At 66.2% G+C, this 108,247-nt stretch carries 128 protein-coding genes and 1 tRNA gene (1 of these 129 cut by a window edge); 37 read left to right on the top strand and 92 right to left on the bottom strand.

The genetic code is table 11. The features are described 5' to 3' along the window. The 4 genes from GU920_RS08955 to GU920_RS19810 all read right to left on the bottom strand — a co-directional run. Positions 1–120: the 5' portion of an efflux RND transporter permease subunit gene (locus GU920_RS08955; RefSeq protein WP_161766694.1), read on the bottom strand. Its footprint begins 3,273 nt before the window's first position; the window shows 120 of its 3,393 coding nt (coding positions 1–120); its start codon is at positions 118–120; its stop codon lies beyond the left edge, outside the window. Further along, positions 120–1,580 (bottom strand): efflux RND transporter periplasmic adaptor subunit, encoded by a 1,461-nt coding sequence (locus GU920_RS08950; RefSeq protein ID WP_161766693.1) that lies wholly within the window; start codon positions 1,578–1,580, stop codon positions 120–122. Before GU920_RS08950 ends, GU920_RS08955 begins: the two co-directional genes overlap by 1 nt. Positions 1,581–1,721: 141 nt before the next feature. Beyond that, a complete protein-coding gene (moaB, locus tag GU920_RS08945; RefSeq protein WP_161766692.1) occupies positions 1,722–2,264 on the bottom strand; it encodes a molybdenum cofactor biosynthesis protein B in 543 nt (180 codons plus the stop codon). Positions 2,265–2,271: 7 nt separating this feature from the next. Beyond that, a complete protein-coding gene (locus GU920_RS19810) occupies positions 2,272–3,150 on the bottom strand; it encodes a uracil-DNA glycosylase (protein ID WP_161766691.1) in 879 nt (292 codons plus the stop codon). A gap of 157 nt (positions 3,151–3,307) precedes the next feature. Between GU920_RS19810 and GU920_RS08935 the strand changes: the two genes are divergently transcribed. The 5 genes from GU920_RS08935 to GU920_RS08915 all read left to right on the top strand — a co-directional run bounded on the left by GU920_RS08935 (position 3,308) and on the right by GU920_RS08915 (position 7,478). Beyond that, a complete protein-coding gene (locus GU920_RS08935) occupies positions 3,308–4,270 on the top strand; it encodes an aspartate carbamoyltransferase catalytic subunit (protein WP_161766690.1) in 963 nt (320 codons plus the stop codon). Positions 4,271–4,487: 217 nt separating this feature from the next. Next, positions 4,488–4,868 (top strand): hypothetical protein, encoded by a 381-nt coding sequence (locus GU920_RS08930; protein ID WP_161766689.1) that lies wholly within the window; start codon positions 4,488–4,490, stop codon positions 4,866–4,868. 159 nt (positions 4,869–5,027) lie between these two features. Then, on the top strand, positions 5,028–6,299 hold the full coding sequence (pyrC, locus tag GU920_RS08925; protein ID WP_161766688.1) for a dihydroorotase: 1,272 nt from the start codon (positions 5,028–5,030) through the stop codon (positions 6,297–6,299). Positions 6,300–6,304: 5 nt separating this feature from the next. Then, positions 6,305–6,919, top strand: coding sequence for a glycerol-3-phosphate 1-O-acyltransferase PlsY (plsY, locus tag GU920_RS08920; RefSeq protein WP_394351561.1), 615 nt, complete (start codon positions 6,305–6,307; stop codon positions 6,917–6,919). Positions 6,920–7,136: 217 nt separating this feature from the next. Further along, positions 7,137–7,478 (top strand): DUF805 domain-containing protein, encoded by a 342-nt coding sequence (locus tag GU920_RS08915; protein ID WP_161766686.1) that lies wholly within the window; start codon positions 7,137–7,139, stop codon positions 7,476–7,478. A gap of 48 nt (positions 7,479–7,526) precedes the next feature. Here the strand turns inward: GU920_RS08915 and GU920_RS08910 are convergent, their stop codons facing one another. From GU920_RS08910 to GU920_RS08900, 3 genes are all read right to left on the bottom strand, one after another. Continuing rightward, positions 7,527–8,873 (bottom strand): glutamate--cysteine ligase, encoded by a 1,347-nt coding sequence (locus GU920_RS08910; protein ID WP_161766685.1) that lies wholly within the window; start codon positions 8,871–8,873, stop codon positions 7,527–7,529. Positions 8,874–8,977: 104 nt separating this feature from the next. Beyond that, positions 8,978–9,544 (bottom strand): hypothetical protein, encoded by a 567-nt coding sequence (locus GU920_RS08905; protein WP_201744071.1) that lies wholly within the window; start codon positions 9,542–9,544, stop codon positions 8,978–8,980. After that, positions 9,541–10,278 carry a 16S rRNA (uracil(1498)-N(3))-methyltransferase gene (locus tag GU920_RS08900; RefSeq protein WP_201744070.1) on the bottom strand — a complete coding sequence of 246 codons (738 nt, stop codon included), beginning with the start codon at positions 10,276–10,278 and terminating at the stop codon, positions 9,541–9,543. The genes GU920_RS08905 and GU920_RS08900 overlap by 4 nt, the downstream gene beginning before the upstream one ends. 12 nt (positions 10,279–10,290) lie before the next feature. Between GU920_RS08900 and ubiA the strand changes: the two genes are divergently transcribed. The 3 genes from ubiA (at position 10,291) to GU920_RS08885 (ending at position 14,344) form a co-directional block, all read left to right on the top strand. Beyond that, on the top strand, positions 10,291–11,280 hold the full coding sequence (ubiA, locus tag GU920_RS08895; protein WP_235933196.1) for a 4-hydroxybenzoate octaprenyltransferase: 990 nt from the start codon (positions 10,291–10,293) through the stop codon (positions 11,278–11,280). Positions 11,281–11,526: 246 nt separating this feature from the next. Then, the gene (locus tag GU920_RS08890; RefSeq protein WP_394351560.1) at positions 11,527–13,989 is read left to right on the top strand and encodes an OmpA family protein; all 2,463 of its coding nucleotides are present in this window, start codon (positions 11,527–11,529) and stop codon (positions 13,987–13,989) included. A gap of 25 nt (positions 13,990–14,014) precedes the next feature. Beyond that, a complete protein-coding gene (locus GU920_RS08885) occupies positions 14,015–14,344 on the top strand; it encodes a hypothetical protein (protein ID WP_161766682.1) in 330 nt (109 codons plus the stop codon). Between the two features lie 66 nt (positions 14,345–14,410). Here the strand turns inward: GU920_RS08885 and GU920_RS08880 are convergent, their stop codons facing one another. Continuing rightward, positions 14,411–15,226 carry an alpha/beta hydrolase gene (locus GU920_RS08880; protein WP_235933194.1) on the bottom strand — a complete coding sequence of 272 codons (816 nt, stop codon included), beginning with the start codon at positions 15,224–15,226 and terminating at the stop codon, positions 14,411–14,413. Positions 15,227–15,352: 126 nt separating this feature from the next. On the opposite strand from GU920_RS08880, the gene GU920_RS08875 reads away from it, so the two are divergent. Continuing rightward, entirely contained in the window at positions 15,353–16,831 is a 1,479-nt protein-coding gene (locus GU920_RS08875; RefSeq protein ID WP_161766681.1) for an NAD-dependent succinate-semialdehyde dehydrogenase, read from the top strand. Between the two features lie 120 nt (positions 16,832–16,951). Here the strand turns inward: GU920_RS08875 and GU920_RS08870 are convergent, their stop codons facing one another. Continuing rightward, positions 16,952–17,581, bottom strand: a complete 630-nt coding sequence (locus GU920_RS08870) for a TetR/AcrR family transcriptional regulator (protein WP_161766680.1) — start codon at positions 17,579–17,581, stop codon at positions 16,952–16,954. Positions 17,582–17,693: 112 nt separating this feature from the next. Between GU920_RS08870 and GU920_RS08865 the strand changes: the two genes are divergently transcribed. Then, positions 17,694–17,951, top strand: coding sequence for a hypothetical protein (locus GU920_RS08865; RefSeq protein WP_161766679.1), 258 nt, complete (start codon positions 17,694–17,696; stop codon positions 17,949–17,951). Positions 17,952–18,074: 123 nt separating this feature from the next. Next, on the top strand, positions 18,075–18,593 hold the full coding sequence (locus GU920_RS08860) for a peptidoglycan-binding protein (RefSeq protein ID WP_161766678.1): 519 nt from the start codon (positions 18,075–18,077) through the stop codon (positions 18,591–18,593). A gap of 74 nt (positions 18,594–18,667) precedes the next feature. Here GU920_RS08860 and GU920_RS08855 read toward each other — a convergent pair whose 3' ends face one another. The 7 genes from GU920_RS08855 to GU920_RS08825 form a co-directional block, all read right to left on the bottom strand. Next, positions 18,668–19,492: a trypsin-like serine peptidase gene (locus GU920_RS08855; protein ID WP_161766677.1), complete on the bottom strand. Its 825-nt coding sequence runs from the start codon at positions 19,490–19,492 to the stop codon at positions 18,668–18,670. Between the two features lie 239 nt (positions 19,493–19,731). Then, the gene (locus GU920_RS08850) at positions 19,732–20,205 is read right to left on the bottom strand and encodes an Hsp20 family protein (RefSeq protein WP_161766676.1); all 474 of its coding nucleotides are present in this window, start codon (positions 20,203–20,205) and stop codon (positions 19,732–19,734) included. Positions 20,206–20,351: 146 nt separating this feature from the next. Further along, on the bottom strand, positions 20,352–21,143 hold the full coding sequence (locus GU920_RS08845; protein ID WP_161766675.1) for a trypsin-like serine peptidase: 792 nt from the start codon (positions 21,141–21,143) through the stop codon (positions 20,352–20,354). 291 nt (positions 21,144–21,434) lie between these two features. Next, positions 21,435–22,727 (bottom strand): glycolate oxidase subunit GlcF, encoded by a 1,293-nt coding sequence (gene glcF, locus GU920_RS08840; protein ID WP_161766674.1) that lies wholly within the window; start codon positions 22,725–22,727, stop codon positions 21,435–21,437. Positions 22,728–22,736: 9 nt separating this feature from the next. After that, positions 22,737–23,048 (bottom strand): hypothetical protein, encoded by a 312-nt coding sequence (locus GU920_RS08835; protein WP_161766673.1) that lies wholly within the window; start codon positions 23,046–23,048, stop codon positions 22,737–22,739. A gap of 1 nt (position 23,049) precedes the next feature. Beyond that, positions 23,050–24,141, bottom strand: a complete 1,092-nt coding sequence (locus GU920_RS08830; RefSeq protein ID WP_161766672.1) for an FAD-binding protein — start codon at positions 24,139–24,141, stop codon at positions 23,050–23,052. A gap of 115 nt (positions 24,142–24,256) precedes the next feature. Continuing rightward, positions 24,257–25,690, bottom strand: coding sequence for an FAD-linked oxidase C-terminal domain-containing protein (locus tag GU920_RS08825; RefSeq protein WP_161766671.1), 1,434 nt, complete (start codon positions 25,688–25,690; stop codon positions 24,257–24,259). A gap of 98 nt (positions 25,691–25,788) precedes the next feature. Here GU920_RS08825 and GU920_RS08820 point away from each other — a divergent pair, with 98 nt between their 5' ends. Next, the gene (locus tag GU920_RS08820; protein WP_161766670.1) at positions 25,789–26,478 is read left to right on the top strand and encodes a DUF599 domain-containing protein; all 690 of its coding nucleotides are present in this window, start codon (positions 25,789–25,791) and stop codon (positions 26,476–26,478) included. Here the strand turns inward: GU920_RS08820 and GU920_RS08815 are convergent. The 4 genes from GU920_RS08815 to GU920_RS08800 are packed head-to-tail and all read right to left on the bottom strand — an operon-like array spanning position 26,462 to position 33,253. Beyond that, positions 26,462–28,540, bottom strand: a complete 2,079-nt coding sequence (locus GU920_RS08815; protein ID WP_161766669.1) for a hypothetical protein — start codon at positions 28,538–28,540, stop codon at positions 26,462–26,464. The genes GU920_RS08820 and GU920_RS08815 overlap by 17 nt on opposite strands. Next, complete coding sequence (locus tag GU920_RS08810) at positions 28,537–31,365, bottom strand: DUF4159 domain-containing protein (RefSeq protein ID WP_161766668.1); 2,829 nt, start codon at positions 31,363–31,365, stop codon at positions 28,537–28,539. Before GU920_RS08810 ends, GU920_RS08815 begins: the two co-directional genes overlap by 4 nt. Next, positions 31,365–32,252 carry a DUF58 domain-containing protein gene (locus GU920_RS08805; protein WP_328799249.1) on the bottom strand — a complete coding sequence of 296 codons (888 nt, stop codon included), beginning with the start codon at positions 32,250–32,252 and terminating at the stop codon, positions 31,365–31,367. The genes GU920_RS08810 and GU920_RS08805 overlap by 1 nt, the downstream gene beginning before the upstream one ends. Further along, the gene (locus GU920_RS08800) at positions 32,249–33,253 is read right to left on the bottom strand and encodes an AAA family ATPase (protein WP_161766667.1); all 1,005 of its coding nucleotides are present in this window, start codon (positions 33,251–33,253) and stop codon (positions 32,249–32,251) included. The genes GU920_RS08805 and GU920_RS08800 overlap by 4 nt, the downstream gene beginning before the upstream one ends. 83 nt (positions 33,254–33,336) lie before the next feature. On the opposite strand from GU920_RS08800, the gene GU920_RS08795 reads away from it, so the two are divergent. From GU920_RS08795 to GU920_RS08770, 6 genes are all read left to right on the top strand, one after another. Next, on the top strand, positions 33,337–33,912 hold the full coding sequence (locus GU920_RS08795) for a DUF1285 domain-containing protein (RefSeq protein ID WP_235933192.1): 576 nt from the start codon (positions 33,337–33,339) through the stop codon (positions 33,910–33,912). Beyond that, positions 33,913–34,689, top strand: coding sequence for a hydroxypyruvate isomerase family protein (locus GU920_RS08790; protein ID WP_161766665.1), 777 nt, complete (start codon positions 33,913–33,915; stop codon positions 34,687–34,689). 81 nt (positions 34,690–34,770) lie between these two features. Further along, positions 34,771–34,956 (top strand): zinc-finger domain-containing protein, encoded by a 186-nt coding sequence (locus tag GU920_RS08785; protein WP_161766664.1) that lies wholly within the window; start codon positions 34,771–34,773, stop codon positions 34,954–34,956. A 314-nt stretch (positions 34,957–35,270) separates the two neighbouring features. Further along, a complete protein-coding gene (locus tag GU920_RS08780; RefSeq protein WP_161766663.1) occupies positions 35,271–35,696 on the top strand; it encodes a GNAT family N-acetyltransferase in 426 nt (141 codons plus the stop codon). A gap of 49 nt (positions 35,697–35,745) precedes the next feature. After that, a complete protein-coding gene (polA, locus tag GU920_RS08775) occupies positions 35,746–38,583 on the top strand; it encodes a DNA polymerase I (protein WP_161766662.1) in 2,838 nt (945 codons plus the stop codon). Continuing rightward, positions 38,580–39,149 carry a YdeI/OmpD-associated family protein gene (locus GU920_RS08770; protein ID WP_161766661.1) on the top strand — a complete coding sequence of 190 codons (570 nt, stop codon included), beginning with the start codon at positions 38,580–38,582 and terminating at the stop codon, positions 39,147–39,149. The genes polA and GU920_RS08770 overlap by 4 nt, the downstream gene beginning before the upstream one ends. 609 nt (positions 39,150–39,758) lie before the next feature. Here the strand turns inward: GU920_RS08770 and GU920_RS08765 are convergent. The 3 genes from GU920_RS08765 to GU920_RS08755 all read right to left on the bottom strand — a co-directional run bounded on the left by GU920_RS08765 (position 39,759) and on the right by GU920_RS08755 (position 42,255). Then, positions 39,759–40,220, bottom strand: coding sequence for a DUF1203 domain-containing protein (locus GU920_RS08765; RefSeq protein WP_161766660.1), 462 nt, complete (start codon positions 40,218–40,220; stop codon positions 39,759–39,761). A 71-nt stretch (positions 40,221–40,291) separates the two neighbouring features. Beyond that, entirely contained in the window at positions 40,292–40,672 is a 381-nt protein-coding gene (locus tag GU920_RS08760; RefSeq protein WP_161766659.1) for an HIT domain-containing protein, read from the bottom strand. Positions 40,673–40,677: 5 nt separating this feature from the next. Then, on the bottom strand, positions 40,678–42,255 hold the full coding sequence (locus tag GU920_RS08755) for a DUF5928 domain-containing protein (protein WP_161766658.1): 1,578 nt from the start codon (positions 42,253–42,255) through the stop codon (positions 40,678–40,680). Positions 42,256–42,400: 145 nt separating this feature from the next. Between GU920_RS08755 and GU920_RS08750 the strand changes: the two genes are divergently transcribed. Beyond that, positions 42,401–43,219: a sulfotransferase family protein gene (locus GU920_RS08750; RefSeq protein WP_161766657.1), complete on the top strand. Its 819-nt coding sequence runs from the start codon at positions 42,401–42,403 to the stop codon at positions 43,217–43,219. Positions 43,220–43,335: 116 nt separating this feature from the next. Here GU920_RS08750 and GU920_RS08745 read toward each other — a convergent pair whose 3' ends face one another. Both GU920_RS08745 and nth read right to left on the bottom strand, forming a co-directional pair. After that, a complete protein-coding gene (locus tag GU920_RS08745; protein WP_161766656.1) occupies positions 43,336–44,319 on the bottom strand; it encodes an adenosine kinase in 984 nt (327 codons plus the stop codon). Continuing rightward, the gene (nth, locus tag GU920_RS08740) at positions 44,316–44,960 is read right to left on the bottom strand and encodes an endonuclease III (protein ID WP_161766655.1); all 645 of its coding nucleotides are present in this window, start codon (positions 44,958–44,960) and stop codon (positions 44,316–44,318) included. The genes GU920_RS08745 and nth overlap by 4 nt, the downstream gene beginning before the upstream one ends. A 115-nt stretch (positions 44,961–45,075) precedes the next feature. Between nth and GU920_RS08735 the strand changes: the two genes are divergently transcribed. The 3 genes from GU920_RS08735 to GU920_RS08725 all read left to right on the top strand — a co-directional run bounded on the left by GU920_RS08735 (position 45,076) and on the right by GU920_RS08725 (position 47,566). Beyond that, positions 45,076–45,915: a methylated-DNA--[protein]-cysteine S-methyltransferase gene (locus GU920_RS08735; protein WP_161766654.1), complete on the top strand. Its 840-nt coding sequence runs from the start codon at positions 45,076–45,078 to the stop codon at positions 45,913–45,915. 110 nt (positions 45,916–46,025) lie between these two features. Then, on the top strand, positions 46,026–46,679 hold the full coding sequence (locus GU920_RS08730) for an OmpA family protein (RefSeq protein WP_161766653.1): 654 nt from the start codon (positions 46,026–46,028) through the stop codon (positions 46,677–46,679). Positions 46,680–46,798: 119 nt separating this feature from the next. Next, on the top strand, positions 46,799–47,566 hold the full coding sequence (locus GU920_RS08725; protein WP_161766652.1) for an FCD domain-containing protein: 768 nt from the start codon (positions 46,799–46,801) through the stop codon (positions 47,564–47,566). Between the two features lie 60 nt (positions 47,567–47,626). Here the strand turns inward: GU920_RS08725 and GU920_RS08720 are convergent, their stop codons facing one another. The 5 genes from GU920_RS08720 to GU920_RS08700 form a co-directional block, all read right to left on the bottom strand. Then, complete coding sequence (locus GU920_RS08720) at positions 47,627–48,184, bottom strand: F0F1 ATP synthase subunit B (RefSeq protein ID WP_161766651.1); 558 nt, start codon at positions 48,182–48,184, stop codon at positions 47,627–47,629. A gap of 5 nt (positions 48,185–48,189) precedes the next feature. Beyond that, positions 48,190–48,738: a F0F1 ATP synthase subunit B' gene (locus GU920_RS08715; RefSeq protein WP_161766650.1), complete on the bottom strand. Its 549-nt coding sequence runs from the start codon at positions 48,736–48,738 to the stop codon at positions 48,190–48,192. Positions 48,739–48,818: 80 nt separating this feature from the next. Further along, entirely contained in the window at positions 48,819–49,055 is a 237-nt protein-coding gene (locus tag GU920_RS08710) for a F0F1 ATP synthase subunit C (RefSeq protein ID WP_161766649.1), read from the bottom strand. Between the two features lie 48 nt (positions 49,056–49,103). Next, a complete protein-coding gene (locus GU920_RS08705; RefSeq protein WP_328799248.1) occupies positions 49,104–49,856 on the bottom strand; it encodes a F0F1 ATP synthase subunit A in 753 nt (250 codons plus the stop codon). A 1-nt stretch (position 49,857) separates the two neighbouring features. Next, positions 49,858–50,190, bottom strand: coding sequence for an AtpZ/AtpI family protein (locus tag GU920_RS08700; protein ID WP_161766648.1), 333 nt, complete (start codon positions 50,188–50,190; stop codon positions 49,858–49,860). A 219-nt stretch (positions 50,191–50,409) separates the two neighbouring features. Here GU920_RS08700 and GU920_RS08695 point away from each other — a divergent pair, with 219 nt between their 5' ends. Beyond that, the gene (locus GU920_RS08695; RefSeq protein WP_161766647.1) at positions 50,410–50,757 is read left to right on the top strand and encodes an ArsR/SmtB family transcription factor; all 348 of its coding nucleotides are present in this window, start codon (positions 50,410–50,412) and stop codon (positions 50,755–50,757) included. A gap of 18 nt (positions 50,758–50,775) precedes the next feature. Here the strand turns inward: GU920_RS08695 and GU920_RS08690 are convergent, their stop codons facing one another. Next, a complete protein-coding gene (locus tag GU920_RS08690) occupies positions 50,776–52,281 on the bottom strand; it encodes a malonate--CoA ligase (protein ID WP_161766646.1) in 1,506 nt (501 codons plus the stop codon). 199 nt (positions 52,282–52,480) lie between these two features. Here GU920_RS08690 and GU920_RS08685 point away from each other — a divergent pair, with 199 nt between their 5' ends. Further along, positions 52,481–52,672: a hypothetical protein gene (locus GU920_RS08685; protein WP_161766645.1), complete on the top strand. Its 192-nt coding sequence runs from the start codon at positions 52,481–52,483 to the stop codon at positions 52,670–52,672. On the opposite strand, the gene GU920_RS08680 is transcribed toward GU920_RS08685, so the two are convergent. From GU920_RS08680 to ffh, 11 genes are all read right to left on the bottom strand, one after another. After that, positions 52,641–53,450 (bottom strand): division plane positioning ATPase MipZ, encoded by an 810-nt coding sequence (locus GU920_RS08680; protein WP_161766644.1) that lies wholly within the window; start codon positions 53,448–53,450, stop codon positions 52,641–52,643. The genes GU920_RS08685 and GU920_RS08680 overlap by 32 nt on opposite strands. Before the next feature lie 159 nt (positions 53,451–53,609). Next, the gene (rpmE, locus tag GU920_RS08675; RefSeq protein WP_161766643.1) at positions 53,610–53,831 is read right to left on the bottom strand and encodes a 50S ribosomal protein L31; all 222 of its coding nucleotides are present in this window, start codon (positions 53,829–53,831) and stop codon (positions 53,610–53,612) included. A gap of 12 nt (positions 53,832–53,843) precedes the next feature. Then, positions 53,844–54,218, bottom strand: a complete 375-nt coding sequence (rplS, locus tag GU920_RS08670; RefSeq protein WP_161766642.1) for a 50S ribosomal protein L19 — start codon at positions 54,216–54,218, stop codon at positions 53,844–53,846. Positions 54,219–54,557: 339 nt separating this feature from the next. Continuing rightward, entirely contained in the window at positions 54,558–55,376 is an 819-nt protein-coding gene (gene trmD / locus GU920_RS08665) for a tRNA (guanosine(37)-N1)-methyltransferase TrmD (protein ID WP_161766641.1), read from the bottom strand. A 5-nt stretch (positions 55,377–55,381) separates the two neighbouring features. Beyond that, a complete protein-coding gene (gene rimM, locus GU920_RS08660; protein ID WP_161767303.1) occupies positions 55,382–55,894 on the bottom strand; it encodes a ribosome maturation factor RimM in 513 nt (170 codons plus the stop codon). A 73-nt stretch (positions 55,895–55,967) separates the two neighbouring features. Continuing rightward, positions 55,968–56,321 carry a 30S ribosomal protein S16 gene (gene rpsP / locus GU920_RS08655; protein ID WP_161766640.1) on the bottom strand — a complete coding sequence of 118 codons (354 nt, stop codon included), beginning with the start codon at positions 56,319–56,321 and terminating at the stop codon, positions 55,968–55,970. A 47-nt stretch (positions 56,322–56,368) separates the two neighbouring features. Beyond that, entirely contained in the window at positions 56,369–56,680 is a 312-nt protein-coding gene (locus tag GU920_RS08650) for a chorismate mutase (protein WP_161766639.1), read from the bottom strand. Next, entirely contained in the window at positions 56,677–57,228 is a 552-nt protein-coding gene (locus GU920_RS08645) for a GNAT family N-acetyltransferase (protein ID WP_161766638.1), read from the bottom strand. The genes GU920_RS08650 and GU920_RS08645 overlap by 4 nt, the downstream gene beginning before the upstream one ends. Next, the gene (locus GU920_RS08640; RefSeq protein WP_161766637.1) at positions 57,225–57,728 is read right to left on the bottom strand and encodes a GNAT family N-acetyltransferase; all 504 of its coding nucleotides are present in this window, start codon (positions 57,726–57,728) and stop codon (positions 57,225–57,227) included. The genes GU920_RS08645 and GU920_RS08640 overlap by 4 nt, the downstream gene beginning before the upstream one ends. Then, positions 57,725–58,264, bottom strand: coding sequence for a GNAT family N-acetyltransferase (locus GU920_RS08635; protein WP_235933190.1), 540 nt, complete (start codon positions 58,262–58,264; stop codon positions 57,725–57,727). The genes GU920_RS08640 and GU920_RS08635 overlap by 4 nt, the downstream gene beginning before the upstream one ends. Next, the gene (gene ffh / locus GU920_RS08630) at positions 58,264–59,760 is read right to left on the bottom strand and encodes a signal recognition particle protein (protein WP_161766635.1); all 1,497 of its coding nucleotides are present in this window, start codon (positions 59,758–59,760) and stop codon (positions 58,264–58,266) included. The genes GU920_RS08635 and ffh overlap by 1 nt, the downstream gene beginning before the upstream one ends. Positions 59,761–60,114: 354 nt before the next feature. Here ffh and GU920_RS08625 point away from each other — a divergent pair, with 354 nt between their 5' ends. Further along, positions 60,115–60,999, top strand: a complete 885-nt coding sequence (locus tag GU920_RS08625) for a LysR family transcriptional regulator (protein WP_161766634.1) — start codon at positions 60,115–60,117, stop codon at positions 60,997–60,999. Further along, complete coding sequence (locus tag GU920_RS08620; RefSeq protein ID WP_268894589.1) at positions 60,987–61,892, top strand: DMT family transporter; 906 nt, start codon at positions 60,987–60,989, stop codon at positions 61,890–61,892. The genes GU920_RS08625 and GU920_RS08620 overlap by 13 nt, the downstream gene beginning before the upstream one ends. 259 nt (positions 61,893–62,151) lie before the next feature. On the opposite strand, the gene GU920_RS08615 is transcribed toward GU920_RS08620, so the two are convergent. Both GU920_RS08615 and GU920_RS08610 read right to left on the bottom strand, forming a co-directional pair. Beyond that, complete coding sequence (locus GU920_RS08615) at positions 62,152–63,657, bottom strand: aldehyde dehydrogenase (NADP(+)) (RefSeq protein ID WP_161766633.1); 1,506 nt, start codon at positions 63,655–63,657, stop codon at positions 62,152–62,154. 120 nt (positions 63,658–63,777) lie between these two features. Further along, positions 63,778–64,785, bottom strand: coding sequence for an acyltransferase family protein (locus GU920_RS08610; RefSeq protein ID WP_161766632.1), 1,008 nt, complete (start codon positions 64,783–64,785; stop codon positions 63,778–63,780). 296 nt (positions 64,786–65,081) lie between these two features. Between GU920_RS08610 and GU920_RS08605 the strand changes: the two genes are divergently transcribed. Continuing rightward, positions 65,082–65,855 (top strand): glycosyltransferase domain-containing protein, encoded by a 774-nt coding sequence (locus GU920_RS08605; protein ID WP_161766631.1) that lies wholly within the window; start codon positions 65,082–65,084, stop codon positions 65,853–65,855. A 31-nt stretch (positions 65,856–65,886) separates the two neighbouring features. Here the strand turns inward: GU920_RS08605 and GU920_RS08600 are convergent. From GU920_RS08600 to GU920_RS08585, 4 genes are all read right to left on the bottom strand, one after another. Then, positions 65,887–65,963, bottom strand: a tRNA-Arg gene (locus GU920_RS08600). Positions 65,964–66,029: 66 nt separating this feature from the next. Next, on the bottom strand, positions 66,030–67,385 hold the full coding sequence (locus GU920_RS08595; protein WP_235933245.1) for a sensor histidine kinase: 1,356 nt from the start codon (positions 67,383–67,385) through the stop codon (positions 66,030–66,032). A gap of 324 nt (positions 67,386–67,709) precedes the next feature. Then, on the bottom strand, positions 67,710–69,131 hold the full coding sequence (locus tag GU920_RS08590) for a dihydrolipoyl dehydrogenase family protein (protein ID WP_161766629.1): 1,422 nt from the start codon (positions 69,129–69,131) through the stop codon (positions 67,710–67,712). A 2-nt stretch (positions 69,132–69,133) separates the two neighbouring features. Further along, entirely contained in the window at positions 69,134–69,862 is a 729-nt protein-coding gene (locus GU920_RS08585; protein ID WP_161766628.1) for a TVP38/TMEM64 family protein, read from the bottom strand. A 243-nt stretch (positions 69,863–70,105) separates the two neighbouring features. On the opposite strand from GU920_RS08585, the gene rpmH reads away from it, so the two are divergent. From rpmH to yidD, 3 genes are read left to right on the top strand one after another with little or no spacing between them, the layout of a single operon-like run. Next, entirely contained in the window at positions 70,106–70,240 is a 135-nt protein-coding gene (gene rpmH, locus GU920_RS08580; RefSeq protein ID WP_161766627.1) for a 50S ribosomal protein L34, read from the top strand. Positions 70,241–70,280: 40 nt separating this feature from the next. After that, complete coding sequence (gene rnpA / locus GU920_RS08575; protein ID WP_161766626.1) at positions 70,281–70,712, top strand: ribonuclease P protein component; 432 nt, start codon at positions 70,281–70,283, stop codon at positions 70,710–70,712. Next, on the top strand, positions 70,709–70,972 hold the full coding sequence (gene yidD / locus GU920_RS08570) for a membrane protein insertion efficiency factor YidD (protein WP_161766625.1): 264 nt from the start codon (positions 70,709–70,711) through the stop codon (positions 70,970–70,972). The genes rnpA and yidD overlap by 4 nt, the downstream gene beginning before the upstream one ends. A gap of 92 nt (positions 70,973–71,064) precedes the next feature. On the opposite strand, the gene GU920_RS08565 is transcribed toward yidD, so the two are convergent. Further along, positions 71,065–71,619: a DUF3833 domain-containing protein gene (locus GU920_RS08565; RefSeq protein ID WP_235933189.1), complete on the bottom strand. Its 555-nt coding sequence runs from the start codon at positions 71,617–71,619 to the stop codon at positions 71,065–71,067. Positions 71,620–71,724: 105 nt separating this feature from the next. Between GU920_RS08565 and ttcA the strand changes: the two genes are divergently transcribed. The 4 genes from ttcA to yihA all read left to right on the top strand — a co-directional run bounded on the left by ttcA (position 71,725) and on the right by yihA (position 75,959). Next, on the top strand, positions 71,725–72,594 hold the full coding sequence (gene ttcA / locus GU920_RS08560; protein WP_161766624.1) for a tRNA 2-thiocytidine(32) synthetase TtcA: 870 nt from the start codon (positions 71,725–71,727) through the stop codon (positions 72,592–72,594). Positions 72,595–72,721: 127 nt separating this feature from the next. Further along, positions 72,722–74,563, top strand: a complete 1,842-nt coding sequence (yidC, locus tag GU920_RS08555) for a membrane protein insertase YidC (RefSeq protein ID WP_161766623.1) — start codon at positions 72,722–72,724, stop codon at positions 74,561–74,563. Further along, positions 74,560–75,309, top strand: coding sequence for an MOSC domain-containing protein (locus GU920_RS08550; RefSeq protein WP_161766622.1), 750 nt, complete (start codon positions 74,560–74,562; stop codon positions 75,307–75,309). Before yidC ends, GU920_RS08550 begins: the two co-directional genes overlap by 4 nt. Next, complete coding sequence (gene yihA, locus GU920_RS08545) at positions 75,306–75,959, top strand: ribosome biogenesis GTP-binding protein YihA/YsxC (protein ID WP_161766621.1); 654 nt, start codon at positions 75,306–75,308, stop codon at positions 75,957–75,959. The genes GU920_RS08550 and yihA overlap by 4 nt, the downstream gene beginning before the upstream one ends. Positions 75,960–76,034: 75 nt before the next feature. Here yihA and GU920_RS08540 read toward each other — a convergent pair whose 3' ends face one another. After that, the gene (locus GU920_RS08540; protein WP_161766620.1) at positions 76,035–76,766 is read right to left on the bottom strand and encodes an SDR family oxidoreductase; all 732 of its coding nucleotides are present in this window, start codon (positions 76,764–76,766) and stop codon (positions 76,035–76,037) included. A 138-nt stretch (positions 76,767–76,904) separates the two neighbouring features. Here GU920_RS08540 and argB point away from each other — a divergent pair, with 138 nt between their 5' ends. From argB to GU920_RS08525, 3 genes are read left to right on the top strand one after another with little or no spacing between them, the layout of a single operon-like run. Continuing rightward, positions 76,905–77,783 (top strand): acetylglutamate kinase, encoded by an 879-nt coding sequence (gene argB, locus GU920_RS08535; protein ID WP_161767298.1) that lies wholly within the window; start codon positions 76,905–76,907, stop codon positions 77,781–77,783. Next, the gene (locus GU920_RS08530; protein ID WP_161766619.1) at positions 77,780–78,424 is read left to right on the top strand and encodes a ferredoxin; all 645 of its coding nucleotides are present in this window, start codon (positions 77,780–77,782) and stop codon (positions 78,422–78,424) included. Before argB ends, GU920_RS08530 begins: the two co-directional genes overlap by 4 nt. Before the next feature lie 23 nt (positions 78,425–78,447). Next, positions 78,448–78,951 carry a SixA phosphatase family protein gene (locus GU920_RS08525; protein WP_161766618.1) on the top strand — a complete coding sequence of 168 codons (504 nt, stop codon included), beginning with the start codon at positions 78,448–78,450 and terminating at the stop codon, positions 78,949–78,951. A 6-nt stretch (positions 78,952–78,957) separates the two neighbouring features. Here the strand turns inward: GU920_RS08525 and GU920_RS08520 are convergent, their stop codons facing one another. The 42 genes from GU920_RS08520 to GU920_RS08315 form a co-directional block, all read right to left on the bottom strand. Next, a complete protein-coding gene (locus GU920_RS08520; protein ID WP_161766617.1) occupies positions 78,958–80,247 on the bottom strand; it encodes a methyl-accepting chemotaxis protein in 1,290 nt (429 codons plus the stop codon). A 5-nt stretch (positions 80,248–80,252) separates the two neighbouring features. Further along, positions 80,253–80,540 carry a hypothetical protein gene (locus tag GU920_RS08515; RefSeq protein WP_161766616.1) on the bottom strand — a complete coding sequence of 96 codons (288 nt, stop codon included), beginning with the start codon at positions 80,538–80,540 and terminating at the stop codon, positions 80,253–80,255. A gap of 165 nt (positions 80,541–80,705) precedes the next feature. Continuing rightward, positions 80,706–81,485 carry an amino acid ABC transporter ATP-binding protein gene (locus GU920_RS08510; protein ID WP_161766615.1) on the bottom strand — a complete coding sequence of 260 codons (780 nt, stop codon included), beginning with the start codon at positions 81,483–81,485 and terminating at the stop codon, positions 80,706–80,708. Between the two features lie 9 nt (positions 81,486–81,494). Beyond that, the gene (locus tag GU920_RS08505; protein WP_161766614.1) at positions 81,495–82,934 is read right to left on the bottom strand and encodes an amino acid ABC transporter permease; all 1,440 of its coding nucleotides are present in this window, start codon (positions 82,932–82,934) and stop codon (positions 81,495–81,497) included. 1 nt (position 82,935) lies between these two features. After that, the gene (locus tag GU920_RS08500) at positions 82,936–84,213 is read right to left on the bottom strand and encodes an amino acid ABC transporter permease (RefSeq protein WP_161766613.1); all 1,278 of its coding nucleotides are present in this window, start codon (positions 84,211–84,213) and stop codon (positions 82,936–82,938) included. A gap of 129 nt (positions 84,214–84,342) precedes the next feature. Further along, positions 84,343–85,362, bottom strand: coding sequence for an amino acid ABC transporter substrate-binding protein (locus GU920_RS08495; protein ID WP_161766612.1), 1,020 nt, complete (start codon positions 85,360–85,362; stop codon positions 84,343–84,345). A gap of 248 nt (positions 85,363–85,610) precedes the next feature. Then, a complete protein-coding gene (locus GU920_RS08490) occupies positions 85,611–86,318 on the bottom strand; it encodes an ATP12 family chaperone protein (protein ID WP_161766611.1) in 708 nt (235 codons plus the stop codon). Continuing rightward, positions 86,315–87,361: an RluA family pseudouridine synthase gene (locus GU920_RS08485; RefSeq protein WP_161766610.1), complete on the bottom strand. Its 1,047-nt coding sequence runs from the start codon at positions 87,359–87,361 to the stop codon at positions 86,315–86,317. The genes GU920_RS08490 and GU920_RS08485 overlap by 4 nt, the downstream gene beginning before the upstream one ends. Continuing rightward, positions 87,358–87,726, bottom strand: coding sequence for a fluoride efflux transporter CrcB (crcB, locus tag GU920_RS08480; RefSeq protein WP_161766609.1), 369 nt, complete (start codon positions 87,724–87,726; stop codon positions 87,358–87,360). Before crcB ends, GU920_RS08485 begins: the two co-directional genes overlap by 4 nt. Before the next feature lie 341 nt (positions 87,727–88,067). Then, complete coding sequence (locus GU920_RS08475) at positions 88,068–89,381, bottom strand: replication-associated recombination protein A (RefSeq protein WP_161766608.1); 1,314 nt, start codon at positions 89,379–89,381, stop codon at positions 88,068–88,070. A 38-nt stretch (positions 89,382–89,419) separates the two neighbouring features. Then, positions 89,420–90,814 (bottom strand): trypsin-like peptidase domain-containing protein, encoded by a 1,395-nt coding sequence (locus GU920_RS08470; protein ID WP_161766607.1) that lies wholly within the window; start codon positions 90,812–90,814, stop codon positions 89,420–89,422. Positions 90,815–90,891: 77 nt separating this feature from the next. Then, on the bottom strand, positions 90,892–91,479 hold the full coding sequence (locus GU920_RS08465; RefSeq protein WP_161766606.1) for an acyl-homoserine-lactone synthase: 588 nt from the start codon (positions 91,477–91,479) through the stop codon (positions 90,892–90,894). Between the two features lie 49 nt (positions 91,480–91,528). Continuing rightward, the gene (locus GU920_RS08460) at positions 91,529–92,140 is read right to left on the bottom strand and encodes a helix-turn-helix transcriptional regulator (RefSeq protein WP_161766605.1); all 612 of its coding nucleotides are present in this window, start codon (positions 92,138–92,140) and stop codon (positions 91,529–91,531) included. Positions 92,141–92,389: 249 nt separating this feature from the next. Beyond that, entirely contained in the window at positions 92,390–92,809 is a 420-nt protein-coding gene (gene rplQ, locus GU920_RS08455; protein WP_161766604.1) for a 50S ribosomal protein L17, read from the bottom strand. 142 nt (positions 92,810–92,951) lie between these two features. Further along, on the bottom strand, positions 92,952–93,968 hold the full coding sequence (locus GU920_RS08450; protein ID WP_161766603.1) for a DNA-directed RNA polymerase subunit alpha: 1,017 nt from the start codon (positions 93,966–93,968) through the stop codon (positions 92,952–92,954). Positions 93,969–94,084: 116 nt separating this feature from the next. After that, positions 94,085–94,483 (bottom strand): 30S ribosomal protein S11, encoded by a 399-nt coding sequence (gene rpsK, locus GU920_RS08445; RefSeq protein WP_161766602.1) that lies wholly within the window; start codon positions 94,481–94,483, stop codon positions 94,085–94,087. A gap of 12 nt (positions 94,484–94,495) precedes the next feature. Then, positions 94,496–94,864: a 30S ribosomal protein S13 gene (rpsM, locus tag GU920_RS08440; protein ID WP_161766601.1), complete on the bottom strand. Its 369-nt coding sequence runs from the start codon at positions 94,862–94,864 to the stop codon at positions 94,496–94,498. 188 nt (positions 94,865–95,052) lie between these two features. Further along, entirely contained in the window at positions 95,053–95,637 is a 585-nt protein-coding gene (locus GU920_RS08435; RefSeq protein ID WP_161766600.1) for an adenylate kinase, read from the bottom strand. A gap of 16 nt (positions 95,638–95,653) precedes the next feature. After that, the gene (gene secY, locus GU920_RS08430) at positions 95,654–97,012 is read right to left on the bottom strand and encodes a preprotein translocase subunit SecY (RefSeq protein WP_161766599.1); all 1,359 of its coding nucleotides are present in this window, start codon (positions 97,010–97,012) and stop codon (positions 95,654–95,656) included. A 100-nt stretch (positions 97,013–97,112) separates the two neighbouring features. After that, complete coding sequence (rplO, locus tag GU920_RS08425) at positions 97,113–97,592, bottom strand: 50S ribosomal protein L15 (RefSeq protein ID WP_161766598.1); 480 nt, start codon at positions 97,590–97,592, stop codon at positions 97,113–97,115. Positions 97,593–97,734: 142 nt separating this feature from the next. Continuing rightward, positions 97,735–98,118: an ectoine synthase gene (locus GU920_RS08420; RefSeq protein ID WP_161766597.1), complete on the bottom strand. Its 384-nt coding sequence runs from the start codon at positions 98,116–98,118 to the stop codon at positions 97,735–97,737. Positions 98,119–98,262: 144 nt separating this feature from the next. Next, a complete protein-coding gene (gene rpmD, locus GU920_RS08415; protein ID WP_161766596.1) occupies positions 98,263–98,457 on the bottom strand; it encodes a 50S ribosomal protein L30 in 195 nt (64 codons plus the stop codon). A 2-nt stretch (positions 98,458–98,459) separates the two neighbouring features. Next, positions 98,460–99,032 (bottom strand): 30S ribosomal protein S5, encoded by a 573-nt coding sequence (gene rpsE, locus GU920_RS08410; protein ID WP_161766595.1) that lies wholly within the window; start codon positions 99,030–99,032, stop codon positions 98,460–98,462. 110 nt (positions 99,033–99,142) lie between these two features. Then, positions 99,143–99,502: a 50S ribosomal protein L18 gene (gene rplR / locus GU920_RS08405; protein ID WP_161766594.1), complete on the bottom strand. Its 360-nt coding sequence runs from the start codon at positions 99,500–99,502 to the stop codon at positions 99,143–99,145. Positions 99,503–99,513: 11 nt separating this feature from the next. Continuing rightward, entirely contained in the window at positions 99,514–100,047 is a 534-nt protein-coding gene (rplF, locus tag GU920_RS08400) for a 50S ribosomal protein L6 (RefSeq protein ID WP_161766593.1), read from the bottom strand. A 10-nt stretch (positions 100,048–100,057) separates the two neighbouring features. Continuing rightward, on the bottom strand, positions 100,058–100,456 hold the full coding sequence (gene rpsH / locus GU920_RS08395; protein WP_161766592.1) for a 30S ribosomal protein S8: 399 nt from the start codon (positions 100,454–100,456) through the stop codon (positions 100,058–100,060). A 13-nt stretch (positions 100,457–100,469) separates the two neighbouring features. After that, the gene (rpsN, locus tag GU920_RS08390; protein ID WP_101921441.1) at positions 100,470–100,775 is read right to left on the bottom strand and encodes a 30S ribosomal protein S14; all 306 of its coding nucleotides are present in this window, start codon (positions 100,773–100,775) and stop codon (positions 100,470–100,472) included. Positions 100,776–100,793: 18 nt separating this feature from the next. Beyond that, on the bottom strand, positions 100,794–101,354 hold the full coding sequence (rplE, locus tag GU920_RS08385; protein ID WP_161766591.1) for a 50S ribosomal protein L5: 561 nt from the start codon (positions 101,352–101,354) through the stop codon (positions 100,794–100,796). Next, positions 101,354–101,659, bottom strand: a complete 306-nt coding sequence (gene rplX, locus GU920_RS08380; RefSeq protein WP_161766590.1) for a 50S ribosomal protein L24 — start codon at positions 101,657–101,659, stop codon at positions 101,354–101,356. Before rplX ends, rplE begins: the two co-directional genes overlap by 1 nt. Next, positions 101,659–102,027, bottom strand: coding sequence for a 50S ribosomal protein L14 (rplN, locus tag GU920_RS08375; protein WP_023666245.1), 369 nt, complete (start codon positions 102,025–102,027; stop codon positions 101,659–101,661). The genes rplX and rplN overlap by 1 nt, the downstream gene beginning before the upstream one ends. Positions 102,028–102,108: 81 nt before the next feature. After that, entirely contained in the window at positions 102,109–102,342 is a 234-nt protein-coding gene (rpsQ, locus tag GU920_RS08370) for a 30S ribosomal protein S17 (RefSeq protein WP_023666244.1), read from the bottom strand. A 12-nt stretch (positions 102,343–102,354) separates the two neighbouring features. After that, positions 102,355–102,555: a 50S ribosomal protein L29 gene (gene rpmC / locus GU920_RS08365; RefSeq protein WP_031339252.1), complete on the bottom strand. Its 201-nt coding sequence runs from the start codon at positions 102,553–102,555 to the stop codon at positions 102,355–102,357. Positions 102,556–102,795: 240 nt separating this feature from the next. Then, positions 102,796–103,209 carry a 50S ribosomal protein L16 gene (gene rplP, locus GU920_RS08360; protein ID WP_161766589.1) on the bottom strand — a complete coding sequence of 138 codons (414 nt, stop codon included), beginning with the start codon at positions 103,207–103,209 and terminating at the stop codon, positions 102,796–102,798. Positions 103,210–103,223: 14 nt separating this feature from the next. After that, on the bottom strand, positions 103,224–103,940 hold the full coding sequence (gene rpsC / locus GU920_RS08355; RefSeq protein WP_161766588.1) for a 30S ribosomal protein S3: 717 nt from the start codon (positions 103,938–103,940) through the stop codon (positions 103,224–103,226). Beyond that, positions 103,940–104,320: a 50S ribosomal protein L22 gene (rplV, locus tag GU920_RS08350; protein WP_161766587.1), complete on the bottom strand. Its 381-nt coding sequence runs from the start codon at positions 104,318–104,320 to the stop codon at positions 103,940–103,942. Before rplV ends, rpsC begins: the two co-directional genes overlap by 1 nt. Positions 104,321–104,323: 3 nt before the next feature. Next, a complete protein-coding gene (gene rpsS / locus GU920_RS08345) occupies positions 104,324–104,602 on the bottom strand; it encodes a 30S ribosomal protein S19 (protein ID WP_161766586.1) in 279 nt (92 codons plus the stop codon). 3 nt (positions 104,603–104,605) lie between these two features. Next, positions 104,606–105,445: a 50S ribosomal protein L2 gene (gene rplB / locus GU920_RS08340; RefSeq protein WP_161766585.1), complete on the bottom strand. Its 840-nt coding sequence runs from the start codon at positions 105,443–105,445 to the stop codon at positions 104,606–104,608. A 161-nt stretch (positions 105,446–105,606) separates the two neighbouring features. Continuing rightward, complete coding sequence (locus GU920_RS08335; protein WP_161766584.1) at positions 105,607–105,903, bottom strand: 50S ribosomal protein L23; 297 nt, start codon at positions 105,901–105,903, stop codon at positions 105,607–105,609. After that, positions 105,900–106,520 (bottom strand): 50S ribosomal protein L4, encoded by a 621-nt coding sequence (gene rplD / locus GU920_RS08330; RefSeq protein WP_161766583.1) that lies wholly within the window; start codon positions 106,518–106,520, stop codon positions 105,900–105,902. Before rplD ends, GU920_RS08335 begins: the two co-directional genes overlap by 4 nt. Continuing rightward, entirely contained in the window at positions 106,517–107,236 is a 720-nt protein-coding gene (gene rplC / locus GU920_RS08325; protein WP_161766582.1) for a 50S ribosomal protein L3, read from the bottom strand. The genes rplD and rplC overlap by 4 nt, the downstream gene beginning before the upstream one ends. A 13-nt stretch (positions 107,237–107,249) precedes the next feature. Then, complete coding sequence (gene rpsJ, locus GU920_RS08320) at positions 107,250–107,558, bottom strand: 30S ribosomal protein S10 (RefSeq protein WP_023666234.1); 309 nt, start codon at positions 107,556–107,558, stop codon at positions 107,250–107,252. Positions 107,559–107,693: 135 nt separating this feature from the next. Beyond that, a partial coding sequence (locus tag GU920_RS08315; protein WP_268894586.1) for an EF-Tu C-terminal domain-related protein occupies positions 107,694–108,247 on the bottom strand: 554 nt, incomplete at its 5' end.

Genomic DNA, 108,247 nt, shown 5'->3' with positions numbered 1-108,247 from the left:
GAAATACTGGGCGCGGATGTTCATCGCGGCGACCAGCCCGCCCACAAGCATCAGCACCATCACAAGGTTGGCCAGCGTCCGGTGACGCACGAAATAGGACAGGACGCCCCGCGACCGCATCAGCCGCCCGCCCGCGCTTCGATGCGGGCCACCAGATCGGCGGGCACGCGGTCCTGCTGCAGCTGTTCGATCAGCTGCGCCTTCACCTCGTCCGGCATCCGCGCGTTACCCTCCACCGCCGCGATCAGGGCGGCGCGGCGATCCTCGGACAGGTCCACCAGCGCGGGTTCGGCGGCGGCCTGTTCGGTGCCGGGGCGCACCGGGCGGACCTTGATCCCTGCCCCGATCAGCGGCGAGCGTTCGGCCACCACCTCGCGCCCCACCAGCGCGCCGGGCGCCACGATCACGCGGTCGCCCTGCCGGCGCAGCACCGCGACGGCCACATCCTCCAGCCTGTCCTCGGCGTTCAGGGCCAGCACGCGGCCTGCGGCATCCACCGCCGTGGCGGGCAGTTCGGCCACCGCATCCAGCGGGGGTTCCGCCACCTCGACCGTCACGAAATCGCCGGGGCGCAGGCCGGGGGCCGCATCCAGCGCGGCATAGACCACACGCCCGCCCCCTGCCTCGGCGCCCGAGGCGCCGGCGCGCAGGATCCGGCCTGTCGCCACAAGGGACGCCCCGGCCACATCCAGCCGCACGGTCACGGGCGCAGGGATCGGGGCACCCTGCGCGTCGATCAGGCGGGCATATTGCGCGGTGGACAGCCGGAAGGCCACTTCCAGCGCGGCGGGGTCGATGATGCGGCCAAGCACCTCATTAGCGGTGATCTGCCCGCCGGTCACCACCGGCAGCACGCCATCGAGCCGCCCGTCGAACTCTGCCCGGATCACGGTTTCGGACAGCACCCGCTCGGCCTCGGTCAGCGAGATGCGCGCGCGGGTGACGGCGATGGCGGTCTGGTCCACCGCCGCCTCGGCCTGCGCAAGGGCGGCGCGGCTGGAGAGCAGCGCCTGCTGCGCCTGCGCCTGCGCCAGTTCCGCCGTCTCGACCGCCGCCGCAGACCCCGCGCCGCGCGCCGCGATGTCGCGCTGGCGCTGCACCGCCTGCGCGCGCAGGGCAAGCTGCGCCTCGGCCTGCGTCAGGTCATCGCGGGCCAGCAACAGCGAACGGCCCGCCTCGCGTTCCGCCGCCTCGGCCTCGGCCAGCGCCGCCGCAGCCAGATCGCGCGCAGCCGTCGCCTCGGCCGGATCGAGCCGCAGCAGCACCTCGCCCGCCGTCACCGCGCCGCCATCGGCAAAGCGGGGCGACAGTTCCGCCACGCGCCCGCCCTGCGGCGCGCGCAGTTCCAGCGTGCGCACCGCCCGCACCTCGCCATAGGCCGTCAGCACCGGGGTGATGCGCCCGGCCTCCACCGGCAGGACATTGGCCGACACCACGCGTTCCGGCGTGGGCGCGGGCGGCCCGCCCGCCGCCATCCGCTCGCGCAGGGCCGCGGCGACAACTCCCACCGCCAGCGCCAAGAGCGCCGCCGTCACCGCAGCGAGAAACAGCCCGCCCATCGCGCGTCCGAAGAACCGCATGACACTCCCTTTGCACCTGCCCCAGCCGGCCCGGCCAGCCTAGCCCAGCGCAGCCTAGCCCGCGCGCCACGCAACGCCAATGAAGCCTGCGTGAAACCGGACAATCCCGGTGTTGAACGCGGCCCCGGCGCGATTCTGTCGCTACTTGCGCCGACGATGTTCCTCGAGCCGGGGAAAAATCTCGACAAAGTTGCAGGGGCGGTGGCGATAGTCGAACTGCCATTTCAGGATCTCGTCCCAGGCATCGCGGCAGGCACCGGGGCTGCCCGGAAGGGCAAAGAGATAGGTCCCCCCCGCCACGCCGCCGCAGGCCCGCGACTGCACGGCGCTGGTGCCGATCTTCTGCATCGACACGATGGTGAAGACGGTTCCGAAGGCCTCGATCTCTTTCTCATAGACATCGCGATGCGCCTCTACCGTGACATCGCGCCCTGTCAGGCCTGTGCCGCCCGTGGTCAGGATCACATCCACCCCCGGATCGGCGATCCAAGCGCGCAACTGTGCCGCGATGGTGCCGCGGTCATCCGGCACGATGTCACGGGCAGCGAGCAGATGCCCCGCCTCGGTCAGCCGGTCCACCAGCGTGTCGCCCGACCGGTCATCGGCTGGGGTGCGCGTGTCGCTGACCGTCAGCACGGCGATGCGGACGGGAATGAAATCCTTGGTTTCGTCGATCCGGCTCATATTGCCCTCAGCTTGGCCCGTTCAGCTTGGCCTTGATTTCCAGAAGGTCGGCCCATGCCTCGCGCTTGGCCACGGGGTTGCGCAACAGATAGGCCGGGTGCGTCATGGGCATGACGGGCAGGCCCAGCGCCGTGGTCCAGTTCCCGCGCAGCCGCAGGATGCCCTTCGCCCCCAGCAAGGCCGCGCAGGGCGTGTTGCCCATCAGGACGATCACCTCGGGCGCGGCCAGCGCGATGTGGCGTTCGACAAAGGGCCGCATCATGGCGATTTCCTCGGGCGTGGGTTCCCGGTTGCCCGGTGGCCGCCACGGCATGACATTGGTGATATAGAGGGCATGCTGCAGGTCGGGATTGTCGCGCGACAGCCCGATGGCCGCGAACATCCGGTCCAGCAACTGGCCCGCCGCGCCGACGAAGGGGCGACCTTCGAGATCCTCGTCGCGGCCCGGCGCCTCGCCCAGCACCAGAACCCGCGCCCCCGCCCGGCCATCGGCAAAGACAAGGTTGCGCGCGCCCTTCTTCAACTCGCAATGGTCGTAGGCCGCCATCGCCTCGCGCAGCGCATCGAGCGACCCGGCCGCCCCCGCACGCGCCTGCGCCTCGGCCACGGCGGCATCGGCGGCCTGTGCCGCACGCTCTTCGGCGCTGATCTGGGGAACATAGGGTTCCGCCGCCCGCGCGGGGGGGCGCGCCTCGCCTCGCCCCGAACCGGCGGGGGCGGCGGAGGCGGCGGCAGGCGCCAGCCATGGCGCGCGATCGGCAAGGTCATAGGCGTTGGCGGGCGTTTCGCCGATCACTTCGGTCACGCCAAGTTCCAGCTGCCATTGCAGCGCCGCCAGCGCCGCCTGCCAGCCTTCCGGCGTCGTGGTGTCGAAGTCGATTCCCATGGCCGCAAACCTAAGGTCGCCCCCGCCCCCGCGCCACAGCCAAATTTCTTCGAAGAAATTTGCAAATTCGTTCGAACGAATTTCGCCCGCAAGCGGGCGGCTTGCCCGAACCCCCGCCCCTGCCTATAAGCCCCGATAGCCCCCGAAGGAGGACCAGATGACCTTCCGCGCCCGCCACCTCCTCGGCATCGAACCGCTCGCCCCGCTGGAAATCACCACGGTGCTGGATCTGGCCGATCGCTATGTCGATCTGAACCGCCGCACGGTGAAGCAATCCGACGTGCTGGCCGGGATGACGCAGATCAACATGTTCTTTGAAAACTCCACCCGCACGCAGGCCAGTTTCGAACTGGCGGGCAAGCGGCTGGGGGCCGATGTGATGAACATGGCGGTGGGCCATTCATCGGTGAAGAAGGGCGAGACGCTGATCGACACGGCGCTGACGCTGAACGCCATGCACCCCGATCTCTTGGTCGTGCGGCACCCGTCTTCGGGCGCGGTCAACCTTCTGGCGTCCAAGGTGAATTGCGCGGTGCTGAACGCGGGCGACGGGCGGCACGAACATCCCACGCAGGCGCTGCTCGACGCGCTGACGATCCGCCGCGCCAAGGGCCGCATCCAGCGCCTGACCGTGGCCATCTGCGGCGACATCGCCCATTCCCGCGTGGCCCGGTCCAACCTGATCCTCTTGGGCAAGATGGAAAACCGCATCCGCCTGATCGGCCCGCCCACGCTGATGCCCGCAGGCATCGGCGCCTTCGGGGCAGAGGTGTTTGATGACATGAAGGCGGGTCTTGCGGGCGCCGATGTGGTGATGATGCTGCGCCTACAGAAGGAGCGCATGGATGGCGGCTTCATACCGTCAGAACGTGAATATTACCACCGCTACGGGCTGGACGCCGACAAGCTGTCACACGCTAAGCCCGACGCCATCGTGATGCATCCCGGCCCCATGAACCGGGGGGTGGAGATCGACGGCGACCTCGCCGATGACATCAACCGGTCGGTCATTCAGGATCAGGTGGAGATGGGGGTGGCCGTCCGCATGGCCTGCATGGACCTTTTGGCCCGCAACCTGCGGCTGGAACGCGGGCGCAAGATCGTGGGGACGATGGTGTGAGCGGGCGATGACAGCGGCCGGTGTCTACAGGATTTGGGAAATCGGCAGGCACGGTTCGCCGCCGCCCGCGCTAGGGAAGGCGTTGGTAAAGACGGAGCGCCTCTTGTGGGCTGCTGAAGTGCCAGTTTCGCGGTTTGTGATACGATGGGTGTGGCTTGCAATCGTAGCCGTCCCGGCGACTTTCTTCTTCCTCTACATTGCGCCATGGGGCCAAAGCATGGCTGAGTATTGTTCGGGGGATGGCAGTCCGTCCTGCCAGAAACTTTACATTTTTGCTTGGCCTGGGGTCATCGCTTTGGCCCATCTTTCTGTCTACAGCCTTTACAATGTCTGGCAGGCTTACGCGCGTCCATGGCTGAACTACTTGGGTGTCAGCACATCCCATGCAGTGATGATAAACGGGAACAAGCCCGAAAAAGTTCATCGCCATCCGCTTGACCGCGACCTCGCGAGGGTCGATTGGACCGGTGCTGTCAGGTTTGAAAATGCAAAAACTGTCATCTTCGTCGGCCTTGATCTGAATGACGCCAACCGCGCGATGTATTGGGCGAACGAGGGCAGACATCGACCCGAATTCCAGAACGGACCCGCCCCATGACCCCCGATCCCGACCGCAAACCCACCAAGGACGAGATGAAGCAGGGCGGCAAGGTCGCGGCCCTTGTCCTGATCTTCCTTGCCCTCTTCACCGTCTATTTCGTGCTGGGATAGGGTTCGCCCCCATGCCCGCACACCCCCCGGAAAGTGACGTCCGCCGATGACCACGCTGCATCTGACCAACGCCCGACTGATCGACCCCGAGGCCGGCACCGTCACCCCGGGCAGCGTGACGCTGGCCAAAGGCGTGATCGCCGCGATCAACGGGGCCAAGCCAAAGGGCGCGGCCGAGATCGACTGTGGCGGCCACCACCTTGCCCCCGGCATCGTGGATATCGGCGTCAAGATCGGCGAACCGGGCGAACGGCACCGGGAATCCTTCCGCTCTGCCGGGCTTGCGGCGGCGGCCGGGGGCGTGACCACCATCATCGCCCGGCCTGACACCCTGCCCGCCATCGACACGCCCGAGACGCTGGAATTCGTCACCCGCCGCGCGGCCGAGGCGTCGCCCGTCCGCATCCGCCACATGGCCGCCCTGACCAAGGGGCGCGAGGGGCGCGAGATGACCGAGATCGGCTTTCTTCTGGATGCAGGCGCCATCGCCTTCACCGATGCCTTCGCCGTCACCCCGGATGCCAAAGTCCTGTCGCGCGCCTTCACCTATGCCCGCGCCTTGGGCGCGCTGGTGATCGGCCATCCGCAGGATCCCGTCCTGTCGAAGGGCGCCGCCGCCACGTCGGGCAAATTCGCCTCACTCCGCGGGCTGCCTGCCGTATCGCCCATCGCGGAACGGATGGGGCTGGAACGCGACCTCGCGCTGGTCGAGATGACGGGCGTGCGCTACCACGCCGACCAGATCACCACCGCCCACAGCCTGCCCGCCCTGCGCCGGGCGCGCGACGCGGGTCTGGATGTGACCGCTGGCACCTCGATCCACCACCTCACGCTGAACGAGATTGATCTTGGCGACTATCGCACCTTCTTCAAGCTGACCCCGCCCCTGCGGTCGGAAGAGGACCGTCTGGCGATGGTCGAGGCGGTGGCGAATGGCACCATCGACTGCATCTCCTCCATGCACACCCCGGCGGATGAGGAATCCAAGCGCCTGCCCTTTGAAGAGGCCGCCCCCGGCGCGGTGGCGCTGGAAACGCTGCTGCCCGCCGCGATGCGGCTTTACCACGCCGGGCATCTGGACCTGCCCGCCCTGTTCCGCGCGCTGTCGCTGAACCCGGCGCGGCGGCTGGGCCTGCCGCAGGGGCGCATGGCACTGGGCGCACCCGCCGATCTGGTCCTGTTCGATCCCGACGCGCCTTTCCTGCTTGATCGGTTCAAGCTGCAGTCGAAATCCAAGAACACCCCGTTTGACGGCCAGCGCATGGAAGGTAAGGTGCTGGCCACATTCTTGAACGGAACCCGGGTCTACAGCGCATGATCTTTCTGCCCGAACTCACCTCGGCCCCGCTCGCCCTGATCCTGACGGCGGTCCTGTCCTATCTTCTGGGCTCCATCCCCTTTGGCGTGGTCATCACCCGCGCGCTGGGCTTGGGCGATCTGCGCAAGATCGGATCGGGCAATATCGGCGCCACCAATGTGCTGCGGACGGGGAACAAGGGCGCCGCGGCGGCGACGCTGATCCTTGATGCGGCCAAGGGCGGGATCGCCGTACTGATCGCGCGCGCGGTTGTGGGCGACGATGCGGCGCAGGTGGCGGCGCTGGGGTCCTTCCTCGGGCATCTCTACCCGGTCTGGCTGGGGTTCAAGGGCGGCAAGGGCGTGGCCACCTTCCTCGGCATCCTTCTGGCGCTGGCCTGGCCCATCGGCCTTCTGGCCTGCGCGACATGGGCGGTGACGGCGGCGCTGACGCGCATCTCCTCTGCCTCTGCCCTCGCGGCGGCGGCGCTGTCTCCGGGCTATCTGGCCTTTGCGGGCTATTCCGACATGGTCATCCTTGCGCTTTTGCTGGCGATCCTTGTCTGGCTGCGCCACGCCGCCAACATCCGCCGCCTGCGCGATGGCACCGAACCCAAGATCGGCAAGAAGACCGCCACCTGACCGCCCGCTTCATCTTGGCGGAAAATACCCTCAGGGGGTGAATGGGCCGCATGGCCCAGAGGGGGCGGAACGCCCCCTGACGCGCATGATCGCCTGCGGCGCCCCGCACCCTGCCCCGAAATCCCGGTTGATCGGCGCGCCATCCTGCGCAACGCTTGGCATGCCATCGCTGCCAATGGCGCAGGGTTTGGCCAAAAGACGTAACGAGGGAACCGAAATGAACATGATCGAGGCCGTAAAGGCCGTATTTTCCAAATATGCCACATTCGAGGGCCGCGCGCGGCGGTCGGAATACTGGTGGTTTTTCCTTTTCAGCATGATCATCGCGCTGATCCTGAATGTGATCTCGCCCGGCCTCTTGGGCGGGATCTGGGCGCTGGTGACGCTGCTGCCGTCGATCGCCGTTGGCGCGCGGCGGCTGCATGACATCGACCGCACGGGGTGGTGGCTGCTGATCGGGTTCATCCCGCTGATCGGGCTGATCGTGCTGATCGTCTTCTTCATCAAGCGTGGCGACACCCTGCCGAACCGCTTCGGCCTGCCGCCGATCCCGGCCTGAGGCTGTGGCGACCAGGGCGCGGGGACACCCGCGCCTTGGCACCGGGCGCTACAGGCTGGCCGCCTCATAGAGGTTCGACAGATCGCCCGCCCATTCCCCACGGTAGAGGTCGAGCCACCGGTCGGCCTGCGTCTGACCCGTCTCCACCGCGCGCACCAGCGGCCCGAGATAGCGCTCCTCGCCCCGGCCCCGTCCTGCGAGGCCGGCATGGGACAGGGCCACCGCCGCCCGCGCCAGATCGGCGATGCGCACGCCGCCCGCCTCGCCCGCCAGCCCGGCGACCGAGGCCGCGACGCGCAGGCCTTCCCGCGTTTCCGCATCCAAGCCCTTCACCAGATCCCACGCCGCATCCAGCGCCGTCTGGTCATACATCAGCCCCACCCAGAAGGCAGGCAGCGCCACGATATGCGCCTGATCCCCGCAATCGGCGCCGCGCATCTCGATATACCGTTTCACCCGCGCCTCGGGGAACACGGTCGTCATGTGATCGGCCCAGTCCGACAGCGTGGGCTTCTCACCCGGCAAGGCCGGCAATTCCCCCTTCAGGAAATCGCGGAAGGATTGGCCCAGCGCGTTGATATACTTTCCGTCGCGATAGACGAAATACATCGGCACATCGAGGACCCAATCCACATAGGCCTGAAACCCAAAGCCTTCGTCAAAGGCGAAGGGCAGCATCCCCGTGCGCGCATTGTCCAGCCCCCGCCAGATGCGCGACCGCCACGACTTGTGCCCGTTCTCGCGCCCCTCGAAGAACGGCGACGAGGCGAACAGCGCCGTCGCCACCGGCTGCAAGGCCAGCGAGACGCGCAGCTTCTTCACCATGTCCGCCTCGGAGGCGTAGTCGAGATTCACCTGCACGGTCGAGGTGCGGTACATCATCTGCGTGCCATGGGTGCCGACGCGGCCCATGTAATCGGTCATCAGCCGGTAGCGCCCCTTGGGCATGACCGGCATATCCTCGTGCCGCCATTCCGGCGCGGCGCCGATCCCCATGAAGCGGATGCCCAGCGGTTCGGCCAGCGCCCGCACCTCATCAAGGTGATTGCGCAATTCGGCGTCGGTCTCGGTCACGCTGTCAAAGGCCGCGCCCGACAGTTCGAACTGCCCGCCGGGTTCAAGGCTGATATTCGCCCCGTTCCGCGTCAGCCCGATCACGTTGTCGCCCTCGCGCACGGGGGTCCAGCCGAAGCGCGCCTCAAGCCCCGCAAACAGCGCGCTGATCGACCGCGCGCCGTCATAGGGAAGCGGGCGGCGCGTGTCGGTCAGCCAGCCAAATTTTTCATGCTCGGTCCCGATGCGCCACAAGTCCTTGGTCTTGCAGCCGGATTCCATGAATTCCGCCAGCTGGGAAAAGCTTTCGATCGGCCCGCCGCCGGATTGGGGAATCGACATGTGGAAGGCTCCGATCTTCGCTTTTCTTCAAGGCCTCATCTGGTGCTTTGACTGCACGGTCAAGTCAAGGGGCGCTCGCACAGGGGCGGGATGGCGCGTCCGGTCTAGACCGCCGCGACACCGCGCCCGGCCCGGCGCCAGATCACCTGCATCGTTTCGCCCGCCACCAGACCGCGCCCCGCCACTTGCCCCCTCACTTGCCCCGTGCCATCGCCCTGCGGATCCAGCGCAGACAACAGCGCCGCCATATCCATGCCGGGCAGCGCGGCAAAGACATCGAACAGCGCATCCGCCCCCGCCGCATCGACCGGCACCAGAAGCGCCTGCCCGTCGGCCTGACGCAACCGCCAAAGCCGCCGCCCGCGCAACGTCACCAGCCGCACCTCCACCAGTTCGGCCACGCTGATGAACCCGCCCACCTGCGGCCCCATATAGGAGATCTGCGCCTCGTCCACCTCGACGATCCCCGGCGCCTCGGCCCCTTGGGCAAAGCGCATCCGCCGCCACCCCTGCAGTGCCGCCGCCAGCGCCAACCCCGCCACGAACAGCCCGATGGGCACCAGCACCAGCCCGCCCTGTGCCGCGATCCAGAGGCCCGCGCCTGCAACAGCGGCGGCAAGCAGCACTTCGCGCCATTGCCACAGCACCAACCGCACCTCGCGCCGGATCATGGCCGCCAATCCCCAAGGCTGGCCTGCCACAGCGCCAGCGCCGCCACCGCCGCCGTATCCGCCCGCAGGATGCGCGGGCCAAGGCTGACGGCCAGCACCTGCGGCATCGCGCGCAGACGCGCCTTTTCCTGATCCGAAAATCCGCCCTCAGGCCCGATCAGTATCGCCCATGGCCCACGAGGTTCGCCCGCCAGCCCCCCCGACAGCAGCTGCGCCGCACCCATGAGCGACTCGTCACACCACAGGATGCGCCGATCGGCGGGCCAGCCTGCCAGAAGGCGATCCAGCGCCGCCAGTTCGGCCACCTCAGGCACGAAGGTGCCGCCGCATTGTTCGGCCGCTTCCACCGCATGGGCCTGCAACCTGTCCTGCCGGATGCGTTCGGAATTGGTGTGCCGCGTCTGGACAGGCAGGATGCGGCGGGCGCCCATTTCTACCGCCTTTTCCACGATGAAATCCGTCCGCGCCTTCTTGATTGGCGCGAAAAGAAGCCAGAGGTCGGGCGGCATCAGCAAGGGCCGGGTCTGGGCCTGACAGACCAGCACGCCGCCGCGCTTGCCCGCCTCGGCCACCTCGGCCCGCCATTCACCATCCCGCCCGTTGAACAGGGCCACCACCGCCCCCACGGCCAGCCGCATCACCGCAAACAGGTAATGCGCCTGATCCGCCGTCAGGGCGACGGCTTGCCCCTGCCCAAGGGGCTGCTCTACATAAAGACGAACCTTCGCATCCATGATCGGCACCCTATGACCCAACCGCCCGCAATGCCAGAGGCCCGGAGGGAAACCCAAGGTCCAAACGGCACCGTCGCCGATGCCCCGCGCGGCAACTGGGTCGATACGCTGGCCCCGGCCGCCAGCCGCCCCTATCTGCGCCTGTCGCGGGCCGACCGGCCCATCGGGACATGGCTTCTGTGGTTGCCCTGCCTCTGGGCCGTTGCGCTGGCGGCCGCGGCCCGGGGCGGCTTTACCGGCGGCGATCTGTGGCTGATGCTGTCCGCAGGTCTGGGCGCGTTTCTGATGCGCGGGGCGGGCTGCACATGGAACGACATCACCGACCGCGACATCGACGCCGCCGTTGCGCGCACCCGGTCGCGCCCCCTGCCGTCGGGACAGATCAGCGTGCGGCAGGCGGTGATCTGGATGGGGGCGCAGGCGATGGTCGCCGCCGTGATCCTGTTCACCTATCACCCGCTGGCCATCGCGCTGGGCGTGGGGTCGCTGGCGCTGGTGGCCATCTATCCCTTTGCCAAGCGGTTCACATGGTGGCCGCAGGCCTTTCTTGGCCTTGCCTTCAATTGGGGCGCGCTACTGCTCTGGGCGGCGGCCGAGGGCAGCCTGTCGGTGGCGCCCGTCCTGCTGTATGCGGCGGGCTTCGTCTGGACGCTGTTCTACGACACGATCTATGCCCATCAGGACCGCGAGGATGACGCGCTGATCGGGGTGCGGTCCACCGCGCGGCTGTTTGACCGCAATACCGGGCGCTGGCTGGCGGGGTTCCTGATCGCGACCGTCACGCTGATGGCAGCGGCGGTGATCGCGGCGCTGTTGCCCCTGGCCAGCCCGTGGCCCCTGCTGATTGCGCTGGCGGGGGTCTGGGCGATGGGCTGGCACATGCTGTGGCAGTTGCGCCAGTTGAACATCGACGACCCCGCGCTGTGCCTGCGCCTGTTCCGCGCCAATCGCGACACGGGGCTGATCCCTGCGCTGTTTCTTGCCGCTGCGACACTCGTTTGATTGAACCTTGCAGGCCTGCGCCGTAAGCACGGCTGGCGCGGACAGAATCCCCCAATGGCATGGGGGTGGCCGCGCCCTGACCAGCGCCCGACGCGGCGCTCCGACCAGCGCCCGAAGGAAAGCTGCCCGATGCGCCTGCCAAAGCTGCGCCTGCCCCGGCCCGATCTCTCTGCACTCCGCCCCAAAGGCGACAGGAAACCCGAATTTCGGCTGCCCGGCCTGCGGGGCGGGCGTCCGTCGCAGGGCATGATCGCGCTGTTCGCCTTTGCCGGGGCCGGGGCTTTTGCCGTCTTCATCGCGATGACGGCGGCAGCGGTGATCGAGCGGCGCTCGCTCAAGGCGGTGAATTACGCGCTGGGCAATGAGGGCATCACCTGGGTCGAAGCCAGCGCCGATGGCATGCTGGTCATCCTGTCCGGCACCGCACCGAACGAAGCGGCGCGCTTCCGCGCGGTCAACATCGCCGGAACGGTGATCGACAGCGGGCGCGTGCGCGACGAGTTGCAGGTCACGCCCGCAACCAGCATCGAAGCCCCCCGCTTTTCCATCGAAATGCTGCGCAATGACGACGGGATCCAGTTGATCGGCCTTCTGCCCGAGGGCGAGGCCGAGGCCACCCTCACCGCCGCCGCAGAAGAGCTGTCGCGCGGCATCGCCGTGGCCGACATGCTGGAAACCGCCGCCTATGCCCCACCCGAAAGCTGGCAGGCGGCCTTTGATTTCGGCCTGGCGGCGCTGCGCCTGCTGCCCCGGTCGAAAATCTCGGTTGCGGCGGATGCCGTGGCCGTGACCGCCATCGCCACCAGCGAGGCCGAGAAGCGGACGCTCGAATCCGAACTGGCACGCCTGCGCCCCGAGGGGCTGGCGCTCAGCATCGACATCTCAGCCCCGCGCCCGGTGATCACCCCCTTCACGCTGCGCTTCGTCAAGGATGCCCAAGGCGCGCGGTTCGATGCCTGTTCGGCCGATACCGATGCCGCGCGCACGCGTATCCTCGCCGCCGCCACCGCCGCCGGGCTGGAGGGCAAGGCCTCCTGCACCGTGGGCCTTGGCGTGCCCAGCCCGCGCTGGGCCGAGGCGGCCGAAGCCGCGATCCGCGCCATCGCCGCCATGGGGCAAGGAACGGTGACGTTCTCGGATGCCGACATTTCGCTGGTGGCGGCCGAGGGCACCGAACAGGCCGCCTTCGATCGCGCGCTGGGCGAGTTGGAGGCCGCGCTGCCGCAGGCCTTTTCGCTCGATGCCACGCTGCCGCGTCCCGACGCGGCCGCCGCCGGCCCGGCCGAATTCACCGCCACCCTGAACCCCGAAGGCCGGGTCGAGATGCGGGGACGCCTGACGGATGAATTGCAACGCGCCGCCGTGGACAGCCTGGCCAAGGCGGCCTTTGGCGCAGGCCGCGTCTACAATGCCACGCGGCTGGATGCGGAATTGCCCGATGGCTGGCCCGTCCGGGTTCTGGCGGGGCTCGAGGCGCTGGCCGAACTGGACGAGGGCAACCTTCTGGTGCGCGAGGACACAGTCGAGGTGTCGGGGGTGACCGGCTCGCTCTCGGCCAGCGACCGGGTGAGCCAGATCCTTTCGGGCAAGCTCGGCCAAGGGCAGCAGTTCAAGGTCAGCGTCCGCTATGATGAAGAGCGTGATCCGCTGGCCGCCCTGCCGACGCCGCAGGAATGTCTGGCCACGGTGAACGGGCTTCTGGCCGGGCAAAAGATCACCTTCCCCCCCGGATCAGCCGAAATCGACGCCCAGACCGGGCAATTGATGACGCGGATCGCCGATACGCTGAACGAATGTGCCGTGATGCCACTGGAAATCGCCGGTCACACGGATTCGCAGGGATCGGAAGAAGGCAACCGCGCCCTGTCGCAGGCCCGGGCCGAGGCGGTGCTGCTGGCGCTGCAGGGCCGCCGCGTAGAGGTGGGGCAGATGCGCGCCGTGGGCTATGGCGAAAGCCGCCCCATCGCCGACAATGACACGGAACAGGGGCGCGAGGCGAACCGCCGCATCGAATTTACCCTGATCGGCGCGCCTGCCGTGGCAACCGCCGCCGCCGATCCGTCGGCCGCCCCCCCTGCCACGGCGACGGCCGCTGCCGATGGCACGGTCATCCCGGCGCTTGCCCCGCCGTCGGACGGCGCGGCCTGCGTGGCCAACATCACCGCCCTGTTGGAGCGCGACAAGATCACCTTCGATCCGGGTTCGGACGACATCTCCGACGCCTCCCGCCCGCTTGTGGCGGCCCTGTCGGAACTGCTGGGCCAATGCCCGGGCGTCCCGATCGAGGTGGCCGGCCATACGGATTCGCAAGGCACCGAACGCAACAACCGCACCCTGTCAGAAGACCGTGCAAAAGCGGTGCTGGTGGCGCTGGCGGAAAGCGGGGTGGATGTCTCCACGCTCAAGGCCGTGGGCTATGGCGAAGAAAGCCCGATCGCCGACAACGGCACCGAAGAGGGGCGCGAGGCCAACCGCCGGATCGAATTCACCCTGATCGGCGCCCCCGCCACACCCGCAACCGACACCGCCGCGGCGCCTGCCGCCCCGGCAGGTGCGGCGGCCCCGGCGGATGCGGCGGCAGAAACCAGCCCGGCAACAGCGCAGGCAGCGCCACAGGAAACGCCCGACTTCTCAAACGACACCAGCCCCTCTGTCGCACCGCAGGAAAAGACCTTGCGTCCGACCGCGCGTCCCGCGAATAACGGTTAATCGCAGCGAACAGACCAAGGCCCCTATGAACCGCCAGGAATTCATCACCGCGACTGCCATCATCCTCTTGCTGGCATTCGCCCTCGGCTGGTTCGCCTATTGGCTGCTCCATCGCTTCACCCGGGTCGCAGGCGGCGACGTGGCAGAGATGGACAACCTCGCCCAAGCCCTGCACGAGGCCGAAGAGGCCCGCGATCAGGCGCTGATCTATCTGGAAGAACGCGAGGCCGAACTGATGAACCAGATCGCCCAGACCGAAGCAGAACTGCGCGCAGCCATGGAAGGCCTGCGCGACGCCCGGCACGAAGCCGAAGAGATGCGCGCCTATATCGAACGGATGCACGCCGCGAACTGACGCCGGGGCCGGGCGCCAACCAAATTTCTTCGAAGAAATCTGCAAAAATCTTTCAAGATTGTTGGTCTATCCCAAACCGTCCAGACAGGCCCCGGTCAGCGCCGATGCCGGATCGGCCAACCCGTCCACCACATCGAAATGATGCCGCCCCGGATCAACGGTCCAGCCGCAGCCCCAAGCCTCTGACAGCACCCGCGCCTGCCACAGGAAGGCAGGCCGCTCCTGCGCGCCGACCCAGACATGCGCCGCGACCCCCGCCGCGCGGGCCAACCGCGCCGGGCTCTCCGCGGCACATTCCCGTCCGTCCAGCCGGAGCTTTTCGTTCATCGTCGTGCCCGCCAGCGGGGCCAGCTCGGCAAGGGGCGAGATCGGCACCACCCGCGCCAGCCGAGGCACCGCCTGATCGGCGCAGCCCATCCGCGCCGCCAGATGCCCGCCCGCCGAATGGCCCGTCACGACCACCGGACCCGCCACGAGATCCGCAGCCATGGCGCAGGCGCGCGCCACCTCTGCCGTCATTTCTGAAATCCGCGCGTCAGGCGCCAGCGTGTAGGACGGCATCGCGCAGGCCCAGCCCCGCGCCAGCGCCCCCGCCGCCAGATGCGACCACGTCTCGCGCCCGAAAGCCATCCAATAGCCGCCATGGACAAAGACCAGCACCCCGCGCGGCGGCGCATCCGGCAGGAACAGATCCAGCCGCTGCCGCGCGCCCGGACCATAGGCCAGATCCAGCCGCGCCCGCGCGCCCAGCGAATCGCGAAAGGCCGCAGCCTGCGCCAGCCATCGGGGGGGAAACCCGTCAGCCCCCGGGATGAAGGCCCCATTGGAATAGGCCCGGTCCAGCCCGGCCCGATCCATCCCCCACAGGTGCAAATCCGCCATCTTCGCTTCCGTTTCCGCCGATTTGATCAAAATTCCCGGCCGAGGCCGCGCTTTTTCCGCGCCGGAACTGGACAAGCCCCCCATCGCGGATGCATCCATCCATAACCCGAAACGCCGGAGGCCCCCATGCTCGATTCCGTCACCAACCTTGCGTCGCTTCTGAAAGACCCGACGCTTCTGGTCACCAAGGCCTATGTCGCAGGCCAGTGGATCGACGCCGATGATGGCACGACCTTCGAAGTGACGAACCCCGCCCGCGGCGATGTGATCTGCCACCTGCCCAATCTGGGCCGGGCCGAAACCGCCCGCGCCATCGACGCCGCGCAAAAGGCGATGAAGGACTGGGCCGCCCGCACCGGCAAAGAACGCGCCGCTATCCTGCGCAAGTGGTTCGATCTGATGATGGCCAATCAGGATGACCTTGGCAAAATCCTGACCGCCGAGATGGGCAAACCGCTGGCCGAGGCAAAGGGCGAGGTCGCTTATGGCGCCTCCTTCATCGAATGGTTCGGGGAAGAGGCCAAGCGCGTCTATGGCGAAACCATTCCCGGCCACCAGCGCGACAAGCGCATCACGGTGATCAAGCAGCCCATCGGGGTGGTGGGTTCCATCACGCCGTGGAACTTCCCCAATGCGATGATCGCGCGCAAGGTTGGCCCGGCCCTCGCCGCGGGCTGCGGCTTTGTCGCGCGCCCTGCCGCCGAGACGCCCCTTTCGGCGCTGGCCATGGCGCTGCTGGGGGAACGGGCGGGCCTGCCTGCGGGGATCTTCTCGGTCATCACCTCCACCCATTCCTCGGCCATCGGCAAGGAATTCTGCGAAAACCACGCGGTGCGCAAACTCACCTTCACCGGTTCTACCGAAGTGGGGCGCATCCTGCTGCGGCAGGCGGCGGATCAGGTGATGAAATGTTCGATGGAACTGGGCGGCAACGCGCCCTTCATCGTGTTCGACGATGCCGATCTGGATGCCGCCGTGCAGGGCGCCATGATCTCCAAGTTCCGCAACAACGGCCAGACCTGCGTCTGCGCCAACCGCATCTATGTGCAGGCCGGCGTCTATGACGCTTTCGCCAGGAAACTGGCGGAAGCCGTGGCCAAGACCAAGGTCGGCGACGGCCTGACGGAAGACGTGACCTTCGGCCCGCTGATCAACGAAAAGGCCGTCCTGAAGGTAGAGGAACACATCTCCGACGCCCTGTCCAAAGGCGCAAAGGTGGAAACCGGCGGCAAGCGTCACGAACTGGGCGGGTCCTTCTTCCAGCCCACCATCCTGACCGGCGTCACCACCGACATGCTGGTGACGAACGAAGAAACCTTCGGCCCGCTCGCCCCCCTGTTCAAGTTCGAGACCGAGGAAGAGGTGATCGAACTGGCCAATGCCACGATCTTCGGCCTCGCCTCCTATTTCTACGCCCGCGACATCGGCCGCATCACCCGCGTGCAAGAGGCGCTGGAATACGGCATGGTGGGCGTGAACACGGGCCTGATCTCCACCGAAGTGGCCCCCTTTGGCGGGGTGAAACAATCCGGCCTTGGCCGCGAAGGCAGCCATCACGGGATGGAGGACTATCTGGAGATGAAATACATCTGCCTCAGCCTGTGACGCCATGGCGCTGCGCCCGGCCATCCTTCTGCTCCTCTGCCTCGCGCTTGCGGCCTGCGGGCGCGGGGTGCCGATCCTGCCGCTGATCTGACCTGCCCCGAGACTGCCGTGCCGGGCCAGTCAGACCGGCAGCAGAAGCGCCGTGAGCGGCCCCCAGAGCATGGCCACCGCCTCCTCGGGCGAAGGGGTGGGTTCTGAAAAGACCGCCTCGCGCATCCCCACCGTGTAGATCGCCCAGAGACCGGCCAGCGCGTCAGACTGCGCAAGATGCGGGCGGATGGTGCCTGTCGCCTGCCCCTCTTCGATCAGGCGCGCGACAGGGGCGAGGAAGGCCCCGCGATCCGCCCTGTTCTCGGCCTCGGCCGCGCTGGACCAGGTCCAGCCATGCGCCTGCAACACCTTGAGCAGGCGCGGATCGGCCAGATCGAACCGCGCCCAATCCTCCAGCACCCGGCGCAGCCGTTCCACCGCATCCCCCGGGCGGGCTGCGATCTCTTCGGTCCGGGCCAGCAACACCGAATAGCCTTCCTTGACGAGCGCGGCGATCAGCCCGGCCTTGCCGTCGAAATAGGCGTTGATCAGGCTATGCGACACGCCCGCCCGGCGCGCCACCTCCACCACCGAAATCGCCTCCACCCCCCGCTCGGCGGCGATGCTTCGGGCGGCCGCCAAAAGCGCCTGCCGGGTGGACTGTCGCTGCGCGTCGCGCCGCGCGCGGGCCGGTTCGGAAAGAGTGTAACTGCGGGTCATGCGATGGGGGTGTAGCGGCTATGCAGAAATTGTCAAAGACATTGTCTTGCAGATTTCAGTCACAAATCTTAATTGAATTGACAATGTAAATGAGATGACAATTGGACCTCCGATGATCCAGCACACCGACGACATGCCCGACTTCCTGCGCCGCCTTGCCCAACGCACCATCGAGGACGGCCTGATGAACCTGACCGAAGCCGAACGCATCGACGTGGCGACCGAACTCTACCGCCTCGCCGATGCCATTACCGTGGAACCGGTCACACAGGGCGATATCGAAGCGCGGCGTCAGGCGATCCGTCGGGTGGACTGGCTGATCAGATGGCTCGACCGCGCGGCGCAAAAGCCGCCAATGTCCATGGGTTAGCACTGGGACAACAGCCGCGACCAGCCGTTGTTATCGCATATCACCCTTGCGATTTTGCCTAGCAGCGCCCCCGCACCCATGTCGGTGGCAAGGCATCCCGCCGAACCGTCGAAAGGATTGATCATGCTGCCCAACACAATGCCGCGTCTCCGCTCTGTCGCCACCGCCGCCGTCGCGGCCCTGTCCCTTGTCGCCACCACCGCCGCGCCCGTGCAGGCCGGCCAGCGTGAGCGCGACTTCCTCAAGGGCGTCGCCGCCACGGTCATCGTGGGCACGGTGCTGAACAACCTCAACAACCGCGCCCAGGCGCAACCGCGCTACTACGCGCCGCCGCGCGCACAGCCGCAACCGCAATACTACGCGCCCCACACGCCGCATCAGCCCAGCTACTTCGCACAGCCGACGCGCCCCGCCCTGTCCACCTCTGCCGCCGCGCAGGCGTTCAAAAGCTATAGCCCCACCGAACGCCGGGCGATCCAGCGGCAACTGGCGCGGCAGGGCTACTACTATGGCGGCATCGACGGCGTCTTTGGCCCGGCCACCTTCCGCGCGGTCGCATCCTATGCCGCCGACCGTGGCCTTGGCGGGCGCATCGACAGCGCATCCGGCGCCTATACCGTCTATGACAGCCTGATCTACTGATCGAAGAAGGGGCGCGCTTCCGGGGGGGGGCGCGCGCCCCGCGATCTGTGGCAAACCTCGGCGCGGCGTCCCGATCAGGGCGCCTCGCCCACCCGCAGGAACTTGGCCCCACCCGCGCCCATACCGCCACCCGCGCCCGAAATCATCCGCACCTCTGGCGCCGCCTTCCGCGCCGCGCGGTCCAACTCGGCCATCAGGCCGGTCACCACCCCCGCGATCGGAACGGCGATGGCGACAGGCCTGCCATTCATCTCTGCCTTCGCGGAAATGACGGATACGACTTCCGACCCATAGGCAGTGTCGCGGAACACAGGCGAGCCTGACGCGCCAAACTCCACCGGGCAATCCAGCACGGCCACCCGGCCCTCGACACCCAGCACCGAACAGACATCCTGCAGCGACGCCGCCTCTGACCGGTCCTTGGCATAGGACACGATCTCCACCCGGTCGCCGCCCCGCGGAACCGATCCCGTCGGCGCCGGCGTGATCGAGGGCAGGAGGATCGGCTCCGCCAGCTTGATCAGACCGATGTCATGGCTGGTCTGTGTTCTGCGCGCCTCGACATCCCCATCCAGGCCGGGCTGGAAACCGGGATGGGGCAAAAGCATCGCGACCGCACGATCCGCCTCGGCCCGGCCATCGCGCCATCCGGCACGGAAGGTCACTTCCGATGGCGCAAAGGGCTCTCCCGTCGTCATGTCGTAAAGACAATGCGCCGCCGTAAGCACCACATCCGGCGCAATCAGGGTGCCGGTGCAAAACCCGTCTGACCCGAAATCAATCCGCCCGACCGCCGCCCACCGCCCGGCCACCACGCCGGTCTCAAGCGGGCGCAGATTTCCATCCCCCGCCAAGGCCGGATGTGCCAGAAGGGCCAGACAGACCAGAACGCCACGCATCCCCATGCTCCACCATCGCGCGTCTTGATCGGCAGACTGCCACGCGATGCTGGCGGAAAAACGGCAGAGAAACGCAACCACCGGGGCGATCACCGGGGCCAATCACCGGGGCGCCCTGAGGCGCACCGCAGGCAACGACAGCGCACCTTTTGCCGCGCCCGCGGCCCGTGCCGGGCGCTGAATGTGCAAAAGGGGCGCCCGTGCGGGCACCCCTTCCATCGTGATCCTGAACGGACCCGTCAGTTGGCGTCGCGCGCCGTCCCTTCCAGAACCGGCGCCCCAGTCGCGCCCGATGCCGAAATCTCGATCCGGCGCGGCTTCAACGCCTCGGGCGTTTCGCGCAGCAGTTCAATATGCAGCATGCCATGTTCATGCACCGCGCCCGACACGCGCACATGATCGGCCAGCGCAAAGCGCCGCTCGAAGGCACGGGTCGCGATCCCGCGATGCAGATAGGTCTTGCCGGCGTCATCGGCGGCCTTGCGGGCCGTCACCACCAGTGTGCCATCCTTGATCTCGACGGCCAGTTCCTCAGGCGTGAACCCAGCCACGGCGATCGAGATGCGATAGGCATCCTCGGCGGTCTTTTCGATGTTGTAGGGCGGATAGGTGGGCTGGGCGACATCGGTCGACAGCACGCGATCCATCAGGTCGGCGATCCGGTCAAAGCCGACGGTCGCACGGTAAAGCGGGGCGAAATCAAGGGTTCGCATGTGGGTCATCCTCCAGTGAGCGATGCTATGTGATGCCCTCCGCAAGGGACGGGCGGGAAACGCACCGGCCCTGTCACAGGCGCCGCTGCCCCCTAGATCTGGGAAGGCGCGTCCGCCCTTTCAAGCCCCCCGCCGCCCGCCGCCGTTCAGGGCGCGACCTTGATGAACTTCGCCCCACCACTGCCCCCCGACAGAACCTTCGGCCCCGGCGCCGCGCGCGGCGCGCCTGCCGCCATCTCGGCCTGCAACGTGGCCAGAGGTTCCATCAACGGCACGGCCAGCGCCACGGGCCGCCCCTCCACCGCCGCCTTGGCCGACACGACAGACACGATGCGCACCTCGCCATCGCGCAGCACAAAGACCGGCGCGCCCGAGGCGCCAAACTCCACCGCGCAGCTCAGCACCATCAGATCGGTGCGCTGCGCCATGACCTCGCACACTTCCTGCAGGGATGGCGCCTCGGACCGGTCCATCGCATAGGACACGATCCCCACCTCCTCGCCCATCAGGGGCGACCAGTCGGTGGCAAAAGGCGCGACCTGCGGCAGACGGATCGGCTGGTCCAGCCGAAGCAGCGCCAGATCGACGCCGACATTCACCAGATCCTCGCCCACGTCGAACCGGTATCCCGGATGCGGCAGCGCGCGCGCCACGTTGCGATAGGCCTCCGCCCGGCCATTCCTCCACCCCGCAAGGAATCGCAAATCCCCATCCGCGATGCGCGCGCCCGTCTCCTTGTCAAACAGGCAATGCGCGGCGGTCAGCACAAGGTCATCGGCGATCAGCGCCCCGGTGCAGAACCCCCGGTCGCCCAGCTCGATGCGCCCCACCGCCTGCCAGCCCTTGCCGTCCTGCACGGTCTGCAAAGCGCGCATCGTCGGCCCCTCGGCCAGGGCAGGGCCGCCGATCAGACAGAGCGCAAGGGCAAGAGCACGCATTCCACACCTTCTCTCAGGGCCGCCATGTCCGCTACCCCGCCATTCCGGCATAAGTTTGACAGCCCGCCAGACACACGTCCAGCGCCCCACTCGCCAAAGACCGAAAGCCCCGCCCGACCGATGCAGCAAACCACGCCTTCGGGCTTCATCTTGGCCCAAATACCCATGCCCCCGCCGCCACCCGCGCAGGGGTATCCGTGGCAGCCTATCGCCCGCCTTGGATAAGGCGACGTCCGGCACGGACATCGCCCAAAATTCTGCGTCAGAATTTTCCTGCGCCGGGGGTGGCCCCTACCCCGCCTGACCCAGCGCGCGGGGCTTGGGCCCACCCGTCGCCCAATCCAGCAGTTCCACCGTATGCACCACCGGCACCGCGGTCCCCGATCCGATCTGCATCATGCAGCCGATATTGCCCGCCGCGATCAGATCCGGCGCGCGCGCCTCCAGCGTGCGCACCTTGCGCGCCTTCAACGCCTTCGAAATCTCGGGCTGCAGCAGGTTGTAGGTCCCCGCCGATCCGCAGCACAGATGGCTGTCCGCCGGTTCCACCACCTCGAACCCGGCCCGGCGCAAAAGATCCTTCGGCGCCGTCTTCACCTGCTGGCCGTGCTGCAGCGAACAGGCCGCGTGATAGGCCACGCGCAGACCCTTCGCCGCCCCTTCGGGCAGCCCGATCCGCACCAGCAGTTCCGATATGTCGCAAGCCAGCCCCGCCACCCGCGCCGCATCCGCCGCCAGGGGATCGTTTCGGAACATATGCCCGTAATCCTTCACCGTCGTCCCGCAGCCGGATGTGTTGATGACGATCGCATCCAGCCCGTCCCCCGCAACCTCGGCCATGAAGGCGCGGATGTTTGCGGCGGCAAAACCATGCGCCTCATCCTCGCGCCCCATGTGATGGGTCAGCGCGCCGCAGCACCCCATGCCGCGGGGCACCACCACCTCGCAGCCCAGCCGCGTCAGCAGGCGGATCGTGGCATCGTTGATATCGGTGTTCAGCGCCTTCTGCGCGCAGCCCGTCATCAGCGCGACGCGCATCTTGCGCGCGCCCGCAGGGGCAAAGCGCTGCGGATCATCGTTGCGTGAAACCGGCGGCACCCGTTTCGGCACCATGTCGAGCATCGCCTGCACCCGCGCATCGGGGATCAGCCGCGCGAAGGGCCGCCCCACCTTGGCCAGCAGGATCGCCAGCCGGAACCGCATCGGATAGGGCAGCACCTTGGCCAGCACAAAGCGCAGCGCGCGGTCGGTGAAAGGCCGCTTATAGGTCACCTCCACATGGGCGCGGGCGTGGTCGATCAGATGCATGTAATGCACGCCCGAAGGGCATGTCGTCATGCAGGACAGGCAGGACAGGCACCTGTCCAGATGCTTCACCGTGCGCGCATCCGCCGCCCGGCCCGTCTCCAGCATTTCCTTGATCAGGTAGATCCGCCCGCGCGGGCTGTCCAACTCATCCCCCAGCACCTGATAGGTGGGGCAGGTCGCGGTGCAGAACCCGCAATGCACGCAGGACCGCAAGATCTCGTTCGATCGCGCCAGCGCCGGGATGGCCAACTGCGCATCGGTGAAGTTCGTCTGCATCGGTGACCCTCACAGCATCAGGATGAACAAAAGCAGCCCCGAAAGGCCAAGGCCCACGGCGATCGCCGGCCAGAGCCAGCCCGGCGCCTCCGGCCCGATCAGGCCGCGCACCCCCTGCGCGACCGCCGCCAGCACCACGGGAAGCGCGCCTAGGATCACCAGAAACCGGGTGAACCCGTCATCCGTCACGGGATCATGCATCAGCCAGACCACCGCCAACGCCGCCCCGGCAAGCGCGATGCCCAACCCCGCCCGCCCGCGCGGCAGCAGACAGAGCGACGCATAAACCGCCAGCGGATAAAGGATAAGGACCAGCGCCATCTCAGGCGCCCACCATCACGCCGGGATTGAACAGCCCCTTGGGATCGAACTTGGCCCGCAGCCCGGCGCTCAGCGCCGCCACCGCCGCCGGCTCCGGCGGAAAGGCCGGCCCCGGCCCGGCGCCCCGGACCCGCGTCGCATGGCCCTGAAACACCCCTAGCCGCGCGCGCAGATCCACCCCCGGCGCCATGCGCAGCCAGACCAGCCCGCCCCCCCAATCGTAAAGCGCCGCCTCTGCCCCCGCCCGCGCCACCAGCCCGGGCGCGTCGGACGGCACCACCGACAGCCGCCACACATCGCCCGGCATCCCGTGGAACGGTGCCACGTCCCGCAGTTCGGCCCAGACAGCGCCATCCACCTCGGCCACCGCGCCGAACCGCCCCAGCACCCGCGCCAATTCCCGCGCCCGATAGCGCACCGATGTCTCGAACCCTTCCAGCCGCAGAAACGTGCCGCGCCCCGGCAGATGCGCAGCGCCCGTCACGTCATAGGGCGACCCAAGCGCCGCCGCCATGGCCGCCACCGCCTGCCCGTCATCCAGCCCGGCCAGAGCCAGCGTCGCCTGCATCTCGGGCGCGGGCAGCAGTTTGAAGGCCACCTCCGTGATCACCCCCAGCGTGCCATGCGATCCGGCCATCAGTTTTACCAGATCAATCCCCGTCACGTTCTTCATCACCCGCCCGCCATTGCGGATCACGTTCCCCGTGCCATCCACAAAGCGCACCCCGATCAGGCTGTCCCGGCAGGCCCCCGCCTGCACGCGCCGCGGCCCGCTGGCATTGGCGGCCACGACGCCGCCGATGGTGCTCTCCCCACCCCGGCCCAGCAGCCCGCGCAGATCCGGCGGCTCGAATGGCAGGCGCTGCCCCTCGGCCGCCAGCGCCGACTCCACCTCGGCCAAAGGCGTCCCCGCCCGCACCACCAGCGTCAACGCACCGGGTTCATAAAGCGTGATCCCGGCCAGCCCCCCGGTCTCCAACACCTCGGCAGGACCAACCGCGCCAATCCCCCGCGTCCCGCCGCCACGCAGCGCCAAGGGCGCATTGGCCACGCGCACCAGTTCCGCCAGTTCCGCCTCACTCCCCGGCCGCATGCCCGCACCTCCATCTCGGGCTCTCACCCTGCGGGAAAGAAAGACCCTGCCCCATTCCCCGTTGTCCAAATATCCTGCGGGGGTCCGGGGGTGCAAAACCCCCGGTCCCACAGCCTCAGGCCGCGCGACGGCTGGCCGTTACATAAAGCGGAAACACCTTCGCCGGGTTCAGCAGCCAGCCGGGATCGAACACATCCTTCACCCTCAGCTGCGCCTCCATATCCGTGTCGGAAAACTGCACCGGCATCAGGTCGCGCTTTTCCACGCCCACGCCATGCTCGCCGGTCAGGCAGCCGCCCACCTCGACGCACAGCTTCAGGATATCCGCGCCCAGCGCTTCGGCCTTTTCCAGATCGCCCGGCTGGTTGGCGTTGAAGATGATCAGCGGGTGCATGTTGCCATCCCCGGCATGGAACACATTCGCCACCCGCAGCCCGTAGCTTTCCGTCAACTCCCCGATCCGGCGCAGGACAAAGGCCAGTTCGGAAACCGGGATCGTGCCATCAAGGCAGATGTAATCCCCCATCTGCCCCATCGCGCCGAAGGCCGATTTGCGGCCCAGCCAGATGCGCTTGGCCTGATCCTCGGTTTCGGCCTCGCGATAGGCCACCGGGTTGTGACGCGCGGCGATGGCCTTGATCCGCGCCAGCTGCTCGTCAATCTCGGCGGGGCTTCCCTCCACTTCCACGATCAGCAGCGCCTCGCAATCGGGGTATCCCGCCTTGGCAAAGGCCTCTGTCGCCTCGATGCAGGGGCGGTCCATGAATTCGATTGCCACCGGCAAGAGCCCGCCCTTGATGATGTCGGACACGCAGGCCCCCGCCACCTCGTTCGAGGTGAAGCCCATCAGCACCGGGCGCGCGCCTTCGGGCTTGGGCAGGATGCGCAACCACGCCTCCGTCACCACGCCCAACTGCCCCTCGGACCCGCAGATCACCCCCAAAAGATCAAGACCGGGCGCATCCATGTAAGGCCCGCCGATCTGCACCACCTCGCCCGTCATCGTGACCATGGTCACACCCAGCAGGTTGTTCGTCGTGACCCCGTATTTCAGGCAATGCGCCCCGCCCGAATTCATCCCGATGTTCCCGGCAATCGCGCAGGCCAGCTGGCTGGACGGATCGGGGGCATAGAAGAACCCCTCCGCCTCCACCGCGCCCGTCACCGAAAGGTTGGTCCGCCCGGCCTGCACCCGGATGAAACGGTTGGCGTAATCCGTCTCGACCACGCCATTCATCCGCGCCACGCCAAGGATCACCGCATCCGGCGTGGGCAGCGACCCGCCCGCCAGCGACGTGCCCGCCCCGCGCGGGATCACCTTCACCCCCTCGGCATGACATTCCCGCATCACCGCGGCCACCTCTTCGGTCGTGCGCGGCAGAACCACCGCCATGGGCAGGCAGCGATAGGCGGTCAAGGCATCACATTCATAGGCCCGCGTTTCGGCCGGATCGGTGATCAGCGCATCCTCGGGCAGCACCGCAGCCAGGCGGGCGACGATCCTTTCCCGCTTCGCGAGAATCGCCGGATCGGGAAGGGGCATCTCCATCGCTTGGGTCCTCTCTGGATGGCCTGGCTGAATTGGTAAAAAGATATAACCAATTTGCCGGGATGACAAGCACCAAGCCACGGCCTAACCATTCTGCCATGACCATACCGTTCCACATCGGCACGCTGACCGGCCCGGACATGATCGCCGTGGGCCTTTATGTCCTGCTCTGGGTGGCCTGCGGCTGGATCATCGAGAACCCGCCCGCGCGCCTGCCCTCTGTCTCGGTCCTGATGAAGCAGTACCGGCGCGACTGGATGGCCGAATTCGTCACCCGCCAGCCGCGCATCTTCGACGCCACGCTGATCGACAGCCTGCGCCAGGGCACCGCCTTCTTCGCTTCGGCCTGCATGATCGCCATCGGAGGCGGCGTGGCGCTGATCGGCAATTCCGAACGGGTCGAAGGGCTGGCCGCCGACCTGACGCTCGGTCAGGCCGGGCCGCAGATCGAGATGAAGATGATCCTTGTCATCGCCTTTCTCGCCAATGCGCTGCTCAAGTTCGTCTGGGCGCATCGGCTGTTCGGCTATTGCTCGATCCTGATGGGGGCGGTGCCCAACAACCCCGCCGATCCCAAGGCCCTGCCCCGCGCGGCACAGGCGGCCGAGATCAACATCACCGGCGCGCGCAGCTTCAACCGGGGGCTGCGGTCGATCTACTTTGCGCTGGGCGCGCTGGGGTGGCTGTTCGGCCCTTATGGCCTTGCACTGGCCGGATGCGCCGCCGCCGCCGTGCTGATGCGCCGCGAATTCGCCTCCCACTCGCGCGATGTCATGCTGCGGGGCTGATCCGCTTTGCCCCCCGCCGCCCTTCGATCAGCCACGCCGCCACCGCAAGACCCGCCGCCAGCAACAGCCAGATCCAACCGGGCAGCAGCGGCGCTATGGTCAGGTCCTGCGTCACATAGGCCTCGCGCGGCGTGATCCCGATCCAGCCGCGCCCCGCCGCGGGCCGCCCTTCGCGCACCGTGCGGATATCGGGCATCCCGTCCTCCAGCCGCACGATCCCGCCATTCGTGGGCGTCACCACCGGCTCCAGCACCGCACCTGTGGCGATGGTCTCCACGAATTCGCGCGGCGCCGACGGACCCACCGCCACCACCCGCGTGAGATCCCCCTGTTCCAGCCGGTAAAGCCCCATCATCGGCGCCTGCCAGACCAGCTCATAGCGCCCCGGCCCAACCTCCGTCATGGGCAGCACCACCTGCGCCCCGTCCGGCCCGGTGATCGTCAGATCGCCCGGCGGTTCCTCGGCGATGGAGCGGCGCGTCACCGTCAGATCCTGCCCGCTGGTGGTGGCGGTCAGCGCCTCTTCCTCCAGTTCGGGCTCCTTCAGCATCCAATGCGCCAGCCGCCGCAGCATCTCCAGTTGCGGGCCGCCGCCCTCATACCCGCGCCCCCAAAGCCAGGCGTGGTCAGAGGCCAGCACCGCCACCCGCCCCTCGCCCACGCGGTCCAGCACCAGAAGCGGCCGATCCTCGGCGCCCGACATCACCACCTGCCCCGCGCGCGGCACCACGTCGATCTGCCGGAACCAGCGGCCCCAGCCGCCTTCGGGCGCCAGATCCTCCAGCCCCTCGGTCACCGGATGGCGATGCCCCAGATCCGTCAGCGCGGGGCGGAAGCCCCCCTCGATCACCCGCGCGGTGGGTTCCACCGGCAGCACCTCGGCCAAGGGCGACCGCCAGAGCGAATCCACCGCCCCGAATTCCGGCCCCGCCGCCACCAGCACGGTGCCGCCATTGCGCACATATTGCGCGACGTTTTCCAGATAGGACATCGGCAGGATGCCCCGCATCCGATAGCGGTCAAACACGATCAGATCGAATTCCTCGATCTTCTCGACGAACAGTTCCCGCGTCGGAAAGGCGATCAGCGACAATTCCGTCACCGGGATGCCGTCCTGCTTTTCCGGCGGGCGCAGGATGGTGAAATGCACCAGATCGACGCTCGCATCCGACTTCAGCAGGTTGCGCCAGACGCGCTCCCCCGCATGCGGCTCGCCCGACACCAGCAGCACGCGCAGCCGGTCCCGCACCCCGTTGATCTGCACCACGGCGGCGTTGTTGCGGTCCGTCAGCTCACCCTCGGCCGCAGGGGTTGAAAACTGCAGCACATTCATCCCGCCATGCGGCAGCGTCACGGGCAGGTCCAGATCTTCGCCCACCGGCACACGAAAGGTCTGCGGCGCGCTGTCATCCACGGCGATGGTCAGGTCCACCTCGGTTTCGCCCGGCGCGGCGCCCTGATCTTCGATCCGCAGGGTCAGCATCACCTCTTCGTCCAGAATGGCGAAGGCAGGCGCGTTCTTCACGATCAGGCGCCGATCCCAATCCGCCTCGCGCCCCGTCAGCAGCACATGCAGGGGCGCAGGCAGCGCGGGCGCCAGTTCCACATCATGCACCTGCCCGTCGGTGATGATCATGGCCCCCGCCACGCGGGCGCGCGGCTCCTCGGACATCAGTTCCGCAAGGGCCGTCATGGCCAGCGATCCGGCATCCTCGGGCGCGTCGGCAAAGCGGCGGATGCGCAACTCGGTATTGTCCAGCCGCGCCACCTCGGCCTCCACCTCGGCGATGGCGGCCTCCACCTGTGCCGCGCGGTCGCCAAGGCCCTGACTGGCGCTGTCATCCACCACCAGAAGCACGATGTCGGACAGACCCGCCCGCTCCTCCTCCTGCAGCGACGGGTTGGCGATCGCCGCCAGCACCACCACCGCCGTCAGCCCGCGCAGCCACCAGCCCGACAATCCCCGCCACACCGCAAGCACCAGCAGGACGGCGGCAAAACCCGCAAGCCCCAGCAGCACCGGCCAAGGGACAAGCGGATCAAGGACAAGCGCACCCGTCATTGCCCCAACCTTTCCAGAAGCGCGGGGACATGCACCTGATCCGATTTATAATTCCCCGTCAGCACATGCATGATCAGGTTGACCCCGAAACGGTTCGCCATCTCGCGCTGACGCTCGCCCGCGAAACCGCGGCCCACGGGGAACATCGGCACCCCCATCTCATCCACCGCCCAGGCCGCCGCCCAGTCATTGCCGCCGATCACCACCGGCGTCACCCCGTCATTCAGGTTGCGAAACGGCATCCCCTCCACCTGTTCGGCATCCGGGGGCGCGGCTTCCACCCAGACCGCCGCGCCACCGAAACGGCCCGGGAAATCCTGCAGAAGATAGAAGGTGCGCGTCAGCACATGATCGGCGGGCACCTGTTCCAGCGGCGGTATGTTCAGCCCTGCCGCGATGCGTTGCAGATGCTGCCCCTCGGGCGTGCTGCCGCCTGCACGGGCCACATCGCTGTCGCGCGTGTCAAACAGGATCATACCGCCCGTGCGCAGATAATCGTTCAGCTTGCGATAGGCATTGGCCGAAGGCAGCGGCTGGCTCGCCGACACGGGCCAATAGAGAAAAGGGAAGAAGGCCAGCTCGTCCCGTTCGATATCCACGCCAACCGGCGCCTCGGGTTCGATCGAGGTGCGTTCCCACAGCCGCTCGCCCAACCCGCGCAAACCCGCCTCGGCCACCTGATCCAGCTGCGCGTCACCTGTCAGCACATGGGCCAGCACCACCGCCGTCGTCGCCTCAAGCGCCAGCGCCTCTTCCTCCGGGTCCAGCGGTTCAAGAGGCGCGTCCTGTGCGGGCGCGTCCTGCGCGGGGGCCTCCTGCGCCTGCACGCCGGGCGCGGGCGCCAGCGCCAGCAGCGCCAGCGCGATCACCGCCATCCCCCGCCGCAGCCCCGACAGCCGCCCCGAAATCCACAGCGCGGCCAGAATGTCGATCATCAGCGCCGCCAGCGCCGCCGACAGGAACCAGCCCTTCAACACCTGCTCCTGTGCCATGTCCAACCCTTCGATCGGTGTCCCCGCGGGCCATGTCGCCGCGACCAGTTCCGTCCCGGCCCCGACCGCGTTCAGCGCCACGCGCCGCTCCGCCCCGGCATAAAGCCCGGGCGGCAAGGCCGGGCCCGGCCCCGTGGCAATCGCCTCGGCCAGCGCCGCGCCTTCGACACCCGACATCTCGCCCGCGTCGCCCGACGCGCCATAGGCATCCAGCAACACCTCCGGCACCCAGACCTGCCCCGCCAGATCCGCCGCCCCCGGCGCGGCGGGCCGGGTGGACACGGCCATCCGTTCCAGCATCTGCACGAACAGGCCCGACAGGGGCAGCGTGGACCATTCCGCATTGGCGGTGACATGGAACAGCACCACCTGCCCCTGCCCCACCTCCTTGCGCGTCACCAGTGGCGTCCCATCCTCGAGCGAGGCGATGGTGCGCGCCGCAAGCTCGGGGTCCGGCTGGGCCAGAACCTGCGCCGTCACCTGCACCTCATCCGATACGGGCAGGCCGAAAAAGGGCGATCCTTCCGCAAAGGGCGCCAGCGTCTTGGGTTCACCCCAGCTCATCGCGCCGCCCACCATCCGCCCGCCTTCGCGCAGGCGCACCGGCATCAGCGGATCTTCCGACAGACGCGACACATCGGATGCCGCCAGCAGCGGACCGGCAAAGCGCAGAAGAAGCCCGCCGCCATCCAGCCAGCCCAGCACCGCGTCCTGCTCTTCCTGCGTCAGCGCCGGCACATCGGCCAGCACGATCACATCCGGGTTGGCCAGCAGCACATCCGTCAGCGACCCCTCGATCAGATCGGCCACGGGTTCCAACGCCTGCCGCAGGTAATGCGTGGGCGACAGCAGTTGCAGCCCCTCGGCATTGTCGGCCCGCCCGCCAATCAGCGCGACCTGACGGCGCTTCAGACTGTCATCCGTCAGGCTGACCGCGCCCGCCGACCGCTGCCCCGCAATCTCGAACCGCGTGATGCGGTTGCGCAATTCGGGCGGCAGCGACAGCGCTACCTCGCCCCGCACCGCGCCCAGACCGAATTCCAGCGTCACCCGCGCCAGTTCCCGGTCCACCCCCGCCGGATCGGGGCCGCGCGCCACCACCTCCACCGCCAGCGGATCGGCGGCGGGCAGGCGGCTGGCGGCGATCTGCACCGCGCCATCGGCAAATCCGGCCGGATGCAGCGCCAGCACCGGGCGCGGGCTCTGGAACACCGTCACCGGCCCCCGCGCCGCCAAGGCATCGAACAGCGCCGCCCGCCCCGGCCGATCCAGCCCGTCCGACAGCCAGAACGTCTCAAACCCTTCCTCGGGCAGAACCTCGGCCCATCCTTCAAGATCACCCGGCAACCACGCCTGCGGCGTCAGCGCCGCCAGACGCCCCGCCCAGGCATCGGCCGCCTGAAACGCCACCGTTTCCGGCGCATCGGTCAGCCGCATCACGGCCACCGTCCGCCCATCACGCCCCGCCTCTTCGACCAAGGCCCCCGCCCGCTCGATCCGCCGCCCCCAGTCGCGAGCATCGGCCCAGCCACCATCCAGCACCACCAACAGCGGCCCCGTTCCCGCCACCCGCTCGCGCGGATTCAGGATCGGCCCGGCAAAGGCGATGATCGCCGCCGCAATGGCCAGCATCCGCAGCAGAAGCAGCCACCACGGCGTGCGGTCCGTCTCGTTATCCTCGTCCTGCAGGCCCAGAAGCAGCGCCACGCCCGGAAACCGCCGCCGGATCGGCGCGGGCGGCACCGCCCGCAGCACCAGCCACAACAGCGGCAGCGCCACCAGCGCCCAAAGCAGGACGGGCGTCACGAAACCGACGGGGCCGATCATGAACATCAGCGGCCCCCTTCCAGCGCACGATACAGCCACAACAGCGCCGGTTGCGCAGCATCGCCGGTGTGGTGACAGTGGTAATGCCACCCCACCGCCCGGGCCAGCGCGGCCAGACGGTCCTTCCGTTCGGCCAGCCGGGCCAGATAGCGCGCCCGCAGATCGCCCGCCCGCAGCGTCTCATGCCGCAGGGTGCCACCCATGCTTTCGAATATCGTACGCCCGTCGAAGGGAAACTCTTCCTCTGCCGGGTCCAGCACCTGCAACAGCACCCCGCGCGCGCCCCGGTCCGACGCGCGGCCCAGCGCCGCCTCCACCCCGGTCAGGTCGCCCATGAAATCCGACAGGAACACCGCCCGCCCATGGCTCGCGATCCCCCCCGCCTCGGGCGTTCCGTAATCCGCGGTCGCATCGCCCTCCAGCGCCTGCAACAGCCGCAGAAGCTGCCCGCGCCCGGGCCGCGGCGGCACGCCGCCGCCCGCCAGCCCCACCCGTTCGCCCCCGCGCAGCAAAAGCACAGCCAGCGCCATGGCCAGAAGCCGCGCCCGATCGCCCTTGGTCACCCGCCCCTTCGCACCCGCGAAGGCCATGGATTTGGCCGGATCCACCCAGAGCGTCACCGATTGCGCCGCCTGCCATTCCCGCTCGCGCACAAAGGTCGCGTCAGACCGCGCCGATCGCCGCCAGTCGATCATCCGCGCGCTGTCGCCCGCATGGGTGGGGCGGTACTGCCAGAACTCATCCCCCTGTCCCGCCCGCCGGCGCCCGTGTTCGCCCAGCATGATGGTGGACGCCAGCAACTCCGCCTCGGCCAGCAAGGGAGGCAGGGATTGGCCCAGCGTTTCGGCCCGCTGGCGCAGATCGCCGGTCGAAAAGGGCGCAGCCTCCGTCACGCCGCCGCCTCAAGCCCCAGCGTGCGGCTGGCGGTGCGGTCGATGATCCCGGCAAGGCTTTCGCCCCGCGCCCGGGCGGCAAAGGAAAGCGCCATCCGATGCGTCAGCACCGGCCGCGCCAATGCGGCCACATCCGCCACCGCAGGCGCCAGCCGCCCATCGAGCAGCGCCCGCGCCCGCACCGTCAGCATCAGGGCCTGCGCCGCCCGCGGCCCCGGCCCCCAGCTCAGGGAATCGGCCAGATCGCGCCCCTCCGGTTCGCCCGGGCGGCAAGAGCGCACCAGATCAAGGATCGCCTCCACCACCTGATCGCCCACCGGCATCCGCCGCAGCACCTGTTGCGCCGCAATCAGATCTTCGGCGGTGAACACCTGATGCACCTCGGCCTCTTCGGCCCCGGTCGTGGCGATCAGGATGTCCCGCTCCGTGGCGCGGGTCGGGTATTCCACATCCACCTGCACGAGGAATCGGTCCAACTGCGCCTCGGGCAGGGGATAGGTGCCTTCCTGTTCGATCGGGTTCTGCGTGGCCAGCACATGGAACGGCCGCCCCAGCGGGCGATGCTGGCCTGCGATCGTCACCTCACGCTCCTGCATGGCCTGCAAAAGCGCCGATTGCGTCCGCGGCGAGGCGCGGTTGATCTCATCCGCCATCAAGAGCTGGCAGAAGATCGGCCCTTCCAGAAAACGGAAGGCCCGGCTGCCATCCGCCGCCGTCTCCAGCACCTCGGAGCCGAGGATATCCGCAGGCATGAGGTCCGGCGTGAACTGGATGCGGCTGCCCTTCAGCCCCATCACCGTGGACAGCGTATCCACCAGCCGCGTCTTGCCCAGCCCCGGCAGACCCACAAGCAACGCATGACCGCCGCACAGCATCGCGGCCAGCACCAGATCGACCACCTTCTCCTGCCCGATGAAGCGGCGGTTGATGGATGCCTTGGCCGCCGAAAGCTGCTCGCCCAAGCTTTCGATCCGCGCGACAAGTTCGGTTGCTTCCGCCATGACTTTGCTCCTCGCACGGTTATATGCTGCATTAGACCGAACTATCCCGTCCGGCACAAATGGCAAAAACAACAAGCGGACAAATGATCGTGAAACCCTCCGCCGAAGGCCTCGCTGCCTCGGCACAGGCCGTATCGGGCCGGGGCCTGCCCCCGGTCCATCTCTGGAACCCGCCGTTCTGCGGCGATATCGACATGCGCATCGCCCGGGACGGAACATGGTTCTATCAGGGCAGCCCGATCGGGCGCGCAGGTCTGGTGAAACTCTTCTCCGGGATCCTGAAACGCGAGGGAGATCGCTTCTTCCTCGTCACCCCCGTGGAAAAAGTGGGCATCACCGTCGATGATGCGCCCTTCGTGGCGGTGGATTTCGATGCCGCAGGCGCGGGCGCGGCGCAGACCCTGACCTTCACCACCCATGTGGGCGACACGGTGCCACTCGACGCCGATCACGCCCTGCGGGTGGAACGCGATCCCGCCACCGGCGAACCCGCGCCCTACATCCACGTCCGGGCCGGGCTCGAGGCGCTGATCGACCGCAAATCCTTCTACCGGCTGGTTGATTTGTGCGTTCATGAACGGATCGCGGGAAAAGACTGGTTTGGTCTGTGGTCATCGGGCAGGTTCTTCCCGATGATTCCCTCGGAAGACCTCCCCTGAATGCCCCGTTTCGCCGCGAATGTGACGATGCTCTTCACCGAAGTGCCCATGCTGGCGCGCCCCGATCTGGCGCGCGAGGCCGGATTTGACGGGGTAGAGGTGCTGTTCCCCTATGACCATGCGCCCCGCGACTGGCAGGCGGCGCTGGCCGGCATGCCGGTGGCGCTGATCAACACCCATCCGGGGGATTGGGCGTCGGGCGACCGCGGCCATGCCGCCGTGCCGGGGCAGGAAGAGGCCTTCCGCGCCAGCTTTCTGCGCGCGGCCGATGTGGCAGGACAACTCGGCGCATGCCGCATCCATGTGATGGCCGGGGTCGCGCGCGGCGAACAGGCCGAGGCGACCTATCGCGACAACCTGACATGGGCCGCCGAACAAGTGCCCGATATCGCGCTGACGATCGAACCGCTGAACCCCGATGACATGCCGGGCTACTTTCTGAACGATTTCGATCAGGCCGCCCGCATCATCGACGATCTCGCCCTGCCAAATCTGGGCATCCAGTTCGACCTGTGGCACGCCGCGCGGATCCACGGCGATGCCGATGCCGTCTGGGCCCGCCACAAGGGCCGCGTGAACCATGTCCAGATCGCAGGCTTCCCCGGCCGCAACGAACCGGGCGGCGGGGGGTTCGATCTGACAGGGCTCTGCGCCGAACTGGATCAGGCCGACTATGCGGGCTTCGTCTCGGCCGAATACCTGCCTGCGCGCGCCACGGTGCATGGCCTGATGTGGCTGGCGGCGCTCAAGGCACGCAATCGCCTGATCGGGGCGTGATGGGCGCCCGTGCGGACGCCCTCTTGTGCAGGCCCGGTTCAGACGGATAAAAGACGGCCAAGCAAAGGAAAGGCTGCGCCCATGCCCATCGACGCCCCCGAAACCGAAGTCGTCACCCACTGGAAAGTGGCCTGCGACGGGGGCGAAGGCGCGCTCGGCCATCCGCGCGTCTGGCTGACCATCCCGCGCAACACGGGCTGGGTGGAATGCGGCTATTGCGACAAGCGCTTCGTCATCGACCGCGACCACGCCCACGACGATCACTGACCGCCCCGGCGCAAAGATTTTTCACTGAAAATTCTTTGCCAGCCGCCCACCAAGAATTTTCAATGAAAATTCTTGGTGGGCGGCCCCCGGAAATTTTTCGCCGAAAAATTTCCGGGTCTGTGCAGATCGCGCTTGACGCGTGCCGGACGACAGATCAGCCTGTGTCACATGCTGAACCGTATCGCCCTCGTGAGCTATTACTTTACCGACGCATCATAGGCGGCCGGTCAGCGTTTCACACACACCCCTGACCTGATGGCCGCCCCTGCGGGCGGTTCGGTCACTCTCCCTCGCAGCGGCGGCGGGAGAGAAAGATGACACAGTCCGAACGCCCCGAAATCCGCCTCGCCACGCCCGATGACCTGCCCGCGCTGCATGGCATGGCGCTGCAGTTGGCCGCGCATCGCGATGAGATGCCGCGCGATGCGGCGACGCTGCACCGCGATGCCTTCATCCTGCCGGGCACCCGGGTGCTTGTCGCCCGCGGGGGGAACAATACGATGGGATATGTGCTGATGCGCCTGACGCGCGACCCCATCAGCTGGGCCTCGGGCTATGAGATCACCGATCTGTTCGTGGCGCCCGCGCATCGCAACCGGGGGCTCGGTCGCCGCCTTGTCGGCGCCGCGCGCCTGCTGGCCGAGGCCGAGGGACGCGCCACCCTGTCCATCACGCCGACCATGGCAGCCCTGAGCCGCCGCCTCGGCGCGGCGCGTGCCCTCCCCCTCGCTCTGGCCTGAGGCGTCCGATCATGCCATACCACCGCCAACGCCAAGACGGAGGATGACCATGGGCTTCGGCAAAGGCTGCCACCTGCACCTGATCGACGGATCGGCCTATATCTTCCGCGCCTACCACGCGCTGCCGCCGCTCACGCGGAAATCCGATGGCCTGCCCATCGGCGCCGTCTCGGGCTTTTGCAACATCCTTTTCCGCTATCTCGAAGGCAACAAGGGCCCCGATGCCCCCAACGGCGCGCCCACCCATGTCGCCGTCATCTTCGACCATTCCTCGGAAACCTTCCGCAACACGATCTACCCGCTCTACAAGGCCAACCGCCCCGAACTGCCCGAAGACCTGCGCCCGCAATTCCCCCTCACGCGCGACGCCACCCGCGCCTTCAACATCGCCTGCATCGAGACAGAGGGGTATGAGGCCGACGACATCATCGCCACCCTTGCCCGGCAGGCGACCGAAGCCGGCGGTGACGTCACCATCATCTCCTCCGACAAGGACCTGATGCAGCTTGTCGGCCCCGGCGTGATGATGTTCGACCCGATGAAAACCCGCGCCATCGGCCCCGATGAGGTGTTCGAAAAATTCGGCGTGCCGCCCTCTCGCGTCGTCGATGTGCAGGCCCTCTCCGGCGATTCCGTCGACAACGTCCCCGGCGCGCCCGGCATCGGCATCAAGACGGCCGCCCTGCTGATCCAGGAATATGGCGACCTCGAAACCCTCCTCGAACGCGCGGGCGAAATCAAACAACCCAAACGCCGCGAGGCGCTGATCGACAATGCCGACCTCATCCGCATCTCGAAACAGCTGGTGCAGCTCAAGGCCGACACGCCGCTCGACGTCACGCTCGACGACCTCGAAGTCCGCCCCCCCGAACCCGACGCGATCATGGAATTCCTCACCCGGATGGAATTCCGCACCCTCACCCGCCGCGTGGCCGACAGCCTGAAGATCGCGCCCCCCACCCCGCTGCCCGAAAGCGCAGGCACCAACCCCAACCACCCCGAACCCACCGCCCCCGATCGCCTCCCCTTCGACCATGCGGGATACGAGGCCATCACCACTCCCGACGCCCTGCATTCATGGATCACCGCGATCCGCGACCACGGCACCGTGGCCGTGGACACCGAAACCACCAGCCTCGATGAAATGCGCGCCGAACTTGTGGGCATCTCCCTCTCCGTCACGCCCGGAAAGGCGGCCTATATCCCCCTCACCCACCGCTCCGGCACGGATGATCTGTTCGGCTCCGCCCAACTTGCCCCCGGCCAACTGCCCGTTGACGAGGTGCTTGCCGCCCTCAAACCCGTTCTCGAAGACCCGGCCATCCTCAAGATCGGCCAGAACATGAAATACGACTGGAAGATCTTCGCCCGCCACGGCATCCGCATCACCCCCTTCGACGACACGATGCTCATGTCCTCCGCCCTCCATGCCGGGCTGAACGCGCATGGCATGGACACGCTGTCGGAAACCCATCTGGGCCACACGCCCATCCCGATCAAATCCCTGCTCGGCACGGGCAAATCCGCCATCACCTTCGACCGCGTCGCCATCCCCGATGCCGTGAAATACGCCGCCGAAGATGCCGACGTCACCCTCCGCCTCTGGCAGCATTTCAAGCCGCAACTCCACCGCGGCCAGGTCACCACCGTCTATGAGACGCTCGAACGCCCCCTCGTCCCCGTGCTGGCGGAAATGGAAATGGCAGGCATCATGGTGGACCGCGACACACTCTCCCGCATGTCCAACGCCTTCGCGCAAAAGATGGCGGGGCTCGAGGCGGAAATACAGGAGATCGCGGGCGAACCCTTCAACGTCGGCTCGCCCAAGCAACTGGGCGAAATCCTCTTCGACCGCCTGCAGGTCCCCGGCGGCGAAAAGGGCAAGACCGGGGCCTATGCCACCGGCGCCGATATCCTCGAAGACATCACCACGCTGGAAGACACCCACCCGCAGGCCGCTCGCCTAGCCGCGCTCGTCCTCGACTGGCGGCAGATCGCGAAACTGAAATCCACCTATACCGACGCGCTGCAAGACCACATCCACCCGGAAACGGGCCGCGTCCACACCTCCTATTCCATCACCGGCGCGGTGACGGGCCGCCTCTCATCCACCGACCCCAACCTCCAGAACATCCCCGTCCGCACCGAAGAAGGCCGCCGCATCCGCGAGGCCTTCGTCGCCCCCAAGGGCCGCCTCCTCGTCTCGCTCGACTACAGCCAGATCGAGTTGCGCATCCTCGCCCACATCGCCGACATACCCGAACTGCAAAAGGCCTTCCGCGACGGGCTCGACATCCACGCCCTGACGGCGTCCGAGATGTTCAACGTCCCCCTCGATCAGATGACCTCCGACATCCGCCGTCAGGCCAAGGCGATCAATTTCGGCGTGATCTACGGCATCTCTGGCTTCGGCCTCGCCCGCAACCTGCGCATCCCAAGGGCCGAGGCGCAGGGTTTCATCGACCGCTATTTCCAGCGCTTCCCCGGCATCAAGGGCTATATGGACGCAACGGTGAAGGACGCGCAGGCGCGCGGCTTCGTCACCACGCTCTTCGGCCGCAAGATCCACACCCCCGAAATCAATGCCAAGGGGCCGACCGCAGGCTTCGCCAAACGCGCCGCCATCAACGCCCCCATCCAGGGCACCGCCGCCGACGTGATCCGCCGCGCCATGATACGCATGCCCGCCGCCATCGCAGACCTGCCCGCGCGGATGCTCCTTCAGGTCCATGACGAACTGCTCTTCGAGGTGGACGAAGACGCCGCCCCCACCCTCGCCGCCCGCGCGAAAGAGGTGATGGAGGCCGCCGCCCACCCGGCCGTCCATTTCAAGGTGCCGCTGATCGTCGAGGCAGGTCAGGGCCGCACATGGGCCGAGGCGCATTGAAACAGCCCGCCCCCCTCACCTTCGCCACGCAGGACGAATGGAACTTCTGGCTGTCGATGCGCCATGACAAGGCCGCCGAGGTCTGGCTGCGCATCCCGAAAAAAGCCACGGGCGAGGCGTCGATCGACTGGGAACAGGCGATGGAAGAGGCGCTCGTCTGGGGCTGGACCGACGCCCAGAAGAAACCCGATGGCCCCAACCACATGCTGCACCGCTTCACCCCCCGCCGCCCCGGCAGCCCATGGTCCCCCAAGGCCCGCGCCATGGCGGAAAAGCTGATCGCCGGCGGCTGGATGGAAGAGTCGGGCCTGGCCGAGGTCGCCCGCGCCCAGGCCGATGGTCGCTGGGCCGCCGCCTATGCCGCCGAAAAACCGGCCGAGATCCCCGATGATTTCCTCACCGCCCTCGCCACCGCGTCCGAGGCCGCACAGACCGCCTTCACCGCCCTGCCGCAGAAGGCCCGCGCCGCGCTCGCCTTCCGCCTCGCTACCGCCAAATCCCCCTCCGTCCGCACCCGCCGCATCGCCGAATTCATCGCCTCCCTCACAACGGCCCCGCCCCGTTGATCCACACCTGACGCGACCTCCGCACCCGCGCCCAAGGCCCATGGCACGCTCCGGGGCGACTGGTCCGCCCGTGAAGTTGCCGCCGTCATCAGGGCCGAACGCGACAGGCTGGGGCAAGCCGACCCGGAAACCGTCTTCCTTCACCCAGACCATGCCCCCCGGCCCTGATCCGCGTCCGCGCCGGACGGATTGGTCCCTGATGGGCGCGCCCCCGCCTGATCCGCCACTGGCGCGATGCCGCCCCGAAACACTGGCGCAAGGCCTGGGATGCCGCCAATCCGCAGCCTTGACACAGCGCCTTCCCTTCGCCCTTTCACCTTGGCTCAAATACCCAAACTCCCCCCCACCCCCGGCGCCACCGCCCGGGTTGAGGCGCCTTTCCCTCTCCACCCGAACGGGGGGAGAGGGTCAGGGAGAGAGGGGGGGGCCGCAGCACCAGCGCACCGTTAACCATAACTGCACCCATCACCCTGCCGGATTTTGTATGCACGCCTGTCTGCACTGCGCGTCTGCACCCGTCACGGCACAGCTCTGCCAGGGATAGAGGTATCATTTCAACAAATTAGCCCCCCTCCACCCCAATGCGTTAACGCGGGTCGCACGGCCCCCTCATCCCCGCTCCACCCGCAGCTGAAAGCAATTGTTCCGCGCCGACCGGACATGCACGAAATCCACCTCCGGCAGCGCCAGCAACGCCGCCGCCCGCGCCGGAATGTCCCCGGTCGCCACCACGCCCCCGGTGCCATAGACGATCCGCTCATCCGCGCCATAACCCCGGACGATATAATCGGGCGAGGCAAGGATCTCAGGCACATCCGCCCCGCCCCCGGCATCGCATCCTTGCGCACACAGGAAGATCGGCCCCGTCTCCGCATAGGGTTGAACACTGCCAAAGGGCCGATGCGCCAGCACCAGCATCCCCTTGCCCTCCGGGATCATGCGCAGGCAATGCCGGCAGGGGTTTCCACCCCCGTCCGAAACCTTGCTTTCGGGCAAAAGCCCATAGGAATCAACACCCCCCGCCTGATAATGGCGGGCAATCCCGGTCGGGATGGGAACAAAGCGCAGCATGGCAAACCTCCATCAGAAGGCCCCCACCTTGCCCATCAGGCCGCGCCCCGCGCGACCCGATCCATGCGCTTTCAGTCGCGCGACAGCATCCGCCCCAGGGGCGCGCCACCCACGATATGCAGGTGGTAATGCGGCACTTCCTGCCCGCCATGCCCGCCCGCATTGGTGATGCCCCGATACCCCGCCCCGCCATCGCCAAGGCTCACCCCCAGCATGGCGCAGACACTCGCCGCCGTGCGGTGGAAATCCACGATCTCGGCATCGCTCGCCTCGGCGCAGAAATGATCGAAGGTCACATAGGGGCCCTTCGGGATCACCAACACATGATGCGGCGCCTGCGGGTTGATGTCGTGGAAGGCCAGCGTGTGATCCGTCTCGATCACCGTCTTGTTCGGGATCTCGCCGCGCAGGATGCGGGCGAAGATATTGGTCTCGTCGTAGCTATGCGCCATGGTCCTCAATCCACAAAAAGATGCCCCGTCGCGGCGATTTCCCGCGCCTTTTCGACAGGAATATCAAGGAACTCCGCCAAGGGCAGGGTGTTTTCATCCACGCTCGCGCTTTGCCGGATGCGATGGAACCCGGGGAAGTTCGCATCCCGGATCCGGTCGCTTTCGAACTTCACGTCATAGCGGATCGTCGGCAGCAGCCGGTCGATCGTCTCTTTCGGTGTGCGATCCCCCGCAAGGCCCACCCGGCGCGCATGGCCCACCAGATAGTCGTCGGTGAAATCGCACTCGATTTCCAGCAGACGCACCTGCGCCTTGTCGTTGTAGAAATCCTGCATCAGATCGACATTCGCCGGATCAATGCAGAACAAAAGCCGGTCCGACTGCCAATAGTCGAACAGCATCCGCACCAGCGCCCGCCGGTGCCGCGTCCGCTTTTCCAGCGTGGTCTGGATGCCGCCCAGATCAGGCAGCGGGGTGGAGGCTTCGTTGAACAGATAATCCATCGCGGGCAGGTTGGTCACATCCCGCACCCGTTCGACCAACCGCTTGGCGACATGCCATTTCTTGCAGGTCACCATCATCAGCGTACGTTCGCGGCCCAGCGACGATTCCCGCTCCCAGAACCGCGGCGCAAAGCGCCGCCCCACCCGGCCCCGCCCGGTCAGGAACCGAAACAGGCTGCGCCCCTCGTTCGAAATGGTGAACTGCACGCCCTTGGCCGCGTAAAGCTTGCCCAACCGCTCCTTCAGGTCCAGCGCATCGGGCGAAATCTTGCGGGCGAACAGATAGTCCTGTGACAAAAGCAGATCGTAATGATCGTTGTAGAATGTCAGCGGCATCCCGTAATCGGTGAACATCAGGAAGGTCAGCGTCCGCGACCGGATCTCCGCCTCAGGCACCAGATGGCGCACCAGCGTCTGGAAGAAGGTCTCATCCGGGATCCATGTGGTGCGGAAGAACCGCATCACATCGCGCCGCGCCGCGCAGAACTCCAGCACCCATTCCACCGTGCGCCGCCGCAGGCACCACCATTGGCTGCCGATCTGCATCTGGATATCCGCAGGCACCGGGCGCGCCAGCCCCAGCCGCCGCTGCACCTGCATCGACCCGTAGAACAACTTCTTCTGCGTGCGTTCGTTGAACCAGTGGCGATAGATCAGCCGCTCTTCCTTGATCCCCGTCTTGATCCAGTCCGAGGTAAAGAAATCAAAGCTTTCGATGTAATCCGCCTCTTCCCGGTCAAGCAGGGCGCGGGCGAATTCCGCCGATTTGATCGGCATGCAATCGCCCGACAGCATGTAGAAATGCGTGGCGCGCGGAAAGGCCTCCACCGCCGCCCGCACCGCCAGAAGCGTGGCCTCCACCAGGCTCCACTCGCCCCAGCCGCATTTGATCCGCTTGCGCGCGAAGGTGACCGAAGGATTGTCCGACAGCGCCGCGCGGATGCGGTCAAACGCGGCGCGCGGCGCGCGGGCGTCGAAATGGATCGAGATGAAATCCCCCGCCGCCGTCAGCCGTTCGGCCTGCGCGATGATGCCATCGGGATCCTTGTGGCACAGAAGGATATACGCGATCTTGGCCATGGACTCCGCGCTGCAACGGTGGGCTATCTGTCACTGAATGGACAAATAACATCAACGGTCATTGAATAGACAGGTTTTCTTTGCTTTTTTGTGGCCATTGGGTCAAGGGCACGTCAGATCGCCCGGCGTTGGAGGCAGTAGGTAAATGGGTTTTCCCGGCACCTGGATGACGGAAAGCGAAAGCGTTGTGTACCGCGTGGTGCCCAAATGCGCCTGCTCGTCCATCGGCCAGATCATGTTTTATTCCGATCATGGCCGCTTCTACGATGGCGACATCCATGACAGCACCTCGGGCCTGCACAAATGGGCGCAGGAGGACAGCCAGCGCGTGATCGAGGCGAATGTGAAGGCGCACAAATCCTTTGCCTTCACCTGCGTGCGCAACCCCTATACCCGCATCCTGTCGTCGTTCTTCGACAAGATCTGCGGCATCCAGCGCAACGGCAAGCGCTATCGCGGCAATCTCGTGCCCATGCTGGTGCAGAAATATGGGATCGAGGTCGGCGGCGACGACGGCAAGCAGGAGTTTGACCAGATCGCCAGCTTCCGCCGCTTCCTTCTCTTCGCGCGCGACACCATCCGCTTCCGCAAACCGATGGAGCCTGACATCCACTGGTCGGCCATGTCGGGCCATATCTCCACCTTCATCGTGAACGGTGGGCGCTATGACCACATCTTCTTTACCGAAAAGTTTGATGACGGCATGCAGGTCGTGCTGGACAACATCAAGACCCGCCACAAGGTCAACCTGAAGAAGATCCCGAAGTTCAACGAAAGCGAAGGCCACGGTCCGAAACGCCTGCACCCGGTTGAGGCCTATTTCGACGACCTGTCGCATCACCTGATGTGGGAAATCTACAAGCGCGATTTCCAGCTGTTCAAATACGATTTCGACAATCCCGCGAACAAGATGCCCAAGGGCGAGGTCGATCTCGACGAGGTCCACGCCAAGCTGGGCGACTGACACGCCCGGCCCCTATCCCCGGGGGCTGTCTGCCCCCGGACCCCCGAGGGTATTTTCGCCAAGATGAAGCAGCCTGCCCGGGTCCCGTCAAAACACGGACACAGCAGGCGCGCCGCTCAGATCAGCCCGTCCTTGCGGAACAGCGCCTTCAGGTCCGCCTCGGGGCGCGCACCGAAATGGCTGATCACCTCTGCCGCCGCGACACAGCCCATGCGCCCCGCCACAGTCAGCGACTGGCCCGTGGCAAGCCCGTAGAGGAAGCCCGCCGCGAACTGATCGCCTGCCCCCGTGGCATCCACCGGCACCACGCGGTTCACCGGCACCGTGACCATCTCTTCCCCGCGCACAAGGATCACTTCATCCCCCGACCGCGTGCAGACCACCACGCCCGCATCCTGCGCGGCCTGTTCCAGCGCCGCCGACAGGTCGGTCTGATAGAGCGAGGACCATTCGTGTTCATTCCCGATCACGTAGTCGAGCTCCTTCACCAGCCGGCGAAAGTCATCCCGGTGGCGGTCCACGCAGAACGGATCCGAAAGCGCGATCCCCGCCTTTCCGCCCGCGTTGCGGCACAGCTTGGCCGCGCGTTCAAAGGCCTGCTTTCCCTTGGGCTTGTCGTAGAGATAGCCTTCGAGGAACAAGAGCACCGCCTCCCCCGCCACGGCATCCGACACGTCGTCAGGCCCAAGCTCCGAGGAAATCCCAAGATAGGTGTTCATCGACCGCTCGCCATCGGGCGAGACGAAGATCATCGACCGCGAGGTCGGCAACTCGCCCCCCGCCACGGGCGGGTTGGGAAAGGCGGTGCCGCCGTCGGCCATGGTCTTGGCGTAGAACCGCCCCAGCGCATCGTCATGCACCCGCCCGATAAAGGCGGTGCGCAGCCCGAGGTTCCCAAGACCCGCGATCGTGTTGGCCACCGATCCACCGGGGGCCTGCACCCGCTCCTTCATCGCGGCATAGAGCAATTCGCCCCGCTCGCGCTCTACCAACTGCATGATGCCTTTTTCGATCCCCATCATCTCGATGAAGCTGTCATCGGCCTGGGTGAACACATCGACGATGGCATTGCCGATGCCGACGACATCATAGGTCTTCATTCGGTCTTTTCCTCATACTGGCAAAGGTCGCGGATCGGGCAGATGCCGCATTTGGGTTTGCGCGCCACGCAGATATAGCGGCCATGCAGGATCAGCCAGTGATGCGCGTGCAATTGGAACTCGGCGGGTACATGGTCCTCGATGGCGCGTTCCACCGCCGTCTCGTCCTTTCCCGGCGCGATCCCGGTGCGGTTGCCGACGCGGAAGATATGCGTGTCCACCGCCTGCGCGGGCTGGCGGAACCACATGTTCAGCACCACATTCGCCGTCTTGCGCCCCACGCCGGGCAGGGATTGCAGCGCCGCGCGGGACGATGGCACCTCTCCCCCGAACTCCTCGATCAGGATCCGGCACAGCTTGATGACGTTCTTCGCCTTGTTGCGATAAAGCCCGATCGTCTTGATATGCTGGATCAGCCCCTCTTCGCCCAAGGCGAGCATCTTTTCGGGCGTGTCCGCCACCGCGAACAGGCCCCGTGTCGCGCGGTTCACCCCCACATCGGTCGCCTGCGCCGACAGCGCCACCGCCACCAGCAGGGTGAAGGCGTTGACATGCTCCAACTCCCCCTCCGGCTCCGCCTCCAGCGCGTGGAAGCGGGTGAAGATCTCCTTCATCGGGGCATAGGAAAGCTGCTTGGCCATGCCCCTGCCTTAAGCGACACCGCGAAACCCGGCAAGGCGGGAACCGGGCGGGATGCGCAGAATCCGGGTCGCCTGTGGCCGCCCGCGCCCATAGATTGGGGCCAAGGAGACCGCAATGACCGATCAATCCCCCGCCTATCACTACGCCGTCATCGCCCGCGCCCTGAAGGTGATCGACGAGGCTGGTCCCAATCTGACGCTCGACGATCTCGCCCAGCGGATGGACATGTCGCCCGCCCATTTCCAGCGCACCTTTTCGCAATGGGTGGGCATATCGCCCAAGCGCTATCAGCAATACCTGACGCTCGACCACGCCCGCCGGATGCTGGCCGACCGCTTCACCACGCTGGAAACCGCGATTGAAACCGGCCTGTCCGGCACGGGCCGCCTGCATGACCTGTTCCTGACATGGGAAGCCATGACCCCCGGCGATTTTGCCCGCGGGGGCGAAGGGCTGACCATCCGCTGGGGCTGGTTCGACAGCCCCTTCGGCCCCGCCATCGTCATGGGCACCGACAGGGGGCTCTGCGGCATGGGCTTTGCCGCCGAGATGGGGGCAGAGGCCGCCTTTGAAGACCTGCTGCGCCGCTGGCCCAAGGCAACCTTCGTGGAAGACCCCACCGCCCTGCGCCCCTGGGTGCTGGATGCCTTCGGAACCGATGGCGTGGGCAAGACCCCCCTTCACCTGATCGGCGCGCCCTTCCAGATCAAGGTCTGGGAGGCGCTCATGCGCATCCCCACGGGCCATGTCACCACCTACAGCGAAATCGCAGGCATCATCGGCAACCCAAAGGCGGTGCGCGCCGTCGGCACCGCCGTGGGGCGCAATCCGATCAGTTTTCTGATCCCTTGCCACCGTGCCTTGCGCCGCGACGGCAGCCTTGGCGGCTATCACTGGGGCCTGCCGGTCAAGCGCGCGATCCTGGCCTGGGAGTCGGCCCGCACCGGAATGTGATGCGCGGAATGTTGCCGCAGAAGGGCCATCGCTATCCAGCCGAAGCGCCGATTGGTATAAGAACCACCTGCACCCGCGCGTGGCGGGACATAACCATCAAGGCGATTGCTATGACCCTCAAGACACCCCTCACCCTGTCCGCCCTCGGCGTTCTGGCGCTTACGGCCTGCGTTCCGGCCGACCCTTACGCCACGCAACCCGCCGCTGGCCCGCGCACCCAGTCGGGCGCCCTGATCGGCGCCATGGCGGGTGGCCTTCTGGGATCGCAAAGCAGCGATGACCGCCTGCTGAAAACCGCCGTGGGCGCGGGCATCGGTGCCGTTGTGGGCGGGGCCATCGGGGCCACGCTGGACGCGCAGGCCGCCGAATTGCGCGGCATCAACGGCCAGTTCAACGTGACGAACATGGGCGATTACCTTGTCGTCAACATGCCGCAGGACCTGCTCTTTGCCGTGGACAGCGCCGCCCTGCGCCCCGACCTGCAGGACGACATCCGCTCGGTGGCGCAGAACCTGCTGCGCTATCCCAACAGCCAGATCCAGATCATCGGCCACACCGACAACACCGGCTCGGCCAGCTACAATCAGGATCTGTCGCAGCGCCGCGCCGTATCGGTCGCCGATATCCTGCGTGGCAGCGGCGTGCCGTCGCCCCGCATCACCGCCTTCGGCCGGGGCGAGGATCAGCCCATCGCCTCGAACCTCACGCCGGAAGGGCGCGCCCAGAACCGCCGCGTGGAAATCATCATCCGCCCGACGCGCTAAGCGCACGGCAGAACGCCAGGAAAGGCCGGGCCCCTGCGCCCGGCCCTTTCGCATCCGGGCCTTTGCCATTGCTGCCCCCCGGTTTTGGTCATAAATTCCGACCAATCCCCGAGGATGCCATGCCCTTCCACAAAGTCCGCCCCGAGAAGCTGTCGCAGACCGTAATCCGGCAGATCGAACTTCTGATCCTGCGCGGCATCCTGCGGCCCGGCGAACGCCTGCCGTCCGAACGTGAACTGGCCGAACGCATGGATGTGTCGCGCCCGTCGCTGCGCGAAGCCATCGGCGATCTGCAGGACCGCGGCCTCCTCGTCGCCCGCCCCAATGCCGGGATCTACGTGGCCGAGGTGCTGGGCGGCGCCTTCGCCCCCGCGCTGGTCGATCTCTTCGCCCGGCATGACGAGGCGGTGTTCGACTACATCGCCTTTCGCCGCGATATGGAGGGGCTCGCCGCCGAACGCGCCGCCCGCCTTGCCTCCGACACCGACCTGATGGTGATCAACGCCATCTTCACCAAGATGGAAGCCGCCCATGGCAAGCGCGATCCGTCGGACGAGGCCGCGCTGGATGCCGAATTCCACATGGCCATCATCGAGGCCAGCCACAACGTGGTGATGCTGCACATGATGCGGTCGATGTTCGACCTGCTCCGTCAGGGCGTGTTCTACAATCGCCAGATGATGTTCAAGGCCCGCACCACGCGCGAGGCGCTTCTTGACCAGCACCGCGCGATCAACACCGCCCTGCAGGCGCGCAACCCGGCCGCCGCCCGCCGCGCGGTCGAAGATCACCTCACCTATGTCGAGGTGGCGCTGAACGAACAGGCCCGCGCCGCGAGGAACGAGGCCGTGGCCCGCCAGCGCCTTGAACACGAACAGGATCGCTGACAGGCAAAAGAAAAAACCCGGCGCAGCGCACCGGGTTTCCTCAATGGGATCTTTCTGCGGTCAGTGCAGCTTGGCTTCGACCTGCTTGATGGCCGCGTCGATGGATGCAGAGGCCCCCTCTGCCGTCATCTGCTTGGCCAGCACGTCACCCGCCGCCGCGACGGCCACCGCGATGGCCTGCTCGCGCACCGCGCGGATCGCCGACGCCTCGGCCGAGGCGATCTGATCCTCTGCCGCCGCCATCCGCCGCGCGATCGACGTCTGCAGATCGGCCTTGGCCTGCGCTGCCGCCGTCATGGCCTCTTCCTTGGCATTGGCGACGATGCGATCGGATTGCTCCTGCACCTCTTTCTGCTTGCGCTCATAGGACGCAAGCAGCGCCTTCGCCTCGTCCCGCAGGGCACGCGCCTCATCCAGTTCCGCCTTGATCTGCGCGGCCCGCGCATCCAGCAGCCCGGTGATCTTGGCCGGAACCTTGTAGTACAGGATGATGCCGATAAAGACGAGGAAGCCGATGCTCACCACGAAATCGGTGTTCGACAGCGAAAAGAACGGCTTGCCGCTCGCCGCCATGGCGGGCGAGGCGCCCAGGGCGAAGATTGCCAGAAGCTTTTTCATCGCCCTTACCCCTTCAGCCGTGCATTGACAGCCGCGGTCACCGACCGCGCATCCGCCTTGCCGCCCAGCGCCGACACCAGTTCCTTGGCGGTGTCCTTCGCCACCTCGGTCACGGCCTCCAGCGCACCGGCGCGAATCTCGCCGATCCGCTTTTCCGATTCCGCCGACCGCGCCGCGATCTCGGCATCGGCCCGCGCCGTGGCCGCGTCCAGATCCTTCTGGATCTCCGCCCGTGCCTCGGCCACGATCTTGGCCGCTTCTGCCCGGGCGCGCGCCAGCGCATCCTGATAGGCCTTCTCGGCTTCCACCGCCTTGGCCTTCAGCTCTTCCGCCGCCGTCAGGTCATTCGTGATCGTGCCCTTGCGCTCGGCAAGAACCCCGCCGATGCGCGGCAGCGCGATGCGCGACAGCACGAAATAGATCACGATCAGTGCGACGACCAACCAGAAGATCTGGTTCGGCATCCACTCGACGCAAAGCTGCGGCATGCCGATGGCGCCGCCATTGCCATCCACGCAGGCCCCGATTGCCGCGCCAGTCGTTTCAGTTGCCATCTTGTCCTCCGCCGGACCCTTTGAACTTCGAAGGGGCGCCGGTCCACCGGCGCGCCCTCCAACAAGGATACGAAGTCAGATCAGACGGCGAACATCAGCAGAAGCGCGACGAGGAACGCGAAGATCCCCAGAGCTTCGGCAAAGGCCAGACCGATGAACAGCGTGGCGGTCTGCGAACCGGCAGCCGACGGGTTGCGCAGCGCACCGGCGAGGAAGTTCGCCGCCACATTGCCCACACCGATGGCAGCCATGCCCGAACCGATGGCGGCGAGGCCGGCACCGATGAACTGACCCATGCTTGCGATATCGCCTTCCATGATTTTCTCCTTGCGATGGAATGCTGTTGATTTGAACCGAACCGCGCCTCAGTGGCCGGGATGCAGGGCATCCCGCAGGTAGACGCAGGTCAGGATGGTAAAGACGTAGGCCTGGATGAAGGCGACCAGCACCTCAAGGCCATAGATGGCGACGATGGCCAGCACCGACACCGGCGCCAGCGCCGCAACACCGGCAAAAGCGGCAAAGACCTTGATCACGGTATGACCGGCCATGATGTTGCCCGCCAGTCGGATGGAATGGCTGACCGGGCGCACGAAGTAGGAAATCACCTCGATCACCGCGATGATCGGGCGCAGCACCAGCGGCGCATCCGACATCCAGAACAGGCCAAGGAAATGCGTCCCGTTCTTGACGAAGCCCAGAACCGTCACGGCGATGAACACGCCAAAGCCCAGCACCGCCGTCGCCGCGATATGCGACGTAGGGCTGAACGACATCGGGATCAGCGCCAGATAGTTCGTCATGATGATGAAGACGAAGAGCGTGAAGATCTTCGGGAAATACCGCGCGCCATCCGGGCCGGCGATGTCTTCCACCATCTTGTAGATGAAGCCGTAGGCGAGTTCGGCAATCGACTGCACCCGCGTCGGGATGATGGCGCGCCCGCGCGTGCCCAGAACGAACAGCGCCACCGTGCACAGCACCGCAATGCCCAGCCACAGGGTCACGTTGGTGGGCGTGTACCACTCCACCGGACCCTCGCCGAACAGCGGCTTGACGATGAACTGGTCCATCGGGTGAAACACCAGACCGCCTTCGCTATGCGCCTCTTCCGCCACGTCAGTCGTCCCCTTCTGCGGCGGCCTGTGCCGCCTTGCGTTCCTGCACCTCTTTCGCGGACCGCAGCATGGTTTTCACACCCGCCGCGAGGCCCGCGAAAATGAACAGCACCATGAAGATGGGCAGCGTCCCGAACAGGACATCCAACCCGTATCCGATGCCGAAACCGATCCCGAGACCGGCCACAAGCTCCACCACCATCCGCCACGCCAATTGCGCCTGCGAATACTGGTTGTCCTGATGGCGCTTGCGCGGTCCTTCGACCGCGCCCTTCACCTTGGCGATCCTCTCCTCGAGCGCCCGCAGACGCGCGTGATCGGGTTCCTCAGCCATGGTCGGGCGCCCCCAGAACAGTCGCGGGATACCTACGAAGGGGGCTGGCCTGAGTCAAGCGCCGAAATCCCTAGGCGCGCTTCCCCTATCCTGTTCAAAATACGATGTTTTCTGCCTCGGGATCATGGGCACCTGCCGCCCATCGCAGGCCACATGCCCTCCATGCCATATTCAACCGCGCGGTTGACGATCCCCGCCCCACCCCGCAAAGATATCTGCATGCCCCTCCCCGTCCCTGCCTCGCTCGACACCGTCTTCGCGGCCCTCGCCGATCCCACGCGCCGTGCGATCCTGACCATGCTGCTCGAGGATGACATGGCCGTCACCGATGTGGCCCACCCTTTCGAGATGTCGCTGGCGGCCATTTCCAAGCACCTCACCGTGCTGGCCGAAGCGGGCCTCATCACGCAGGAAAAGCGCGGCCGCGTGAAATGGTGCAAGCTCGAACCCGATGCCCTGCGCGCGGCATCAGTCTGGATGCAGGGCTTTGGACAATTCGACCCGGTCGATCTGGATGCGTTCGAGCGGTTCCTCGCCGCGGAACTTCCCGAGGACAGCGAAATCTGACGCAGATTTCGAGCCGCCTCAGCTGAACCATCCCCTGTAGGTGTCCCGCAGCAGGTTCTTCTGCACCTTGCCCATCGTATTGCGCGGCAGGCTGTCCACCACCACCGCCGCCTTCGGCTGCTTGAACCGTGCCAGCCTGTCCGCGATCGCCGCCAGCGCCGCCTCCGGCTGCACCGCCGCCCCCTTCTGTGCCACCAGCACGGCAAAGACCGCCTCGCCGAAATCCGGATGCGGCACGCCGATCACCGCGCTCTCGGCCACCCCCGGCACCTCATCGAGCAAGAGTTCCACCTCCTTGGGATAGACGTTGTATCCCCCGGTGATCACCAGATCCTTCGCCCGCCCGACGATATGGACATACCCCTCCGCATCCCGCTTCCCCAGATCGCCGGTGATGAACCACCCGTCCGAGCGCAATTCTTCAGCCGTCTTTTCGGGCATCTGCCAGTAGCCCTGAAACACGTTCGGCCCCCGCACCTCGATCATCCCCACCTCTTCGGGGCCGACCGCCTGCCCGTCCGCTATGATGCGCAACTCCACACCCGGCAGAGGGAACCCCACCGTCCCCGCCCGCCGCTCGCCCGCGTAGGGGTTCGAGGTGTTCATGTTCGTCTCGGTCATCCCATAGCGTTCAAGGATGCGATGCCCCGTCCGCGCCTCCCATGCCTCATGCGTCTCGGCCAAGAGGGGCGCCGATCCCGACACGAAAAGCCGCATATGCCCCACCAGATCACGGTCCAGCCGCGCATCCTCCAGCAGCCGGGTATAGAAGGTGGGCACCCCCATCATCACGCTCGCCTGCGGCAGCAGCCGCAGCACCTCGCCCGCGTCAAAGCCCGGCAGCCAGATCATCGCCGCCCCGGACAAAAGCGCCACGTTCGACGCCACAAACAGCCCATGCGTGTGAAAGATCGGCAGTGCGTGCAGCAGCACATCCCCGCCCGTAAAGCGCCATTCCCGCACCAGAACCTCGGCATTGGACAAAAGGTTCCGATGCGAAAGCATCGCCCCCTTCGACCGCCCCGTGGTCCCCGATGTGTAGAGAAAGGCCGCCAGATCGTCCGGCCCGCAAGCGACCGGCTCCACCCGATCCGCCGCACCGGCCGCCAGATCGGACAACTCTCCCGATCCATCGGCATTCAGCACAACCAGCCGCGCGCCCGCCTCTGCCGCCACCGGGGCCATGACCCCGGCCTTTGCCCCGTCGCAGACGAACAGGCGCGGCGCGGCATTGGTCAGGAAATACCCCACCTCATCCGCCGTGTAGGCCGTGTTCAGCGGCACGAAGATCGCGCCCAGCGCGACCGCCGCACCGTACAGCGCCAGCGCCTCGGGCGACTTGCCCACCTGCACCACGATCCGGTCGCCCTTGCCAAGGCCAAGCCCGCGCAGCGCCTGCGCCTGCCGCGCCACCAGGCGCAGAAACCCATCCCCGCTGATCCGCCGCCCGTCGGGTAGCACCAGAAGCACCGCCTCCCGCCCGTCCAGCGGCGCGAACAGCGCATCAAACAGCATGTTGGCCATCGGTCTTCCTCCCCCGTCCGCGCCCGTCATCGCACAGAGACTGCGCGCCGCTCAACCCCGTCCACCGCGACGCCTGTTTCCGACATTCCGTCCAATCGGGCGGGAAATCACCAAACCACCGCCCCAGTCTTGCCGCGCTTCTCTGTCAGAGTGAGAGAAGCTCATCACCGCCCCACCGGCAACAAGACGGGAGAAGGACATGCAATTCGGGCTTACCCTTCTGGAAAAGATCGGCCTTCTGCCGCACAAGGCCGGGCAGATCGACCCGACCTATGACCAGCGCCTGCAACGCATCGGCGCCCGTGAAACCCTGCGCGTCCCGCAGACCGGCCCCTTCACGGGCCAGACGTTCGACACGCTCAGAAATCGACCCGAACACCCGGCAGCCTAAGCTCGGCCACCAGATCGCGCACTTCCTGCCGCGCGGCGATGTTGGACAGGTTCAACTGATCCACCCCCGTGTCGCGCAGATCAAGAAGCGTCAGCCCCCGCGGAAACAATTCGCGAAAGATCACGCGTTCGGAAAAGCCCGGCGCCACGCGGAACCCGATCCGCCGCGACAATTCCTCCAGCGCCGCCCCCACCTTCTTCTTGTTGTGCATCTGCTGCGCGCCCAGACGGTTGCGCAGCACGATCCAGTCGATGGGCTTCAGCCCTGCCTGCGCCCGCAGCTGCCGCGCATTCCACACCATCTCGGAATAGATCGACGGCCCCTTCACGCGGCCTGTCTCAGGATCCACCCGCGCCAGCAGATCGAAATCCACGAAACTGTCGTTCAAGGGCGTGATCAGCGTATCGGCCAGCGAATGGGCCACTTGGCTCAGCCGCGTATGCGACCCCGGGCAGTCGATCACGATGAAATCCGACACCGGCTCCAGCGCGGCAATCGCCGCCGCGAGCCGAGCGTCAAAGGCGTTCTCGCCCGCCTGCAGCTGATCCGCCGGCACCTCGGGCAATTCGCGATAGTCCGGGCTGGGCAGCGTCAGCCCCGCCCGCGCCAGATAGGCGCGGCGGTTCTCCACATAGCGGCCGAAACTCCGCTGCCTGAGGTCAAGGTCAAGCGCCCCCACGCGAAACCCCATCCGCACCAGCGCGGTGGCCACATGCATGCAGGTGGTCGATTTCCCCGACCCGCCCTTCTCGTTCCCGACAACGATGATATGCGCCATGCAGCACCCCCGAACCTTCGCACCCCCGCGCGGCAGACCGCAGGGCGAGACAGGGATAAGGCCCAGTTGGCGGAAATCCGCAAGCCCTTCCTTACCCTGCCCCAACGGAAAACGCCGCCCATGGGGGGGCGGCGTTGAACCTTTGCATGGGTGTGGGGATCAGAACCCCAGACCCGCGTACTTGTTCTTGAACTTCGACACGCGGCCGCCGGTATCCATCAGCTTGGCCGACTGCCCGGTCCAGGCCGGATGCGCCAGCGGGTCGATGTCCAGCGCCATCGTCTCGCCTTCCTTGCCCCAGGTGGTGCGGGTCTGGAAGGTGGAGCCATCGGTCATCTTGACCGTGATCATGTGATAGTCGGGGTGAATGCCCTTTTTCATCGCTCCGGCTCCTTACTCGGACTTTTCTTTGTAGTTCGTCACTTCGGCGATACGGGCCGATTTGCCGCGACGGTCGCGCAGATAGTACAGCTTGGCGCGGCGCACCCGGCCACGGCGGACCACTTCGATCGAATCGATGTTGGTCGAATACAGCGGGAACACCCGCTCGACGCCTTCGCCAAAGGAAATCTTGCGCACCGTGAACGAGGCCGAGATCGTCAGCCCGCCCTTGCGGCCGATGCACACGCCTTCATACATCTGCACCCGCGACCGCGACCCTTCGGTGACCTTGTAGCCCACGCGAATGGTGTCGCCCGCCTTGAAATCAGGGATCGTCTTGCCGAGAGCGGCAATCTGCTCCGCCTCGATCTGTGCGATAAGGTTCATCGCTTCCGTCTCCATCTGCCTGCGGTGATCCCGCAGCGGTTATGCCGCCCCAGAGCTCTCGGTCTTCGATCGGGTCCGCATCCCGCAAGGGATCCGCCCGCCAGAGGTTCAGGCCTGCTTGTCATGCGCCGCCCCCGCACCTTGTTCCCGCCGAAGAAGGCAGAGGCAAAAGGGAATCGGATCCGAACGGTGAAACCACCCCGGACCGGGGGCGTATAGGGGCGAAACCGCCTTGCGGTCAAGGGATGAAACACGGGCCGAAACACAGGCCGTAACACGGGCCGAAGCGGGGCTTTGCCGCTTGACCAACCCCGCGCCCCGGGCGTGACCCGGGCGGGGTCACGTCCCCTGCCGCTTCGCCCACAGATCCGGGCGTCGCGCCTGCGTCAACTCTTCGCGCTGCGCCCGCCGCCACTTCTCGATCTCGCCATGATGGCCCGACATCAGGACAGGCGGGATCTCTCGCCCTTCCCAGACCGCCGGCCGCGTGTATTGCGGATGCTCCAGCAGCCCGTCGGAAAAGCTCTCCTCCTCCGTGCTTGCCGCATTGCCCAGCACATCGGGCAGCAACCGCACGGTGGCGTCGATCATCGCCTGCGCCGCGATCTCGCCCCCGGTCAGCACGAAATCACCAAGCGAAACTTCCTCGATGTCCCAATGGTCCAGAACCCGCTGATCCACGCCTTCGAACCGCCCGCACAGGATCGTCACACCCTCCGCCGCCGCCCAGGCCCGCGCCTGCGCCTGATCGAACCGCCGCCCGCGGGGCGACAGATAGACCACCGGCCACCGCCCCCGGTCCATGGGCGCGCCGGCCATCGCCTGCCGCAGCGCCCGGTCCACCACATCGGCGCGCAGCACCATGCCCGCACCGCCGCCTGCAGGCGTATCGTCCACATTGCGGTGCTTGCCTTCGCCAAAGCTCCGCAAATCCAGCGTCTCCAGCCGCCACAGCCCCTGATCCAGCGCCTTGCCTGTCAGCGACAGGCCCAGCACACCGGGAAATGCCTCCGGGAACAGCGTCACGATCCGCGCTTCCCACGCGCCCTTCACCCGGCGCGGCTCTTCCATCAGGTCGCGCGGCACCGCCGTCACCTGCACCTTCAGCCGCCCGTGCGAACGGCCCTGTTGCGGGGCCTTTTCCGAAGCATCGGTCATCGGCGCTATTCCACGTCTTCCGGCAGATCGACGACGATCCGCCCCGCCGCAAGGTCCACCGTCGGCACCACCGCCCGCGTGAACGGCACCAGCAGCGCGGTCTTCTGCCCGGGGCCGAAGATTTCCAGCAGATCGCCCGCGCCGTGATTGTGGACCGCGCGCACCTTGCCAAGGATCGCCCCGCCCGCATCCTGCGCGGTCAGCCCGATCAGATCGGCATGATAGAATTCATCATCCGGCAGCGCAGGCAGCCGGTCACGGTCGGCAAAAAGCTGCACACCCTTCAGCGCATCCGCCTGTTCCTTGGTCGCCACGCCCGACAGGCGCGCGCCAAGCCCGCCCGACACCGCCGCCCGCGTCAGCTTTATCGTAAAGGACCGCGCGCCATCCTCGGTCCAGAGCGGCCCGTATTCGGCAATCGCCTCGGGCGCGGCGCAGAAACTCTTCAGCCTCACCTCACCCTGCACGCCGAAAGACCCGGCGATGGCGCCCACGCAGATGCGGTCAGGTCGCGTCATGGTCATTCACCCGGTTGCAGGAAGGGGATGGGGGGGTCCGGGGGGCCGATGCGGCCCCCCGGCGATGTCAGGCTTACTCTTCGGCCGGGGCCGCGGCGCGCGCGGCCTTCTTCGCGGCGCGCTCGGCCATCTGCTTGCCCGGCACGGCCGATTTCGGGTTGTTGCGGGTCTTCTTGGCCAGCACGCCCGCATTCTCCAGCATGCGCGCGATCCGGTCGGTCGGCTGGGCGCCCTGCGACAGCCAGTGCTTCACGCGGTCCATGTCCATCTTGATGCGGTTCTCGTCATCCTTGGCGAGCAGCGGGTTGTAGGTCCCCAGCTTTTCCAGGAAGCGGCCATCGCGCGGCATGCGCGAATCGGACGCCACGATGGAATAGTGCGGGCGCTTCTTCGACCCACCACGGGCCAGACGGATCTTCATTGCCATGTCGTTTCTCCTTTGAATGGCGTTTGGCGCAGGGGGCACGGGGCCACCTACGGGGATTGCAGTTTCTCGTGATGCCTGATGACTTCGCTGATGATGAAGTTCAGGAATTTCTTCGCAAGGTCAGGGTCCAGATCGGCCTCCTTGGCCAACTGTTCCAGCCGCGCCATCTGCCGCGCCTCGCGTGCGGGATCGCTGGGCGGCAGGTCATGCGCCGCCTTCAGCCGCCCCACCGCCTGCGTGTGCTTGAAGCGTTCGGCCAGCGTATAGACAAGGATCGCATCCAGCCTGTCGATCGACTGGCGATGCTCCTTCAGCAACTCGGCCGCGCGGCCTGCATCATCGCGTCTGGCGTCGGTCATGCGGTCCTCATGCTGGCGGCTGTGGGGGCGGGGGCGGGATGGCGGAACACAAGGCAGGGCGGGGTGCCGATAGATGGCGCATCGGGATCGACCACCGCCCCCAGCCGCAACGCCAGCGCGCGCGACCGCGCGTTGTCCGCGGCCACATAGGAAACGGCGGTCGTCCAGCCAAGATTGCGGAACGCGTAATCCCGCGCCGCCTGCGCCGCCTCATGCGCGAAACCCTTGCCTTCGGCCACCGGGTTCCAGATCGACCAGCCGATCTCGCGCTCGGGCCATGTCTCAGGGAACCACGGCCCCGCCATGCCAAGCGGCGACGCATCACCCTTGGCCTGAAAGACGAACATGCCAAAGCCCCGCGCCACCCAATGCCCGATCAGATGGCAGAAGCCGCGCCACGTGTTCGACAGGTCATATCCGCCCGATCGGATGAACTGCCCCCGCTCCGATGCCAGCATGGCATCGAAAGCAGGCCAATCCCCCGCCTCGGGCGCACGCAGCACCAGCCGTTCCGTCTCGATCACCGGCACACCAGACAGCGCGATCATGCCAGCCCCCGCAGATCATGCACGATCACCACATCGCCCGGATCAATGCCCGCCCGCGCCGCATCGACACGCCCGCCCAACCGCAGGCCCAGCGCGATGGACCGCGCATTGCCGGGATCAATGATGTTGACGATCTCATCCCAGCCAAAGCTCTGCCGCGCCCAGACCATCACCGCGCGCGCGGCCTCGGCCGCATAGCCCCGCCCCTCGGCCTCGGGCAGCACGAACCAGCCAAGCTCCGCCTCGGGGTAATCCTCGGCCTGATAGATGCCCACCTCGCCGACATAGGCCCCGTCCGCCTCTACGGTAAAGGGTCCATACCCCCGCAGCGGCCAGAGCCCCACCTCGGATGCCCAGATGCGCCACGCCTCAACCCGGGACAAAGGCCCCCCCTCCCAGACCGCCCGGTCGGAGGCGTAAAACGCCGCCCGCGGCTCGAAATCCGCAAGCACGGGCATCCGCAGCGTCAGCCGCTCGGTTGTCAGGAAGGGCGCGATCATGCCGCTCCTCCCGGCAGGAAACGATAGACCGATCCCACCTCAACCCAGTTCGGCACACGCCCCGCGATCACCTGCCCGCCCAGCCGCCGCGCGATGGCGTGGGATGCGGCATTGTCGCGATGCACCGCCGCAATCGCCAGCGGCAGCCTCAGCCGCCCGAAGACCCAGTCGCGCAGCGCTAGCGCCGCCTCGGTCGCCAGCCCCCGCCCCTCGGCCTCGGCCGTCCAGAGCGACCAGGTTAGCTCCACCTCGCCGCCGTCTTCCCATTGCATCGGTCCGAAATGGCCCAAGGGCCGCCCCGTCGCCCGATCCTCGGCAATCAGCCGACCGAAACCGCGCAGCACCCAATGCCCGAAGAACGACGCAAACTGCTCTGCCGCCTCATGCGGCTTCTTCATCCCGCCCGTAAAGGCCGTGCGCGGCGACAGGCGATAGTCGCGAAACACCGGCCAATCCGCCATCTGCGGCCCGCGCAGCACCAGACGCGCCGTCTCAAGGACGGGCAGGCCGGTCAGTTGCGCGGTCACGGGCTGCATCATTTCTTCTTCATCAACCCCGACAGGCCCGACGGCAGGCTCATGCCCCGCGGCATGCCGGGGAAGCCCCCGCCCTGCCCCAGCCCCTGCTTCATGCCGCGCGCAGCCTCTTCCAACTGCTCGGGCGTCATCTTCGATGGATCGGGCAGGCCCCCCTTGCCCATCATCTGGCGCATGGCTTGCTTCATCATGCCGCCCTTGCCCATCTTCTTCATCATCTCGGCCATCTGCTTGTGCTGCTTCAGCAGGCGGTTCAGATCGGCCACATCCAGCCCCGCCCCCGCCGCGATCCGCTTTTTCCGGCTCGCCTGCAACAGGTCGGGGTTGGCGCGTTCCTTCTTCGTCATCGACTGGATCAGCGCGATCTGCCGCTTCAGCATCTTGTCGTCCAAGCCCGCCTCGGCCGCGGCGGCCTGCATCTTGCCCATGCCCGGCAGCATGCCCATCAGGCCCTGCATGCCGCCCATCTTGATCATCTGCTCCAGCTGCATCTTCAGGTCGTTCATGTTGAACAGACCCTTGGCAAAGCGCTTGGCCATCCGCTCGGCCTGCTCGGCCTCGAAGGTTTCCTGCGCCTTCTCGACCAGGGCGACGATGTCGCCCATGCCCAGAATGCGCCCCGCCACGCGGTCCGCCTCAAAGGTCTCCAGCGCATCCATCTTCTCGCCAAGGCCGACAAAGCGGATGGGCTTGCCCGTAATGGCCCGCATCGACAGCGCCGCACCGCCGCGCCCGTCGCCATCCATCCGCGTCAGCACCACGCCCGAGATGCCCACCTTGCCATCGAACTCGGTCGCCACATTCACGGCGTCCTGCCCGGTCAGGCCATCGACCACCAGCAGCACCTCGCGCGGCTGGGCGATGTCGCGCACCGCCTGCACCTCGTCCATCAGCACTTCGTCGATATGCAGACGGCCCGCGGTATCCAGAAACAGCACGTCATAGCCGCCCAGATTGGCCTGCGTCTTGGCGCGCTTGGCGATCTGCACCGCGCTTTCGCCCTTCACGATGGGCAAGGAATCCACACCGATCTGCGCGCCAAGGATCGCCAACTGCTCCATCGCCGCCGGGCGGTTGGTGTCGAGCGAAGCCAGCAGCACCCGCTTGCCGTTCCGCTCCTTCAACCGCTTGGCCAGCTTCGCCGTGGTCGTCGTCTTCCCCGACCCCTGCAAGCCCACCATCAGCACCGTCGCCGGAGGATTGTCGATCTTCAGCGCATCGGCAGGCCCCTCGCCCTGCAAGACGCGGATCAGCTCGTCATGGACGATCTTCACCACCATCTGCCCCGGCGTGACCGACTTCGTCACCGCCACACCCGTGGCCTTGTCCTGCACCCGCTTGATGAAATCGCGCGCCACGGGCAGCGAGACATCCGCCTCCAGCAGCGCCACCCGCACCTCGCGCAGCGCCGCCACCACATCGGCCTCCGTCAGGGCGCCCGCTTTGGTCAGACGGTCGAATACGCCACCCAGACGTTCTGACAGGCTCTCGAACATGGCGACCCTCCGGGTTCGTGGCAAAAGCCGGATATGGGGGTCCGGCGGCGGGATAACACCGCCGCAAAGCAGAATGGCACCCGTGGGCGCAACGCGCTGACGGATGGCGATCCCCGCAAATGCGACGGGACCGGAAGCGATCAGCCTCCGGGGAATTGCGCAGGGCGATACGCCTGTGCGCGGCCCAAGTCAACCCCGCCCCACGCAACCCCGCCCCATTCAGACCCCCCGTCAGCACCGCCAGCCAGCACCGCCCGCCAACCGGGGCGGCCCCGCCGCCTCGGGATTTGCCTCTTGCAATCCCCTGTGCATCGCCGCCAGATGCACGGGCAGATTGTTCACGGATGCACAGCTATGGGCATTGATACCTGGGACGAAATCCGCACCGCCTATCAGGTGGCGCGACTGGGCACCGTTTCCGGCGCGGCCGAGGTTCTGGGGGTGCACCACGCCACCGTCATCCGCCATATCGACGCGCTGGAAAAGCGGCTGGGAACCAAGCTGTTCCAGCGCCACGCCCGCGGCTACACGCCCACCGAGGCCGGCCATGACCTGCTCTCCGTCGCCCAGACCACGGATGAGCAATTCGCCCAGCTCGCCAGCCGCATCAAGGGCATCGGCGAAACCGTCGCGGGCGAACTGGTGGTCACCTCCATCGCCGGCGCAGCCGATCTTCTGGTCCCGGTCCTCGCCCGGTTCCAGACCAGCTACCCGGCGGTCATCCTGCGCTTCCTCACCGACATGCGCGTCTTCCGGCTGGACTATGGCGAGGCGCATGTCGCCATCCGCGCCGGGGCCGCGCCTGAGGAACCCGATAACGTGGTCCAGCCGCTGGCCCGCATCCGCACCGGCCTCTATGCCGCGCGCAGCTACGCCGCCGCCCATGGCCTTCCCACCTCCGAGGCCGATCTCGCCGGGCACAGCTTCGTGGGCGCCGACAGCGCCGAAAGCCGCGCCCCCTTCAACCGCTGGCTCCGCGCCACCGTGCCGCCCGACGCGCTGCGCTTCCGTGGCACCGAAAGCCCCGCGATCGAGGCCGCGATCCGCGCCGGTCTCGGCATCGGCTTCATGTCGGCCTACCGCGCCGCCCCCGATCCCGATCTGGTCGAGGTGATGCCCCCCCGCCCCGAATGGGACGCGCCGCTCTGGATCGTCACCCATGTCGATCTGCACCGCACCCGAAAGGTGCAGGCCTTCCTGACCGTGCTCAAGGACGCCGCCCGCGATTGGGCGCTCTGATCACCGTGACCCTCGGCGATCCGGCGCGCGGCCATCTTGCCATGCTCACCTTCTCGGCCCTCGTCGCAGGGTCGTTCAGCCTCGGCGCACTGGCGGCCCCGCTGATCGACCCGCTGGCCCTGTCGGCGCTGCGCTTCCTGCTCGCGGGCGTGATCGTCGGCGCCGCCGCCTTCGCCACCACCGGCATCACCCGCAGCGCGACCCGCGCGCCATGGCGCTACCTCGTGCTCGGCGCGCTGCTCGCGGCCTATTTCGTGCTGATGTTCGAAGGGCTCAAGACCGCTGAACCCGTGGCCACCGCCGCCGTCTTCACCCTCACCCCGGCCATGGCCGCAGGCTTTGGCTGGCTCACCCTGCGCCAGCGCCTGACCGCGCGCATGGGCGCCGCGCTGGCCATCGGGGCCGTGGGCGCGCTGTGGGTGATCTTCCGCGCCGATCCCCAGCGCCTTCTGGCCCTGCAGATCGGGCGGGGCGAGGTGATCTATTTTGCTGGCTGCGTCGCACATGCGCTCTATGCGCCTCTGGTGCGCAAGTACAACCGCGGCGAACCCGCCGTCGTCTTCACCTTCGGCATGATGATCGCAGGCTGGGTCATCCTTACCCTGACGGGCATCCCCTCGATCCTGTCCACCGACTGGCTGGCGCTTCCCGCCATCGTCTGGATCACGCTTCTCTACACCGCCATCTTCGCCAGCGCGGCGACCTTCGTCCTGTTGCAGTACGCCACGCTGCGCCTGCCTGCGGCCAAGGTCATGGCCTATACCTATCTGGTGCCAAGCTGGGTGATCCTGTGGGAAATCGCCCTCGGCGGCCGCGCGCCGCCCGCCCTCATCCTTGGCGGCGTGGCGCTGTCGATCCTGGCCCTGCTGTTGCTCCTGAAAGACGAAGGCTGATCTTGGCCCCGGCGGCGCAGGGGGCTGTCTGCCCCCTCGTCGCTGACGCTCCTCACCCCCGAGGATATTTTAGCAACGGGGAAGACAGGAACCCCCACCACTTCCCGCACGCCCCTTCCCCGTTGCCCAAGTATCCAGGGGGTTTGGGGGTGGAACCCCCATCAGCCGAGCCGAAGCGCGAAGGCGCGCAGGCGAGACAAAGGAAATGCGGGCAGGGCCGCCCCGGCCCGGCCCGCGCAATCTGGCCCGCGCAATCAGATCAGCGCAACGCGTCCGGCAACAAAGCCTCGGGCAGGTTCTGATAGCTCACCGGCCGCAACCAGCGGCGGATGGCCATGGTGCCCACGCTCGTCGCGCCGAAATTGGTGCTGGCCGGGTAGGGCCCGCCATGGACCATCGCCTCGCAGACCTCGACCCCCGTCGGGAAACCGTTGGCAAGCACGCGGCCCGCCTTGCGCTCCAGCACCGGCATCAGGCGCCGGGCCAGATCGGTATCGCCGTCCTCCATCTGCAAGGTGCAGGTCAACTGCCCCTCCAGCGACCGCGCCATCGCCTCCATCTCGGCGAAATCGGACACGCGGACGATCAGACCCATCGGCCCAAACACCTCGTCGCCCAAGGCATGATTGGCCAGCCAGTCCTTGCCCGCCACCTCATAGATCGCAGGCGTCGCGCGGCGCCCGTCGCAGGGCGTGGCCAGCACCTCGCGCACGCCCCCCTGCGCTGCCACCCGGTCGCGCCCCGCGCGATAGGCCGCGGCAATCCCGTCCGTGAGCATCACCTGCGCCGCCACCGCCCCAGCCGCCTCCTGCGCTGCGGTGACAAAACCATCCGCCCCCACCCCGTCGATCATCAGGACAATGCCCGGATTGGTGCAGAACTGCCCCGCCCCCATGGTCAGGGACCCGACCCAGCCCTTCGCCACCGCCTCGCCCCGCGCGGCAAGGGCGCCGGGCAGCAGGAAGACCGGGTTGACCGATCCCAATTCACCAAAGAACGGGATCGGCACCGGCCGCCGCGCACAGAGATCAAACAGCGCCCGCCCCCCGCGCAGCGACCCGGTGAAACCCACCGCCGTGATCAGCGGATGCTGCACCAGTGCCTCGCCCAGATCATTGCCCACACCCTGGATCAGGCTGAACACGCCCGGATGCACGCCTGTGGCCTTGATCGCCGCATGGATCGCCTGCGCCACCACCTCGCCGGTCCCCGGATGGGCCGGATGCCCCTTCACCACCACCGGGCACCCCGCCGCAAGGGCCGAGGCCGTATCCCCACCCGCCGTGGAAAAGGCCAGCGGAAAGTTCGATGCCCCGAACACCGCCACCGGTCCCACCGGGCGCTGCATCAGGCGGATGTCGGGGCGCGGCAAGGGCTGGCGGTCGGGCAGCGCCACGTCATGGCGCAGATCCAGATAGGCGTCCGACAGGATATGCTTGGCAAACAGGCGCAACTGCCCCGTGGTGCGCCCCCGCTCGCCTTCCAGCCGTGCGGCGGGCAGGCCCGTCTCGGCGGTGCCGATGGCCGTAAGGTCTGCCCCGCGCGCCTCGATCTCATCGGCGATGCGGTTCAGGAAGGCCGCCCGATCTTCCCGCGCGAGGGCGGAATAGGACCAGAAGGCCGCCTCTGCCGCAGCCACCGCGCGCTCCACCTCGGCCGCGCCACCGCTGGCAAAAATCTGGCCTTCCCCGCTGGCCGGGGCCGAGGTGAAGGTCTCCCCCCCGCCGACCCATTCCCCCGCAATCAGGTGCTTCCCGCTCAGCATCGCCCGGTCTCCTTGGCTTGTCCGTCCGTCCCGCACCGCCTTAGGCGATGCGCGCCCGCCGCAGACATGCCACCTTCGCAACCAAAGGGAAAGGCCGACCGCGCCGCCCTGTGGCCCGGTTCAGCGCCGCCCCGCAGGGTCGCGGATGCTCATCCGCCGCGCCAGTCCTTCGGGAACCAGTCCCGCCACCACAGGGGCCAGCGCCAGCATCCCCAGCCCCAGCACGGCCGGAACAGCCACCCCCAGCGCCGTCAGCACAAAGACACGCGTGATCCCGAAATTGAGCAGCGTCACCACCACCATGAAATGCAAAAAGTAGATCAGCATCGACAGGAAGGCGAGGTTGACCGGCGGTTCCGCCAGCCGAACCCGCAGCGCCACCAGCACGAACATCGCGCTGAAGGCGACGGCAAGAACGGGAAACTCCGGCGGGGCCTCAAAGCTCGCCCCGAAGGTAATCAGCGCCAGCCCGGCCTCGGCAAGCCGCAGCAACGCCAGCCCCAGCAGGATCAGACATCCTGCCTGCAGCGACGGCATCCATCCATCGCCCTGACGGTTCAGCCTGTCTGCTATCAGATAGCCCAGCACCGCATAGGGAAAGATCAGGAACGGCCCGTTGCGATAAACGTGGATCGACAGATGTGCATCCGTGAAATAGTGCACCGAATGAAGCCCCGTCCCGATCAGCAGGCAGATGACGGCGCTCCAGACCAGAACAAGACGCCCTGTCCGTCCCCCTCCGGCCAACCGATGGATCACCGTGATCATCACCACCGCCATTATCAGTGCGACCACGTACCAAAGGTGCAGCGGCCCGAACACCGCCTCCAGGATGATGGTGCGCCTGTCCCCGACATAGGGCAGCCATTCCAGCAGATAGGCCAGCCACCAAAAGGCATAAAGCGCCGTCAGCTGCAGGATCCACCGCACCGCCTTGCCGCGCTGCAGCGTAGAGTAGAACAGAAAGCCCGAGATGACCGCAAAGGTCGGCACCACCGTGCGCACGAGCCCCTGCCCGATCACATAATCGACTGCGCCCCCCTGTTGCGTCAGCATCATCACATGGGCCCAGACGATGCCGCTGGCGATGATCAGTTTCAGGTAGTCGATCGAGTGGATTCTGGGCATGCAAACGCGCTATCGGGCAAATGGGGCGAAATTTCGAACCGCGCCGCTCTGGCCTCAACATCCACGACGGTTGCCATTATGCTGCGCCATTCGCCGGACGAGTGCAACCTGAACACACCGACAACCACAGGCCGAACGCCCAGACCAGACCCGACGGCAACCCCCTTCCAGCAGCGCAGCGATAGGCTTTCGCGCAACGATCCTTGGGGCGGCGGGCTGTTCTGTGATGATTTTCGTGAATGCCCACAGCGGTTTCATTATTATGAACAGATGTGGTTTTCTGGGCATCTCTTTTGATGGAACATGATCCGTCCGACCCTCTGGTCGTCTATACTGTCATCATCGGCGACGGCTACCGCCTGCCCCCTGTGCGGTCCGTGCAGGATGCCCCGCATCTGTGCTTCACCGATCAGCGACTCGATCCGAATGGCTGGGAACTCGTGCCGATCACGCCCATCCTGCCTGCGGATCCCGCCCGCAGTTCGCGCGATCCCAAGGTCAGACCCCACCGCTTTCTGCCGCAGTACAGCCGCTCTCTCTTCATCGACCCGACCGTCGATCTGCTGGCCCCGGCACAGGCGCTCTGGGCCGCGCTGGTGCCAGCGCCCGACCAAGTGTTCGGCTGCATGCACCACAGCTTCCGCACCAGTCTCGCCGACGAATTCGACGAGGTCGACAGGGCATCCATGGAACATGCCCGCATCCTGCGGGAATTGCGCAACATGCTGCAAGACCGCCACCCCGATCTTCTGGCCCAGCCCCCCTACTGGGGCGGCGTCATCGCGCGGCGGCACAATCACCCCGCCTGCATCGACGCGATGGAGGCATGGTTTGCCCATATCCTGCGCTACGCCCGGCGCGATCAGCTGACCCTGCCGCTGATCCTGTCGCAGATGCCCGCCGCCCGCCGCCACATCGCCGCGCTCGACAACATCCGCTCGCCCTTCCACCAATGGCCGATCGACGGCTACACACGCCCCGCGCGCTATCTTGATGGCTACCGCCGCAACCCGCACTACCGCAAGCTGCGCAGGCTCTTGCAAAGAACCTTGGGCATCCCCGCCTATTGAGGCGGGCATCGTTTTCAAACCTTTGTGGAAGTGGCGGACCCGGAGCGATTCGAACGCCCGACCCTCAGATTCGTAGTCTGATGCTCTATCCAGCTGAGCTACGGGTCCGTCGTGGCGCTGCGTTTAGCCCCGGTCCCGCGGGGGCGCAAGGGGAAAAAGCAATCAGGCGGCGCATCACTCCGCCTCCACCTCCGTCGCCGACAGCCGCTTGGGCAGGCGGATCATGAACTCCGTCCCTTCGGCATCGCTGCGCGCCAGCTCCAGCCGTCCGCCATGCCCGCGCACCAGTTCCGCCGCGATGGCCAGCCCCAGCCCCGTGCCGCCCTTGCGCGCACCGCCCTGAAACGCCTCGAACAGGTGCTCCTTGGCGCGCGGCGGCAAGCCCGGCCCGGTATCGCCCACGCGGATGCACCAGTCCTGCTCATCCTCGCTGCCCGACACCTCGATCGTGCCCGGCTGTCCGGTCGCCTCGATCGCCTGCCGCGCGTTGCGCACAAGGTTCGACAGCACCCGATACAGCTGTTCGCTGTCGGCCCGGATCACCAACCCCGGCGGGACATCCACCAGAAAGGCCACCGCCGTCTCCTCGCCTGCCAGCCCCTCGCCCTCGATCACATCCTCGACCAGCGTGCGCAGCGCAAAGCGCTTGAGTTGCGGTGGCGGCTCCTCGGCCTTGCCGAAAGCCAAAGTCGATTCGCACAAACTCACCGCGCGCGAGATTGACCCCACCAGCTTGGGCGCCGCCCGCGCCACCGCCGGATCGGCGCTCGCCCCCAGCCGGTCGGCAAAAAGTTGCGACGTGGTCAGGATGTTGCGCAGGTCATGGCTGATCTTGGCCACCGCGCCGCCCAGCTGCGCCAGCCGCTCCTTCTGCCGCAGCGCCCCGGTCAACTGCGTCTGCATCGACGCCAGCGCCTCTTCCGCCACGCGCAATTCCTCTACCTCCGCCGATGGCGCGATCACGCGCCGCGCATCCTCGGGCGCCTCGGCATAGGCGGTCATATGCTCAACCACCCGGCGGATCGGCACCACCAGCAATCGCTGCGTCGCCAGAAACAGCAAAAAGGCCGTGACCACCGAAATCAGCGCCGACAGGAACAGGATCCGCAACCCGTATTCCAGCATCGCCTTGCGCAGCGGCCCCGTCTCCATCGTGATCTCGATCAGCAGACCCGCATCCTGCACCGGATTGCCGATCACCCGCACCACCCGGTTCTCCGGGTCCGCCAGCACCGCCATCGCATCCCGGATCAATTCCCACGGCCCCGCCAGCCGCAGATCGAACGTGTCATGGATCGGCGCCGGAATGGGCGAAGACAGCACCAATTGCCGCACCTCATCGCGCCGCAGCACGACGTTGAACACTTCCGCATTCTTCAGAAGCTCGGTCTCAAGCTCCGCGCCCACGGTCGCATCATCCGCCGCAAGCAGTGCCAGCGAGGCGATCTGCGCCTTCTCCAGCCTGAGCAGCATATAATCCGCCCGGAACCGCGCGATCGACGGCACAAAGATCAGAACCTCGGCCAGCATGACAAAGGCCACGGTCAGCAGCAGGAACCGTCCCGACAGCGTGTTGAGGAACCGCCCCCGCCCGATCCGCACGAAAACCACGCTCCCTGCCTTGCCTGCCCTGAAATACGCATCGCCCCCGCCCGCCCGCAACCCCGCAAGGTGGCGATACCGGCGAAAAGGCATCAATCTGCGCAAGACGACGGAACATCGCGCCCAGATCGCGCGCAATCACATCGCGCGCCCTGCCCCTTCATCTTGGCCCAAATACCCAAAAATCAACGCCCACCCCGGGGCACCACATCGGCGCAAAGGCGCAATGTCAGCGGCGCACCCGCGCAGCGCTCAGGGCAACCAGCGCTGGACCAGCCGCACCACCTGCTTCAGCCGGGGATTCTCGAACAGCTTCGGCGCGAAATGGGCCCCCGCCGCGCGTTTCCCGATCTCGGCCAGCGTCGGATAGGGCAGCACCACCCCCGCCAGCGCCGAAACCTTCATCCGCGCCGATACCGCCAGCGCAAGCGGCGCCAGCACCTCGCCCGCATGGGGTCCCACCACCGTTGCCCCCACCACGCGGCCCCGCGCGATCATCACCTTGGCAAAGCCCTCGCCCGCCCGCATCGCCTGCGCCCGGTCGTTATGATGGAACTCCGCCCGGCTGACCGAAAGCCTGTCGCCCCACAGCGCCCGCGCCTCGGCCTCGGTCGGCCCCACCTGCGCCAGTTCCGGCTCGGTATAGGTGACGCGCGGGATATGGTCGCCCCGCACCCGCGCGGGCAGGCCCAGCACCGCCTGCCGGATCACGATGCCCGCATGATAGCCCGCCAGATGGGTGAACTGCGCGCCCCCCGCCGCGTCGCCCACCGCATAGACGCGCCGGTTGCTGACCGATCGCAGGCCTGCCCCCACCGTCACGCCGCGGGCGTCATGGGCCACCCCCGCCGCTTCCAGCCCCAGCCCCTCCAGCGCCACCTTGCGCCCGGCCGCAACCAGAAGATGCGTCCCCTTTACCACCGTGCCATCCGCCAGCACCGCCTCCACCCCGGGGCTCAGCGCCTGCAGCCGCATCACGCCCTGCCCTTCGCGGATCTCCACACCTTCCGCCCGCAGCGCCGCAAGCACCACCGCCGCCGCCTCCGCATCCTCGCGCCCCAGCGCGCGCGCGCCTTCGATCACCGTCACCGCCGATCCCAGCCGCCGATGCGCCTGCGCCATCTCCATCCCGATCGGCCCACCGCCAAGGATCAGCAGATGCTCCGGCCGCTCGCGCAGGCCAAAGACCGTCTCGTTGGTCAGATAGGGCACCGCCTCGATCCCCGGCACCGGCGGGACCACCGCCCGCGATCCCGTGGCGATCACGAACCGCCGCGCCACGATCCGCCGCCCCCCGGCCTCCACCGCGCGGGGCGACACGAAGCGCGCCCAGTCGCGGATCACCGTGCAGCCCAGCCCCTCGAACCGCTCCTGACTGTCCACCGGGGCAATCGCCGCGATCACCCCCGCCACATGATCCTTCACCGCCCCGAAATCCACCGCAGGCTCCACCGCGCCCACCCCGAACCGCGCCGATCCCCGCTGCATTGCGGCCGCTTCCGCCGCCGCGATCAGCGCCTTTGACGGCACGCAGCCCGCATTCAGGCAGTCCCCGCCCATCTCGCCCGCCTCGATCAGCACGACGCGCGCCCCCATCTGCACCGCGCCCGCCGCCACCGACAGCCCGCCCGACCCGGCCCCGATCACGCAGATATCCGTCCGCAGCTCTTCCATGCTCACAACTCCTTCCGGCGCAGCGACCGCACCACGATCGGCATCACCCCCAGCGCCACCAGCCCGATGATGGGCCACAGCACATAGGGCTCCAGAAACACCGAAAGATCCGGCGTCCCGCCCGTGGCGAACACCTCCCCCAGCCCCGACCCGACCGATGTCAGCACCAGCGCACCGGGCACGATTCCCACCGCCGTCGTCACCGCGAACTTCACCAAAGACACGTTCAGAAGCGCCGGGATCAGGTTCGCCATGAAGAAGGGCACGATGGGCGTGACCCGCATCAGGAACAGCACCTCCCACTCATTCGCCGCCAGCGCCGCGCGCAGACGGGCCACCTTGCCGCCCTGCGCCTCGATCTTCGCCGCAAGCCCCGCGCCGAACCCCGCCCGCGCCGCCAGAAACAGCACGACCGCCCCCACCGTCGCCCCGGCCAGATTGTAGAACACCCCCGGAAACAGCCCGAACAGGAACCCGCCCGTCAGCGTGGCCACCGTCGCGCCCGGCAGCGAAAAGGCCACGATCCCCACATAGGCCAGCACGAAGATCACCACCGCCAGCGCGTAATGCGCATCGCGATAGGCGATCAGGGTCTCGCGATGCCGGGCCAGCGCGTCGAAGGTCAGGCTGTCGCGCAGGAACACAGCCCCCAGCACAGCGACAGCCAAGAGGATCAGCACGGGAATCATGCGCCCCGGGCGTTTCGGGGCATCCCCCTGAGGTTCGGACATGTCAGCGTTTTCCATGCGGCGAACATGACCAAATCCCCCCCGCGCCGCCACCCGCCTCACGCCGCATTGACCGCAACCCCGCCCCTTGCAACAAATGCGGCCCGCGCCCCGGCGAAATGTTTCATAAAAACGGCCCGCCTTGCGTTGACTTGCCACACAACCCCTCGTAAAGGACGGGCTTCGAATAGAAGCGGCGCTCGAATCCGTCGGGTTTGCGCTGCCTGATTGTCACGGAGAGCCGCCATGAAGCGTACATTCCAACCGTCGAACCTGGTTCGCAGCCGTCGCCACGGCTTCCGCGCCCGCATGGCCACCAAGGGCGGCCGTCTGGTTCTGGCCGCGCGCCGCGCCAAGGGCCGCAAGCGCCTTTCGGCCTGATCCCTTTCACGGTCCTCCGGGGCCGGACATGGGTGACGCGATGACACCGCCGATGGACACGGGCAAAGGCGACACCGCCGAAGCGCCCGCCGCGCCGTCGGCGGTTTCGCTTTGCCCAGACCCGGCGCAAAGCCCCGCCACCCTGCGCCACCGCGCCGATTTCCTCCGCGCCGCCTCCGCCAGGCGTCAGGGCACCGGCGGCTTCCTGCTGCAGGCCCGCGACCGCGGCGATGGCGATCCTGCCATCCGCGTGGGCTTCACCGCCTCCAAGAAAATCGGCAACGCCGTGCTGCGCAACCGCGCCAAGCGCCGCCTGCGCGCGCTGGTGCGCGGGGTACTGCCCCCCCTCGCCCGCCCTGGCTGGGATTACGTCCTCGTCGCCCGCCCCGAGGCCACGGTCACCCGCGACTTCGCCGCCCTGTGCGATGACCTGCGCGCGGCGCTAACCTCCGTGCATCAGGCCCGCAAGTGACCCCCCTCGCGCGCCTCCTGTCACTTCCCGTCCGCGCCTATCGCCTGATCCTGTCACCCTGGGTTGGTCACGGCTGCCGCTTCCAGCCCACCTGTTCCGCCTACGCGCTCGAGGCGCTGGAACGCCACGGCGGCCTCAAGGGCGGCTACCTGACCGCCCACCGCCTTTGCCGCTGCCATCCGTGGGGCGGGCAGGGCTACGATCCCGTGCCAGGATCGGACCCCGACCATGACGCCCACCCGCCACACCAGAAGACCTGACCCAGCCCCCACCCATCGCCCCCGGCCCACCCGATTTTTCGCAGGAAAATCGCTCCCCCCGACCAACCCGATTTTTCGCAGGAAAATCGCCTCTACAGCTTCTCGAAACTGATCGACACATCCCCGATATTGATGCCGAACCGCTTCATATAGGCGCGGTTGAACAGCCGGTCCTCGCTCAGCTGCCACATCCAGTCATCAAAGGTCACACGCAGCGTCTCGGTCGGCCCGTCGGCCGAAGGCACCGGCAAGTCGATGGTGTATTGCCAGTTGAACCGGTCGCCCGTCTCCACCCCCTTGGCCACGCCGATCACGCCGGGCGCCGTGCCTTCCCACGTCTCGTCCCCGGTCTTGCGCAGGGTCCAGATGCGCTGCTCGGTCGATCCGTCCTCATAGACGAAATCCTCCACCAGCCGCAGCCGCTCCCCATCCCAGTCGCCCTGGATCTGCACCTTGAACTGCCGCCGGACCGTCCCGAATATGTCCTGAAACTGGCCATAGGCCACCAGCCGCCCGTCAAAGAACTCCTCCAGCTCGAACTCCCGCGTCGAAAGCGACGCATCGTTCAGCGACGGCTTGCCCGTACAGGCCGTCAGCACCGCCAGCGCCCCCAACATCATCCCCACCCGCATCATTCCCATCACCATCCCGTCATCCCCATCTGTCCCTCATACGCCCCGCCGCCCCTGCCGGATTGCCCAAGGCCCGCCCTTCTGGCATAGCCATCCTGCACATTGGCGTGAAAGCCCCCCATGCTCGACGATCTCGACGACATCCACCCGCTGTTCCACGGCGCCCCCTCGACGACCGAGTTCAAGAAACTCCGCAAACGCATCGTGCGCGAAGCGCGCGACGCGATCGAGACCTACGGCATGGCCAACCGCGGCGACCGCTGGCTCGTCTGCCTCTCGGGCGGCAAGGACAGCTATACCCTCCTCGCCGTCCTCTACGAACTCAAATGGCGCGGCCTCCTGCCGGTGGACCTGCTGGCCTGCAATCTCGATCAGGGTCAGCCCGGCTTTCCCGCCACCGTCCTGCCCGAGTTCCTCACCAAGATGGGCGTCCCCCACCGCATCGAATATCAGGACACCTACTCCATCGTGGTGGATAAGGTGCCCCAAGGCCGCACCTACTGCGCGCTCTGCTCGCGCCTGCGGCGCGGCAACCTCTACCGCATCGCCCGCGAGGAAGGCTGTTCCGCCGTCGTCCTCGGCCACCACCGCGACGACATCCTCGAGACATTCTTCATGAACCTCTTCCACGGCGGCCGCCTCGCCGCGATGCCGCCCAAACTGGTGAACGAAGACGGCGATCTGATGGTCCTGCGCCCGCTGTCCTTCGTGGCCGAAGAGGATTGCGACAAATTCGCCCGCGCCATGAACTATCCCATCATCCCCTGTGATCTTTGCGGCAGTCAGGAAGGGCTGCAAAGGATGCAGGTCAAGAAACTTCTGGATGACTGGGAAGCCCGCACCCCAGGCCGCCGCAACGTGATGTTCCGCGCCCTGATGAATGTCCGCCCCTCGCATCTGGCCGATCCGGCGCTCTTCGATTTCCTGAACCTCGCGCCCGGCATGGCCCAGCCCGGGCAGGACGAAGGCCTCCCCCCCGCCTTGCGCTAGCAGGCCCCGGCCCGATCACTTTCGCAGGCCCCCCCGCCTGCGGCACGGCGAAAGGCCTTGACCTTTCGCCCCCCCTTCTGTTCAAGCGGCGCTGACCTCTTTCCACCATTGGCGGCAGTCTCTCCCTATGGAAGATCAGAACAAGAACCTCCTGCTCGCAACCGTGCTGAGCTTCATCGTGATCCTCGTCTGGTTCGTGCTCTTCCCCCCACCCGAGGCGCCGCCGGCTGATCCGAACGCCCCGGCCGCCGTCACCCAGACGGACGCCCCCGCCGCGCCCGGCGCCGCAGCCGGCACGGCAACCGCCACCGCCACCGCCACGACCGAGGCCGCCGAACCCCTGCCCGAAGCCCCGCGCCTGACCGTGGACACGCCGGAACTCGTGGGCTCCATCTCGCTTCTGGGCGGCCGCATCGACGATCTGTCGCTGAAATCCTACAAGGAAACGCTGGATCCGGCCTCGCCCATCGTCCGCCTCCTGTCGCCCGTGGGCGAGGCGCACCCCTATTACGCCGTCTTCGGCTGGGGTCCCGGCACCGGCCTTGCACCCGAAGACGTGCCCGGTCCGCGCACCGAATGGCGCATCGCCCAAGGCGGCACCCTGTCGCCCGGCGCCCCCGTCACCCTGCAATGGCAAAACAGCAAGGGCATGACCTTCACCCGCGAAATCGCGGTCGATGAAAACTTCATGTTCACCGTGACCGACACGGTCCAGAATTCAGGCACCACCGCCGTCTCGCTTTACCCCTACGGCATCGTCGCCCGCCACGGCGAACCCACCGGACTGCAGAACTTCTTCGTCCTGCACGAAGGCATGGTCAGCCGCACCGACGGCACGCTGACCGAACAGAAATACGATGACCTGCGCGAACTCCCCGTGGTCGAACGCGAAGGCGCGCAGGCCGAAGTGGTGGATGCGGGCGCCGATGGCTGGATCGGTTTCACCGACAAATACTGGATGACGACGCTGATCCCCGAACAGGGCACCCCCTTCACCGCCGTCACCAAATACGTCCCCGGCGCCGACATCTACCAGACCGAAACCCGCAAACCCGTGCAGGAACTGGCGGCTGGCGCGACCATCACCTCCTCCACCCGCCTCTTCGCGGGGGCCAAGGAATGGGCCACGATCCGCGCCTATGAACGCGACCAAAGCATCCCGGGCTTCATCGACTCCATCGACTGGGGCTGGTTCTTCTTCCTGACGAAACCGATCTTCGCCGTCCTGCACTGGCTCAACGCCATGATCGGGAACATGGGCCTCGCCATCATCGCGCTGACCTTCTTCCTGAAATTCCTCGTCCTGCCCTTGGCCTACAAATCCTATGTCAGCATGGCCAAGATGAAGGAACTCCAGCCCGAGCTTGAGGCGATCAAGGAACGCGCGGGCGAAGACAAGCAGAAGCTGCAAAAGGAAATGATGCAGCTTTACAAGGACAAGAAGGTCAACCCCGCCGCGGGCTGCCTGCCTATCCTGATCCAGATCCCGATCTTCTTCGCGCTCTACAAGGTGATCTTCGTCACCATCGAACTGCGCCACGCGCCGTTCTTTGGCTGGCTCAAGGATCTGTCGGCCCCCGATCCGTCCTCGATCTTCAACCTGTTTGGCCTCTTGCCCTGGGCCGCGCCGGAACATGGCAGCCTGATGGCGCTGATCTTCATCGGCATCCTGCCCATCCTTCTGGGCATCACCATGTGGCTGCAACAGAAGCTGAACCCCGCCCCCACCGACCCCGTCCAGCAGCAGGTCTTCGCCTGGATGCCGTGGATCTTCATGTTCATGCTGGGCGGCTTCGCTTCGGGCCTCGTGGTCTACTGGATCACCAACAACCTCATCACCTTCGCCCAGCAATACCTCATCATGCGCAGCCACGGGCACAAGCCCGACATCTTCGGCAACATCAAGGCCGGCATGAAGAAGAAGGAACCGGTCCCCGTGGCCGACAAATCCAAGAAGGGGCGGAAATGACAGGCGGGCGGCTTGCCCATATCATCCGCCACCCGATCAAGGGCCACGGACGCGAGGTTCTCGCGTCCGTTCGTCTTTCGGCGGGCGAATGTCTGCCATGGGACAGGCACTGGGCCGTGGCCCATGACGCGGCCAAACTGACCGAAGGCTGGAACCCCTGCATGAACTTCGCACGCGGGGCCAAGGCCTATGCCCTGAACGCCATCGAAAGCGATCTGGACGAGGCCACCGCCACCGTCACCCTGCGCCACCCCGACCGGGGCGCGATCACCTTCCGCCCCGATGATCCGGCAGACCTGCCGCGCTTCCTCGACTGGGTCCGCCCCCTCAACCCCGAAAACCGCGCCCAACCCGCCCAGATCATCAGCGCAGCGCGCGGCATGACCGACAGCGATTTCCCCTCCGTCGCCATCCTGAACACGGCCAGCCTCAAGGACCTGTCCGCCCGCATGGGCCATGACCTGTCGATCCACCGCTGGCGCGGCAATCTCTGGCTTGACGGTGTGGCACCTTGGGCGGAATGGGATTGGATCGGCCGCGACATCCGCATCGGTGAGGCGGTGCTGAACATCCGCGAACGCATCACCCGCTGCATGGCCACCACCGTGGAGCCCGCCACGGGGATCAGCAACGCCAACACCCTCGACGCGCTGCAATCCCATTTCGGCCATCAGGATTTCGGCCTCTACGCTGTGGTGGTCAACGGCGGGACCATCGCCACGAACGATGCCTGGACGCTGGCATGACACAGCTTCAATTCACCCTCGCCCCCGACCCGTCGGATGAGGCGCGCGAAGCGGGCCGCCTGCTCTTTGCTGGCCCCGTCACCTTCGTCAAAGGCGTGGTCGCCATGTCCGGCCTGCCCCCTGCCGACCGGCTCGAGGTCTGCTTCGCAGGCCGATCCAACGTGGGCAAATCCAGCCTGATCAACGCGCTGACGGGGCGCAAGACGCTGGCCCGCGCCTCCAACACGCCGGGCCGCACACAGGAAATCAACTATTTCGCTTTGGGTGAGACCCGCTACATGACCGACCTGCCCGGCTATGGCTATGCCGAGGCCCCGGTCGCCGTGGTGAAGAAATGGCAGGAATTGCTCAAATCCTACCTCGCCGGACGCCAGACCCTGCGCCGCGCCTTCGTCCTGATCGACGCCCGCCACGGCATCAAGGCGGTGGATGAGGACATCCTGAACCTGCTCGACCGCTCCGCCGTCACTTTCCAGACGGTGCTGACCAAGGTGGACAAGATCAACCGGGCCGAGCGCGACGCCGTGATCGCACAGGTCAAGGGCGCACTGACCAAACACCCCGCCGCCTACCCCGAGATCGTGGTCACCTCCTCGGAAAAGGGCGAAGGGCTCGAAACCCTGCGCGCCATCATCGCCACGCTGGAATGATCCGGTAGGATGGGCAGGATTGCCCATCCTACGCTCGATCCCCCGTAGGATGGGCAATCCTGCCCATTCTAACTGTCACACATGCTGCGCGCCGTTCACCTGTATCTCCGCACCGGAAATGTAGGACGACTGATCCGAACACAGAAACCAGATCGCATCCGCCACTTCCCGTGGCTGGCCCAGCCGCCGCATCGGCAAGCCTTCCACGATCTTGTCCGTCCCGGGGCTCAGGATCGCCGTCTCGATCTCGCCCGGGGCAATCGCATTGACCCGCACCCCCAGGGGGCCGAAATCATGCGCCATCTCCCGCGTCAGCGCCGCCAGCGCCGCCTTCGACGTGGCATAGGCCGCCCCGGCAAAGGGATGCACCCGGCTTCCCGCGATCGAGGTCACATTCACCACCGATCCCCGCGCCGCCGACAGTTCCGCCTGCAACCCCCGCGCCAGCACGATGGAGGCAAAGAAATTCACATGGAACACCTGGCCCCACGTCCTGAGGTCAGTTTCCAGCGTGTTCAGCCGCTTGCCCCCCTCGCCCTTCGGGCTGATCCCGGCATTGTTCACCAGCGCATCCAGCCGCCCGTTGATCCGGGCCTTGATCGTCTCGATGGCGGCGATGGTCTTGTCGGGGCTCGCCAGATCAATCTGGATGTGGTTCTCCTCGCCCCCGGGCCACGGACAGCGCGCATCGAAGGGATGGCGCGAACAGGTGAGCACGCGCCAGCCCTCGGCCGAAAACCGCTTCACCGTCGCATGTCCGATCCCGCGCGAAGCCCCCGTCAACACAAGCGTTTTCTGCGCATCCATCCGACTCTACTCCTGATCGTTGCGCCCATTCTGGACGCTTTGGCCGGGGAAAGCCATTGCCGCTTGGCAGGCCGCGCCTGAGGCATTACCAAAGCGCAACCCCTACCCGAGGCCCCCATGAAACCGCAGACGAGCACCATGTCCGACGCCGCCCACACTGCCAAGATGCTGTCCGAAGCCCTGCCCTACCTCCAGCGCTATTCGGGCGCGGTGGTGGTGGTGAAATTCGGCGGCAATGCCATGGGCGACGATGCCGCCATGGCCGAGTTTGCCCGCGACATCGTGCTGATGCGGCAGGTCGGCGTGAACCCCGTCGTCGTGCATGGCGGCGGCCCGATGATCAACGAGATGCTGGAAAAGCTGGGCATCAAGTCCGATTTCGTCCGCGGCAAGCGCGTCACCGACAAGGCCACCGTTCAGGTGGTGGAGATGATCCTGTCGGGCCTCGTGAACAAGCGCATCGTTCAGGCCATCATGGATGCAGGCGGCCGCGCCGTGGGCATTTCCGGCAAGGATGACGACTTGATGGTGTGTGAGGCTGACGATCCCGAACTGGGCTTCGTCGGCCGCCCGGTCGAAATGAACGTGCAGGTCCTGCGCGATCTTTACAATGCGGGCATCATCCCCGTCGTGGCCCCCGTCGCCACGGGCATGGCCGACAATGAAACCTTCAATGTCAACGGCGACACCGCCGCCGGGGCCATCGCCGGCGCGCTCAAGGCCGACCGTCTGCTCCTTCTCACCGATGTGGCCGGCGTCAAGGGCGCGGATGGCACCGTGATGACCCAGATCACGCCCGAGGAAATCCGCCAGATGACTGCCTCCGGCATCATTGCGGGCGGCATGATCCCCAAGACCGAAACCGCGCTGAAGGCGCTGGAGGAAGGCGTCCGCGCCGTCACCATCCTTGATGGCCGCGTCGCCAATGCCTGCCTGATGGAGCTGTTCACCGATCACGGCGCAGGCTCACAGATCCGCTCGACAGAGCCGCGCGTGAAACCGCGCGTCAAGCGGTGACGCTGACCGATACGCTCGCCGCCCATCACCTTGCCGTTCTGGGCGGCTTCCATCCCGAGGCCGATGACGCGGTCCCCCCCGGCACGCAGACCCTGCTCCTCCTCGGCCCGGCAGAACCCGGCTTCTGGGCGCATCTGACCGCCCAGCCCGAATGGCAGGATGGCCAGCCCGATCCCATCGACCGCTGGTCGCGCCGCGTGATCGGGCGCATCGCCTGCGATCTGGGGGCCAAGGCGCTGTTCCCCTTTGGCGGGCCGCCATATCACCCTTTCTACACTTGGGCGCTGCGCACAGGCCGCATCTGGGATAGCCCCGTCCGGCTGCTCGTCAGCGCCGATCAGGGCCTGATGGTCAGCTTCCGGGGCGCGCTTGCGCTGAAGGACCGCATCGCCCTGCCCGCCCCCGCCCCGCGCCCCTGCAACGGCTGCGCCGCCCCCTGCCTGACCGCCTGCCCCGCCACGGCGCTGACCGCCGACGGCTACGATGTCCCTGCCTGCCACGCCTTCCTCGATACGCCCCCGGGCGCCCCCTGCCTGACCACCGGCTGCGAAACGCGCCGCGCTTGCCCGGTGTCACAGGCCTATGCAAGACTTCCCGAACAGTCGGCCTACCACATGCGCCGATTCCACGGGGTGGACTGAACCACCCCATAAGGGGGGGTTCCATGAAACGGCTGATCCTGACACGCCACGCGAAATCCAGCTGGGACGACCCGCTCACCCCCGATCATGACCGCCCGCTGAACGACCGCGGTAAGGCCGCCGCCGCCGATCTGGGCCAATGGCTCGCCTCGCGCGGCTATGTCCCGGACGAGGTGCTCTGCTCCGACGCGCTCCGCACCCGCAAGACATGGAGCGGGATCGCCCCCGCCCTGCCCGGCTCGCCCGTGCTGGAACTCAAGCCCGCGCTCTATCACGCTGGCCCCGATGTGATGCTGGCCGTCCTGCGCCATGCCACGGGCGACACCGTCATGATGATCGGCCACAACCCCGGCATTTCGGAATTCGCGTCCCGGCTGGTGGCCCACGCCCCGCAGAACCCCGAATTCGCCCGCTACCCGACCGGCGCCACGCTGGTCGCCGATTTCAACGTGGACCGCTGGGAACAGGTGGGCTTCGGCAGCGGCGTGGTGGACGATTTCATCGTCCCGCGCGAAATCATGGCCTGACCGCGGTCACGCCGCCAACCGGCCCTGCGAAAAGCCAGCATCCTGCTGCACCGCCATGACGGGCGGGTGTCGCGCGCCGCCGTCCGCTGGCGGCACGTCTTCCTCGGCAAGGGTGTCGATCCGCTTGATCGCCACCTTCACCTCCTGCAGCCCGCTGAACTGCTCATCCGCCGTGGTCGAGATGTCGCGCATCCGGCCTTCCAGCGTGGTGATGGTCTGGGTGATCCGCCCAAGCGCCACGCCCGCCTCTTCGACCAACGCCGCCCCATCCTTCACCTGCCTTGAAGAAGACGCGACCAGCGACCGGATCTGCAAGGCGGCTTCCGCCGATTGCTGCGACAGTTTACGCACCTCATGCGCCACCACGCTGAACCCGCGCCCCGCCTCGCCGGCCCGGGCCGATTCCACCGCGGCGTTCAGGGCCAGCAGGTCCGTCCGGCGGGAAATCTCGTCGATCAGCCCGACGATCTGACTGATCCGGTCCGACGACTCGCGGATGGATCTCATCGCGTCCACCGACTGGGCAAAGGTCTGGCTGGACAGGTCCGCATCCTGCCGCGCGCGCCCGAACAGGCTGCGCGATCCCTCGGCCTGTTCCGCTGCCGCCCGCGCGGCACCGGCGATCTGCTCCATCGCCGCCGCCGCACGCCGCCCTTCCTCGCGCGTGCGCTCGGATACACGCTGCGCCCGTTCCCGCGCCGCTTCCGCCATGGACCGCGCCACCTCCGCCTCTTCGGCGATGCGCGCCAGCCGCTGCCGCCCCGCCTCGATCTCTGCCGCACTCCGCTTTCGCGCCAGAATGGCCAGCAGCAGCACCGCTGCCTCCCCCAGCACGATCACCGCATGCAGCACCGTCCGTGCCAGATTGCCCAGAAGATCGGCCGAAGGATAGACCAGCGACGGCAGCAATAGGCCCAGCGACAGGTGATGCACCGCAATCACCCCCACCCCGAAGATCAGCGCCGGAATGCTGCCCATCGTGGCGATCACCGCCAGCACGGCAAAGAACACCATATGCGTGTCCAACTGCCACGCATGCCCTGCAAAGGCGGCCGTGAACAGCGCGCATTGCCCCACCAATGCCAGCGTGGTCAAAAGCGCAGGCCCCGTTCCGCCCCCTTTGCGCCCGGCAAAGGCCAGCCCCGCGAACACGGCCGAGGCAACAAGGATCGGCACCAGCGGCCCCCCCGTCACCAGCGCCGAAATCGGCGCCACCGGGATCATCACCAGGGCGGCATTGCGCGCCAGCCCGTATTCATCGGCCTGTTTCGCTTCGAACAGGGTCTTGGTCGTCATGGAATTCAGCCTTTACAGAAGAGAGAAAGAGCAGTGGCAGGAAGCACGGCAAAGGCGCCCTCGGCCTTGAAGGCCGCGACAGTCGCGCCTGAAGCCAGCACCGCCAGCGGGGCCGAGACCGGCCCGATCGGCTGCCCGCCCGCGCGGGCCACCACCTCGATCGGGTCCGCGCCCCAAGGCAGCGTCACGACCAGCACCGGCTCATCCGGCGCGCCCGCATGACCCGGTGCCATGGCGAAGGGGATGGTGGCGGCCAACGTGGTCAGCCCGACCATCATCAAAACCCAAGTCATGTGATTTGACATCAACCGCTGCTTCTTTGCCAGCACGGACCGATGCAGCCCGTCTGGATCAGAAATCGGCGTGGTTTCGCAAAGGTTTAGCGCGCTTCACCCCGCTACACGCAAAAAGGGGGGCCTCTGCCCCCCTTTTTCTCCACCCGGCGGATGGCCGCCGCGTCAGTGGCCCAGGATCTGGCTCAGGAACAGCTTCGTCCGGTCGCTCTTGGGGTTGTTGAAGAACTCCTTCGGCTCGTTCTGCTCCACGATCTGGCCCTGATCCATGAAGATCACCCGGTTCGCCACCGCCTGCGCAAAGCCCATCTCATGGGTCACGCAAAGCATCGTCATCCCCTCTTCGGCCAGCTGGATCATCGTATCCAGCACTTCCTTGATCATCTCGGGGTCCAGCGCCGATGTCGGCTCGTCAAACAGCATGATCCGCGGCTTCATGCACAAGCTGCGCGCAATCGCCACCCGCTGCTGCTGCCCGCCCGACAACTGACCGGGATACTTGTTCGCCTGCTCGGGGATCTTCACCTTGCGCAGGAAATGCATCGCCGTCTCTTCGGCTTCCTTCTTCGGCACCTTCCGCACCCAGATCGGCGCCAGCGTGCAATTCTCAAGGATGGTCAAATGCGGGAACAGGTTGAAGTGCTGGAACACCATCCCCACCTCCGACCGCACCTTGTCGATGTTCTTCAGGTCGTTGGTCAGTTCCGTCCCGTCCACCACGATCTGGCCCTGCTGGTGTTCCTCCAGCCGGTTGATGCAGCGGATCAGCGTCGATTTCCCCGAACCCGACGGCCCGCAGATCACGATCCGCTCGCCCCGCTGCACGGTCATGTTGATGTCGCGCAGAACGTGGAACGTCCCGTACCACTTGTTCATTCCGCTGATCTGGATGGCAACCTCATCCGAGACCTTCATCTTCGAACGGTCGATGGCATGTTCAGACATATCTAATCCTTACCGATGATCGGTCTTCAGCTTGCGCTCCAGATACATGGAATAGCGCGACATGCCGAAGCAGATGACAAAGAAGATGGCGCCGACAAAGATGTAGGGCTCCCAGTAGATGCCCTTCCAGTTGATGTCCGCGCGCACGATTTGCGTGACGCCTTTCAGCGGGTCCATCAGGCCGACAAAGGCCACCAGCGTCGTATCCTTGAACAGGCCGATGAAGGTGGACACGATGGCCGGGATGGAAATCTTCAACGCCTGCGGCAGGATGATCAACCGCTGCGCCCGCCAGTAATCCAGCCCCAGCGCATCCGCCGCCTCATACTGCCCGCGCGGCAGCGCCGCGAGGCCCCCGCGGATCACCTCGGCCAGATAGGCCGCGGCAAACAGCGTCACCAGGATGATGACCCGCAGGATGATGTCGAAATTCGTCCCCGGCGGCAGAAAATACTGCAACAGCAGCGATGCCGTGAACAGCAGCGTGATCAGCGGCACCCCGCGGATAAACTCGATGAACCCCACGCAGAGCGTCTTCACGATCAGCATGTCCGACTGCCGCCCCAGCGCCAGCAGGATGCCGATCGGCAGCGAAAAGCTGATCGCCGTGACGCCGATGGTGATCGCCAGCAGGAAGCCGCCGAACTCATCCGACTCCACGGATCGCAGCCCGCCGCCGATCATGTCGGCCAACGCCTGCGTGATCGGGATGTCCAGGAACAGCCACCACAGCACCGCCGCCACGACCCCGGCGATGGCCGAAGCCGTCGGCCCGAACCGCCCGACCAGCGCCATATATACCACGCCCATCACGACAAAGCCCAGCATCGCCACCACAGGCGTCCAGATCGACCCGCCCCACAGCAGCCAGAAGCACAGCGCCGGATAGATCGCCGTGAACAGAAGCATCCGCCCGGGCGCCACCTGCACGGCCGCGAACAACGCCACCACCACCACCGCCGCCGCAACAAAGGCCCCCGTCGGCGCCCCCGTCAGCGACAGCGTCACCACCAGATAGGCCGCCACGATGCCCAGAAGGATCGTCAGGCTCCGCTTCTGGCCCGAATACAGCACCGGCCCCAGCGCCGCGATCAGCAGGCCAAAGGCTAGCACCGGCCGCCACCACAGATCGGGCGGATAGAAACCGAAGATGAACTGGTGCCAGCGCTCGCGGATCATGGCCCAGCAGGCCCCGCTCGCCCCCTCGCCCGCCGTGGCCGCCACGATCTCGCGGCACTGGCTCAGGCTTTCGGCCGTCCAGACCGAATTCAGCCACCACGGCAGCGCCGCGCTGACCAGCTTGTAGATCACCACCAGCGCAACCAGCGTCAGGATGGTGTTGAACGGCCCTGAAAACAGGTTCTCGCGCAGCCATTTGACCACCCCCCGCTCCGTCACGGGCGGGGCCAGAGGAGGCAGCATCTCAGTGCGTGCAAAATGCTTGTCCATCTCAACGCGCCTTGATCTGAACGGTGGAGTTGTAGAAGTTCATCAACGCCGAGATGATCAGGCTGATCGTCAGATAAATTAGCATCATCAGCAGCATGCATTCCAGCTCGCGCCCCGTCTGGTTCAGCGTGATGCCGCCCAGCGTGCCGCGCAGGTCCAGATAGGAAACCGCGATCCCCAGCGAGGTGTTCTTCGTCAGGTTCAGATACTGGCTGATCAGCGGCGGGATGATCACGCGCAGCGCCTGCGGCAGGATGATCAGGTTCATCGTCCGCCCCGGCCGCAGGCCCAGCGCGAAAGCAGCCTCCGACTGCCCGCGCGAAATCGCAAGGATCCCCGCCCGCACGATTTCCGCGATGAAGGCCGCCGTATACAGCGCCAGCGCGATCACCAGCGCGGTAAAGGAATGGGCCACAAGGATGCCGCCCTGAAAGTTGAAGCCGCGCAATTCCGGGATTTCCAGATGCAGGCCCAGCGCCACGCTCAGCGCGATCACCGGCCCGAATAGCACAAGGATCGACTTCCACCATGTGACGGGCCGATCCCCGGTCGCCTCCTGCTGCGCCCGCGCCGAGGCGAGGATGCGCCGGTTCACCCAGACCGATCCCGCAATCACAAGGATATAGGCCAGCGTCGTCAGGTTCACCGACATGAACCCAAGGTCCGCACTGCCAAGGCCACGATCAAACAGCGGTGACGGAATGTTCGTCCCCCGGTTCGTCACCGCCACCGAATCCCACAGGATCATGGATGCCGCCGGCGCCTCACCCGCCGCCGCCATCTCATCCGTCACCCGGAAATCGCGCGGTTGCGGCGTCGTCTCGGACAGGATCACATAAGACAGCAGGATCCACAGAAGCAGCGGCACATTACGAAACATCTCGACATAGACGGTCATCAGCCCGGCCACGAGCCAGTTCTTCGACAGCCGCAGCACACCCACGACCACCCCAATGACCGTCGCCAGCACACAGCCGATGATCGCCACCACCAGCGTGTTGATCAGCCCCACCAGCAGCGCGCGGAAATGGGTGCTGTCATTCGTGTAAGGGATCAGCGCCTGCCCGATGTCATATCCGGCACGCTGCCACAGGAAGCCAAAATTGAACTCCTTCCCCCGCGTTGCAAGGTTGTTGGCCGTGTTGTTCAACAGCCAGGCCAGAAACAGCGCGAACAGGATCAGCACGAACACCTGAATGGTGACCGACCGGTACCGCGTATCGTAGATGAGCATCGAGAGCCGAAAGGATTCCTTCGGCACGTCACTGGCCACTGCCATTGAATTTCCCCTGTGTTTGCGCGCTTTTGCGAAACGCGAACCCCGGTGGTCCGGGTGTTCCTTCGGTTGCCGGTTCCGGCCCGGAATGGGCCGGGGGCGCCCCTGCGGACGCCCCCGGTCAGTCTCAGATCAACGGAGCGGCGGGGCGTATTGCAGGCCGCCCTGCGTCCACAGCGCGTTCAGACCGCGCGCCAGGTTGATCGCGGTGCCTTCGCCGATATTGGCGGCAAAGACCTCGCCATAGTTGCCGACCGCCGCGATCGCGTTCTTGAACGCCGCATTGTCCAGGCCGATCTTCACGCCCATGTCACCCGACAGGCCCAGAAGACGCTTCACTTCCTCATCCGCGGTCGAGGTGGCAACCTCTTCCACATTGGCCTTGGTGATGCCCTTCTCTTCCGCGATCAGCAGCGCGTAATAGGTCCAGCGGACGATATCGCCCCAGTTGTTGTCGCCATGGCGCACCACCGGGCCGAGCGGCTCTTTCGAGATGATCTCGGGCAGGATGATGTGGTTGGCGGCATCCGGCATCGTCGCGCGCGACGCGGCCAGACCCGACGCATCCGTGGTATAGGCGTCGCAAGCACCGGCCAGATACTGGCGCTGCGCTTCCGAATCGTCGGCCACGGTCACCGGCTGATAGCTGATGTTGTTCTGCTTGAAGAAGTCGGCAAGGTTCAGCTCGGTCGTGGTGCCGGTCTGGATGCAGACCGTCGCGCCGTCCAGCTCCTTGGCCGAAGACACGCCCAGATCGCTCTTCACCATGAAGCCCTGGCCGTCATAGTAGTTCACCGCCACGAAATCGAGCGCCAGTTCCGTGTCGCGCGAATAGGTCCAGGTGGAGTTGCGGATCAGCACGTCCACTTCGCCCGACTGCAGCGCCGTGAAGCGCGTCTCGCCCGTGGTCGGCACAAAGCGCACTTTCGTCGCATCGCCAAAGATCGCCGCGGCCAGAGCGCGGCACAGGTCCACGTCAAAGCCGGTCCAGTTGCCGCTTGCATCCGGCGCGCCAAAGCCCGTCAGGCCGGTGTTGGAACCGCAGATCAGTTCGCCCCGTGCCTTGACCGCTTCCAGCGTCGCCTGAGCCGACGCCGCACCCGCCACCATCGTGGTGGCCGCTACAACGCCGAGGAATACGGATTTTTTCATTCTTACCTCTTCCTGAGTATGCCGCCCTTGTCCCGAGCGGCGGTTATTTGTCCCCTGTGGCACATCTTCGCGCCCCAGAGGCGGAACCGACAGGAGATGCGCCTCTCCCAGTGCTTTGCAGTTTCTTCCGAAGCGGTTTGAAAGGTCAAGCACTACCCGAAAACAATCGAAAACCATTGCCATATCAAGGCTTTGCCTACCCCTGCTGCCGCTTTGGGCGCATCCTGCCGCAAAATCGGGCAGCATTGTCACCCGCACAATGCATAGAATCGACTCGCCGCATCGAAAGCCGCCCGCTTATGCGCCTCCATCGCGGCGGCGTCCTCGTCCTCGCCCCATTGCTCGATCTGCCACGTCTCGTCGATCCGCGACAGCGCCCAGGCCTCTTGCGCGCTCAGCCGCCCTTCCGTGACGGCAAGGCCCAGCACCAGCGAACCCGAAATCGCCACCAGATCATGCAACGCCGCCAGCCGGAATTCCGATTGCGCCGCCACGCGGTCGCGCAGCGCCGCGACCGCGGCCTCGGGCTGCGGCACCGGGATCACGCCCGATGTCACGCGCAATTCCGCGCCCAGCACATCCGCCGCCCAGCCCAGCAGCGGATCCCACCCCGCCGCCTGCCGCGCGATCAGCGGCTCCGGCCCCGTCGCGCGATAGCACAAGAGATCCGATCCGCCATAGGCCACCACGATCGCCACCACCTCGGCGCGCTGGGGCACGATCTTGTCGATCGCCGAATTGGCCGCCCGCGTCACCGGCATCGTGTCAGGCCGCACCTCGCCCGTCTGCGCGTCCCACTCCGCCGCGATGGCCTGCGCCATCTCCAGCGTCGGCACCACCAGCGGCGCCTTGGCCGGGGTCTTCACCGCCCGCCCGTCCAGCCGCACGGTAAAGCCGCCCGCACAGGGCTCGGCCACCGCCGCCTGCCAGAACCGTTTCGCCTTCCAGCCGCTCACTTGAACACCGTGAAGGGATCGGCCGGCACATCCCCCTCTTTCCAGTCCAGCACCTTCCACGTCCGCGCCATATGCTCGGGCAGAGGCGCGGTGAAGGTCATCTCCTCCTTGGTCACCGGATGCTCCACCACCAGCATCCGCGCGTGCAGATGCAGCTTGCGGCTGATGTCGCCCCCCACCGCCGCGCCCCAGCCATCGCCCTGATTGTCGGCCTCCGAACCGCCATACTTGCCATCCCCGATGATCGGATGCCCCAGCTCCGCCATATGCGCGCGCAGCTGATGCGTCCGCCCCGTCACCGGCTCCAGCGCCATCCAGCTCAACCGCGTCCCAAGGAACCACAGCACGAAGTAATCCGTATGCGCGCGCTTGGCCTCGGGGAAATCGCCCATCTTCGCGGGATGGACACAGATCATCTTCTCCCCCTCGCCGCGCTTGCCATGGCCCGGCGCCTTCATCAGCCCGTATTTGATGGATCCCTTCTTGGGGTTCGGCACCCCCGCCACCACCGCCCAATAGATCTTGCGCGTGTTGCGATGCCGCAGCGCCTCCGACAGGTTCCGCGCCACCCGGTCGGTGCGCGCCAGCATCAAGAGGCCAGAGGTATCCTTGTCCAGCCGGTGCACCAGCTTGGGCCGCTCCTTGTAGCCGAACTTCAACGCCTCGGTCAGCCCGTCCACATGCCGGTCGCCCTGCCCGCTGCCCCCCTGCGACGGCAGACCTGCGGGCTTGTTCAGCACGATCATATGCTCATCCATCCACAGCACGCAGTCCTGGATCATCTTGGCATCCGCCGCGCTCACCCCTTCCACCCGGGGCCGCGCCGGGGCATTAGGATCGGGCAAAGGCGGCACCCGGATCGCCTGACCGGGGATCACCCGGTCCGATGCCTTGGCCCGCGCGCCATCCACCCGCACCTGCCCCGTGCGGCACATCTTCTCCACCGCACCTTGCGTCACATGCGGAAACCGCCGCTTGAACCAGCGGTCCAGCCGCTGTTCCCCCTCGTCTTCCGATACGGTCAGGGTCTGCACGCCATTCATGGGGCGATACTCCGGGCAAGGGCCGCGCCAAGCGCCACGGCAGCAAGGGACAGGACAACCGACGCCGCGACATAGGCCGCCGCCTGCACCGCCTGCCCCGCCTCCCACAGCTTCAAGGCATCCAGCGAAAAGGCCGAAAATGTGGTGAACCCGCCAAGGAAACCCGCCACCAGCAGGGGCGCAAGCGGCGTTCGCTCCGTCAGGGCCACATAAACCATTCCGATCGCAAAAGAGCCTGCAACATTCACCACCAGCGTCCCGAGCGGCCAGCCGGGCATCACCCGCCCGGCCCCAACCAGAACGAGGAAGCGCGCCACGGAACCCGCGGCCCCGCCCAAGGCAACAAGAAGAATGGTCTGGATCATGGGCTTTCCATTGCGCCAAGGGGCCGGAATGTCAACCGGCGACACCCCGTCCACGCCCCCCACCACCCGGCCTGCCCCTTCACCTTGGCCCAAATACCCCAATCCCACGCCCCCACCCCGCGCCTCGGCCCGGCAACAGCGCCTTTCCCTCTCCCCCACTTCCGGGGGAGAGGGTCAGGGAGAGGGGGCAACTTCGCGCATCAGCGCACCGTTAACCATGTTCTCGCCACCCTCTCTCTCGAAATTTGTATGCACGTCGGTATGCACACCGGTATGCACGGCCCGCTGCACCGGATGCGGCACCGCCGATCCCGCCCAAGCGCTTGAAAAGATTTAAAATCCTACTGCCCGCCCTGCCGCTTCGCGCGCAGCCGGGCGAAATACTCCACCCGCTTTTTCAACTCGCGCTCGAACCCCCGCTCGGGCGGCGCATAGAAGACCGGGCGCTTCATTCCTTCGGGGAAATAGTCCTGCCCCGAAAACCCGTCCTCAGCATCATGGTCATAGGCATAGCCCGCCCCATAGCCGATCTCCTTCATCAGCTTCGTGGGCGCATTCAGGATATGGCGCGGCGGCATCAGCGAACCCGTCTCCCGCGCGGCGGCCCGCGCCGCCTTGTAGGCCACGTAGACCCCGTTCGATTTCGGCGCCAGCGCCAGATAGACCACGGCATTCGCCAGCGCCAACTCGCCCTCGGGCGATCCCAGCCGCTCATAGGTCTGCCAGCTGTCGATGCAGATCCCCTGCGCCTGCGGATCGGCCAGACCGATATCCTCCACCGCCATCCGCACCAGCCGCCGCGCCAGAAAGCGGGGGTCCTCCCCCCCTTCCAGCATCCGCGCGAACCAGTACAGCGCCCCGTCCGGGTCCGATCCCCGGATGGATTTGTGCAGGGCCGAGATCAGGTTGTAATGCTCCTCGCCCGACTTGTCATACTTCGCCGCCCGCCGCATCAGGCGGCTCGCCAGTTGCGCCCGGTCCAGCGGCCGCTCCACCTTCCACGCCGCCACCTGCTCGATCAGGTTCAGACAGGCCCGCCCATCCCCATCCGCCATCTCCAGCATCGCCTCCCGCGCCTCGCCCGTCAGCGGCAGGTTGCGGCCCAGCTCCTTTTCCGCCCGCTGCGCCAGCAATTCCAGATCGGCCAGGGACAGCCGTTCCAGCACGATCACCTGCGCCCGGCTCAACAGCGCAGCGTTCAACTCGAAACTGGGGTTCTCCGTCGTCGCCCCCACCAGAAGGATCGTCCCATCCTCCATATGCGGCAGGAACCCGTCCTGCTGCGCCTTGTTGAAACGGTGGATCTCATCCACGAACAAAAGCGTCCCCTGCCCGTTCTGCCGCCGGATCTTCGCCTGCTCGAACACCTTCTTCAGGTCCGGCACCCCGGTGAAGATCGCGCTGATCTGCACGAAAGCCAGATCCGTCTCATCCGCCAGAAGCCGCGCGATGGTGGTCTTGCCCACCCCCGGCGGCCCCCACAGGATCAGCGAACTCAAGGACCGCGCCGCCAGCATCGCCCCCAGCGGCCCATCGGGCGACAGCACATGCCCCTGCCCGATCACCTCGGCCAGCCGCTTCGGCCGCAACCTGTCGGCCAACGGGCGGGGGCCCTCGGCATTGCTTTTCGGAACGCTGTCAAACAGATCGGCCATGCCAGCACCATATCCCCGCCACCCGGCCTGCGAAAGCCTCAGAACCGGAAGCGCAGCCGCATGGGCTGCCCCTGCCGGATCAGATCGATCTCCCAGACCCGCGCGCCCATCGCGGCCAGCGCCTCCACATCCGCCGGGCTGCCCACCGCAGCGCCATTGATGCCCAAAATCACATCCCCCCGCTGGAACCCCGCCCGCTCGGCCAGATCCTCGGCCTGCAACACCGCCACGCCCGTGGCCTGCATCGGCAGGCCCAACTCCTCCGTCACCGCCGGATTGATCCGCACCACCGTCAGCCCCCGCAGCGCCACATCCTCGATCACCGTCGTCTGGTCGCGCGGGGGGTCATCCGGCGCGGGCGCCAGCATCATGGTGGCCCGCTGCTCCTGCCCGCCCCGCAACCAGACCAGTTCCGCCTCCGCACCCACCCCCAGCGCCGCCATGCGGAAGATCACCTCCTGCGGCGTGTTGGTGGGCGCGCCCCCCAGCGACAGGATCACATCGCCCGGCTGCACCCCCGCCGCCGCAAAGGGGCTTTGCGGATGCACCTCGGCAATCACCACCCCGTCAGGCCGCGCCAGACCCAGCCCCTCGGCCAGCGCCGCATCCATCGCCTGTCCCGTCACCCCCGCCCAAGGCCGGGCAAAGCGCGTCGCCCCCGCCTGCGCCTGATCCACGATGCTTCGCACCAGATTGGCCGGGATCGCGAAACCGATCCCGTTCGATCCGCCCCCCCGCGTCAGGATCGCGGTGTTGATCCCCACCAGCCGCCCCTGCACATCCACCAGCGCGCCGCCGGAATTGCCCGGGTTGATGGCGGCATCGGTCTGGATGAAATACCCACGGCCCTCCCCCACCTGCAGGGCCGATCGCGCCAGCCCCGACACGATCCCCGACGAAACCGTCTGCCCCACCCCGAACGGGTTGCCGATGGCCAGCACCAGATCGCCCACCTCCAGCTCGTCCGAATTCCGCAAGGGCAGGAAGGGCAACCCCTCCGCATCCCGCAACCGCAGCACGGCCAGATCGCTTTCCTCATCCCCCAGGATCACATCCGCCGCATATTCGCGCCGGTCGTTCAGCACGACGCGGATCTCCGTCGCCTGCCCCACGACATGATAGTTCGACACCACAATCCCATCGGCGCTGACGATCACCCCCGACCCCAGCGAGTTCTGCACCCGCGGCTGCGCCGGCCCCAGCGCCTCGAAGAACTGGTTGAAGAAGGGATCATCGGCAAACATAGACCGCCGCGCCTGCACGATCCGCGTGGCATAGATGTTCACAACGGCAGGCGCCGCCTGTTTCACAACGGGCGCAAAGGACAGGGCAATCTCGGCCTGCGCCTGCGGCACCTGCACCTCGGTCTGTGCAAAAGCCACCATCGGCTGGACCGCGGAAAGCGCGAGCACAAGGTGAAGCGAGCGGATCATGGGGTCACTCCTTGATTGGCCTTGCCCCCGATATGCGCCTGCGCCGCGCGGCACACAAGCACCGCGCGGCGCGGCGGTCAGTGCATCCGCGTCTGCATGCTGATCGTGACGCAGACGCTGCGCATCCCGCCCGTATCCAGCACCGGCCCGGCGGGGATGCAGTCCAGCCCCACCCGCCGCGCCAGCCGCGGCGCATGTTCCGGGATAATCCCCAGCAGCGACACCGCCCCCAGCGCACGGGCAGAGATGACCATCTCATGGATCAGCCGCATCTGTACCCGCAGCCGGTCTGCCGCAGGCACAAGGTCGGATACGAAGACCCGGCTCGATTCCCAGATGTTTGGATCGACCGGCGCCTCGAAACCCAGCAGATCGGCCGGGATCGTCTCCAGCAGCCCCCGCTGCGCATCCCGGATCATGTAGGAATAGATGCCACAGCGATGCACCGTCGGCGTCAGCCGCACACCCGCCATCACCGCGCCGCCCTCATGCACGGCCACCCAGCGGCTGGCAGGGGTGTCATACTGATCAAACTCCATCCCGTCCGCTTCGGGCAGGTTCCATCCGTTGTTGCGGATAAAGGTGCGGTGCCGGGCGCGGAACAGATCGGCGAACAACGTGCCATGGTCATGCAGGTTGTTGTAGGAAAGGGTCGTGACTTCCATCGGTGGTCTCCTTCTCAGGGTGGGTAAACCTGCGAAGGGATGGCCTGCGTCACAGCAGCCTGTATTCGCGCGCCTTTCTGATCGCTTCCGACGTTGTCCGCGCCTCAAGCCGGACACGCGCCGACACAAGCCGCGCCTTCAGGGCGCTTTCCGAGATGCCGAGTTTCCCCGCCGCTGCCGCATGGCGATCCCCATCGGCCAGACATTGAAGCGCCTCGATCTGAGCCCGCGTCAGTTCGTTCGGCGGTTTCGCTTCGATATGCAGCCGGATCGTTATCTCCCTCAGCGCAGCCAGTTCCGCATCGTCGAACTCGCGATCCGCACGGGCAACGCCCACGATCGACCGCGAGGTGATGGGACCGTAAGACGACACCGCACCGAATTTCAGCCCGTGCGACGCCGCCTTGGCCATGACGCTGAAAGGATCAGGCAGGGGGATGGCGCTCCACCGCGTGGTGCCCTCGACACCCACGCCCCAGAACACCAGAGGATCCCGCAGATAGTAGGAATGGCTGTTATAGAAATCGCGCCACTCCGCCGGATAACTGCTCTTGTAGACCAGCGGACTGGCATAGCGGATGTGCAGCCCAACGGAATACCCCATCGGGGCGAGCTGATCGAGCGCATCAAGCAACTGGTTAACCACCTTACGTTCTGACATGTCCGCCCTGCGCGAGCGCGCCCCCTTCAACCAAAGATTGTTACCCATGACGCGCACATCCGCACAAGGGGAAACAGCCCACACCCACATCGGCAGCTTACAATCGGGGCTCCGGCGGGCCAAGCGCGCCCACAAGTCCCGCTCGCATGACGCCGCGTAACGCTGATTGCACCCGGGTCCCGGAATGACAAAAGCCCGCCTTTCGGCGGGCTTTCACAGAAACCGGGCAGACCGGCACAGATCCGGGGATCAATCCTCGGCGGCTTCGGCCGCTTCGAGGCGGGCGCGATCAGCGGCGCCCTTGGCATTGGGATCGCGGTCCACAAACTCGATGATGGCCATCGGCGCCATGTCGCCATAGCGGAACCCGGCCTTCAGGACGCGCAGATAGCCCCCGTTGCGCGCCTTGTAGCGCGGGCCGAGGATTTCGAACAGACGCGCCACATGGCGGTCTTCCTTCAGCTGCGCCGCCGCCTGACGGCGGGCATGCAGATCACCACGCTTGGCCAGCGTGATCAGCTTTTCCACGATCGGGCGCAGTTCCTTGGCCTTGGGCAGGGTCGTCTTGATCTGCTCGTGCTCGATCAGCGATCCGGCCATGTTGGCCCACAGGGCCTTGCGGTGTTCGTGGGTACGGTTCAGGCGGCGATAGCCGCGGGCGTGACGCATGATGTTCTCCTATCGTCTCGTTTTGCTTTGTGTTGGACCCCGTGCGTAGCGGGGTCCGTCGTTGGGCTTTCGCCGGTCATTCCCCGCCAGCGCGGGCATTGTCTTGCGTAGGATGGGCAATGCTTGCCCATCCTACCTTTCCTCAGAACTGGTCTTCGAAGCGTTTTGCCAGATCTTCGATGTTCTCCGGCGGCCAATCCTCGACTTCCATGCCAAGGTGCAGGCCCATGCCCGAAAGCACTTCCTTGATCTCGTTCAGCGACTTGCGGCCAAAGTTCGGGGTCCGCAGCATCTCGGCCTCGGTCTTCTGGATCAGGTCGCCGATATAGACGATGTTGTCGTTCTTCAGGCAGTTGGCCGAACGCACCGACAGTTCCAGCTCGTCCACCTTCTTCAGAAGCAGCGGGTTGAACTCGAGCCCCGCATCCACTTCGCCCAGCTTGGCCGATTCCGGCTCGTCGAAGTTGACGAAGATCGACAGCTGATCCTGAAGGATGCGCGCGGCATAGGCCACGGCGTCATCCGGCGTCAGCGACCCGTCGGTTTCGATCTTCATGGTCAGCTTGTCATAGTCCAGCACCTGCCCCTCGCGGGTGGGCTGCACTTCGTAAGAAACCTTCTTCACCGGCGAATAGATCGCATCAATCGGGATCAGACCGATCGGCGCATCCTCCGGGCGGTTCTTGTCGGCCGCGACATAGCCCTTGCCGGTATTCACCGTCAGTTCCATGAACACATCCGCGCCATCGTCGAGGTGGCAGATCACGTGGTCCTTGTTCAGAACCTCGATCCCGTTGCTTTCCGAGATGTCACCCGCCGTCACCACGCCCGGCCCCTTGGCCGAAATCGACAGCCGCTTCGGCCCCTCGACTTCCATCTTCAGGCTCACGCCTTTCAGGTTCAGCACGATGTCGGTCACGTCTTCACGCACACCGGCCACGCTCGAGAACTCATGCAGCACGTTGTCGATCTGCACGCTGGTGATGGCCGCGCCCTGCAGCGACGACATCAGCACGCGGCGCAGCGCGTTGCCCAGCGTCAGGCCGAACCCGCGCTCCAGCGGCTCGGCGATCACCGTCGCCACGCGCGACGGATCAGCCCCGGGCTTGACCACCAGCTGCGACGGTTTGATCAATTCCTGCCAGTTCTTGTGGATCATGCTTTCGCCTCCATACTTGCCCGCTGCCCATGTCCAGTTAGCAGCAGACGCCCGAGGATCAGAAATAGCGGAAGCGGGCCGCACCCGAAGGCACGGCCCGCCCCTTTGAAATGGTCTTAGACGCGGCGGCGCTTCGGCGGGCGGCAGCCGTTATGCGCAAGCGGGGTCACATCGCGGATCGAGGTGATGTTGAAACCCACGGCGGCCAGCGCGCGCAGCGCCGACTCGCGGCCCGAACCCGGGCCCTGCACTTCGACTTCCAGCGTCTTCACGCCATGTTCCTGCGCCTTGCGGCCCGCATCTTCGGCGGCCATCTGGGCGGCATAGGGCGTGGATTTCCGCGATCCCTTAAAGCCCATGGTGCCGGCCGACGACCACGAAATGGCGTTGCCCTGCACGTCAGAGATCAGGATCTTGGTGTTGTTGAACGACGAATTCACATGCGCCACGCCGGCGGCAATGTTCTTGCGTTCTTTTTTCTTGGTGCGCGCGGCGCTCTTGGTATCACGTGCCATGAATGCCCCTCCTTACTTCTTCTTGCCAGCGATGGCTTTGGCGGGGCCCTTGCGGGTACGGGCGTTCGTGTGGGTACGCTGACCGCGGACCGGCAGGCCCTTGCGGTGACGCAGGCCGCGATAGCAGCCCAGATCCATCAGACGCTTGATGTTCATCGAAACTTCGCGGCGCAGGTCGCCTTCGACGGTGAAGTTCGCGTCGATGAACTCGCGGATCGCCAGAACTTCGGCATCCGACAGCTGGTTCACGCGGCGCGCGCGGTCGATGTTCAGAGAGCTGCAGATGATTTCCGCGTTATGCGGACCGATGCCGGTGATATAAGTCAGGGCAATCGGCACCCGCTTCTGCGTGGGGATGTTGACGCCAGCAATACGTGCCAAACGTATGTTCCTTTTCGTTGCGGTTCCGTGATGCCAGAACCTTTTTTCACAACTCCGGCAGCGCGGGCCTTCCCTTGCCACCGATTCGATCTGACCAGCCAAGCATCAATATGGCCGGACGATTCCCTTGCGGGACGCCGTGCTGTATGGGCTTTTCCCCGGCCCGTCAAGGCCGCGGAACGACCTTTTCACGCTTTGTCAAGCACCGCCGCAATGGCGGCGGCCACGGCGTCCATGCTGGCCATGCCATCAACCTGCCGCAGGTCGCCCTTGGCATGGTAATAGCCGATCAGCGGCGCGGTCTGCTTGTAATAGGCCCGCAGCCGCCCGGCAAAAACCTCGGGCGTGTCATCGGCGCGCACGGGTTGGCCCGCAGCCTGCGCCTCTTCGGCGCGCTTGACGATGCGCCCGACCAGCGCCTCGTCATCCACCACCAGTTCGATCACCGCATCCAGCCGCGCGCCGGACCGCGCCAACAGCGCCCCAAGCGCATCCGCCTGCCGCAGCGTGCGCGGAAAGCCGTCAAAGATGAAACCACCAGCCGCACCTGCGGCCAGCTTCTCCTCGATCAGACCGATCACGATCTCATCGGTGACAAGCTCGCCCCGCGCCATGACCTCGGCCATCTTGCGGCCCATCTCGGTGCCGCTGGTCTTGGCCTCGCGCAGCATGTCCCCGGTGGACAGCTGGACCATGCCCCGCTCATCGACCAGCCGCTTGGCCTGCGTTCCCTTCCCCGCTCCCGGCGGGCCCAGAAGAATGATGTTCGCCATGTCCCCCCCGCCGCGATCAGCGCCGCGCAGGCGCCTTGGGCGCCGTCCGCTTCTTGCCGCGCAGATTGGACTTTTCGATCAGCCCTTCATACTGATGCGCCAGAAGATGTGACTGGATCTGCTGGATCGTATCCATCGTCACCGACACCACGATCAGGACCGACGTCCCCCCGAAATAGAAGGGCAGCCCGACCTCGGCAATCAGCACCTCGGGCAGCAGACAGACCGCCGCCAGATAGGCCGACCCCAGCACCAGCACGCGGTTCACCACATATTCCAGATATTCCTCGGTCTTCTTGCCGGGGCGGATGCCCGGGATGAAGCCCTGCTGGTTCTTCAGGTTCTCGGCCACATCCTCGACCTTGAAGGCCACGTTCGCCGTATAGAAATACGAGAAGAACACGATCATCGCCGCCATCGCCAAAAGATGCAGCGGCTGGCCATAGCCCAGATAGGCCATCATCGTGGACAGCACCGGGTTTGTATCCGACCCCGAGAAGGTGCCGATCGTCGTGGGCAACAGCAGCAGCGACGACGCAAAGATCGCAGGGATCACGCCGGCCGGGTTCACCTTCACCGGCAGGTGCGACGACCCGCCGTCGAAAATCTTCATCCCCACCTGACGGCGCGGATATTGGATGTGGATCTTGCGCAGCGCGCGCTCCATGAACACCACAAAGGCGATGACCGCGATCACCATCACGATGATGCCAAGGATCAGCGGCGTCGAAATCGCCCCCGACCGGCCCTGTTCAAAGAACTGCACCAGCGCGGCCGGGATCTCGGCCACGATGCCCACGAAGATGATCAGCGAAATCCCGTTGCCGATGCCGCGCGCGGTGATCTGCTCGCCCAGCCACATCAGGAACATCGTCCCGCCCACCAGCGTGATCACGCAGGCCGCCTTGAAGAACAGCCCCGGATCATGGGCCAATCCGCCCGCTTCGATGGAAACGGCGATGCCCCAGGCCTGAAAGATCGCCAGCGCCACCGTGCCATAGCGGGTGTACTGGTTAAGCTTCTTGCGCCCCTGCTCGCCTTCTTTCTTCAGCTGCTCCAGCGACGGCACCATAGCCGCGAGCAGCTGCACGATGATCGAGGCGCTGATATAGGGCATGATCCCCAGCGCAAAGATCCCCATCCGGCTGATCGCACCGCCCGTGAACAGGTTCAGCATGCCGCCGATGCCCTGGCTCGCCTGCGTCATGAATTCGCGCAGCGCCGTGCCGTCAATGCCCGGCACCGGGATATAGGTCCCCAGCCGGTACACGATCAGCAACCCGAGGGTATAGAAGATGCGTTGGCGAAGATCGGTCGCCTTGCCAAGGGCGGACCAGCTCAGGTTCGCCGCCATTTGCTCTGCAGCAGATGCCATGCCCAGACTTCTTTCATGGAGGCGCCGCCGAACCGTTTTCCGGTCGGCGGCGCGGGAAAACTCGCCCTGATGTAAGCGGTCCTGCGACCGCTCACAACCGTTATTCAGCCGCAGCCGCCGCCGATGCCTTCACGGTGATCGAACCACCGGCCTTTTCGATGGCCTCGATGGCCGAGGCAGACGCGCCGGTGACCACCAGCTTGACCTTCGACTTGATCTCGCCCTTGCCCAGGATGCGGATCCCGTCACGCTTGTTCGACGTCAGGCCCGCCGCAACCAGCGCGTCCTCGGTGATCTCGCCCTTGATGTCCAGCTTGCCCAGACCGATGAACTTCTCGATCAGGCCAAGGTTCACCACCGCGAATTCCAGACGGTTCGGCTTGTTGAAGCCGCGCTTCGGCAGGCGGCGGTACAGCGGCATCTGGCCGCCCTCATACCCGCCAAGCGCCACGCCCGAACGGGACTTCTGGCCCTTGATCCCGCGCCCGGCGGTCTTGCCCTTGCCCGAACCCGGGCCACGCGCCACACGCTTCTGCTTGCGGGCGGCGCCGTCATTATCGCGCAGTTCATTCAGTTTCATGTCGCATACTCCTTGGCCGGAATACCCATACCTGCGACGGATGAAGGGCAACACGGCATTTCTTGTTGATTCTGTGCCCCGAAGAAGCACCGCGTGGCCTTATCCCACATCCCCCCCGTTGGCAAGCATCGCGGCCCGCGCCCTAGCCCGCCGCGGGATAGCTTCCATCCGCGTCATGCTTTTCCTGCCCGGTCAGCGCAGGGGTAAAGACGCAGATGATCCGCAGATCCGTCTCCGCCCGCAACAGATGCGCCTCGTGCCGGTCCAGCACATAGACGGTCCCCGGCCCCAAGGGCCAGACCTCGCCCGTGGCGATGTTCTCCACCTCGCCCATGCCTTCGATCACATAGTTCGTCTCGATATGGTTGCGGTATTCCAGCCGCTGCTCCGTCCCGCCCTTGCACAGCGTGTCATGCAGAGAATAGCCCAACCCATCGGCGGCCAGCAGGATGCGGCGGCTCTCGAAAGCCGCGCCCTTCACATGGGCCGGCGTGTCGATGACAGAGGCAAGCGTTCTGACGATCATGGATTTCCCCTTTTCCGCACCCGCCCAGCCTGCCGCCTTTCGCCCACCACCGCAACCGGCCCGCAGGAACGCAAAACGCCCCGGGTTTCCCCGGGGCGCGTTCTATCACGGTCAGGCGCAAGGCGGGGTCACCCCGCCGCGCGCTTACCCGCGCTCTTCGATGATCTGCACCAGATGCGGGATCTTCCGCACCATGCCGCGCACCGCCGGGGTATCTTCCAGCTCGCGCGTGCGGTGCATCTTGTTCAGGCCCAGGCCCTTGAGCGTGGCCGTCTGCACGGCCGGGCGGCGGGCGGCCGAGGCCACCTGCTTCACCACGATGGTTTTCTTGGCTGCCATGATCACGCCTCCACTGCTTCGGCTTCAGGCTTCTTCAGGATGTCGGCCACCTTCTTGCCGCGACGGTTCGCGATCTGGCGGGGCGAGGTTTCCTGCTTCAACCCGTCGATGGTGGCGCGGATCATGTTGTAGGGGTTCTGCGACCCGATGGATTTCGCCACCACGTCCTGCACGCCCAGCATCTCGAACACGGCGCGCATCGGACCACCGGCGATGATCCCGGTACCGGCAACGGCCGTCCGCATCACCACCTTGCCCGCGCCATGACGGCCTTCGATGTCATGATGCAGGGTGCGGCTGTCCTTCAGCGGCACGCGGATCAGCGAACGCTTGGCCTGTTCCGTGGCCTTGCGGATCGCTTCCGGCACTTCCTTGGCCTTGCCCTTGCCAAAGCCGACGCGGCCGCGCTGGTCGCCCACCACGACGAGGGCTGCAAAACCGAAACGCTTGCCGCCCTTCACGGTTTTCGACACGCGGTTGATCGCGACCAGACGGTCGGCGAATTCCGGGGTTTCTTCCGGGCGGTTGTCGCGACGGTCGTCACGACGCTCCCGGCGGTTCTCACGTTCTGCCATGAGGCATTCCTTCATGTTGGCGCGGCACGGCGCCGTTATGGGCCAATCCTCGTGCGCCGCGGGGCGGGGCCGGGATCATCGGGGCGGCACTTGCGCGCCGCCCACCTAAATCAGAACTTCAGGCCACCTTCACGGGCAGCTTCGGCAAGCGCCTTGATCTTCCCGTGGAAAATGAAACCGCCGCGGTCGAAATAGCATTCTTCCACACCGGCCTTCTTCGCCCGCTCGGCAATCGCAGCGCCGATCTTGGCCGCAGCCTCGACGTTGTTCTTGCCCACGACGCCCAGTTCCTTCTCGAGCGACGAGGCAGCGGCCACGGTGACCCCCTTCACGTCGTCGATCAGCTGGACGCTGATGTTCTTGGACGAGCGGTGGACCGACAGGCGCAAACGCCCGTTGGCCATCGCCTTGATCTTGTTCCGTACGCGCAGGCGGCGCTTGAGGAACAGCTCTCTCTTGTTGTTCGCCATGGTTGCGCCCCTTACTTCTTCTTGCCTTCCTTGCGGAAGATGTACTCATCCTTGTAGCGGATGCCCTTGCCCTTGTAGGGCTCGGGGCGCTTCCACTCGCGGATGTTCGCCGCAACCTGTCCGACAAGCTGCTGGTCGATGCCTTCCACAACGATTTCGGTCTGCTTCGGCGAGGTGACGGTCACCCCCTTCGGCACTTCGAAGTTCACCTCATGCGAATAGCCGAGCGACAGCTTCAGCACATTCCCGGCCATCGCGGCGCGGTAACCCACGCCCTGGATTTCCAGGTCCTTCTTGAAGCCCTCGGTCACGCCGACCACAAGGTTGGCAACCATCGACCGGGTCATCCCCCACTGCTGGCGCGCGCGCTTCGACAGGCCGCGCGGGGTCACCTTGACGGTGGTCCCCTCGACGGTCAGCGTCACGTCGTCGCCGGCGGTGAAGCTGCGGGTGCCTTTCGGACCCTTCACCTCGATGGTCTGGCCGCTGATGCTTGCCGACACGCCCTTGGGCAGTTCGACCGGTTTCTTTCCAATACGAGACATGCCACCCTCCTCAGAACACGGTGCAGAGCACTTCGCCGCCAACATTGGCAGACCGTGCAGCTGCATCGGACATGACGCCTTTCGGCGTGGAGACGATGGAAACACCCAGACCGTTGCGCACCGACGGGATGTCCTTGACACCCATATAGACGCGGCGGCCCGGCTTGGACACGCGCTTAAGCTCGCGGATCACCGGGGTGCCTTCAAAGTACTTGAGCGAGATCACCAGTTCGCCCTGGCCATTCTCGGTCGTCTTCTTCTCGTAGCCGCGGATGTAGCCTTCCGATTCCAGCACATCCAGAACCCAGGCGCGCAGCTTGGAAGCCGGCGTCGCGACGGTGGATTTGCCGCGCAGTTGCGCGTTGCGGATGCGGGTCAGCATATCGCCGAGAGGATCGTTCATAGACATCTGTGCTCCTCCCTTACCAGCTCGACTTGACCATGCCCGGGATCTGGCCGAACGAGGCCAGTTCACGCAGCATGATCCGCGACAGCTTCAGCTTACGGTAGTAAGCATGGGGACGGCCCGTCAGCTGGCAGCGGTTATGCAGCCGGGTGGCGGACGAGTTGCGGGGCAGTTCGGCCAGTTTCAGAGTCGCCTTGAAGCGCTCTTCCATCGGCTTGGACTGGTCGTTGATCACCGCCTTCAGTGCCGCGCGCTTGGAAGCGTGCTGCTTCACAAGTTTGGCGCGCTTCACTTCGCGGTTCACCATGGATTTCTTTGCCATATCTCAGGTTCCTCGCGCTTAGGCCGCAAACGGCATGTTGAAGTGCTTCAACAGCGCCTTTGCTTCGGCGTCGGTCTTCGCGGTGGTGCAGATGATGATGTCCATCCCCAGAACCTCATCGACCTTGTCGAAGTTGATCTCGGGGAACACGATGTGCTCTTTCAGGCCCATGGCATAGTTGCCGCGGCCGTCAAAGCTGTTGCCCTTCACGCCGCGGAAGTCGCGGACGCGCGGCAGGGCGATCGTGATCAGACGGTCAAGGAATTCATACATCCGGTCGCCGCGCAGCGTCACCTTGCAGCCCAGCGGCATCTCTTCCCGCACGCGGAAGCCGGCGATCGACTTCTTGGCATGGGTGATGACCGCCTTCTGACCGGCAATCTGCGACAGTTCCTCGGCGGCCTGCTTCACCTTCTTGGTGTCCTTGACCGCTTCGCCGACGCCCATGTTCAGCACGATCTTGTCGAGCTTGGGGATCTGCATGTCGTTCTTGTAGCCAAACTCTTCCTTCATCGCGGCGCGGATGCGGGCGATGTAGTCGGCCTTGGCGCGGGGGGTATAGGTGGCTTGGTCCAGCATCAGATCGCATCCCCGGTGGACTTGGCGTAACGCACCTTCTTGTCGCCCTCCATGCGGAAGCCGACGCGGGTGGGTTTGCCGTTCTTGTCAACGATGGCCAGGTTCGACAGATCGACCGGCAGCGCCTTCGCCAGACGGCCGCCCTGCGACGAAGCCGACTGCTTGGTGTGCCGGATCGCGACGTTCACGCCGTCGACGATGGCCTTGTTTTCCTTGGGCATAACGGCGGAAATCTCGCCCTTCTTGCCCTTGTCCTTGCCGGTCAGAACGATGACCGTATCACCCTTTTTCAGCTTCGCAGCCATCACAGCACCTCCGGTGCCAGCGAGATGATCTTCATGAAGTTCTTCGCACGCAGCTCGCGCACGACCGGCCCGAAGATACGGGTGCCGACCGGTTCGCCCTGGTTGTTCAGGATGACGGCGGCATTACGGTCAAAGCGGATCGACGTGCCGTCTTCACGGCGGACTTCCTTGGCGGTGCGCACGACAACGGCCTTGCGGACGTCGCCCTTCTTCACGCGGCCCTTCGGAATGGCTTCCTTCACCGACACCACGATGATGTCGCCGACGGACGCATAGCGGCGGTGCGAACCGCCCAGAACCTTGATGCACTGAACCCGGCGCGCGCCGGAGTTGTCAGCAACATCCAGATTGGTCTGCATCTGGATCATTGGGTTACTCCCGACCTTTGGGAACGGTCATGATCTGCAACCGTCCCAGGGTTTCGTTCGTGCCGAACGGAGGTTTGAGGCTTACGCCTCGACAACCACCGTCCAGCGTTTCGTTTTCGAGATCGGCGCGCACTCTTCGATGCGAACAGTGTCACCGACCTTGAACTTGTTGTGCTCGTCGTGGGCCCGGTACTTCTTGGACTTGCGGACGGTCTTTTGCAGCAGCGGGTGCTTGAAGCGGCGCTCTACCAGAACGGTAATCGTCTGCTCGTTCTTGTCCGAGGTCACGACACCTTGCAGGATACGCTTGGGCATTTCGTGGTCCTCTTACTTCGCGGCTTCAGCGGCTTTTTGGTTCAGCACCGTCTTGATGCGCGCCACATCCTTGCGGATGGCGTTGAACCGGGCGGTGTTCTCAAGCTGGCCGGTGGCCTGCTGGAAGCGCAGGTTGAAGGCTTCCTTCTTCAGCGCGACCAGGCTGTCACGCAGCTGGTCAGGGGTCTTGCCCCGCAGTTCTTCGGCTTTCACGGCCTTTGTCCTTTTCTCAATCACCAGAGAGCCCCTTACACGAAGGGTAACCCTGAACCCGGTGGATCAATGATGAATCAACGATTCCGAGTCGCCCCGGAACCGTGGATGCGCCCACTTACAGGTGACCCGTCCCAAGAGCAAGCCCTAGTTTGATCGCCGAGCATATCCAACAAAAGCAAAGGCCCCCGCCGTTTCCGGCAGGGGCCCTGCATCGGGCGGGGTTCTCCCCGCCGATCCTTACCAGTCTTCGCGGGCCACGACGCGGGTCGTCACCGGCAGCTTCATCGCGCCCAGACGCAGCGCTTCACGCGCGATCACTTCGGACACTCCGTCGATCTCGAACATGATGCGGCCCGGCTTCACCTTCGCCGCCCAGTAATCGACCGAACCCTTGCCCTTACCCATACGCACTTCGGTCGGCTTCGACGACACCGGCACATCGGGGAACACGCGGATCCAGACCCGGCCCTGACGCTTCATGTGGCGGGTGATCGCGCGGCGGGCCGCTTCGATCTGACGCGCCGTCACACGCTCGGGCTCGGTGGCTTTCAGCGCAAAGGAGCCGAAGTTCAGCAGAAAGCCGCCCTTCGCCTCGCCGTGGATACGGCCCTTGTGCTGTTTGCGGAACTTGGTCCGTTTCGGTTGCAGCATTTCCTTCTACTCCCTTACGCGCGTTCGCGGTCGCGGCGCGGCGCACGCGGTGCAGCACCGTCCTGCGCTTCGGCCTGACGGCGATCATGGGCCTGCGGATCATGCTCAAGGATCTCGCCCTTGAAGATCCACACCTTCACACCGATGATCCCATAGGGCGTCTCGGCTTCCGACAGCGCATAGTCGATGTCGGCGCGCAGCGTGTGCAGCGGAACGCGGCCTTCGCGGTACCACTCGGTCCGCGCGATTTCCGCGCCACCCAGACGGCCCGACACGTTGACCCGGATCCCCAGCGCACCCATCCGCATGGCGTTCTGCACGCCCCGCTTCATGGCACGGCGGAAAGACACCCGGCGCTCCATCTGCTGGGCGATCGATTCCGCCACCAGCTGGGCATCGACTTCCGGCTTGCGGACCTCGACGATGTTCAGGTGCAGTTCCGACTTGGTGAACACCGTCAGCTTCTTGCGAAGCGTCTCGATATCCGCGCCCTTCTTGCCGATGATCACGCCCGGACGCGCGGTGTGGATGGTCACACGGCACTTCTTGTGCGGACGCTCGATGATCACACGGCTGACACCGGCCTGCTTGCACTCTTCGTGGATGAACTCACGCATGCGCAGGTCTTCCAGCAGCAAGTTGCCGTAATCCTTCGACTCGGCAAACCAGCGGCTATCCCAGGTCCGGTTGACCTGCAGGCGCATCCCGATGGGGTTGACCTTCTGACCCATTATGCAGACTCCCCGACTTGACGCACCTTGATGGTGATCTCGCTGAACGGTTTCATGATCTTGCCGAACCGGCCGCGTGCACGCGGACGGCCACGCTTCATCACCAGGTTCTTGCCAACCCAGGCTTCGGCGACGACAAGGCTGTCAACGTCGAGATTGTGGTTGTTCTCCGCATTGGCGATCGCCGACTGCAGGCACTTCTTCACGTCACCGGCGATACGGCGCTTCGAGAAGGTGAGGTCGGCCAGCGCCTTTTCCACCTTCTTGCCGCGGATCATGCCCGCCACGAGGTTCAGCTTCTGCGGCGAGGTGCGAAGCATCCGGGCAATCGCCATCGCTTCGTTGTCCGCCACGCGGCGCGGATTCTTTTCCTTACCCATGGCTTACTTCCTCTTGGCTTTCTTGTCGGCGGCGTGACCGTAATAGGTCCGCGTGGGGGAGTATTCCCCGAACTTCTGGCCGATCATTTCTTCGGTCACGTTGACGGGGATGTGCTTGTGCCCGTTGTAGACCCCGAAGGTCAGGCCAACGAACTGCGGCAGGATGGTGGAACGGCGCGACCAGATCTTGATCACTTCGTTCTTGCCCGATTCCCGCGCCTTCTCGGCCTTCTTCAGGACGTAAGCATCGACAAACGGGCCTTTCCAGATGGAACGAGTCATGGATTAGCGCCCTTTTTTCTTGGCGTGACGCGAACGGACGATGTACTTGTCCGTCTGCTTGTTCGACCGGGTCCGGTTGCCCTTGGTGCCCTTGCCCCACGGCGTGACCGGGTGACGGCCACCCGAGGTGCGGCCTTCACCACCACCATGCGGGTGATCGATCGGGTTCATCGCAACACCACGCACGGTCGGGCGGATGCCCATGTGACGGCGGCGCCCGGCCTTGCCGAAGTTCTGGTTCGAGTTGTCGGGGTTGGACACGGCGCCGATGGTCGCCATGCACTCCTGACGCACCATCCGCAATTCGCCCGAAGACAGGCGGATCTGCGCATAGCCACCGTCACGGCCCACGAACTGGGCATAGGTGCCCGCCGCACGCGCCAGCTGGCCGCCCTTGCCGGGCTTCAGCTCGACGTTGTGCACGATCGTCCCGATCGGCATGCCGCTGAACGGCATGGCGTTGCCCGGCTTCACGTCGGTCTTGGCGCCGGCGATCACCTGATCGCCCACCGCCAGACGCTGCGGCGCAAGAATGTAGGACAACTCGCCATCCGCATACTTCACCAGCGCGATGAAGGCGGTCCGGTTCGGATCGTATTCGATCCGCTCCACGGTCGCCGCAATGTCGAACTTGCGGCGCTTGAAATCCACAACGCGGTACAGGCGCTTTGCGCCGCCGCCCTTGTGCCACATCGTGACACGTCCGGTGTTGTTCCGGCCGCCCGTCTTCGTCAGACCCTCGGTAAGGGCTTTGACAGGGCGTCCTTTCCACAGCTCCGAACGGTCGATCAGAACCAGCCCACGCTGGCCAGGCGTCGTCGGTTTATACGACTTGAGTGCCATGCTCTCTGTCTTCCGTCAGCTAGGGGCCGCATCAAGCGACCCGTTGGTTATAGGGCTCCGAAGATCCCCGATTTCGGTTCCCGCCCGCCGGGCAAGAAACCGGATTCCTTAAAAATCCACGGCCCCGGAAACCCGGGGCCGCAAGATTCGTGCGGCTTCTATCAGAGGCCCGTGGCCACGTCGATAGTGTTCCCCTCCTCGAGGGTCACATAGGCCTTCTTCTTGTCCGACCGCTCGCCGGGGCGACCGCGGAACTTCTTCGCCTTGCCCTTGGACACAACGGTGTTCACCGCCTTGACCTTCACGCCAAAGACCGCCTCGACGGCTTCCTTGATCGCGGGCTTGGTGGCGTCCATCGCCACCTGAAACACGACCGCACCGTTCTCCGATGCCATGGTGGCCTTCTCGGTGATGATCGGCTTCTTGATCAGGTCGTAATGTTCGGGTTTCGCGCTCATTTCAGACGAGCCTCCAAGGCTTCGACACCCGCCTTCGTGATCACCAGCGTGTCACGCTTCAGGATGTCATAGACGTTTGCGCCGATGGTCGGCAGCACGTCGATCCCCTCGAGGTTGCGGGCCGCCAGCGCGAAATTCGCGTCAACATCCGCACCATCGATGACCAGCACGCGCTTCCAGCCCCGCTCCTTGACGGTCTTGGCCAGCATCGCCGTCTTGGCTTCCGCCATGGCAAGGCTGTCCACAATCACCAGCTCACCCGCCTTGGCCTTGGCCGAAAGCGCATGACGCAGGCCGAGGGCCCGGAACTTCTTCGGCAGGTCATGGGCGTGCGACCGCGGGGTCGGGCCCTTGTAGACGCCACCATGACGGAAGATCGGCGCCTTGCGGGACCCGTGACGCGCGCCACCGGTGCCCTTCTGGCGATAGATCTTCTTGGTCGAATAGGACACGTCCGACTTGCCCAGAACCGAATGGGTGCCAGCCTGTGCCTTCGCACGCTGCCAGCGCACCACGCGATGCAGGATGTCCGCGCGCGGCTCAAGGCCGAACAGCGCCTCGTCCAGATCGATGGAACCGGCCTTGCCGCCGTCCAGCTTGATCACATCAAGTTTCATGCTTCACCCCCTTCGACCGCGACTTCGGCCGCCGGAGCAGCCGCGCTGCGGATCGCCGCCGGACGCGGAGCGTCCTTCAGCGCGGGCTTCTTCACCGCATCCTTCACGGTGACCCAGCCACCCTTCGATCCCGGGACAGCGCCCTTGACCATGATCAGGCCGCGATCGGCATCCGTGCGCACGACCTGCAGGTTCTGCGTGGTCACGCGGACAGCGCCAAGATGGCCGGCCATCTTCTTGCCCTTGAACACCTTGCCGGGGTCCTGGCACTGGCCAGTGGACCCGTGCGAACGGTGGCTGATCGACACACCGTGCGAGGCCCGCAGACCGCCGAAGTTGTGCCGCTTCATCGCACCGGCAAAACCCTTACCGATCGAGGTGCCCGCGATATCCACGAACTGGCCCGCCAGGTAGTGGTCGGCAGTGATTTCCGCGCCCACGTCGATCAGGTTGTCGGGCGACACGCGGAACTCCGCGATCTTGCGCTTGGGCTCCACATTCGCCTTGGCGAAGTGGCCCCGCTGCGCGGCCGTCGTCCGCTTGGCCTTGGCCGCACCGGCGCCCAGTTGGACAGCCGTATAGCCATCCTTATCGGCGGTGCGTTGTGCCACGACCTGCAGGTTGTCAAGTTGAAGAACGGTCACAGGAACCTGCGTTCCGTTCTCAAGGAACAGCCGGGTCATGCCCAGCTTTTTTGCGATTACGCCAGAGCGCATGGGTCTGCCCTCCTCAAACCTTGATCTCGACATCCACGCCAGCGGCGAGGTCGAGCTTCATCAGCGCGTCCACGGTCTGGGGGGTCGGATCGACGATGTCGAGAAGGCGCTTGTGCGTGCGGATTTCCCACTGGTCGCGCGACTTCTTGTCGATATGCGGACCACGGAGAACCGTGAACTTCTCGATCTTGTTCGGCAGCGGGATCGGGCCGCGCACTTGTGCGCCGGTCCGCTTGGCCGTGTTCACGATTTCCTGCGTGCTGGCATCCAGAACGCGGTAATCGAAGGCCTTGAGCCGGATGCGGATGGTCTGACCTTGCATCTTCTTTTCCTTCGGAACGTAGGCCTCAGCGGCCCATAGGTTCACATTGCGATTGCGTTGCGCCGGGGGGCGTTTCCGCCCCCCGGCGGTTTTCTTCCCGTAGGATGGGCATTACTGCCCATCCTACCTGTCCCATCACTTGATGATCTTCGACACGACGCCGGCGCCGACGGTGCGGCCGCCTTCACGGATGGCGAAGCGCAGCTTCTCTTCCATCGCGATCGGTGCGATCAGCTCGACCTCGAACTTCAGGTTGTCGCCCGGCATCACCATCTCGGTGCCTTCCGGCAGCTTCACCGTCCCCGTCACGTCCGTCGTGCGGAAGTAGAACTGTGGACGGTAGTTCGCGAAGAACGGCGTGTGGCGGCCGCCCTCTTCCTTCGTCAGGATGTAGGCCTCGGCTTCAAAATGCGTGTGCGGGTTCACCGATTTCGGCTTGCACAGCACCTGACCACGCTCCACGCCGTCACGGTCGATCCCGCGCAGCAGAACGCCCACGTTGTCACCGGCTTCCCCACGATCCAGCAGCTTGCGGAACATCTCAACGCCCGTGCAGACCGATTTCTTGGTCTCGCGGATCCCCACGATCTCCACTTCGTCGCCGACGTTGATCACGCCACGCTCCACACGACCCGTCACAACCGTCCCGCGGCCCGAGATCGAGAACACGTCCTCGATCGGCATCAGGA

Origin of the sequence: Paragemmobacter ruber (assembly GCF_009908315.1) — a bacterium.
In the GTDB taxonomy this organism is placed as follows: domain Bacteria; phylum Pseudomonadota; class Alphaproteobacteria; order Rhodobacterales; family Rhodobacteraceae; genus Paragemmobacter; species Paragemmobacter ruber.
The sequence above is the reverse complement of the archived record's forward strand: the minus strand, read 5'-3'. Positions and strand labels throughout refer to the sequence as shown.

Excerpts from the sequence above, each read along its gene's own strand:
- secY (WP_161766599.1), bottom strand. The coding sequence starts at position 97,012 with ATGGCATCTGCTGCAGAGCAAATGGCGGCGAACCTGAGCTGGTCCGCC.
- GU920_RS08540 (WP_161766620.1), bottom strand. The coding sequence starts at position 76,766 with ATGGATGCGCAGAAAACGCTTGTGTTGACGGGGGCTTCGCGCGGGATC.
- polA (WP_161766662.1), top strand. The coding sequence starts at position 35,746 with ATGGGCTTCGGCAAAGGCTGCCACCTGCACCTGATCGACGGATCGGCC.
- rpsN (WP_101921441.1), bottom strand. The coding sequence starts at position 100,775 with ATGGCAAAGAAATCCATGGTGAACCGCGAAGTGAAGCGCGCCAAACTT.
- GU920_RS08835 (WP_161766673.1), bottom strand. The coding sequence starts at position 23,048 with ATGGCGCTGGTCCTTATCCTTTATCCGCTGGCGGTTTATGCGTCGCTC.
- GU920_RS08450 (WP_161766603.1), bottom strand. The coding sequence starts at position 93,968 with ATGATCCACAAGAACTGGCAGGAATTGATCAAACCGTCGCAGCTGGTG.
- rplV (WP_161766587.1), bottom strand. The coding sequence starts at position 104,320 with ATGGGTAAGGAAAAGAATCCGCGCCGCGTGGCGGACAACGAAGCGATG.
- GU920_RS08950 (WP_161766693.1), bottom strand. The coding sequence starts at position 1,580 with ATGCGGTTCTTCGGACGCGCGATGGGCGGGCTGTTTCTCGCTGCGGTG.
- GU920_RS08785 (WP_161766664.1), top strand. The coding sequence starts at position 34,771 with ATGCCCATCGACGCCCCCGAAACCGAAGTCGTCACCCACTGGAAAGTG.
- GU920_RS08790 (WP_161766665.1), top strand. The coding sequence starts at position 33,913 with ATGCCCCGTTTCGCCGCGAATGTGACGATGCTCTTCACCGAAGTGCCC.
- yihA (WP_161766621.1), top strand. The coding sequence starts at position 75,306 with ATGACACAGCTTCAATTCACCCTCGCCCCCGACCCGTCGGATGAGGCG.
- GU920_RS08435 (WP_161766600.1), bottom strand. The coding sequence starts at position 95,637 with ATGGCGAACATCATTCTTCTGGGCCCGCCGGGAGCGGGGAAGGGAACG.
- GU920_RS08810 (WP_161766668.1), bottom strand. The coding sequence starts at position 31,365 with ATGTTCATGATCGGCCCCGTCGGTTTCGTGACGCCCGTCCTGCTTTGG.
- rpsS (WP_161766586.1), bottom strand. The coding sequence starts at position 104,602 with ATGACTCGTTCCATCTGGAAAGGCCCGTTTGTCGATGCTTACGTCCTG.
- GU920_RS08520 (WP_161766617.1), bottom strand. The coding sequence starts at position 80,247 with ATGACGACCAAGACCCTGTTCGAAGCGAAACAGGCCGATGAATACGGG.
- GU920_RS08680 (WP_161766644.1), bottom strand. The coding sequence starts at position 53,450 with ATGGCGCATATCATCGTTGTCGGGAACGAGAAGGGCGGGTCGGGGAAA.
- GU920_RS08565 (WP_235933189.1), bottom strand. The coding sequence starts at position 71,619 with ATGGTGATGGGAATGATGCGGGTGGGGATGATGTTGGGGGCGCTGGCG.
- GU920_RS08855 (WP_161766677.1), bottom strand. The coding sequence starts at position 19,492 with ATGCGTGGCGTTCTGGTCTGTCTGGCCCTTCTGGCACATCCGGCCTTG.
- GU920_RS08825 (WP_161766671.1), bottom strand. The coding sequence starts at position 25,690 with ATGGAGATGCCCCTTCCCGATCCGGCGATTCTCGCGAAGCGGGAAAGG.
- GU920_RS08800 (WP_161766667.1), bottom strand. The coding sequence starts at position 33,253 with ATGGCGGAAGCAACCGAACTTGTCGCGCGGATCGAAAGCTTGGGCGAG.
- GU920_RS08505 (WP_161766614.1), bottom strand. The coding sequence starts at position 82,934 with ATGGACAAGCATTTTGCACGCACTGAGATGCTGCCTCCTCTGGCCCCG.
- GU920_RS08700 (WP_161766648.1), bottom strand. The coding sequence starts at position 50,190 with ATGGCTGAGGAACCCGATCACGCGCGTCTGCGGGCGCTCGAGGAGAGG.
- rplQ (WP_161766604.1), bottom strand. The coding sequence starts at position 92,809 with ATGCGTCACGCCCGCGGCTATCGCCGCCTGAACCGTACCCACGAACAC.
- rplF (WP_161766593.1), bottom strand. The coding sequence starts at position 100,047 with ATGTCTCGTATTGGAAAGAAACCGGTCGAACTGCCCAAGGGCGTGTCG.
- rplP (WP_161766589.1), bottom strand. The coding sequence starts at position 103,209 with ATGCTGCAACCGAAACGGACCAAGTTCCGCAAACAGCACAAGGGCCGT.
- moaB (WP_161766692.1), bottom strand. The coding sequence starts at position 2,264 with ATGAGCCGGATCGACGAAACCAAGGATTTCATTCCCGTCCGCATCGCC.
- GU920_RS08900 (WP_201744070.1), bottom strand. The coding sequence starts at position 10,278 with ATGGATGCGAAGGTTCGTCTTTATGTAGAGCAGCCCCTTGGGCAGGGG.
- GU920_RS08730 (WP_161766653.1), top strand. The coding sequence starts at position 46,026 with ATGACCCTCAAGACACCCCTCACCCTGTCCGCCCTCGGCGTTCTGGCG.
- rpsC (WP_161766588.1), bottom strand. The coding sequence starts at position 103,940 with ATGGGTCAGAAGGTCAACCCCATCGGGATGCGCCTGCAGGTCAACCGG.
- rpmE (WP_161766643.1), bottom strand. The coding sequence starts at position 53,831 with ATGAAAAAGGGCATTCACCCCGACTATCACATGATCACGGTCAAGATG.
- rpmH (WP_161766627.1), top strand. The coding sequence starts at position 70,106 with ATGAAGCGTACATTCCAACCGTCGAACCTGGTTCGCAGCCGTCGCCAC.
- GU920_RS08635 (WP_235933190.1), bottom strand. The coding sequence starts at position 58,264 with ATGCAGCCCGTGACCGCGCAACTGACCGGCCTGCCCGTCCTTGAGACG.
- GU920_RS08755 (WP_161766658.1), bottom strand. The coding sequence starts at position 42,255 with ATGGCCAAGATCGCGTATATCCTTCTGTGCCACAAGGATCCCGATGGC.
- GU920_RS08935 (WP_161766690.1), top strand. The coding sequence starts at position 3,308 with ATGACCTTCCGCGCCCGCCACCTCCTCGGCATCGAACCGCTCGCCCCG.
- rplS (WP_161766642.1), bottom strand. The coding sequence starts at position 54,218 with ATGAACCTTATCGCACAGATCGAGGCGGAGCAGATTGCCGCTCTCGGC.
- GU920_RS19810 (WP_161766691.1), bottom strand. The coding sequence starts at position 3,150 with ATGGGAATCGACTTCGACACCACGACGCCGGAAGGCTGGCAGGCGGCG.
- rplN (WP_023666245.1), bottom strand. The coding sequence starts at position 102,027 with ATGATCCAGATGCAGACCAATCTGGATGTTGCTGACAACTCCGGCGCG.
- GU920_RS08595 (WP_235933245.1), bottom strand. The coding sequence starts at position 67,385 with ATGCTGGCCGAGGTTCTGATCTTTGTGCCGTCGATCGCGCGGTTCCGG.
- GU920_RS08465 (WP_161766606.1), bottom strand. The coding sequence starts at position 91,479 with ATGGAAGTCACGACCCTTTCCTACAACAACCTGCATGACCATGGCACG.
- GU920_RS08685 (WP_161766645.1), top strand. The coding sequence starts at position 52,481 with ATGCAATTCGGGCTTACCCTTCTGGAAAAGATCGGCCTTCTGCCGCAC.
- rplC (WP_161766582.1), bottom strand. The coding sequence starts at position 107,236 with ATGCGCTCTGGCGTAATCGCAAAAAAGCTGGGCATGACCCGGCTGTTC.
- GU920_RS08510 (WP_161766615.1), bottom strand. The coding sequence starts at position 81,485 with ATGTCTGAACATGCCATCGACCGTTCGAAGATGAAGGTCTCGGATGAG.
- GU920_RS08645 (WP_161766638.1), bottom strand. The coding sequence starts at position 57,228 with ATGATCGCGCTGTCTGGTGTGCCGGTGATCGAGACGGAACGGCTGGTG.
- rpsP (WP_161766640.1), bottom strand. The coding sequence starts at position 56,321 with ATGGCAATGAAGATCCGTCTGGCCCGTGGTGGGTCGAAGAAGCGCCCG.
- rpsE (WP_161766595.1), bottom strand. The coding sequence starts at position 99,032 with ATGGCAGAACGTGAGAACCGCCGGGAGCGTCGTGACGACCGTCGCGAC.
- GU920_RS08745 (WP_161766656.1), bottom strand. The coding sequence starts at position 44,319 with ATGAAGACCTATGATGTCGTCGGCATCGGCAATGCCATCGTCGATGTG.
- GU920_RS08910 (WP_161766685.1), bottom strand. The coding sequence starts at position 8,873 with ATGTCGATTCCCCAATCCGGCGGCGGGCCGATCGAAAGCTTTTCCCAG.
- rplB (WP_161766585.1), bottom strand. The coding sequence starts at position 105,445 with ATGGCACTCAAGTCGTATAAACCGACGACGCCTGGCCAGCGTGGGCTG.
- GU920_RS08485 (WP_161766610.1), bottom strand. The coding sequence starts at position 87,361 with ATGAATGGCGTGCAGACCCTGACCGTATCGGAAGACGAGGGGGAACAG.
- ttcA (WP_161766624.1), top strand. The coding sequence starts at position 71,725 with ATGCTCGACGATCTCGACGACATCCACCCGCTGTTCCACGGCGCCCCC.
- GU920_RS08525 (WP_161766618.1), top strand. The coding sequence starts at position 78,448 with ATGAAACGGCTGATCCTGACACGCCACGCGAAATCCAGCTGGGACGAC.
- GU920_RS08725 (WP_161766652.1), top strand. The coding sequence starts at position 46,799 with ATGCCCTTCCACAAAGTCCGCCCCGAGAAGCTGTCGCAGACCGTAATC.
- GU920_RS08695 (WP_161766647.1), top strand. The coding sequence starts at position 50,410 with ATGCCCCTCCCCGTCCCTGCCTCGCTCGACACCGTCTTCGCGGCCCTC.
- GU920_RS08590 (WP_161766629.1), bottom strand. The coding sequence starts at position 69,131 with ATGGAAGAGCTGCGGACGGATATCTGCGTGATCGGGGCCGGGTCGGGC.
- GU920_RS08690 (WP_161766646.1), bottom strand. The coding sequence starts at position 52,281 with ATGGCCAACATGCTGTTTGATGCGCTGTTCGCGCCGCTGGACGGGCGG.
- rpmD (WP_161766596.1), bottom strand. The coding sequence starts at position 98,457 with ATGGCAGCCAAGAAAACCATCGTGGTGAAGCAGGTGGCCTCGGCCGCC.
- GU920_RS08710 (WP_161766649.1), bottom strand. The coding sequence starts at position 49,055 with ATGGAAGGCGATATCGCAAGCATGGGTCAGTTCATCGGTGCCGGCCTC.
- GU920_RS08860 (WP_161766678.1), top strand. The coding sequence starts at position 18,075 with ATGCTGCCCAACACAATGCCGCGTCTCCGCTCTGTCGCCACCGCCGCC.
- rplD (WP_161766583.1), bottom strand. The coding sequence starts at position 106,520 with ATGAAACTTGATGTGATCAAGCTGGACGGCGGCAAGGCCGGTTCCATC.
- GU920_RS08780 (WP_161766663.1), top strand. The coding sequence starts at position 35,271 with ATGACACAGTCCGAACGCCCCGAAATCCGCCTCGCCACGCCCGATGAC.
- GU920_RS08890 (WP_394351560.1), top strand. The coding sequence starts at position 11,527 with ATGATCGCGCTGTTCGCCTTTGCCGGGGCCGGGGCTTTTGCCGTCTTC.
- rplR (WP_161766594.1), bottom strand. The coding sequence starts at position 99,502 with ATGGCGAACAACAAGAGAGAGCTGTTCCTCAAGCGCCGCCTGCGCGTA.
- GU920_RS08765 (WP_161766660.1), bottom strand. The coding sequence starts at position 40,220 with ATGCTGCGCTTTGTTCCCATCCCGACCGGGATTGCCCGCCATTATCAG.
- GU920_RS08625 (WP_161766634.1), top strand. The coding sequence starts at position 60,115 with ATGGGCATTGATACCTGGGACGAAATCCGCACCGCCTATCAGGTGGCG.
- GU920_RS08885 (WP_161766682.1), top strand. The coding sequence starts at position 14,015 with ATGAACCGCCAGGAATTCATCACCGCGACTGCCATCATCCTCTTGCTG.
- GU920_RS08515 (WP_161766616.1), bottom strand. The coding sequence starts at position 80,540 with ATGACTTGGGTTTTGATGATGGTCGGGCTGACCACGTTGGCCGCCACC.
- GU920_RS08905 (WP_201744071.1), bottom strand. The coding sequence starts at position 9,544 with ATGATCCGGCGCGAGGTGCGGTTGGTGCTGTGGCAATGGCGCGAAGTG.
- GU920_RS08460 (WP_161766605.1), bottom strand. The coding sequence starts at position 92,140 with ATGTCAGAACGTAAGGTGGTTAACCAGTTGCTTGATGCGCTCGATCAG.
- GU920_RS08495 (WP_161766612.1), bottom strand. The coding sequence starts at position 85,362 with ATGAAAAAATCCGTATTCCTCGGCGTTGTAGCGGCCACCACGATGGTG.
- GU920_RS08750 (WP_161766657.1), top strand. The coding sequence starts at position 42,401 with ATGGGTTTTCCCGGCACCTGGATGACGGAAAGCGAAAGCGTTGTGTAC.
- GU920_RS08830 (WP_161766672.1), bottom strand. The coding sequence starts at position 24,141 with ATGCGGCCGGGGAGTGAGGCGGAACTGGCGGAACTGGTGCGCGTGGCC.
- GU920_RS08585 (WP_161766628.1), bottom strand. The coding sequence starts at position 69,862 with ATGTCCGAACCTCAGGGGGATGCCCCGAAACGCCCGGGGCGCATGATT.
- rnpA (WP_161766626.1), top strand. The coding sequence starts at position 70,281 with ATGACACCGCCGATGGACACGGGCAAAGGCGACACCGCCGAAGCGCCC.
- GU920_RS08820 (WP_161766670.1), top strand. The coding sequence starts at position 25,789 with ATGACCATACCGTTCCACATCGGCACGCTGACCGGCCCGGACATGATC.
- GU920_RS08650 (WP_161766639.1), bottom strand. The coding sequence starts at position 56,680 with ATGACCGACGCCAGACGCGATGATGCAGGCCGCGCGGCCGAGTTGCTG.
- GU920_RS08550 (WP_161766622.1), top strand. The coding sequence starts at position 74,560 with ATGACAGGCGGGCGGCTTGCCCATATCATCCGCCACCCGATCAAGGGC.
- GU920_RS08420 (WP_161766597.1), bottom strand. The coding sequence starts at position 98,118 with ATGATCGTCAGAACGCTTGCCTCTGTCATCGACACGCCGGCCCATGTG.
- rplO (WP_161766598.1), bottom strand. The coding sequence starts at position 97,592 with ATGAAACTGAATGAACTGCGCGATAATGACGGCGCCGCCCGCAAGCAG.
- ffh (WP_161766635.1), bottom strand. The coding sequence starts at position 59,760 with ATGTTCGAGAGCCTGTCAGAACGTCTGGGTGGCGTATTCGACCGTCTG.
- rpsQ (WP_023666244.1), bottom strand. The coding sequence starts at position 102,342 with ATGCCCAAGCGTATCCTGCAAGGTGTCGTGACCTCGGACAAGAACGAG.
- GU920_RS08500 (WP_161766613.1), bottom strand. The coding sequence starts at position 84,213 with ATGGCAGTGGCCAGTGACGTGCCGAAGGAATCCTTTCGGCTCTCGATG.
- GU920_RS08850 (WP_161766676.1), bottom strand. The coding sequence starts at position 20,205 with ATGCGAACCCTTGATTTCGCCCCGCTTTACCGTGCGACCGTCGGCTTT.
- rpsJ (WP_023666234.1), bottom strand. The coding sequence starts at position 107,558 with ATGCAAGGTCAGACCATCCGCATCCGGCTCAAGGCCTTCGATTACCGC.
- GU920_RS08875 (WP_161766681.1), top strand. The coding sequence starts at position 15,353 with ATGCTCGATTCCGTCACCAACCTTGCGTCGCTTCTGAAAGACCCGACG.
- ubiA (WP_235933196.1), top strand. The coding sequence starts at position 10,291 with ATGACCCAACCGCCCGCAATGCCAGAGGCCCGGAGGGAAACCCAAGGT.
- GU920_RS08930 (WP_161766689.1), top strand. The coding sequence starts at position 4,488 with ATGGCTGAGTATTGTTCGGGGGATGGCAGTCCGTCCTGCCAGAAACTT.
- GU920_RS08760 (WP_161766659.1), bottom strand. The coding sequence starts at position 40,672 with ATGGCGCATAGCTACGACGAGACCAATATCTTCGCCCGCATCCTGCGC.
- argB (WP_161767298.1), top strand. The coding sequence starts at position 76,905 with ATGTCCGACGCCGCCCACACTGCCAAGATGCTGTCCGAAGCCCTGCCC.
- GU920_RS08865 (WP_161766679.1), top strand. The coding sequence starts at position 17,694 with ATGATCCAGCACACCGACGACATGCCCGACTTCCTGCGCCGCCTTGCC.
- GU920_RS08640 (WP_161766637.1), bottom strand. The coding sequence starts at position 57,728 with ATGATCGCGCCCTTCCTGACAACCGAGCGGCTGACGCTGCGGATGCCC.
- rimM (WP_161767303.1), bottom strand. The coding sequence starts at position 55,894 with ATGACGCGACCTGACCGCATCTGCGTGGGCGCCATCGCCGGGTCTTTC.
- pyrC (WP_161766688.1), top strand. The coding sequence starts at position 5,028 with ATGACCACGCTGCATCTGACCAACGCCCGACTGATCGACCCCGAGGCC.
- GU920_RS08470 (WP_161766607.1), bottom strand. The coding sequence starts at position 90,814 with ATGATCCGCTCGCTTCACCTTGTGCTCGCGCTTTCCGCGGTCCAGCCG.
- GU920_RS08845 (WP_161766675.1), bottom strand. The coding sequence starts at position 21,143 with ATGCGTGCTCTTGCCCTTGCGCTCTGTCTGATCGGCGGCCCTGCCCTG.
- GU920_RS08720 (WP_161766651.1), bottom strand. The coding sequence starts at position 48,184 with ATGAAAAAGCTTCTGGCAATCTTCGCCCTGGGCGCCTCGCCCGCCATG.
- GU920_RS08610 (WP_161766632.1), bottom strand. The coding sequence starts at position 64,785 with ATGCCCAGAATCCACTCGATCGACTACCTGAAACTGATCATCGCCAGC.
- rplE (WP_161766591.1), bottom strand. The coding sequence starts at position 101,354 with ATGCTGGACCAAGCCACCTATACCCCCCGCGCCAAGGCCGACTACATC.
- trmD (WP_161766641.1), bottom strand. The coding sequence starts at position 55,376 with ATGACCGATGCTTCGGAAAAGGCCCCGCAACAGGGCCGTTCGCACGGG.
- GU920_RS08915 (WP_161766686.1), top strand. The coding sequence starts at position 7,137 with ATGAACATGATCGAGGCCGTAAAGGCCGTATTTTCCAAATATGCCACA.
- GU920_RS08335 (WP_161766584.1), bottom strand. The coding sequence starts at position 105,903 with ATGAGCGCGAAACCCGAACATTACGACCTGATCAAGAAGCCGATCATC.
- GU920_RS08735 (WP_161766654.1), top strand. The coding sequence starts at position 45,076 with ATGACCGATCAATCCCCCGCCTATCACTACGCCGTCATCGCCCGCGCC.
- GU920_RS08870 (WP_161766680.1), bottom strand. The coding sequence starts at position 17,581 with ATGACCCGCAGTTACACTCTTTCCGAACCGGCCCGCGCGCGGCGCGAC.
- crcB (WP_161766609.1), bottom strand. The coding sequence starts at position 87,726 with ATGATCCAGACCATTCTTCTTGTTGCCTTGGGCGGGGCCGCGGGTTCC.
- rpsH (WP_161766592.1), bottom strand. The coding sequence starts at position 100,456 with ATGTCTATGAACGATCCTCTCGGCGATATGCTGACCCGCATCCGCAAC.
- GU920_RS08880 (WP_235933194.1), bottom strand. The coding sequence starts at position 15,226 with ATGGCGGATTTGCACCTGTGGGGGATGGATCGGGCCGGGCTGGACCGG.
- GU920_RS08475 (WP_161766608.1), bottom strand. The coding sequence starts at position 89,381 with ATGGCCGATCTGTTTGACAGCGTTCCGAAAAGCAATGCCGAGGGCCCC.
- nth (WP_161766655.1), bottom strand. The coding sequence starts at position 44,960 with ATGGCCAAGCAGCTTTCCTATGCCCCGATGAAGGAGATCTTCACCCGC.
- GU920_RS08815 (WP_161766669.1), bottom strand. The coding sequence starts at position 28,540 with ATGACGGGTGCGCTTGTCCTTGATCCGCTTGTCCCTTGGCCGGTGCTG.
- GU920_RS08795 (WP_235933192.1), top strand. The coding sequence starts at position 33,337 with ATGATCGTGAAACCCTCCGCCGAAGGCCTCGCTGCCTCGGCACAGGCC.
- glcF (WP_161766674.1), bottom strand. The coding sequence starts at position 22,727 with ATGCAGACGAACTTCACCGATGCGCAGTTGGCCATCCCGGCGCTGGCG.
- GU920_RS08605 (WP_161766631.1), top strand. The coding sequence starts at position 65,082 with ATGGAACATGATCCGTCCGACCCTCTGGTCGTCTATACTGTCATCATC.
- GU920_RS08715 (WP_161766650.1), bottom strand. The coding sequence starts at position 48,738 with ATGGCAACTGAAACGACTGGCGCGGCAATCGGGGCCTGCGTGGATGGC.
- rpsK (WP_161766602.1), bottom strand. The coding sequence starts at position 94,483 with ATGGCACGTGATACCAAGAGCGCCGCGCGCACCAAGAAAAAAGAACGC.
- GU920_RS08615 (WP_161766633.1), bottom strand. The coding sequence starts at position 63,657 with ATGCTGAGCGGGAAGCACCTGATTGCGGGGGAATGGGTCGGCGGGGGG.
- rplX (WP_161766590.1), bottom strand. The coding sequence starts at position 101,659 with ATGGCTGCGAAGCTGAAAAAGGGTGATACGGTCATCGTTCTGACCGGC.
- yidC (WP_161766623.1), top strand. The coding sequence starts at position 72,722 with ATGGAAGATCAGAACAAGAACCTCCTGCTCGCAACCGTGCTGAGCTTC.